The sequence below is a fragment of the Salinispora goodfellowii genome (assembly GCF_059570675.1).
Map to the genome: position 1 here is coordinate 1 of NZ_JCANTD010000001.1, position 115,343 is coordinate 115,343.

The 115,343-nt window shown below is 70.8% G+C and carries 109 protein-coding genes, 1 rRNA gene, 1 pseudogene and 1 riboswitch (1 of these 112 running past the window's edge); of the genes and pseudogenes, 16 read left to right on the top strand and 95 right to left on the bottom strand.

Annotation, left to right across the window (positions count from 1 at the left end; genetic code table 11):
• Positions 1–140: ribosomal RNA gene (locus tag T398_RS00005) — 16S ribosomal RNA — on the bottom strand; the annotation flags it as partial.
• A 628-nt stretch (positions 141–768) separates the two neighbouring features.
• Positions 769–2,055 (bottom strand): tyrosine--tRNA ligase, encoded by a 1,287-nt coding sequence (tyrS, locus tag T398_RS00010; RefSeq protein WP_496443226.1) that lies wholly within the window; start codon positions 2,053–2,055, stop codon positions 769–771.
• Between the two features lie 92 nt (positions 2,056–2,147).
• Between tyrS and T398_RS00015 the strand changes: the two genes are divergently transcribed.
• Complete coding sequence (locus T398_RS00015) at positions 2,148–2,540, top strand: PaaI family thioesterase (protein ID WP_496443228.1); 393 nt, start codon at positions 2,148–2,150, stop codon at positions 2,538–2,540.
• Positions 2,541–2,619: 79 nt separating this feature from the next.
• On the opposite strand, the gene T398_RS00020 is transcribed toward T398_RS00015, so the two are convergent.
• Together T398_RS00020 and T398_RS00025 are read right to left on the bottom strand one after the other, a co-directional pair.
• Positions 2,620–3,243, bottom strand: coding sequence for a hypothetical protein (locus T398_RS00020; protein WP_496443230.1), 624 nt, complete (start codon positions 3,241–3,243; stop codon positions 2,620–2,622).
• Between the two features lie 19 nt (positions 3,244–3,262).
• A complete protein-coding gene (locus T398_RS00025) occupies positions 3,263–3,766 on the bottom strand; it encodes a GNAT family N-acetyltransferase (protein ID WP_496443232.1) in 504 nt (167 codons plus the stop codon).
• Between the two features lie 134 nt (positions 3,767–3,900).
• Here T398_RS00025 and T398_RS00030 point away from each other — a divergent pair, with 134 nt between their 5' ends.
• Positions 3,901–4,785, top strand: a complete 885-nt coding sequence (locus T398_RS00030; protein WP_496443234.1) for a universal stress protein — start codon at positions 3,901–3,903, stop codon at positions 4,783–4,785.
• 139 nt (positions 4,786–4,924) lie between these two features.
• Positions 4,925–5,764, top strand: a complete 840-nt coding sequence (locus tag T398_RS00035) for a universal stress protein (RefSeq protein WP_496443236.1) — start codon at positions 4,925–4,927, stop codon at positions 5,762–5,764.
• Positions 5,765–5,816: 52 nt separating this feature from the next.
• On the opposite strand, the gene T398_RS00040 is transcribed toward T398_RS00035, so the two are convergent.
• Both T398_RS00040 and T398_RS00045 read right to left on the bottom strand, forming a co-directional pair.
• Positions 5,817–6,659 (bottom strand): ABC-2 transporter permease family protein, encoded by an 843-nt coding sequence (locus T398_RS00040; protein ID WP_496443238.1) that lies wholly within the window; start codon positions 6,657–6,659, stop codon positions 5,817–5,819.
• Complete coding sequence (locus tag T398_RS00045; RefSeq protein ID WP_496443240.1) at positions 6,656–7,576, bottom strand: ABC transporter ATP-binding protein; 921 nt, start codon at positions 7,574–7,576, stop codon at positions 6,656–6,658. Before T398_RS00045 ends, T398_RS00040 begins: the two co-directional genes overlap by 4 nt.
• 122 nt (positions 7,577–7,698) lie before the next feature.
• On the opposite strand from T398_RS00045, the gene T398_RS00050 reads away from it, so the two are divergent.
• Together T398_RS00050 and T398_RS00055 are read left to right on the top strand one after the other, a co-directional pair.
• A complete protein-coding gene (locus T398_RS00050; protein ID WP_496443242.1) occupies positions 7,699–8,907 on the top strand; it encodes a sensor histidine kinase in 1,209 nt (402 codons plus the stop codon).
• Positions 8,904–9,560 carry a response regulator gene (locus T398_RS00055; protein ID WP_028569871.1) on the top strand — a complete coding sequence of 219 codons (657 nt, stop codon included), beginning with the start codon at positions 8,904–8,906 and terminating at the stop codon, positions 9,558–9,560. Before T398_RS00050 ends, T398_RS00055 begins: the two co-directional genes overlap by 4 nt.
• A 58-nt stretch (positions 9,561–9,618) precedes the next feature.
• Here T398_RS00055 and T398_RS00060 read toward each other — a convergent pair whose 3' ends face one another.
• From T398_RS00060 to T398_RS00070, 3 genes are read right to left on the bottom strand one after another with little or no spacing between them, the layout of a single operon-like run.
• The gene (locus tag T398_RS00060) at positions 9,619–9,888 is read right to left on the bottom strand and encodes a flavin reductase (protein ID WP_496443244.1); all 270 of its coding nucleotides are present in this window, start codon (positions 9,886–9,888) and stop codon (positions 9,619–9,621) included.
• Positions 9,885–10,082 (bottom strand): hypothetical protein, encoded by a 198-nt coding sequence (locus T398_RS00065; protein ID WP_496443246.1) that lies wholly within the window; start codon positions 10,080–10,082, stop codon positions 9,885–9,887. Before T398_RS00065 ends, T398_RS00060 begins: the two co-directional genes overlap by 4 nt.
• Positions 10,082–10,345: a hypothetical protein gene (locus tag T398_RS00070; RefSeq protein ID WP_496443248.1), complete on the bottom strand. Its 264-nt coding sequence runs from the start codon at positions 10,343–10,345 to the stop codon at positions 10,082–10,084. The genes T398_RS00065 and T398_RS00070 overlap by 1 nt, the downstream gene beginning before the upstream one ends.
• A gap of 182 nt (positions 10,346–10,527) precedes the next feature.
• On the opposite strand from T398_RS00070, the gene T398_RS00075 reads away from it, so the two are divergent.
• The 4 genes and pseudogenes from T398_RS00075 (at position 10,528) to T398_RS00090 (ending at position 11,955) form a co-directional block, all read left to right on the top strand.
• Entirely contained in the window at positions 10,528–11,418 is an 891-nt protein-coding gene (locus tag T398_RS00075) for a helix-turn-helix domain-containing protein (protein WP_496444018.1), read from the top strand.
• Positions 11,411–11,602 (top strand): DUF397 domain-containing protein, encoded by a 192-nt coding sequence (locus tag T398_RS00080; protein WP_496443250.1) that lies wholly within the window; start codon positions 11,411–11,413, stop codon positions 11,600–11,602. Before T398_RS00075 ends, T398_RS00080 begins: the two co-directional genes overlap by 8 nt.
• Before the next feature lie 72 nt (positions 11,603–11,674).
• Positions 11,675–11,773 (top strand): annotated as a pseudogene (locus tag T398_RS00085) (XRE family transcriptional regulator); the annotation flags it as partial.
• Positions 11,761–11,955, top strand: coding sequence for a DUF397 domain-containing protein (locus T398_RS00090; protein WP_018220133.1), 195 nt, complete (start codon positions 11,761–11,763; stop codon positions 11,953–11,955). The pseudogene T398_RS00085 and the gene T398_RS00090, both read left to right, overlap by 13 nt.
• A gap of 435 nt (positions 11,956–12,390) precedes the next feature.
• Here T398_RS00090 and T398_RS00095 read toward each other — a convergent pair whose 3' ends face one another.
• On the bottom strand, positions 12,391–12,516 hold the full coding sequence (locus T398_RS00095; protein ID WP_496443252.1) for a hypothetical protein: 126 nt from the start codon (positions 12,514–12,516) through the stop codon (positions 12,391–12,393).
• 749 nt (positions 12,517–13,265) lie between these two features.
• Between T398_RS00095 and T398_RS00100 the strand changes: the two genes are divergently transcribed.
• Complete coding sequence (locus T398_RS00100; protein WP_496443254.1) at positions 13,266–13,439, top strand: hypothetical protein; 174 nt, start codon at positions 13,266–13,268, stop codon at positions 13,437–13,439.
• Positions 13,440–14,056: 617 nt separating this feature from the next.
• Here T398_RS00100 and T398_RS00105 read toward each other — a convergent pair.
• The 4 genes from T398_RS00105 to T398_RS00120 form a co-directional block, all read right to left on the bottom strand.
• A complete protein-coding gene (locus tag T398_RS00105) occupies positions 14,057–15,367 on the bottom strand; it encodes a hypothetical protein (protein ID WP_496443256.1) in 1,311 nt (436 codons plus the stop codon).
• Positions 15,368–15,370: 3 nt separating this feature from the next.
• Positions 15,371–16,108 (bottom strand): ATP-binding cassette domain-containing protein, encoded by a 738-nt coding sequence (locus T398_RS00110; protein WP_496443258.1) that lies wholly within the window; start codon positions 16,106–16,108, stop codon positions 15,371–15,373.
• 427 nt (positions 16,109–16,535) lie between these two features.
• Positions 16,536–16,871 carry a hypothetical protein gene (locus T398_RS00115; RefSeq protein WP_496443260.1) on the bottom strand — a complete coding sequence of 112 codons (336 nt, stop codon included), beginning with the start codon at positions 16,869–16,871 and terminating at the stop codon, positions 16,536–16,538.
• Positions 16,872–17,105: 234 nt separating this feature from the next.
• On the bottom strand, positions 17,106–17,732 hold the full coding sequence (locus T398_RS00120) for a DNA-3-methyladenine glycosylase (RefSeq protein WP_496443262.1): 627 nt from the start codon (positions 17,730–17,732) through the stop codon (positions 17,106–17,108).
• Positions 17,733–17,803: 71 nt separating this feature from the next.
• On the opposite strand from T398_RS00120, the gene T398_RS00125 reads away from it, so the two are divergent.
• Entirely contained in the window at positions 17,804–20,344 is a 2,541-nt protein-coding gene (locus tag T398_RS00125) for a non-ribosomal peptide synthetase (RefSeq protein ID WP_496443264.1), read from the top strand.
• 68 nt (positions 20,345–20,412) lie between these two features.
• On the opposite strand, the gene argH is transcribed toward T398_RS00125, so the two are convergent.
• From argH to rpe, 24 genes are all read right to left on the bottom strand, one after another.
• The gene (argH, locus tag T398_RS00130; RefSeq protein ID WP_496444020.1) at positions 20,413–21,876 is read right to left on the bottom strand and encodes an argininosuccinate lyase; all 1,464 of its coding nucleotides are present in this window, start codon (positions 21,874–21,876) and stop codon (positions 20,413–20,415) included.
• Between the two features lie 11 nt (positions 21,877–21,887).
• Positions 21,888–23,096 carry an argininosuccinate synthase gene (locus tag T398_RS00135; RefSeq protein WP_496443266.1) on the bottom strand — a complete coding sequence of 403 codons (1,209 nt, stop codon included), beginning with the start codon at positions 23,094–23,096 and terminating at the stop codon, positions 21,888–21,890.
• Complete coding sequence (locus T398_RS00140) at positions 23,093–23,608, bottom strand: arginine repressor (protein WP_018215018.1); 516 nt, start codon at positions 23,606–23,608, stop codon at positions 23,093–23,095. Before T398_RS00140 ends, T398_RS00135 begins: the two co-directional genes overlap by 4 nt.
• The gene (gene argF, locus T398_RS00145; protein WP_496443268.1) at positions 23,605–24,570 is read right to left on the bottom strand and encodes an ornithine carbamoyltransferase; all 966 of its coding nucleotides are present in this window, start codon (positions 24,568–24,570) and stop codon (positions 23,605–23,607) included. The genes T398_RS00140 and argF overlap by 4 nt, the downstream gene beginning before the upstream one ends.
• Complete coding sequence (locus T398_RS00150) at positions 24,567–25,856, bottom strand: acetylornithine transaminase (protein ID WP_496443270.1); 1,290 nt, start codon at positions 25,854–25,856, stop codon at positions 24,567–24,569. Before T398_RS00150 ends, argF begins: the two co-directional genes overlap by 4 nt.
• Positions 25,853–26,740, bottom strand: coding sequence for an acetylglutamate kinase (gene argB, locus T398_RS00155; protein ID WP_496443272.1), 888 nt, complete (start codon positions 26,738–26,740; stop codon positions 25,853–25,855). The genes T398_RS00150 and argB overlap by 4 nt, the downstream gene beginning before the upstream one ends.
• 58 nt (positions 26,741–26,798) lie before the next feature.
• On the bottom strand, positions 26,799–27,971 hold the full coding sequence (argJ, locus tag T398_RS00160) for a bifunctional glutamate N-acetyltransferase/amino-acid acetyltransferase ArgJ (protein WP_496443274.1): 1,173 nt from the start codon (positions 27,969–27,971) through the stop codon (positions 26,799–26,801).
• A complete protein-coding gene (gene argC / locus T398_RS00165; protein ID WP_496443276.1) occupies positions 27,968–28,969 on the bottom strand; it encodes an N-acetyl-gamma-glutamyl-phosphate reductase in 1,002 nt (333 codons plus the stop codon). Before argC ends, argJ begins: the two co-directional genes overlap by 4 nt.
• A 185-nt stretch (positions 28,970–29,154) precedes the next feature.
• Positions 29,155–31,740 carry a phenylalanine--tRNA ligase subunit beta gene (gene pheT, locus T398_RS00170; protein ID WP_496443278.1) on the bottom strand — a complete coding sequence of 862 codons (2,586 nt, stop codon included), beginning with the start codon at positions 31,738–31,740 and terminating at the stop codon, positions 29,155–29,157.
• A 36-nt stretch (positions 31,741–31,776) separates the two neighbouring features.
• On the bottom strand, positions 31,777–32,844 hold the full coding sequence (pheS, locus tag T398_RS00175) for a phenylalanine--tRNA ligase subunit alpha (protein WP_496443280.1): 1,068 nt from the start codon (positions 32,842–32,844) through the stop codon (positions 31,777–31,779).
• Between the two features lie 168 nt (positions 32,845–33,012).
• Positions 33,013–33,978: a TrmH family RNA methyltransferase gene (locus T398_RS00180; protein ID WP_496443282.1), complete on the bottom strand. Its 966-nt coding sequence runs from the start codon at positions 33,976–33,978 to the stop codon at positions 33,013–33,015.
• Between the two features lie 29 nt (positions 33,979–34,007).
• On the bottom strand, positions 34,008–34,400 hold the full coding sequence (gene rplT, locus T398_RS00185) for a 50S ribosomal protein L20 (protein ID WP_496443284.1): 393 nt from the start codon (positions 34,398–34,400) through the stop codon (positions 34,008–34,010).
• Positions 34,401–34,433: 33 nt separating this feature from the next.
• On the bottom strand, positions 34,434–34,628 hold the full coding sequence (gene rpmI / locus T398_RS00190) for a 50S ribosomal protein L35 (RefSeq protein WP_011905775.1): 195 nt from the start codon (positions 34,626–34,628) through the stop codon (positions 34,434–34,436).
• 20 nt (positions 34,629–34,648) lie between these two features.
• Positions 34,649–35,263 (bottom strand): translation initiation factor IF-3, encoded by a 615-nt coding sequence (infC, locus tag T398_RS00195; protein ID WP_011905774.1) that lies wholly within the window; start codon positions 35,261–35,263, stop codon positions 34,649–34,651.
• A gap of 403 nt (positions 35,264–35,666) precedes the next feature.
• Positions 35,667–36,146, bottom strand: a complete 480-nt coding sequence (locus T398_RS00200) for a PH domain-containing protein (RefSeq protein ID WP_496443286.1) — start codon at positions 36,144–36,146, stop codon at positions 35,667–35,669.
• Between the two features lie 174 nt (positions 36,147–36,320).
• Positions 36,321–37,166 carry an ATP phosphoribosyltransferase gene (hisG, locus tag T398_RS00205; RefSeq protein ID WP_496443288.1) on the bottom strand — a complete coding sequence of 282 codons (846 nt, stop codon included), beginning with the start codon at positions 37,164–37,166 and terminating at the stop codon, positions 36,321–36,323.
• Positions 37,167–37,216: 50 nt separating this feature from the next.
• Entirely contained in the window at positions 37,217–37,480 is a 264-nt protein-coding gene (locus T398_RS00210; RefSeq protein ID WP_018215006.1) for a phosphoribosyl-ATP diphosphatase, read from the bottom strand.
• Positions 37,481–37,566: 86 nt separating this feature from the next.
• On the bottom strand, positions 37,567–38,064 hold the full coding sequence (gene ribH / locus T398_RS00215; protein WP_496443289.1) for a 6,7-dimethyl-8-ribityllumazine synthase: 498 nt from the start codon (positions 38,062–38,064) through the stop codon (positions 37,567–37,569).
• 2 nt (positions 38,065–38,066) lie between these two features.
• The gene (locus T398_RS00220) at positions 38,067–39,329 is read right to left on the bottom strand and encodes a bifunctional 3,4-dihydroxy-2-butanone-4-phosphate synthase/GTP cyclohydrolase II (protein ID WP_496443291.1); all 1,263 of its coding nucleotides are present in this window, start codon (positions 39,327–39,329) and stop codon (positions 38,067–38,069) included.
• Positions 39,326–40,027: a nicotinamide riboside transporter PnuC gene (gene pnuC / locus T398_RS00225; protein ID WP_496444022.1), complete on the bottom strand. Its 702-nt coding sequence runs from the start codon at positions 40,025–40,027 to the stop codon at positions 39,326–39,328. The genes T398_RS00220 and pnuC overlap by 4 nt, the downstream gene beginning before the upstream one ends.
• A complete protein-coding gene (locus tag T398_RS00230) occupies positions 40,027–40,728 on the bottom strand; it encodes a riboflavin synthase (RefSeq protein ID WP_496443293.1) in 702 nt (233 codons plus the stop codon). Before T398_RS00230 ends, pnuC begins: the two co-directional genes overlap by 1 nt.
• Position 40,729: 1 nt before the next feature.
• Positions 40,730–41,791: a bifunctional diaminohydroxyphosphoribosylaminopyrimidine deaminase/5-amino-6-(5-phosphoribosylamino)uracil reductase RibD gene (ribD, locus tag T398_RS00235; RefSeq protein ID WP_496443295.1), complete on the bottom strand. Its 1,062-nt coding sequence runs from the start codon at positions 41,789–41,791 to the stop codon at positions 40,730–40,732.
• 163 nt (positions 41,792–41,954) lie between these two features.
• Positions 41,955–42,128: riboswitch (FMN riboswitch) on the bottom strand.
• 58 nt (positions 42,129–42,186) lie between these two features.
• Positions 42,187–43,167: a GGDEF domain-containing response regulator gene (locus T398_RS00240; protein WP_496443297.1), complete on the bottom strand. Its 981-nt coding sequence runs from the start codon at positions 43,165–43,167 to the stop codon at positions 42,187–42,189.
• A gap of 1 nt (position 43,168) precedes the next feature.
• Positions 43,169–43,849: a ribulose-phosphate 3-epimerase gene (gene rpe, locus T398_RS00245; RefSeq protein ID WP_496443299.1), complete on the bottom strand. Its 681-nt coding sequence runs from the start codon at positions 43,847–43,849 to the stop codon at positions 43,169–43,171.
• 277 nt (positions 43,850–44,126) lie between these two features.
• On the opposite strand from rpe, the gene T398_RS00250 reads away from it, so the two are divergent.
• Entirely contained in the window at positions 44,127–45,005 is an 879-nt protein-coding gene (locus T398_RS00250; RefSeq protein ID WP_496443301.1) for a septum formation family protein, read from the top strand.
• A gap of 243 nt (positions 45,006–45,248) precedes the next feature.
• On the opposite strand, the gene T398_RS00255 is transcribed toward T398_RS00250, so the two are convergent.
• The 19 genes from T398_RS00255 to pyrR form a co-directional block, all read right to left on the bottom strand.
• The gene (locus tag T398_RS00255; protein ID WP_496443303.1) at positions 45,249–46,778 is read right to left on the bottom strand and encodes an RsmB/NOP family class I SAM-dependent RNA methyltransferase; all 1,530 of its coding nucleotides are present in this window, start codon (positions 46,776–46,778) and stop codon (positions 45,249–45,251) included.
• The gene (gene fmt / locus T398_RS00260) at positions 46,775–47,701 is read right to left on the bottom strand and encodes a methionyl-tRNA formyltransferase (protein WP_496443305.1); all 927 of its coding nucleotides are present in this window, start codon (positions 47,699–47,701) and stop codon (positions 46,775–46,777) included. Before fmt ends, T398_RS00255 begins: the two co-directional genes overlap by 4 nt.
• A gap of 7 nt (positions 47,702–47,708) precedes the next feature.
• Positions 47,709–48,269, bottom strand: coding sequence for a peptide deformylase (def, locus tag T398_RS00265; RefSeq protein WP_496443307.1), 561 nt, complete (start codon positions 48,267–48,269; stop codon positions 47,709–47,711).
• A gap of 47 nt (positions 48,270–48,316) precedes the next feature.
• The gene (locus T398_RS00270) at positions 48,317–49,582 is read right to left on the bottom strand and encodes a cytochrome P450 (protein WP_496443309.1); all 1,266 of its coding nucleotides are present in this window, start codon (positions 49,580–49,582) and stop codon (positions 48,317–48,319) included.
• A gap of 102 nt (positions 49,583–49,684) precedes the next feature.
• On the bottom strand, positions 49,685–50,662 hold the full coding sequence (locus T398_RS00275; RefSeq protein WP_496443311.1) for an AAA family ATPase: 978 nt from the start codon (positions 50,660–50,662) through the stop codon (positions 49,685–49,687).
• Positions 50,663–50,919: 257 nt separating this feature from the next.
• Positions 50,920–52,842, bottom strand: coding sequence for a primosomal protein N' (locus T398_RS00280; RefSeq protein ID WP_496443313.1), 1,923 nt, complete (start codon positions 52,840–52,842; stop codon positions 50,920–50,922).
• Between the two features lie 59 nt (positions 52,843–52,901).
• Positions 52,902–54,101, bottom strand: a complete 1,200-nt coding sequence (gene metK, locus T398_RS00285; RefSeq protein WP_496443315.1) for a methionine adenosyltransferase — start codon at positions 54,099–54,101, stop codon at positions 52,902–52,904.
• Between the two features lie 86 nt (positions 54,102–54,187).
• A complete protein-coding gene (gene coaBC, locus T398_RS00290; protein ID WP_496443317.1) occupies positions 54,188–55,399 on the bottom strand; it encodes a bifunctional phosphopantothenoylcysteine decarboxylase/phosphopantothenate--cysteine ligase CoaBC in 1,212 nt (403 codons plus the stop codon).
• Between the two features lie 13 nt (positions 55,400–55,412).
• Entirely contained in the window at positions 55,413–55,679 is a 267-nt protein-coding gene (gene rpoZ / locus T398_RS00295; RefSeq protein ID WP_013285517.1) for a DNA-directed RNA polymerase subunit omega, read from the bottom strand.
• Between the two features lie 43 nt (positions 55,680–55,722).
• A complete protein-coding gene (locus T398_RS00300) occupies positions 55,723–56,256 on the bottom strand; it encodes a guanylate kinase (protein WP_496443319.1) in 534 nt (177 codons plus the stop codon).
• Positions 56,257–56,282: 26 nt separating this feature from the next.
• Positions 56,283–56,600, bottom strand: a complete 318-nt coding sequence (gene mihF / locus T398_RS00305) for an integration host factor, actinobacterial type (protein ID WP_007458370.1) — start codon at positions 56,598–56,600, stop codon at positions 56,283–56,285.
• Between the two features lie 177 nt (positions 56,601–56,777).
• The gene (gene pyrF / locus T398_RS00310) at positions 56,778–57,614 is read right to left on the bottom strand and encodes an orotidine-5'-phosphate decarboxylase (protein ID WP_496443321.1); all 837 of its coding nucleotides are present in this window, start codon (positions 57,612–57,614) and stop codon (positions 56,778–56,780) included.
• A 151-nt stretch (positions 57,615–57,765) separates the two neighbouring features.
• On the bottom strand, positions 57,766–59,040 hold the full coding sequence (locus T398_RS00315; RefSeq protein WP_496443323.1) for an adenosylmethionine--8-amino-7-oxononanoate transaminase: 1,275 nt from the start codon (positions 59,038–59,040) through the stop codon (positions 57,766–57,768).
• A gap of 115 nt (positions 59,041–59,155) precedes the next feature.
• On the bottom strand, positions 59,156–60,172 hold the full coding sequence (locus tag T398_RS00320) for a quinone-dependent dihydroorotate dehydrogenase (protein WP_496443325.1): 1,017 nt from the start codon (positions 60,170–60,172) through the stop codon (positions 59,156–59,158).
• Between the two features lie 43 nt (positions 60,173–60,215).
• Positions 60,216–63,563 carry a carbamoyl-phosphate synthase large subunit gene (gene carB, locus T398_RS00325; RefSeq protein WP_496443327.1) on the bottom strand — a complete coding sequence of 1,116 codons (3,348 nt, stop codon included), beginning with the start codon at positions 63,561–63,563 and terminating at the stop codon, positions 60,216–60,218.
• Positions 63,556–64,716: a glutamine-hydrolyzing carbamoyl-phosphate synthase small subunit gene (gene carA, locus T398_RS00330; protein WP_496443329.1), complete on the bottom strand. Its 1,161-nt coding sequence runs from the start codon at positions 64,714–64,716 to the stop codon at positions 63,556–63,558. Before carA ends, carB begins: the two co-directional genes overlap by 8 nt.
• A 58-nt stretch (positions 64,717–64,774) precedes the next feature.
• Positions 64,775–66,052, bottom strand: a complete 1,278-nt coding sequence (locus T398_RS00335; protein ID WP_496443331.1) for a dihydroorotase — start codon at positions 66,050–66,052, stop codon at positions 64,775–64,777.
• Positions 66,049–66,975, bottom strand: a complete 927-nt coding sequence (locus tag T398_RS00340) for an aspartate carbamoyltransferase catalytic subunit (RefSeq protein ID WP_496443333.1) — start codon at positions 66,973–66,975, stop codon at positions 66,049–66,051. Before T398_RS00340 ends, T398_RS00335 begins: the two co-directional genes overlap by 4 nt.
• Before the next feature lie 58 nt (positions 66,976–67,033).
• Positions 67,034–67,615, bottom strand: coding sequence for a bifunctional pyr operon transcriptional regulator/uracil phosphoribosyltransferase PyrR (pyrR, locus tag T398_RS00345; RefSeq protein WP_496443335.1), 582 nt, complete (start codon positions 67,613–67,615; stop codon positions 67,034–67,036).
• Positions 67,616–67,899: 284 nt separating this feature from the next.
• Between pyrR and bldD the strand changes: the two genes are divergently transcribed.
• Positions 67,900–68,388, top strand: coding sequence for a transcriptional regulator BldD (gene bldD, locus T398_RS00350; protein WP_011905744.1), 489 nt, complete (start codon positions 67,900–67,902; stop codon positions 68,386–68,388).
• A 112-nt stretch (positions 68,389–68,500) separates the two neighbouring features.
• On the opposite strand, the gene nusB is transcribed toward bldD, so the two are convergent.
• From nusB to aroC, 6 genes are all read right to left on the bottom strand, one after another.
• Positions 68,501–68,911 carry a transcription antitermination factor NusB gene (gene nusB, locus T398_RS00355; protein WP_180199258.1) on the bottom strand — a complete coding sequence of 137 codons (411 nt, stop codon included), beginning with the start codon at positions 68,909–68,911 and terminating at the stop codon, positions 68,501–68,503.
• 23 nt (positions 68,912–68,934) lie between these two features.
• The gene (gene efp / locus T398_RS00360; RefSeq protein WP_011905742.1) at positions 68,935–69,492 is read right to left on the bottom strand and encodes an elongation factor P; all 558 of its coding nucleotides are present in this window, start codon (positions 69,490–69,492) and stop codon (positions 68,935–68,937) included.
• Positions 69,493–69,587: 95 nt separating this feature from the next.
• Entirely contained in the window at positions 69,588–70,019 is a 432-nt protein-coding gene (gene aroQ, locus T398_RS00365; protein WP_496443337.1) for a type II 3-dehydroquinate dehydratase, read from the bottom strand.
• A complete protein-coding gene (aroB, locus tag T398_RS00370) occupies positions 70,016–71,089 on the bottom strand; it encodes a 3-dehydroquinate synthase (RefSeq protein WP_496443339.1) in 1,074 nt (357 codons plus the stop codon). Before aroB ends, aroQ begins: the two co-directional genes overlap by 4 nt.
• 149 nt (positions 71,090–71,238) lie before the next feature.
• Positions 71,239–71,742 carry a shikimate kinase gene (locus T398_RS00375; RefSeq protein ID WP_496443341.1) on the bottom strand — a complete coding sequence of 168 codons (504 nt, stop codon included), beginning with the start codon at positions 71,740–71,742 and terminating at the stop codon, positions 71,239–71,241.
• Positions 71,742–72,920, bottom strand: coding sequence for a chorismate synthase (gene aroC, locus T398_RS00380; protein ID WP_496443343.1), 1,179 nt, complete (start codon positions 72,918–72,920; stop codon positions 71,742–71,744). The genes T398_RS00375 and aroC overlap by 1 nt, the downstream gene beginning before the upstream one ends.
• Positions 72,921–73,074: 154 nt before the next feature.
• Here aroC and T398_RS00385 point away from each other — a divergent pair, with 154 nt between their 5' ends.
• Positions 73,075–74,340: a cation:proton antiporter gene (locus T398_RS00385; protein ID WP_496443345.1), complete on the top strand. Its 1,266-nt coding sequence runs from the start codon at positions 73,075–73,077 to the stop codon at positions 74,338–74,340.
• Between the two features lie 151 nt (positions 74,341–74,491).
• Here the strand turns inward: T398_RS00385 and T398_RS00390 are convergent, their stop codons facing one another.
• The 24 genes from T398_RS00390 to T398_RS00505 form a co-directional block, all read right to left on the bottom strand.
• Entirely contained in the window at positions 74,492–75,430 is a 939-nt protein-coding gene (locus T398_RS00390) for a glycosyltransferase family 2 protein (protein WP_496443347.1), read from the bottom strand.
• Complete coding sequence (locus tag T398_RS00395; protein WP_496444025.1) at positions 75,427–75,993, bottom strand: glycosyltransferase; 567 nt, start codon at positions 75,991–75,993, stop codon at positions 75,427–75,429. The genes T398_RS00390 and T398_RS00395 overlap by 4 nt, the downstream gene beginning before the upstream one ends.
• A 158-nt stretch (positions 75,994–76,151) precedes the next feature.
• The gene (locus T398_RS00400) at positions 76,152–76,634 is read right to left on the bottom strand and encodes a glycosyltransferase family protein (protein ID WP_180199165.1); all 483 of its coding nucleotides are present in this window, start codon (positions 76,632–76,634) and stop codon (positions 76,152–76,154) included.
• Positions 76,635–76,737: 103 nt separating this feature from the next.
• Positions 76,738–78,000 carry a hypothetical protein gene (locus tag T398_RS00405; RefSeq protein WP_496443349.1) on the bottom strand — a complete coding sequence of 421 codons (1,263 nt, stop codon included), beginning with the start codon at positions 77,998–78,000 and terminating at the stop codon, positions 76,738–76,740.
• Positions 77,997–78,899, bottom strand: coding sequence for a sulfotransferase domain-containing protein (locus tag T398_RS00410; RefSeq protein ID WP_496443351.1), 903 nt, complete (start codon positions 78,897–78,899; stop codon positions 77,997–77,999). Before T398_RS00410 ends, T398_RS00405 begins: the two co-directional genes overlap by 4 nt.
• Positions 78,900–78,903: 4 nt before the next feature.
• Entirely contained in the window at positions 78,904–80,484 is a 1,581-nt protein-coding gene (locus T398_RS00415; protein ID WP_496443353.1) for a lipopolysaccharide biosynthesis protein, read from the bottom strand.
• On the bottom strand, positions 80,481–81,887 hold the full coding sequence (locus T398_RS00420) for an O-antigen ligase family protein (RefSeq protein ID WP_496444027.1): 1,407 nt from the start codon (positions 81,885–81,887) through the stop codon (positions 80,481–80,483). The genes T398_RS00415 and T398_RS00420 overlap by 4 nt, the downstream gene beginning before the upstream one ends.
• Positions 81,888–81,895: 8 nt before the next feature.
• Complete coding sequence (locus T398_RS00425; RefSeq protein ID WP_496443355.1) at positions 81,896–83,662, bottom strand: lipopolysaccharide biosynthesis protein; 1,767 nt, start codon at positions 83,660–83,662, stop codon at positions 81,896–81,898.
• Entirely contained in the window at positions 83,655–84,197 is a 543-nt protein-coding gene (locus tag T398_RS00430) for an acyltransferase (protein WP_496443357.1), read from the bottom strand. The genes T398_RS00425 and T398_RS00430 overlap by 8 nt, the downstream gene beginning before the upstream one ends.
• 87 nt (positions 84,198–84,284) lie before the next feature.
• Positions 84,285–86,216, bottom strand: a complete 1,932-nt coding sequence (locus T398_RS00435) for a hypothetical protein (protein WP_496444029.1) — start codon at positions 86,214–86,216, stop codon at positions 84,285–84,287.
• A gap of 235 nt (positions 86,217–86,451) precedes the next feature.
• On the bottom strand, positions 86,452–87,279 hold the full coding sequence (locus T398_RS00440; protein WP_496443359.1) for a shikimate dehydrogenase: 828 nt from the start codon (positions 87,277–87,279) through the stop codon (positions 86,452–86,454).
• Positions 87,269–88,474, bottom strand: a complete 1,206-nt coding sequence (gene mltG, locus T398_RS00445) for an endolytic transglycosylase MltG (RefSeq protein WP_496443361.1) — start codon at positions 88,472–88,474, stop codon at positions 87,269–87,271. Before mltG ends, T398_RS00440 begins: the two co-directional genes overlap by 11 nt.
• Entirely contained in the window at positions 88,471–88,932 is a 462-nt protein-coding gene (ruvX, locus tag T398_RS00450; protein WP_496443363.1) for a Holliday junction resolvase RuvX, read from the bottom strand. Before ruvX ends, mltG begins: the two co-directional genes overlap by 4 nt.
• A gap of 64 nt (positions 88,933–88,996) precedes the next feature.
• A complete protein-coding gene (gene alaS, locus T398_RS00455; RefSeq protein WP_496443365.1) occupies positions 88,997–91,675 on the bottom strand; it encodes an alanine--tRNA ligase in 2,679 nt (892 codons plus the stop codon).
• Positions 91,672–91,977, bottom strand: coding sequence for a hypothetical protein (locus tag T398_RS00460; protein ID WP_496443367.1), 306 nt, complete (start codon positions 91,975–91,977; stop codon positions 91,672–91,674). Before T398_RS00460 ends, alaS begins: the two co-directional genes overlap by 4 nt.
• A gap of 30 nt (positions 91,978–92,007) precedes the next feature.
• Positions 92,008–92,466 carry a DUF948 domain-containing protein gene (locus T398_RS00465; RefSeq protein ID WP_496443369.1) on the bottom strand — a complete coding sequence of 153 codons (459 nt, stop codon included), beginning with the start codon at positions 92,464–92,466 and terminating at the stop codon, positions 92,008–92,010.
• Between the two features lie 151 nt (positions 92,467–92,617).
• The gene (locus tag T398_RS00470; protein ID WP_496444031.1) at positions 92,618–93,280 is read right to left on the bottom strand and encodes a hypothetical protein; all 663 of its coding nucleotides are present in this window, start codon (positions 93,278–93,280) and stop codon (positions 92,618–92,620) included.
• Between the two features lie 1,739 nt (positions 93,281–95,019).
• On the bottom strand, positions 95,020–96,519 hold the full coding sequence (locus T398_RS00475) for a replication-associated recombination protein A (RefSeq protein ID WP_496443371.1): 1,500 nt from the start codon (positions 96,517–96,519) through the stop codon (positions 95,020–95,022).
• Between the two features lie 120 nt (positions 96,520–96,639).
• Complete coding sequence (locus tag T398_RS00480) at positions 96,640–98,034, bottom strand: MFS transporter (RefSeq protein ID WP_496443373.1); 1,395 nt, start codon at positions 98,032–98,034, stop codon at positions 96,640–96,642.
• A complete protein-coding gene (locus T398_RS00485; protein ID WP_496443375.1) occupies positions 98,034–98,630 on the bottom strand; it encodes an ArsR/SmtB family transcription factor in 597 nt (198 codons plus the stop codon). Before T398_RS00485 ends, T398_RS00480 begins: the two co-directional genes overlap by 1 nt.
• Before the next feature lie 196 nt (positions 98,631–98,826).
• On the bottom strand, positions 98,827–100,650 hold the full coding sequence (aspS, locus tag T398_RS00490; protein ID WP_496443377.1) for an aspartate--tRNA ligase: 1,824 nt from the start codon (positions 100,648–100,650) through the stop codon (positions 98,827–98,829).
• A gap of 227 nt (positions 100,651–100,877) precedes the next feature.
• The gene (locus tag T398_RS00495) at positions 100,878–101,813 is read right to left on the bottom strand and encodes an acyl-ACP desaturase (protein WP_496443379.1); all 936 of its coding nucleotides are present in this window, start codon (positions 101,811–101,813) and stop codon (positions 100,878–100,880) included.
• Between the two features lie 148 nt (positions 101,814–101,961).
• On the bottom strand, positions 101,962–103,290 hold the full coding sequence (hisS, locus tag T398_RS00500) for a histidine--tRNA ligase (RefSeq protein ID WP_496443381.1): 1,329 nt from the start codon (positions 103,288–103,290) through the stop codon (positions 101,962–101,964).
• A 55-nt stretch (positions 103,291–103,345) separates the two neighbouring features.
• Positions 103,346–104,062 carry an MBL fold metallo-hydrolase gene (locus T398_RS00505; protein ID WP_496443383.1) on the bottom strand — a complete coding sequence of 239 codons (717 nt, stop codon included), beginning with the start codon at positions 104,060–104,062 and terminating at the stop codon, positions 103,346–103,348.
• Positions 104,063–104,301: 239 nt separating this feature from the next.
• On the opposite strand from T398_RS00505, the gene T398_RS00510 reads away from it, so the two are divergent.
• The gene (locus T398_RS00510) at positions 104,302–105,183 is read left to right on the top strand and encodes a peptidylprolyl isomerase (RefSeq protein WP_496443385.1); all 882 of its coding nucleotides are present in this window, start codon (positions 104,302–104,304) and stop codon (positions 105,181–105,183) included.
• Positions 105,184–105,223: 40 nt separating this feature from the next.
• Positions 105,224–106,057: a peptidylprolyl isomerase gene (locus T398_RS00515; RefSeq protein ID WP_496443387.1), complete on the top strand. Its 834-nt coding sequence runs from the start codon at positions 105,224–105,226 to the stop codon at positions 106,055–106,057.
• Between the two features lie 84 nt (positions 106,058–106,141).
• On the opposite strand, the gene T398_RS00520 is transcribed toward T398_RS00515, so the two are convergent.
• The 8 genes from T398_RS00520 to ruvC all read right to left on the bottom strand — a co-directional run.
• A complete protein-coding gene (locus T398_RS00520) occupies positions 106,142–108,601 on the bottom strand; it encodes a RelA/SpoT family protein (protein ID WP_496444033.1) in 2,460 nt (819 codons plus the stop codon).
• A 194-nt stretch (positions 108,602–108,795) separates the two neighbouring features.
• On the bottom strand, positions 108,796–109,362 hold the full coding sequence (locus T398_RS00525) for an adenine phosphoribosyltransferase (protein ID WP_496443389.1): 567 nt from the start codon (positions 109,360–109,362) through the stop codon (positions 108,796–108,798).
• An 87-nt stretch (positions 109,363–109,449) separates the two neighbouring features.
• Complete coding sequence (gene secF / locus T398_RS00530; RefSeq protein WP_496443391.1) at positions 109,450–110,634, bottom strand: protein translocase subunit SecF; 1,185 nt, start codon at positions 110,632–110,634, stop codon at positions 109,450–109,452.
• 1 nt (position 110,635) lies between these two features.
• On the bottom strand, positions 110,636–112,540 hold the full coding sequence (secD, locus tag T398_RS00535; protein WP_496444035.1) for a protein translocase subunit SecD: 1,905 nt from the start codon (positions 112,538–112,540) through the stop codon (positions 110,636–110,638).
• Between the two features lie 240 nt (positions 112,541–112,780).
• Positions 112,781–113,116, bottom strand: coding sequence for a preprotein translocase subunit YajC (gene yajC / locus T398_RS00540; RefSeq protein WP_496443393.1), 336 nt, complete (start codon positions 113,114–113,116; stop codon positions 112,781–112,783).
• A 138-nt stretch (positions 113,117–113,254) separates the two neighbouring features.
• Entirely contained in the window at positions 113,255–114,319 is a 1,065-nt protein-coding gene (gene ruvB, locus T398_RS00545; RefSeq protein ID WP_496443395.1) for a Holliday junction branch migration DNA helicase RuvB, read from the bottom strand.
• A 55-nt stretch (positions 114,320–114,374) separates the two neighbouring features.
• Positions 114,375–114,977: a Holliday junction branch migration protein RuvA gene (gene ruvA, locus T398_RS00550; protein ID WP_496443397.1), complete on the bottom strand. Its 603-nt coding sequence runs from the start codon at positions 114,975–114,977 to the stop codon at positions 114,375–114,377.
• Positions 114,974–115,343, bottom strand: the 3' portion of a protein-coding gene (gene ruvC, locus T398_RS00555; protein ID WP_018220215.1) for a crossover junction endodeoxyribonuclease RuvC. 161 nt of this gene lie beyond the right edge of the window; the window shows 370 of its 531 coding nt (coding positions 162–531); its start codon lies off the right edge, out of view; it ends in the stop codon at positions 114,974–114,976. The genes ruvA and ruvC overlap by 4 nt, the downstream gene beginning before the upstream one ends.

A 115,343-nucleotide genomic window follows, 5' to 3' on the forward strand; every position in this document is an offset into this window, starting at 1 on the left:
TCCCAAAGCCTGGGGCAGGTTACTCACGTGTTACTCACCCGTTCGCCGCTCGAGTACCCCGAAGGGCCTTTCCGCTCGACTTGCATGTGTTAAGCACGCCGCCAGCGTTCGTCCTGAGCCAGGATCAAACTCTCCAACAAAAACTTGAAGAAAAATCCCAGCAACAAAATATATTTGCTGCCAAATTCAAGCCCAAGCCAACCCACCAAACAGCAGGCCAACCCAGACCAAAACGGCACTGGCTTTCCAAACACCCTGTTGAGTTCTCAAAGAACAACCACACACCAGCAGAACCCCAAACCAGGGCCCCTCCGGAGGCAACCGCTCCTACCTGCCACTCTCGCGTCAGGCACTTTTACTACTTTACCCGGTGGTTTCTGCCGTGTCAAACCGCTTTGCTGCGATCTGTCGACTTCGTCCACTTTTGGGCACCACAATGTCACCGACTGTCGTCGCCTTCGTCATGGTTTCGGCAGACCGACCGCTTGCGGTTTCCCGCTAGCGCGCCCGGCTCCTGCCGGCGGTTAACCTTACCCGGTCGGTTTCGCCTCGCCAAATCCGCCTACCGGCGAACCTGGGGCACCGCCCAAGAGAACCATCCACGCTTGGAGGCGTGGTCAGTCCGAGAGGTCACTTCCAGCACTCCGGCCGCTCGGGGCGTCCGCCCCGTTTTTGTCCGTTCCGCGCTGGCAGAGAGAAAGTTACGCGTCCGAGGGAGTTGCCGTCAAATCCGCCGGACGCGTCCCCGATCACATCATCAAGATCTAGCTATTTTCGCAGCTCAACACCGGCGAAGGAACGCTTCCCCCGACGTAGGACCAGGTAGCGGCCGTGCAACAGGTCCGCCGGGGTGACGACCGCGTCCGGCGAGGACACCCGGTTGTTGTTCAGGTAGGCACCCCCATCGGCGATCACCCGACGGGCCTCCTTGTTGCTCGGCACCAGGCCTGACTCCTTGAGCAAACCGACCACGTCTGGCAGCTCGTCGAGGTGGACCAGGCCCGCCTCGGTCAGGGCGGCACGCAGGGTTGCTGGCGAGAGTTCCACCAGCGACCCCCGCCCGAACAACGCCTGGCTCGCGGCGACCACCTGGGCCATCTCCCGCTCGCCGTGCACCAAGGTGGTCAGCTCCTCGGCGAGCGCCCGCTGGGCGACGCGTGCGGCAGGCCGCTCCGCTGTCTCCTTCTCCAACGCCTCCAGCTCGGCCCGGGGACGGAAGCTGAAGTAGCGCAGGTAGCGGGCGACGTCGCGATCCTCCGCGTTGACCCAGAACTGGTAGAACGCGTACGGACTGGTCAGCTCCGAGTCGAGCCAGACCGCGCCACCCTCGGTCTTGCCGAACTTCGTACCGTCCGACTTGGTGACCAACGGCGTGGTGAACGCCTCCACCGGCCCCGCGCCCCGACGACGGATGTAGTCGACGCCAGCAGTGATGTTGCCCCACTGGTCGGAGCCACCGAACTGAAGCTGACACCCGTGGCGGCGGTGTAGTTCGAAGAAGTCGTTGGCCTGGAGCAGCTGGTAGCTGAACTCGGTGAAGCTGATCCCGCTCTCCAGTCGGGCCCGCACCACCTCGCGTGCCAGCATCCGGTTGACCGGGAAGTGCTTGCCGACATCCCGCAGGAACTCCACCACCGACATCTCACCGGTCCAGTCCAGGTTATTGACCAGCTGCGCCGCGTTCGCCCCCTGGTACGACACGAAGGGGGCCAGCTGCTCCCGGATCCGGGCCACCCAGCCGGCCACCACCTCAGGTGAGTTGAGAACCCGCTCGGCGCTCTCCTTCGGGTCGCCGATCTGCCCGGTCGCCCCGCCTACCAGCAGCAGCGGCCGGTGACCGGCGAGCTGGAGTCGCCGGGCGGTGACGACCTGCATGAGGCTACCGACGTGCAGGCTCGACGCGGTCGGGTCGAAGCCCACATAGAAGGCCGCCCCCGGGCCGTCGAGCAACGCGCGCAGCTCGTCGAGGCCGGTGGAGTCCTGGATCAGGCCACGCCACCGAAGATCGTCGAAGAGTGTTTCCCGCTCTGCCGGCGGGGGGCTGGTGTCGGTCACAATCCCCGATTCTCCCGCATGACCAGCCGGGACCACTACCGGGATTGCCAGCCCGCTATGCTGGCCGCCCCGCAACGACGAAGGGCTATGCCGTGGACGAGCCAGATCTGACCGGCGGCTTCGTGGCGCTGCTGGGGCTGAGCTACGAAGAGGTCAGCGCCGACCGGGTGGTCCTCCGCTGGCAGGTCCGCCCCGAGCTACACCAGCCGTACGGCATCCAGCACGGCGGCGTCTACTGCTCGGTGGTCGAGACGGCGGCGAGCATCGGCGGGGCCACCTGGCTGGGCGACCGGGGGCAGGTCGTCGGCGTGTCGAACCAGACCGACTTTCTGCGGGCGGTCCGGTCGGGTGAGTTGACCGCCGTTGGCACCCCGGTCCACCGCGGCCGAAGTCAACAGCTGTGGCAGGTGGAGATCACCGACGACGGTGACCGGCTGGTGGCACGCGGCCAGGTCCGGCTGCAGAACCTGGCGGCGACCGGATAGCCGCAGCCGGTGGCCCCCGCTAGCAGCCGGCGGCCCCCGCTACCCGGCGGGCGACCCGCTACGCAGCCGGCGGACCCCGCTACGCGGCAGCGGGGAGGTCCAGCACGTACGCGTCGCCCTGCCGGCGGAAGCCGAGCCGGTGGTAGTAGGGGGCGACCATGCCCGGCGGGCTGACGACCTGCCGGAACCCCTTGTCGGTGAAGAGTCGGCTACGCCGGTACACAAACTCACCCGGGGTGAAGTCCCGAAACCGCTTGGTGACGTAGTCGAGGTCGATCTGGGCCACCCCGCCCGGCTCCGCGTGTGCCAGCACCACCCCGACCACCTCGTCGGCTTTGACGACCAGGAACGCCGACCGCTTCCCGCTTCGGTGCCAGGTGAAACCGGGGTTGAACCGGGCGATGTCGGCCGCGTGCACCCGTAGCGTGTGGGCCAGGAACTTGTCGTCCACGCCCACCTCGACCACCTGGTAGGTCGCCGCGTCGTGGCGGGTGGCCAGCATGCCGCGCAGGTACCACACGTTGATGGCGGCCAGCACGATGTTCAACCCGACCATCGGCCATACCGCGACCGCCGCGTTGTAGCCGATCAGCACGACACAGCCGACGAGGTTCAGGGCGCGCAGCCGGAGAATAGCGGTCTGCAGCAGCGACCAGACCAACACCGCGGAGCCGGTCCAGCCGATCAGTTCCAGCCAGTTCACCTCGGCGAGGGTAACCCTCTCAGCTCAGCGCGGGTGCTGGGGCCGGGCCGGCGAGCTCCAAGATCCATTCCTGGACCTGGACGCCCCGCCCGGGGGCGTACCCCTGGTCCTCGCCGGTGACGACGAAGCCGCACTTGCGGAGCACGGCGAGGGAGGCGCGGTTGTCCTTGGCCACGCGAGCGTGTACCGGCCGGCGGGTCAGCTCACCCAGCAGGACGGTGAGCGCACCGGTCGCGTAACCCCGGCCCCAGCGACCTGGATCGATCCAGTAGCTGACCTCGGTGCGTCCGTCGGCGGGGAAGGCGTTCACGTGGCCTACCACCTCAGCACCGACAACCACCGTCCGCGACACCACCGTCGGGTCGGCGCGGATCCGCGCCCAGTGCGCGTCGAACGCGGTGCGGTCAGCGGGGTCGGCCGGGCCGAACGCCGCCATCCAGTTAGCCTCGATGTCCTGCTGGTGAAGGAAGAAGAACGGAAGATCACTATCGCGTACGGGGCGCAGGCGCAGATCGGTGGGCATCGCGCGATGGTAGCTCCGGCCGAGGCCGCCCGAGCGGAGGACCATTGGCCCTGGGCTTGGGCCGACCGCCCCTGATTGGGCGACGGCCGACCCGGCAGGCTGAGGGTGAAACGAGCCGAAGGAGGGCAGACATCATGACGAGAAACGCCGGAGCCCCGGTCGTGGTGGGTGTGGACGGTTCGGCCGCCGCGTTGGACGCGGTCCGGGTAGCCGTGCGCGAGGCGGAGTACCGGCAGCGCCCGCTCCGGGTGGTGCACGCCTTCATCTGGCCGTTGACCGGGGCCCCGTTGACCCCGGTTCCCGGCGCCCCGGTCACCGCCGGGCTGCGCAACCAGGCCGAGGAATACGTGCGGGAAGCGGTGGAACAAGCCCGCAAGATCTCCCCCGACCTGCGCATCACCGGTGTCGTGGTGGACGGCGCGCCGACCCCGGTGCTGGTCGAGGAGGCGCAGGAAGCGGTGCTGACGGTGCTCGGCCACCGGGGTCTGGGCGGCTTCGCCGGGCTGCTACTCGGCTCGGTCACCGTGCAGGTCTCCGCCCGCGCGAAGAGCCCGGTGCTGGTCGTCCGAGGTGAACCGCGCGCGGACGGTCCGGTCGTGGTGGGTGTGGACGGTTCGCCGCTGTCCACCGCGGCAGTCGCCTTCGCCTTCGAGGAAGCGGCCCGCCGAGACGCACCGCTGTTCGCCCTGCACGCCTGGCTCTTCCCCACCCCGGTCGGACCGGGGGACATCCTGCCCCTGGTCTACGACCTGGACGCCGTCGAAGGCGAGGAGGAGCGGACTCTCGCCGAGTCGCTCGCCGGCTTCACCGAGCGGTATCCGCAGGTGCAGGTACGGCACCGGGTCGTACGTGGCGCTCCGGCCCGGGTGCTGGTGGAGGCGTCGAAGAGCGCGCAGCTGGTGGTCGTCGGCGCACACGGGCGCGGCGCCCTCGGTGGGCTGCTGCTCGGCTCGGTCAGCCACGCCGTCCTGCATCACGGGCACAGCCCACTGGCCATCGTCCGGCACCCCGCCGGATAGCCGCACCGGCGCCGTGAGCGGCGCCTCGCCGGTGTGGATTGCGCCCTGGTAGCTGCCGCGGTTCCCGCCGACGTCGTTGTCGGTAACCGGGTCAGTCACGCCGGCCCGGGGGACAATATGCCGATCGAGTCTGAAAGGGGTGCTGATGAACCGAGCCGTGGTGGTAGGGGTGGATGGTTCACCATCGAGCCTGGTGGCGGCGGAGCACGCCGCCCGCACCGCGGTGCGGCGGTCGCGACCGCTACACCTGGTGCACGGCTACCTGCACCCGTCCGGGTACGGGGTTCCCCTCAACCCGTACGAGTTCGGTGTTCCGGCCCCGAACGACGAAGCGCAGTCGATGCTGGACCGGGCCGCGACCGAACTGGCCGACCGCTGGCCCAGGCTGACGATCCACGCACGGCAGGTCGCTGGCGGGCCGGGCGCCACGCTGATTGAGGAATCCCGCCGGGCGGAGTTGGTCGTGGTGGGCAGCCGGGGGCACGGCGGCTTCGCCGGGCTGCTGCTCGGCGCGGTGGGTTCGCAGGTCGCGGCGCACGCGCACAGCCCGGTACTGGTGGTCCGGCCCACCGATAGGCCAATCGAGGCGGGCGGACCGGTGCTGGTCGCGGTGGACGGGTCGGAGTCGGCGGAGGTGGCGGTCGGGCAGTCCGCCGACGAGGCCACCCGGCAGCAGACCGAGCTGGTGCTGGTGCACGTGCACACCCCGGGTGCGACCGACGCCACGGAGGTGCTGGACACTGCCGTGGCGTCGGTGCGCGGCAGCCATCCGGGGCTGGCCGTGACCGCCCGCCAGCTACGGGCGGAGAAGCCGGACCAGGCACTGATCGACGCCAGCCGGGACGCTGCCCTGATCGTCGTGGGGACCCGCGGGCGGGGCGGATTCACCGGGATGGTGCTCGGCTCGGTCAGCCAGTCCCTGGTGCAGCACGCCCACTGCCCGGTGCTCGTGGCCCACGCGTACGGTCGAGGGCGCTGACCGGTCAAGGCTCCGGCCAGCGATCCCGCTCCGGCGCGAAGGCCCATCGAACTCAGTGGTCCCGCCGCTGCGCGACAACCACCGTGAGGATCGTGGCGAGAACCGCCCAGGCGGCGTAGACCGTCCAGGCGCCGGATGTCGTCCAGGGATACGGCGGACTTCCGAACTCGATGTCGGCGATCCGCATCCACGCACGGTAGGGCGTCAGGTGACCGAGCACGGCCGTGGCGTACAGCTGCTCGTCGAGGGCGAGCGGCAGGAGCATGAAGGAAAGTACGAAGGTGGTCAGCGTCCCGATGCTGTGCCGCACGAGAACCCCGGTGGCCATGGCCACCAACGCCGTCAGCGGCGCCATCAGCACCGAGGCGAGCAGCCGTTCCGGCACCCCCGGGTCGAAGATCGACAGACCCACGTCCTTGCCGTCGAGGATCGCCTGGGTGACGAAGAAGGAGCCACCGACGACCACCAGGCCGTAGCTCGATGACACCGCGGTAACGACCGCCAGCTTCGCCGCCAGCACCCCGCGCCGCGCCGGCACCGCCACGAAGGTGGAACGGATCGACCCGGTGCTGTACTCGCTGACCACGACGTTCGCGCCGATGGCGCCGATCGACAGCACAAGAGCTACGCAGGAGGCGGCGGTGAAGGCGTCGTACATCGCGTACCTGCTGAAGTCCGCGCGAGCCGCAGCGGAAAAATCCTCCAGGTTGGCGTAGTCACCATAGGCCGAGTAACAGTTGAAGCCGAAGATCGCCAAGGCACTCAACACCAGCGTCCACGTGGTGGTGCGCAACGACCAGAGCTTGATCCATTCAGCAGCGAAAAGGTCATGGAAGCGTGCCCGAACCTCCGGTCGTACGGTTTCGGACACCGACTCCTTCACTTTTTCCGTCACCGCGTCGCCCCCGCCCGATATTCGAGACTGTCACCCGTCACTCTCATGAACGCCTCCTCCAGGGAGGCGAAACGCGGAGTCAGTTCGTGCACTGGTATTGATTTCGCGAAGGCCAGGTCGCCGATGTCACTGGCGCTCATTCCCGACACCGACAGCGACCCGTCGGCGGGTTGGGTCACGCTCGCGCCAGCCTCGGTCAGCGCCCCGGTCAGCGCGCGGGGGTCGGGAGTCCGTACGGACACCGACGGCGACGTGCCACGGGCGGCGAACTGGGCCAGCGTCTCGGCCGCGATCAGCCGGCCTCGCCCCACGACGACCAGGTCGGTCGCGGTGTGTTCCATCTCCGACATGAGGTGGCTGGAGACGAGCACGGTGCGCCCCTCGGCCGCCAACCGGTGGAAGAGCCCGCGCACCCACTTCACGCCTTCCGGGTCGAGACCGTTCAGCGGCTCGTCGAACAGCAGCACGGGTGGGTCGCCGAGCAGCGCCGCGGCGATGCCCAGTCGCTGCTTCATACCCAACGAAAAGTTCTGCACGCGCCGCTTCGCGACGTCCGCCAGGCCTACCTCCGCCAGCACCTGAAGCACCCGGTTCCGGCCGATACGGTTGCTCCGGGCCAGCGCGGCGAGATGGTCGTACGCGGTGCGTCCTCCGTGAACGTCACGGGCATCCAGCAGGGCGCCAACGTACCGGAGGCCGCGGGGATGCGCGGCGAAGGGAAGCCCGTCGATGATGGCCGTGCCGCTCGTAGGTGCGCTCAGTCCCACGAGCATGCTCAGGGTGGTGGTCTTACCCGCGCCATTGGGCCCGAGGAAGCCGGTCACCCGTCCGGGCAGCACGGTGAAGGTCAGACTATCGACGGCAGTGGTATCGCCGTAGCGCTTGGTCAATTGCCTTACTTCGATCACGAGGACCATCGTCCCGATCACCGCAGCCCGGCGCGTCCCGCCAACGCGGTAACTTCGCGTCCCCCGTGTCATCCTCGGTTGTACAACCATGGTCGGATGCGTCCGGAAGATCCCCCGACTAGATTCAAGCCGTGTACGCGGCGCGGAGTCTCCTCCCCACCAGGTTCCGCTCCGACGGGCTCGGATCGTCTTGGCTCATCGGCCTCCTGGTCTTCACCAGTTGGCTGGTGACGGTCTACCCATGGTTCTGGTTCCTGGCCGAACCGCCCGATCAACGCTGGGCGCTGCTCTTCCTACTGGACGCGCTCTCCCCCATCACGAGCCAGGGGGCGCTGCTGGTGGCCGCAGCGGCCGCGCTGGCCGGAAGCATCCGGTTGCGACAGACGCCCCTGCTCGCCTGCACGCTTCTTCTCGCCAGCGTTGCGATACCCACCCTGGTGTGGCGACAGCCGGAGATCTGGTCGCCGCAGATCCTTCCGATCGATATCGCCCTGGTGGTTCTCACGCTGTACCACCCACGTCGCGTCGCACTGACCGCAGCCGGCCTGGCCCTGTTCCTCCTCTCCGCCTACCTGACAACTCGACTGACGCTCGACGGCGAGGACGGCACCGCCTCGGAACCGGGCATGGCGCTCTCCGTCTGCATGGCCGTACTCATCGGAACGGTGATCCGCCAACGACGAACGCAGGCCACCGCCGCACGCAAGCAGGCCACCACCGAGGCGATCAGTGCCGAACGGCTCCGCATCGCCCGCGATCTGCACGACATGGTGGCGCACAGCCTGGGGGTCATCGCCCTGCAGGCAGGCGCGGCCGGCCGCGTCATGCGAACGCAGCCGGAAGCCGCCCGCGAAGCGATCGACAGCATCGAGAAGACCGGCCAGGAGACGCTCGCGGGTCTGCGCCGGGTCCTCTCCTCCCTGCGCGACACCGACCCTGACCCACCACAGGTCCCCTCGCTCTCCGCCCTCGACCGCCTCATCTCCACCACTCGGGCAGCGGGCATAGACATCGAACTGCGGCAACAGGGAGAGGTCCAGGCACTGCCCACGGAGGTCGAAGCCACCGCCTACCGCATCGTCCAGGAGTCCGTCGCCAACGTGATTCGCCATGCCGACACCGGTGCCTGCCGAATCCTGATCAGTTTCCGCGAGGCGGAGTTGTTCGTCGAGGTCGTTGACGACGGATCCGATCGCGGCCCACGGCCCGGGGGCGGATTAGGGTTGGTCGGCATGCGGGAGCGAGTCGAGATGTTGCACGGCACGTTAACCACCGGTCCACGCCCAGAAGGCGGCTTCCGGGTGGCAGCCCACCTCCCTCTCGCTCTGGTCGACACATGACCATCGAGGTTCTGGTCGTTGACGACCAGCCGCTCGTCCGGTCGGCGTTGCGCATGTTCATCACCGAAGCCGGTGACATCGCGCTCGCTGGCGAGGCCGGTACCGGGGAGGAAGCGGTCCGGCTCACCCGCGAACTGAGACCAGACGTCGTCCTGATGGATCTACGGATGCCCGGGATGGGAGGCGTCGAAGCCACGGTTCAGATCGCCAGGCTGGCCCCCGAGACACACGTACTGGTTCTGACCACCTTCGACGAGGACGATTACGTGTTCGAGGCGTTGCGGGCCGGCGCCGCCGGATTTCTGGTCAAGGACATGCCCCTGGAGGACATCCTCGATGCCGTCCGCGCCGTCGCGCATGGCGACGGCCGACTCGCCCCCAGCGTCACCCGCCGTCTGATCACACACTTCGTCGACACCCGCGCCGCACCCGCTGTCGCACGCCGGGGACTCCCCCGGCTCACCGACCGGGAACGGGAGGTCCTCACGCTGGTGGGACGAGGGCTGTCCAACTCCGAGATCGCCGACGAACTTGTGCTGAGCCAGGCCACCGTCAAGACCTACGTCACCCGCCTGCTGAGCAAGCTAGACGCCAGAGACCGGGTCCAACTGGTCATCGCCGCCTACGAAGCCGGCCTCGTCACAGTGGCGTGACCAGATTCTTCAACAAGCCCGTCGGGCACGATGGGGAGTAGCCCAGGGGTGCGGCTCATCAGACCCACGCGAGGAAGCGGCGATAGAGGTCTGATGCTCTGCTGACCTGCGATAGTTGGGCATCCGCCTCGGCCATCAGTGCGCTCAGATAGACGCGCAGCGCAACCAGGTTGTCGCGGTATTCGATCAGAAGGGCGGCCCGGGCCGGCGGGCAGGGCCACTCGGCCCGGCAGGTGTCGCAACCCCACAGGGGACGCATCGGTAGATGCGGCCGGCCGGCGGGCAGATCGCCCGGACCCGGACGTCGGGGCCTCGGGCTGGTCGTCATCGCAGCACCCGGATCGTGATGGCCGCCACGACGATCACCAGGATGAGCACCGCGAGCACCCGGTGCCGGGTAGTGGCTGGTGGCACGGGCGTGGTCGGTGCGGTCGACCGCACCCGGTCGCCGTCGGGCAACGGCGGCGTGCCGTACGGGTCGGGATGTGCGCGCCGGTCGACGGGCGGGTCGTCGTCGGCCATCACAGCCTCCTCAGTCCGGCGAGCACAGCATCAAGTACATCGATGCCAGGGTACGAGGTGTAGTACACCCGCGCACGACCGATGGCGGGCGGGTGCACGGGCAAATCAGGTATGCCCAAAGTCGGGGCAACGGTCTCTCCCTCGTCGGCACAGAGGTTTCGCTCTCGTAAGTCCGCCCGGCTACTCGCGGCGCGAGCACCTTTGGTCATGAGGCCCACAGTCAGTCCAAACACGCCAGTGAGCGCGGCCACGATGATCGTCATTACCTTGGTCCTCCAAGCGTCAGGATTACCTCAATGGGGTGGGTAGAGCATCACCCGACGGACCCCCGACCGCAACAGATCGATCCGTAATTTGCAGGCTGGTATTTACATTGACTCGGATGCAGGGCATCCTGTGCGTCAGGCGAGACAGTTTGCCCGCCCGAGCGAGACATGAAGGTGAGGTGACCTTGACGAACACCGGATCTAGCGTGCCCAAGCGACAGCTCGGCCGACTCCTGAAACAAGCTCGCGAAGAAGCGGGTATCCCGCTGGACACCGCTGCCAAGCGGCTGGAATGGAGCCGGGCGCGCATGTATCGCATCGAGGGTGCACAGACCTCGGTCCGGACCCACGACGTGGAGCTAATGTGCCGCATTTACGGCACATCGGACGAAATGCGGTCGGTCCTGGTCGCGCTGGCCGCGGAAAGCAAGTCGCGCGGCTGGTGGCACGCGTACGGCGACGCCATACCTGAATGGTTTGAACTGTACGTCGGACTTGAAGCTGCGGCCTGCCACCTTCGCCAGTACGAGCCCGCACTCATTCCCGGCCTTCTACAGACCCCCGAGTACATGGCGGCAGTATTTAGAACTAAGCCGGGTCGAACACCCGCCGAGGTGGCACGAAGAGTGGCGTTGCGGTTGGAGCGTCAGCGCCTACTGACCAGGCGCTCGCCGGCAGCACCACAACTTCAGGTAGTGATTGACGAATCAGTGATTCGGCGGCCTCACGAAGACGTGGAGGGATGGCGGACGCAGCTCGCCCACCTCGGCAGCATCGCAAGCACCGGGCCCGGAAACGTCTCCGTCCGCGTACTCCCTATGCGGGTCGGCCCACATCTGGCGTCCGTTGCGGGCGCGTTCGTCGTGCTGGACTTCCCCAGGCTGGGCACGCGCCCAGCCGAACCCTCCACCATCTACAGCGAGTCACTAACTGGCGGCCTCTACCTTGACCGACCGAACGAGGTTTCTGCGTACATTGATGCCTGGACTACCCTCTGGGCATCTACGCTTGACGAGCATGCGTCAGCAGACTTGCTAAACAGTACCATCAAGGAGATTTATAATGAGTAATCTTTCGCGGCCTATTTGGCGCAAGAGCAGCAAGAGCGGCAACGAAGGCAACTGTGTCGAAGTCGCTGACAATCTTCCGGGCATCGTGGGTGTCCGGGACAGCAAGGACCCGACCGGTCCGGCGCTGATGTTCGGGCCGGTGGCATGGCAGGCATTCGTCTCGCGGCTCCCCGAGCAGCACTGACCCACCGTCAACACGAAGGCCCGACTCACGGGGAGTCGGGCCTTTGCGCTAGTGTCCCGAGTCGTCAATTCGGCTGCGATGCTGTGGGCGGTCTGGGATACCCTGAGGTCGGTTGCGCTTCCGCGTAACCAAACCATCGACTTCCTGAAGGCGCGATCATGGCTGACCTGAGCAGCGCCCAGTGGCGCAAGAGCACCCGTAGCAGCTCCAATGGCGGGGCATGTGTCGAGGTCGCCGACAACCTTTCCGGCATCGTCGGCGTCCGGGACAGCAAGGACCCGACCGGGCCGGCGTTGGTGTTCGGGCCGGCAGCGTGGCGGGCGTTCGTCGCGCAGCTCCCCGAGCAGCACTGACCCACCACCAGCGCGAAGGCCCGACTCCAGGGAGTCGGGCCTTCGCGCTATCGGGCTAAAGCTACTGCGGTGACCGTGCTCGGCCGGATCTGCCGCCATGCGCCCGCTCCGCCTGCGACACCTCCGCCCAGCTGTCGGCATGCGGGCGTTAGCCAATGAGCGAATGCTGATCACCGGCAGCTCGGCGCCACGCCCACAATCCGGCTATGCCAGTGCCAGAGCCCGAATCAGACAGCGAACGGGCTCGCACCGTGACTCCCCCGTCAACGACAATGCTCTGCCGGGTCACGTGGGACGACAGCGGTGAGGTCAGGATCCGGTCGGCGGGGGTATTCGGCAGCGGCGGTCCTGGCGAGACTTACCAGGCCGGCCTTGGCGGCGCCGTAGCTGGCCTGCATGGTGCGGCCATACCCCCGGCGGCCAAACCGACACCTACTATCGGCGCGCCCTGTCCCTGATCAGGAAGGCGCGGATCACTGCGCGGACCACATAGCCCAGGTTCATTTCGTACGCGAGCTCCCAGTCGTCGTCGCTCATCTCGTGCAGCCGTACCGCAGGCACGAACGCGACCTGCCCGCCCCGACGGTCACGAGCGTGACACGAAACTGCCCGTCCGATTCCTTCGCTTCCGCCACCGACAACCAGTGCCTTCACGTCGCCGAGTGTTGAGCCAGGCTACGCATAGCCGAATCTCCCCAGATCGATACTCGCCCCACGCTACGTGTGAATCCGCCGCAACACTCACTCTCCCTGGCGGAAGCTGAGCCATATGCCTACGGGCCCCGGTGTCCAGTTCTTGCGAAGGTCCAGTCGAGGCCGTCCTCCCCAGCGGTATCGAGATACGCGGCGCGGCACAGTCCTGTTCGTCCGGCGACTGTGGCGGAATCGAGGCTATCGGGGCGGATGCCAGCGATGTCGGACGGGCTCGCAGATTGGTGGTTGCCCACACGGTCGCGGCTTCGGTAGCAATGCCGTTGCTCCAGGCAGCTGGGTCCAGACGTTATAGGGTTATAAGAGGTTGAGGACCTCCCGGTCCTACAGGCGCATGACCTTGAGCCCGTAAAGCCGAAGATACCGTGCTGGTCGGCCTCACACGGGTGGATGACCCAGTAGCCGAAGCCATGCTGATACCAGTGTTAGTCCCACCAGTGGTAGCGGTCTTCGGGGTCCGCGCGGGTGGTGATCATATCGGACGGATTGGGGCATATATTGCCGGGATGTGGTGAATACGGTGATGGCCGCCCGGTTGGGTCGTCGCACGGCCAATCGCATAGTCAGCAGTTCTTCGTGACCAAGCTGATCATCACCCCATGGCGTTCATCTTTGCCATAATGTTCTATCAATTCCATGGACTTCCACCGGCGAGCAACGACGAGCTGGCGAACGAGGAATTATCCACCTACATGGTCAAAACTTCACTCTGCTGGGCGTACGAAAAAGGCTGGCTTACGAGCGTGCCGAGGCTTTGGATATCCGCCGCCTGACTGGGCTCGCAAGACGGTACCAATCCCATTCTCTGAACAGGTAGGCCACCACACCGGCGGCAGCGATACTTCCGGCTACTGCCCAGGATCCCCGGTTTTCCGGGGGCAAAGAGGTGAATTCCCACCAGCGGTAGCCGACCCCTCCGTAGCCCCAATATATAACTACAGGTAGCACGGCGAGAGGTCCAACCCATGCGGTCCTCCAACCCAGGATTCGTCCACTGATTAGGGCAATTCCCATCCACCCGATGAGCCCTCGAAGGATCAAGATGGCGGTCGTGCCGTCGAATACGATCCAAGAGGTTACCGTAAACATCATTATGCAGATGACAGTATTGACGGACAGGACGGCGAGTTCGGCCCGACGCCAACTCCTACTGGTTGCCGTCTCCATCTCACCGAACGGGCTGTGACAGAACAGGACCGGCCCGAAAGCCACTCCGACCGCGAGGAAACGCCACCCCGGTACGTATAGCATTCCGCCGCTGGCCCCTCCGCTGGGTGCGGGGAGTAGGAGTGCGCCGACCACCGGCACACACGCGCACAACGCGACGGTCAGGGTAAGGGCCATCCACGAACGACGGGAACGGACAAAAAGGTGTATTGGAGAACGTGCGTCATCGGCAAGGTGCACCGTTGTAGTCCTTGATAACTGTCGTGGCCCACGAAACCTGCGCGGCGATGTCACCGCTGTTGGCTCGATCGATCGCACGCGACGCAACATCCTTCCTCTCCGCAGAAGCGTTGGTGCGGTAGTCAGGTCTCCCACCGCCGGCCAGATAAGCTTCAAGCCAATCCTGAAGCTCGATCGCCTTCTCATCCAACCGTTCACCCTTGGTGGCGGCCTCGCCGTCGCAGTAGGTCAGGCTGTCCTTCACGGTCTCCACCGCAAGCTGCCCAGAGACAGACCAGATACTACCCTCCGCAAGGACGAAGTACGGCAGGTGATCAGCTGAGACGTCGATAACGCCAGAGCCGGCATCAACGGAAGCTCGAAAACTGATACCGTATTCGTCGAGTTGATTCGGAACGGCGAATTCAGGTGGAAGACGCTCGGCGCGGTCGATGATTCCCGCCACCATCTCGCGATACTTCTCGTGCTCAGGCCACAGACAAATCGTAATTCTTCTATCGCCTTGACAGAGCGCCTCTCCCTCTGGTTGGCGGGCGCTGATCGGAGTGCCCAGCAAACCCGCAGTCAACACCAGGGTCATCGAAACCGCAGATGTCACGAGCAGGGGTCGCAAGCGATGAAAGACCGATCGCGAGTCGCCGAGGGTTGCCCGGTTAATGGAGGCCAGTGGGGGAACAACAACAGCCAGAGCGAACAGGGCCAGCGCGGCCAAAAACCGTACCACCATGGTCAGCCCGTCAACTTCCTCGTACACCGGCCCTTTCAGAACGGTGAGTTCGAGGGACGACCCGAAAAATGTCGCACCGATAAACCAGGTAAGGCCTGCCACCGCCGCCGCGAATCGGCCCGATAGCAACTTCCCGACCAGATGCCCGAAGGCCACAGAAAGGACGGTGACCACCAGTGCCATGAGTACGTATCCGGGCCACAGCCCAAAGCCCGGCGGGTTCGCCCGTATCGTGAAGGTAAAGGCGACGGCCTGCACCGCGAGGGAAGCCACGGCGAAGTAGAACAGGGTTGCCACCGCCCCGGGGAGTTCGCGGCGCCACCGCGGAAGCGCGGATGCGATCGTCTGCTCCACGGTGCCATTCCGTGCCGTAGCACCGACCGACCAGGCGGCTGCGGCAGCACTGAGCCCACTGACCAAGATTGCCGGGATCTGAGCCGCCGCCGATGTCTCGGGCCATACCCCCATCCAGTACCTGCCACGCACGAACAACATGGCCAAGCCGATCGCGAGAGCGAACGGGACAAACCATCGCGCCGGGCTGCGCTTCAGAATCAGGAACGACATGGTCTATCGCTCCCGGTGGTCGGCGAGAATTGTCGTGTAGGCACGTTCCAAGGGAGTGTTGCCCGGACTGGAGGGATCACCCTGACCGCTAAGTTCGTCCCTCGTGCCCTGGAACCGGATCGCTCCGCCGTCGAGAACGATGATGTGGTCCGCGATGGCGTCGACGTCGTCCGTCAGATGCGTGCTCAGCAGGATCACCGCGTTGTCCTGCTGAGCGATGACACTCCGGAAATTGATCCGCTGCAACGGATCGAGTCCCACCGTCGGCTCATCGAGGACGACAAGCGATGGGTTTCCGACGATGGTCCATGCGATACCCGTCCGCTGGATCATTCCCCCGGATAGCTTGCGCATTTTTACGTTTTTCTTGTCAACGAGCCCTGTTTTCTCGATAGCCTCGTCAACCGCCGCCGCCCTCCCCTTTCGGGGCAGCCCACGAGCCCAGGCCGCATAATAGACGAACTCAGATACAGTCATGCCTGGCTCAAACCCAAATTTCTGGGGAAGATAGCCGATGTGACGCCGCATATCGTTGAGCGTTTCGAACGTCAACTCGACACCGTTGAGACTAATTGAACCACGACGCGGAGGAATTACGGTTGCCAATGTCCTCAGGAGTGTCGTTTTCCCCGCACCATTGGGCCCCAACAACGCGTGCAGTCCACACCCCATATCCAGCGTGATGCCATCGATGACGGAATTGCCACCATACCCCTGACTCAAATTTCTTATCTCTAGCATCGACCGGCCGTTTCTCGCAAGCTTCGTGGCATCATAAGTCTCCCCCGATGGATCGAGATATCATCGACCAAAACATCTCTGACACCATGGTCATGGAGCTATGCCGAGTATAGCGGACTCGACTGAGGCGAGTGAGGCAGGCCACGCCCAGCAGATTCTTCACGATAAGCGGGCGCTGTCGTGGCACCGAACTAAAGTCGGCTACCACGACAGCGCCATCGGGTTGACCTGCGCTATTCGTGGAGGGACATAGCGGTACCAATCAATCATGCGTGATGAGCAAAACGCGCCATTCCGCTTAAGGAATTTACAACAGGTGGACATAGGACGGCGAGGTTCCCCCATGCCGGCCTACTGCGAGAATCGCTTAGTTGACCTGCCTTTGCTATCGTTCCACGAACAGCTCAAAAGCCGCCGAATATCAAGGTCAGCGCCGGATGTACCCTGTGTTGATTCCGTAGAGGCAGTCCTCTCCGGAAATAGTGTCGGTGCTGTCCTTCGAACGGTTGAGAGTCAATGACCGGTCGCTAACCTGAGGCTTGCTACAGTCGACGATCGACGTGTAATTGCCAGCCACGCTCGCGCCAGGGGAGTCACACTTCTGGGCCCAAGCGGTAGTCCACCACTGCGTGTAGCAGTTGTTCACTTTCCCCGACTGGCCGGCGGCGAAAGCAGCCGGTGCAGTAATCGCGAACGCGGTAACAGTCAGGGCCGAAATGACGCCGACCTTCAGCGTCTTTGCTGCAACTAATTTGCGATTCATAATTCCAAACCTCTCCACTTGGTTGGTCTTTTAAGACCCTTGGTTGGTCCTTTTAAGACTACATGACCTTGACAATTTTCGTCAACCTTGAGCCATCCATCGATCGACCATTCGGCAGTCCGGGGCCCGAACGGCCCGCGTCCCGCACCGTCCTGCGGCTGGACACCCGCCATGTCGAGCCGTCGCTAGTCCAGATCGATGAGGCCGTCCGGCGGCATGACCAGGCGAAACAGCTCAAGCACCGGGGTGAGCGGGCCGGCGTCGGGGTACGTGGCGGCGGTAGGTGCTGACGGTCGGGTCGCCGGCGATCCAGAACCGCCACGGCACGTCGTGCGCCCCGGTGACGCCGACCCGTGGCCCGGCCGCCACCGCCGCTTCCGGCACCGGTTCGAGGGGTGGGCGCAGCCGGATCGGGCCATCGCCGAGCAGGTACTGCCCGTAGGCCGACCGGTCGACACCCAGTGCGACGCAGAGCCGGGCCGGCCCCCGGGCGAGGTCGCGGTCGGATCGCGCCGTCTGCCGGCGGGACCGGGCCGGGGCGTGGCCGGCGACCACTTCCCCCGCCCGCACCAGCACCGCGGCGGCCTCCCCCTCCGGCCCGGTCACCACGTTCAAGGCCCAGTGCATCCCGTACGTGAAGTAGACATAGGCGTGCCCGGATGGGCCGAACATCGCCGCGTTACGGGGAGTGCGCCCCCGGTGGGCGTGTGAGGCCGGGTCCTGGGCGGTGCCCGCGTACGCCTCGACCTCGGTGATCCGCGCGGTGACCGCGCCCGTGGAAAGGTGGGCGCCGAGCAGGCCGCGCGCCGCCGGCACGACCGATCCGCCGAGCAGGGCGGCTAGTCGCGCGAGATCATCCACGGCTGCGACCCTATCCCGGGGTGATGCGGGTCGCCAGAGCTTTGGATTAGGTCAGCCTTACCTTAGAGTCGATGCTTGTGACTTCCGCATCCGCCCTGTTCCCGGCCGTGCAGGTGCCGTTCGTCCGCGACCTGGCGACGCATGGCGAACGCACCGCGATCGTCACCCGGGACGGGGAGATCTCGTACACCGACCTCGCCGCCCGGGTCGCGCGAACCGCCGAGCAGCTCGGCGTGGGGCGACGGCTCGTGCTGGTCGTCGGCGCGAACACGGTCGACTCGCTGGTGGCGTACCTGGCCGCGATGCACGCGGGTCACCCGGTCCTGTTGGTGCCCGACGACCGGGCCTCGGCGCTCGCCGGCCTGATCGAGGCGTACGACCCGGACGTGCTGGTCAGCGGCGCCGACGAGGGCTGGCGGATCGAGCACCGCCACGCCTCCTCCGGGCATGACCTGCACCCCGACCTGGCCCTGCTGCTGTCCACCTCCGGGTCGACCGGCTCCCCGAAGCTGGTCCGGCTCTCCCACACCAACCTGCAGGCCAATGCGGAGGCGATCGGCGAGTACCTGGGTATCCGCGACACCGACCGGGCGGCCACCAGCCTGCCACTGCACTACTGCTACGGCCTGTCAGTGGTCAACAGCCACCTGGCCCGAGGCGCCGCCCTGGTGTTGACCGACCTGTCGGTCGCCGACACCTGCTTCTGGGAGCTGTTCCGGGATACCCGGGCCACCACCCTCGCCGGAGTGCCGTACACCTTCGACCTGCTGGACCGGGTCGGCTTCGCCGCCATGGACCTGCCGCACCTGCGTTACGTCACCCAGGCCGGTGGTCGGCTCGCACCGGAGCGGGTACGTCAGTACGCCGAGCTGGGTCGGGGCGCGGGCTGGGACTTCTTCGTCATGTACGGGCAGACCGAGGCGACCGCGCGGATGGCGTACCTCCCGCCGGACCTCACCTTCGACCATCCGTCGGCGATCGGGGTACCGGTGCCCGGCGGCGACTTCCGGCTCGCCCCGGTCGCCGACCATCCGGACCCGGAGGTCGGCGAGCTGGTTTACGCCGGCCCGAACGTCATGCTCGGCTACGCCCACTCTCCCGCCGATCTGGCGCTGGGTCGCACCGTTGACGAGCTGCACACCGGCGACCTGGCTCGGCGTACCGCAGCCGGAGTGTGGGAGATCGTCGGCCGCCGCAGCCGATTCGCCAAGATTCTCGGGCTACGGGTCGACCCGCAGCAAATCGAGGCGCTGCTGTCCGCGCACGATGTCACCGCCAGCTGCGTCGGCGGTGACGACGAACTGATCGTGGCGACCGCCGGCGCCGAAGACTCACGCCGGGTGCGCCGCCTGGTCGCCGGGGAGGTGGGGCTGCCGCCTCGGGCCGTGCGGGTGCTCCCCCTGGCCGAGTTGCCCCGGCTCGCCTCCGGCAAGCCCGACCTGGCGACGCTGCGTGGGCTCGCCGCCGAGAGCTCGCCACCGCCGGCGGCGTCGGCCGGCGACCTCTGCACGCTGTATGCGGAGGTGCTCGACCGCACCGACGTCACGCCGGATCGCAGCTTCGTCGACCTCGGCGGGGACTCCCTGTCGTACGTCGAGATGTCGGTGCGGTTGGAGCGGGAGCTGGGTGACCTGCCGGCGAACTGGCACACCCTGCCGATCGCGGACCTGCGCCGATCCACCGCAGCTCCCGGACGCGCTCCCCGGCCACGCCGGCGGCGTTCGCTGGAGACCAGCGTGGCGCTGCGGGCGGCGGCGATCGTGCTGATCGTCGGCTCACACATCCCGATGTTCACCATCACCGGTGGGGCGCACCTACTGCTCGCGGTGGCCGGCTTCAACTTCGCCCGGTTCCAGCTCACCACCGCCGGGCGGGGAGAGCGGCTGCGGCAGATCGGCGTCAGCCTGCTGCGCATCGTGCTGCCCACGATGGCGTGGATCGGTGCGGTGATGCTGGTCGACGACCAGTACCGACTGAGCACCCTACTGCTGGCCAACAGCATCCTGCGGCCCGACGACGCGGCACACGGCTGGCACTTCTGGTTTATCGAGGCGGTGGTCTACCTCCTGGTGGCGCTGGCCGCGCTCCTCGGCCTGCGCCGGGTCGACCGCTGGGAGCGGCGGTACCCGTTCGCGTTTCCGCTGGGGCTGACCGCGGTCGCACTACTCGGCCGGTACGACGTCTTCGGCCTCGACGCGGCCCACGACCTGCCGGCGGCGCTCGTGGCCGGCTGGCTGTTCACGCTCGGCTGGGCGACCGCCCGAGCCGACGGGGTACGGCAGCGGCTGTTGGTCACGCTCGCCGCGGTGGCCACCGTGCCGGGCTTCTTCGGGGAGCCGGCCCGCGAGGCCCTGATCGTAACCGGTTTCGCGTTACTGACCTGGCTGCCGACCGTGCCCAGCCTGGGCGTGCTGAACAAGGTGGCCGGGGTGCTCGCCGGTAGCTCGCTCTACATCTACGTGACCCACTGGCAGGTCTACCCGCACCTGCGGGAGCTGCCGCTGGTCGCCCTCGCCGCGTCGCTCGCGCTCGGCATCGGGTACGCCGCGCTGGTCGGCCGCGTCTGGCGTTGGGCCGTCACCCGCCGTCCGGCCCGGCTGCGCTGCCCCTGACGGACGGGGCGGGGCGGTCCGCTTCGCGAACCGCCCCGCCCCGTCGATGAACTGGTCAGGTGAACTGGTCAGCGGGGAACAACCTGCTCGGCGGCCCACTCCCGCCAGCCAGCGAGCTGGTCGGCGGCGGCGGCGAGCTGCTCGGCGACCGGACCCGGGCCGGTGGAGCCCGGGGTGGTGCGGGCGGCGAGCGCGCTCTCGACCGACAGCACGTCCCGCACCGACGGGTCGAGGTGCTCGCTGACCTCGGCGAGGTCGTCGTCGGAGACCTCGTCGAGCGCGCAGTCCCGGGCCACGCAGAGCGCCACCAACCGGCCGGTGATCTCGTGCGCCTCGCGGAACGGCACCCCGCGGCGGACCAGCCAGTCCGCCACCTCGGTGGCGAGCGAGAAGCCCTCCGGCGCGGCGGCGACCAACCGGTCGGCCCGTACCGTCATCGTGGAGACCATCCCCGCGAGGGCCGGCAGGAGCAGCTCCAGCGTGTCCACCGCGTCGAAGGCGGGCTCCTTGTCCTCCTGCATGTCCCGGTCGTAGGTCATTGGCAGACCCTTGAGCATGGTGAGCACGCCCACCAGGCCCCCGACGAGCCGGCCGGACTTGCCTCGGGCCAGCTCGGCGATGTCCGCGTTCTTCTTCTGCGGCATGATCGACGAGCCGGTGGCGAAGGCGTCGTCCAGCTCCACCCAACCGAACTCCGGCGACGTCCAGAGCACCACCTCCTCGCCGAGGCGGGACAGGTGCACGCCGATCAGCGCGGTGGTGAAGAGGAACTCGGCGACGAAGTCCCGGTCGGCGACGGCGTCCATCGAGTTGGCGAAGGACGTACGGAAGCCCAGTTCCCGGGCGACCGCCACCGGGTCCAGCGGCAGGCCGGAACCGGCGAGCGCACCGGCACCGAGCGGACTGATCGCGGTGCGGTGGTCCCAGTCGCGCAGCCGCTGGAGGTCGCGCAGCAGCGGCTGCACATGGGCGAGTAGCCAGTGCCCGAAGGTGACCGGCTGGGCGGGCTGCAGGTGGGTCATGCCCGGTGTCGCGGTGTCCACGTGCCGCCCGGCCTGCTCGACCAACGCCTCAGCCAGCTCGACCAACCGAGCGGCCACGCCCCGGGCGTGGTCACGCAGGTAGAGCCGCAGGTCCGTGGCGACCTGGTCGTTGCGGGAGCGGCCGGCGCGCAGCTTGCCGCCGAGCCGGCCGAGCCGCTCCAGCAGCCCCCGCTCCAGAGCGGTGTGCACGTCCTCGTCGTCCACGGTGGGCCGGAACGTGCCGGCGGCGCAGGCGGCCTCCAGGTCGTCCAGGGCCGCCAGGATCTGCCCCAGCTCCTCGGCGTCCAGCAGGCCGGCACCGGCCAGGACCCGGGCGTGCGCCCGGGACCCCGCGAGGTCGTAGGGGGCGAGCCGCCAGTCGAACTGCACGCTCACCGACAGCCGGGCGAGCGCCTCGGCCGGGCCGCCGGCGAAGCGGGCTCCCCACAGGCTGGTCCGGTTGGTGGCTGCGCTGTTCTCGGTCAGGCTCTTGTCGTCCACCCCGCCCATTGTGGCAGCGCTCACCGCGCCCCACCCAGCCGGGCGTCCCGCTCCGCCGACATCTTGCTGGGCAGGCCCCACAGCTGCACAAACCCCTTGGCCAGGGACTGGTCGAAGGTGTCACCGGTGTCGTAGGTGGCCATGCCGAAGTCGTACAGGCTGGCCTCGGACCGCCGGCCGGTGGCGGTGACCCGGCCACCGTGCAGGGTGAGCCGTACCTCGCCGGAGACGTGCTGCTGCGAGTCGTCGACGAAGGCGTCCAGCGCGTCCTTCAGCGGGGAGAACCACAGGCCGTCGTAGACCAGCTCGCCCCAGCGCTGGTCCACGCTGCGCTTGAACCGGGCCAGGTCCCGCTCGACGGTGACCGCCTCCAGCTCCTGGTGCGCGGTGATCAGCGCGATCGCGCCCGGCGCCTCGTACACCTCGCGGCTCTTGATCCCGACGAGCCGGTCCTCGACCATGTCCAGCCGGCCGACGCCGTGCGCGCCGGCACGCCGGTTCAGCTCCACGATCGCCTGGTACGGGGTGACCGTCTCCCCGTCGATGGCGACCGGGTTGCCGGCGTCGAAGGTGATGACGACCTCGTCCGCGTCCCGCGGCTGGGTCGGGTCGGCGGTGTAGGAGTACAGGTCCTCGATCGGCGGGTTCCAGATGTCCTCCAGGAAGCCGGTCTCGACGGCCCGGCCCCACAGGTTCTGGTCGATCGAGTAGGGCGACTTCGCCGTCACGTCGATCGGCAGCCCCTTCTCCTCGGCGAACGCGATCGCCTTGTCCCGGGTCCAGGCGTAGTCCCGGGCCGGCGCGACGATCCGCAGATCCGGGGCGAGCGCCCCCAGGCCGACCTCGAAGCGCACCTGGTCGTTGCCCTTGCCGGTGCAGCCGTGCGACACGATGGTGCCGCCGTGCTTGCGGGCCGCGGTCACCAGGTGCTTGACGATCAGCGGCCGGGACAGGGCCGAGACCAGCGGGTACCGGTCCATGTAGAGGGAGTTGGCCCGGACGGCGGGCAGGCAGTACTCGGCGGCGAACTCGTCGCGCGCGTCGACCAGCTCGGACTCCACGGCCCCGCAGTCCAGCGCCCGCTGCCGGATCGCCTCCAGGTCTTCACCGCCCTGCCCGACGTCGACCGCCACGGCGATCACCTCGGCGCCGGTCTGCTCGGCCAGGTACGGGATCGCGACGGAGGTGTCCAGTCCGCCGGAGTACGCCAGAACGACCCGCTCAGTCATGATGTGATGCTCCTTTCAACGTTGTCTTCGCGGCGGGCCCAGCCGGCGAGTTGGTCGCCGAGTGCGGCTCCGCCGTCGGCCGCGCGGGCCACGACGAGGATGGTGTCGTCGCCGGCGATCGTGCCGACGACCTCGGGCAGGCCGGCGCGGTCCAACGCGCTGGCCAGGTACTGGGCCGCACCCGGTGGGGTACGGAGCACGGCGATGTTGCCGCTGGCGTCCACCCCGTTGAGCAGCTCCCGCAGCAGGCGCACCAGACGCGCCGGCGCGGTCTCGGCCTCCCGCAACGGACGCTGGCCGTCCTCCGGGATCAGGTAGACCCCGCGGCCGTCGCCACCGCGCACGGTGACCGCGCCGAGTTCCTTGAGGTCCCGGGAGAGGGTCGCCTGGGTGGCCTGGATGCCCTCCCCCGCCAGCAGGTCGCCCAGCTCGGTCTGCGAGTGGATCGCCTTGTCCCGGATCAGTTCGACGATGCGGGCGTGCCGGGCGGCGCGGGTCAGCGGGGCGCTCATGCGTGCTGCCCGGTGGTGCTGCCCGGCGCCGGCGCGTCCGGGGTGGTCCCGAGGAGGAACGTCAGCAGCGCCTTCTGGGCGTGCAGCCGGTTCTCCGCCTGGTCGAAGACGGCGCTGCGCGGGCCGTCGAGCACCTCGTCGGTGATCTCCTCGCCCCGGTGCGCGGGCAGGCAGTGCAGCGCGATCGCGTGCGGCGCGGCGTGTGCGAGCAGCGCGGTGTTGACCTGGTACGGGCGGAACGGGGTGACCCGGTCCAGCCCGTCGGACTCCTGCCCCATCGAGGTCCAGGTGTCGGTGGCGACGGCGTCGGCGTCGCGGACCGCCGCCACCGGGTCGGTGCCGGTACGCACCGACCCGCCGGTGCCGGCGGCGATCTTCTCCGCCCGGGCCAGCACCGCCGGGTCCGGGCGGAACCCGACGGGCCCGGCGATCCGGACGTGCATGCCGGCGGCGGCGCCGGACAGCAGGTACGAGTGGCACATGTTGTTCGCCGTGTCGCCCAGGTACGTCAGCGTCCGCCCGGCGGTGCCGCCGAGGTGCTCGCGGATGGTGAGCAGGTCGGCCAGGAGCTGGCACGGGTGGTACGTGTCGGTGAGCGCGTTGACCACCGGCACGGTCGCGTGCGCGGCGATCTCGGCGATCCGCTCGTCCCCGTGGGTCCGCAGCACGATCGCCGCCACGTAGCGGGAGAGCACCCGTCCGGCGTCGGCGAGGGTCTCGCCCCGGCCGAGGTGGGTCACCTGGCTGTCCACCACCAGCGGATGTCCGCCCAGCTCGGCGATGCCGACGTCGAAGGACATCCGGGTCCGCAGGCTCGGCTTGTCGAAGAGCACCGCCACGGCTCGCGGGCCGGCCAGGGGGCGGTACCCGAAGCGGTCCGCCTTCATGCCGGCGGCCAGGTCGAGCACGGTCGCCTGTTCGGCGGGGGCGAGGTCGTCGTCCCGCAGGAAGTGCCGGATCATGCCCTGGCCTCCGTCGTGGTTGGGGCGGTCGGGGTCGGGATTCTGGCCGGTTGGGCCGGCGGGCTGGGGTTGCCCGGTCCTGTTGACCGGGGCCCGGCGCCCAAGGTCGAGTCGGCGGCGGCGCGGGTCGCGTCGAGGGCCGCCGGCAGGGCGGCCAGGAAGGCGTCGGCCTGGTCGGCGGTGAGGATCAACGGTGGGGCGAGCCGGATGACACCCGGCTGCACCGCGTTGGCCAGGAAGCCCGCCTCCCGCAGCGCCTCGACGGTGACCGCCGCGACCGGCGCGGTCAGCACGATCCCGAGCAGCAGGCCGGCACCCCGTACCTCGGCGACCAGGGGATGGTCGAGCGCCTGGACGCCCCGGCGTAGCCGGTCACCGACCCGCTCCACATGGTCGAGCAGCCCGGTGCCGGCGATCGTGGACAGCACCGCCAGCCCGGCGGCGCAGCTGATCGGGTTCCCCCCGAAGGTGGTGCCGTGGGAGCCGGGGCGCAGCAGGTCGGCCGTGGGGCCGAAGGCGATGCAGGCGCCGAGCGGCAGGCCACCGCCGAGGCCCTTGGCGAGCGTCACCACGTCCGGTTCGATGCCCTCGGCCTGGTGGGCGAACCAGTGCCCGGTACGGCCGATCCCGGTCTGCACCTCGTCGAGCACCAGCAGGGCGCCGTGCTCGGCGGTGATCCGACGGGCCTCGGCGAGGTAGCCGGCCGGCGGTACGACAATGCCGTTCTCCCCCTGGATCGGCTCCAGGATCACCATCGCGGTCGCGTCGGTGACGGCCGCGGCCAGCGCGGCACTGTCGCCGTAGTCGACGTGGGTGACGGTGGTGGGCAGCGGACGGAACGGGTCGGCCTTGGCCGGCTGGCCGGTGAGCGCCAGCGCCCCCATGGTGCGGCCGTGGAAGCCGCCCCGGGTCGCGACGACCTCGGTCCGTCCGGTGAGCCGGGAGATCTTGAACGCCGTCTCGTTCGCTTCGGCGCCCGAGTTGGCGAAGAAGACCCGTCCCGGTCGGCCGGCGAGGGCGAGCAGCAGCTCGGCCAGGGCCACCGGCGGCTCGGCCGCGTACAGGTTCGACACGTGCCCCAGCGTGGCGACCTGCTTGGAGACGGCGGAGACCACCGCCGGGTGGGCGTGGCCGAGGGTGTTGACGGCGATGCCGCCGAGCAGGTCCACGTACTCCCGACCGGTGTCGTCGACCACCACGGCGCCAGCGCCGCCGACCAGTGCGAGCGGCGGCGTACCGTAGCTGTCCATCATTGACTCTTGCCAGCGGTCACGGAGCGGGCTCATCCGGGAATCACCATGGTTCCGAAGCCTTCCGAGGTAAAGATCTCCAGCAGGGTCGAGTGCGCGACCCGCCCGTCCACGACGTGCGCGGCGGGTACGCCTCCGCGCACCGCCCGCAGGCACGCCTCCATCTTGGGAACCATCCCCGACTCCAGGGACGGCAGCAGCTTCTCCAGCTCCTTCGCGGTGACCTCGCCGACCAGGCTGGACCGGTCCGGCCAGTTGGCGTAAAGGCCCGGCACATCGGTCAGGACGACCAGCTTGCGCGCCCGCAGCGCGACCGCCAACGCCGCCGCGGCGGTGTCCGCGTTGAGGTTGTGCGGCACGCCGTCCGCATCCGGGGCCACCGTCGAGAGCACCGGAATCCGGCCGGCCTCGAGCAGGTCGGTCACCACCGAGATGTCCGCCGACTCCACGTCGCCGACCTGGCCGATGTCGACCGGCCGCCCGTCGACGTACGCCGGGCGTCGGACCGCGGTGAACAGACCCGCGTCCTCGCCGGAGAGCCCCACCGCGAACGGACCGTGTGCGTTGATCAGCCCGACCAGTTCCCGGCCGACCTGCCCCAGGAGCACCATCCGGACCACGTCCATCACCTCTGGCGTGGTGACCCGCAGCCCGCCCCGGAACTCACTGTCGATGCCGAGGCGGTCCAGCATCGCCGAGATCTGCGGTCCGCCGCCGTGCACCACGACCGGCTTCAGGCCGGCGTGGCGGAGGAAGACCATGTCCGCGGCGAACGCCCGCCGCAGCTCCGGATCGGCCATGGCGTTGCCGCCGTACTTGACCACGACGGTCGAGCCGGCGAACCGCGCCAACCACGGCAGCGCCTCGATCAGGGTGGCCGCCTTGGCCTGGGCGCCGGTGAGATCAGCGGTGGAGCTCATGCCCGAACCTGCCTTCCGTCTCCGGTTGCGGCGCCGCGCCACGCGGCGATCCTCGTGCTCACGACGAGTACGCCGAGTTCTCGTGCACGTACCCGTGGGACAGGTCGTTGGTCCAGATCGTCGCCGCGGCCGCGCCCGCGCCCAGGTCGATGCAGATCGTCACGTCCACACCCCCGAGGTCGACCTTGGACCGGTCCTCGGCGGCGGCGCCGCCCCGGCACACCCACACCCCGTTCACGGCCACATCGACCCGCTCCGGCGCGAACGCCGCGGCGGTGGTGCCGACGGCGGCGAGGATGCGCCCCCAGTTCGGGTCGTTGCCGAACAGTGCGGTCTTGACCAGGTTGTTCCGGGCCACGCTCCGGCCCACCTCGACCGCGTCGTCCTCGCTCGCCGCGCCGACCACGTCGATCGTGATCTGCTTGGTGGCGCCCTCGGCGTCGGCGACGAGCTGCTGCGCGAGGTCGTGCGCGACGGCGGTGACCACGGCGGTCAGCTCGGCCTCGGTGGGCGCGACGCCGCTCGCACCGCTGGCCAGCAGCAGCACCGTGTCGTTGGTGGACATGCACCCGTCCGAGTCGACCCGGTCGAAGGTGACCCGGCAGGCGGCCCGCAGCGCCGCGTCCAGGGTCTGCGGGTCAGCGACCGCGTCGGTGGTGAGCACGCTGAGCATCGTGGCCATCGCCGGCGCGAGCATGCCCGCGCCCTTGGCCATCCCACCGACGGTGAAGCCCGTACCGTGCCCGACCGCGTTCTTGGGCCGGGAGTCGGTGGTCATGATGGCCTCGGCGGCGGCCGGTCCGCCGTCCTGGCGCAACGCCTCGACCGCCGCACCCACCCCGGGCAGGAGCCGGTCCATGGGCAGCCGCTCGCCGATCAGGCCGGTGGAGCAGACGGCCACCTCGCCCGCGCCGAGGTCCAGCCCGGGGGCGACGGCGGTCAGTACCGCCGCGGTGTGCTCCGCGGTGGCGTGGGTGTCCTGGAAGCCACCGGGGCCGGTGCAGGCGTTGGCGCCGCCCGAGTTGAGGATCGCGGCGCGGACCAGGCCGCCCTGGACGACCTGCTGGGTCCAGAGCACCGGCGCGGCCTTCACCCGGTTGGCGGTGAAGACACCGGCCGCCCCGGCGTGCGGGCCGTCGTTGACGACCAGGGCGACATCGGCCGCCCCGCCCTCCTTGAGCCCGGCGGACACCCCGGCCGCCCGGAATCCACGGGGAGTGGTGACGCTCACGGGGTGACCCCCCAGACGGACAGGCCGGTGGCCTCGGGCAGGCCGAACATGATGTTGGCGTTCTGCACCGCCTGGCCGGCCGCGCCCCGACCGAGGTTGTCCAGGCCGCTGACCACGATCAGCCGTCCGGCGTCAACGTCAACGGTCGCCTGCAGGTGGCAGGAGTTGGAGCCGAGGGTCGCGGCGGTGTGTGGCCACCGTCCCTCGGGCAGCACGTGCACGAAGGGCGCGTCCGCGTACGCCTCGGCGAGCACCGCCTGCGGGTCGACCTCGCGTACGGGCACGGCGGTGACGGTCGCGAGGATCCCCCGTGGCATCGGTGCCAACACCGGGGTGAACGACAGGCTGGTCGCCCCGGTCGCCTGCTTGATCTCCGGAACGTGCTGGTGCGCACCGACCCGGTACGGCGACAGGTCCCCCATGACCTCGCTGGCGAGCAGGTGCGCCTTGGCGGCGCGGCCGGCGCCTGAGGTCCCGGAGGCGGCCACCACCACCACGTCGGCGGGCTGGGCCGCACCGGCGGCGATCAGCGGGGCGAGCGCCAGGACGATGGCGCTGGCGTAGCAGCCGGGGTTGGCCACCCGGGTCGCGGCGGCGATCCGCTCGCGCTGACCCGGTAGCTCGGGCAGACCGTAGGTCCACTGCCCGGCGTGGGTGCCGCCGTAGTAGTTGGCCCAGGCGTACGGGTCGGCCAGCCGGTGATCGGCACCGAGGTCAACCACGCGCACCTCCGGCGGCAACTGCGCGGCCAGTGCCGCCGACTCGCCGTGCGGCAGCGCCAGGAAGATCACGTCGGCGTCGGCCAGGGCCGCCGGGTCGGTCTTGGCCAGCACCAGATCCAGCCCGGTCAGCTGCGGGTGCACGGTGTCCAGCCGGTGCCCGGCCTGGCTGTGCGCGGTGGCGGCGACCAGGTCGAACTCCGGGTGCCCGGCGATCAGGCGCAGCAGTTCACCCCCGGCGTAACCGCTCGCCCCAGCGACCGCAACTCGGATCCCCATACCTACCTCCGTATGACAATGCAGGGAAGATTAACAGTGACTGCATGATCATACAAAGTAGTGCATGGCAATGAGGACGTGTTCTGAATCACCGGCCGCCACCCACGGAAGGGCCCGCGTCTCGTAGCGCGACGCGGGCCCTTCGACGGAAAACCCCAAACGGCGGGAAGAGGCGAGGTCTACCCTCACACGCCGCGGAGCGTAGCGCCGAAGCGCTCCGCGGCACAGGCAACCGCCGCGTCCCGCGCCGCGACCGCCTCCTCCACCGTCAGCGTCCGGTCCGGCGCCCGGAAGGTCAGCTTGTACGCCAACGACCGACGACCCGCGCCGAGCTGCGCACCGGCGTACACGTCGAAGAGCCGGACCGACTCCAACAGCGCACCGGCCCCCGCCACCAGCGCCTCCTGCACCTCGGCCACCGGGACGTCGACTTCGACCACCAGCGCCACGTCGATCAGGGCGGGCGGGAAGGACGAGAGCACCGGGGCCTGCCGCACCGGGGCCGCCGGTACCGCGTCCAGGTCCAGCTCCATCGCGGCGGTACGGCGCGGCAGCTCCAGCTCGGCGACCACCGCCGGATGCAGCTCCCCCGCGTACCCGACAGCCACGTCATCCACCGCCAGAGACGCACAGCGCCCGGGGTGCCAGGGGGCGTGCTCCGCGGCCCGTACGGTCACCCGGTCGGCGGGAATGCCGGCGGCGGCGAGCACCGTCCGGGCCGCCCCGACCGCGTCCGCCCAGCCGGCCGGGCGCCCCTCGCCCCACCAGCCACCCGGCTCGACCTCACCGGCGAGCACCACGGCGACGTGCCGGGGCTGCTCCGGCAGCACCGCATCGGCGGCAGCGAACTCCGCGTCCGACGGCCGGTGCTCCACTCCCATCGCCGGCGGAGGTCCGACCTGCTCCCGCAGGTGGAAGACCGTACCGATCTCGTAGAGCGCGAGGTCCCGCTGGCCTCGGCCCAGGTTCCGTTGGAGCACCCCGAGCAGCGGGCCGAGCAGCGTCGTCCGCAGCGCCGGCTCCTCCTCCGACAGGGGGTTGGCCAGCCGCACCGCGCGCCGCCGAGCATCATCGGCCGGCAGGCCCAACCGGTCCGCCAGCTCGACTGCCACAAACGGCGCCGAGAGCACCTCCACGTAGCCCTGGTCGGCGAGCATCCTGGCCACCGCCCGCTGGCGCCGCTGCTGCCAGGTCAGGCCCCGACCGGCGGGGGCAACCGGCAGCACCGCCGGCACCCGGTCGTAGCCGTCGAGGCGAACCACCTCCTCGACCAGGTCGGCCGGGTCGGTCAGGTCGGGCCGCCAGGTCGGCGGAGTAACCAGGAACGACACCGCGCCACCGGCGGCGACGCTCACCGCACCCGGATCCGCGGTGAGCCGGTCCGGGCCGGTCACGACCGTGCAGCCGACCTCGGTAAGCAGAGCGGCCACCCGGTCCGGCGAATAGGCCACCCCGACCCGACGAGACGGCAGGTCCGCCGGCAGGACCACCGGGGTCGGCGACGGCACATGATCGATATCGAGGATCTCCGCACCAGCCGTGCCGCCGCCATGCTCCACCAGCAGCCGGACCGCCCGCTCGACAGCGACCAACGCCAGGGCCGGATCAACGCCCCGCTCCCACCGCTTGGCCGCCGCGCTGAACAGCCGGTGCCGGCGGGCGGTGCGCCCCACCATCACCGGATCCCAGTGGGCGGCCTCGAACAACACGTTGCTGGTCTCCGCGACCACCTCGCTGCTCTCCCCGCCCATCACGGCGGCGAGCGAGATCGGGACACCGGCGTCCGCACCAGCGGCCGGGCTTGCGCTCGACAACCCGGCATCACAGATCACCATGTCCTCGGCGACGAGCGTGCGCGCCACCCCGTCCAGGGTGGTCAACCGCTCCCCCGCCACCGCCCGGCGGACCACCAGCGAGCCGGTGATCCGGTCGGCGTCGAAGGCGTGCATCGGCTGGCCCAGCTCGAGCATCACGTAGTTGGTGATGTCCACCGGCAGCGAGAGGCTGCGGATGCCGGCGGTGGTGAGCCGCCGCACCATCCAGGCCGGTGACGGCGCGGTCGGGTTGACGCCGCGGACCATCCGCGCCGCGAACCGGTCACAGCCGACCGGATCCCGCACCTCCACCGGGTACGCGGGCGCCTCGGTGCCGGCCGGGGCGGACGCGAGGCCCGGGTCCCGAAACGCCACCCCGAGCGCGTGCGACAACTCCCGGGCGATCCCCCGCACCGACATCTGGTAACCGCGGTCCGGGGTCAGCTCCACCTCGACCACCACATCGTCGAGGCCCACCACGGGGCGGGCGTCGTCACCCGGCTTGGCGGGGCTGGAGTCGGGCAGCACGATGATGCCGGCGTGGTCGTCGCCCAGGCCCAGCTCCTTCACCGAGCAGATCATGCCCTTGGAGTTACGCCCGTACGTCCGGCGCGCCCCGATGGCGAAGTCACCGGGCAGCACCCCGCCGGGGAGGATCACCACCACCCGGTCGCCGACCGCGAAGTTGCGCGCCCCGCAGACGATCTCCTGCAACTCGCCGGTGCCGTTGGCGTCCCCCACATCCACCCGACAGAAGCGAATCGGCTTCTTGAAGCCGGTCAGCTCCTCAATCTCCCGCACCTCGCCGACGACCAGCGGCCCGGTGACCGTACCGGCCAGGTCCACGACGGACTCCACCTCGAGACCGAGACCGACCAGGGACTGCTCAAGGTCGGCCGGGGTCAGGTGGGTCGGCAGGTCAACGTACTCACGCAGCCAACTGACAGAAACTCGCATGACTCAGATCACCGTCTCCGTAACTCGTGCCCGCGCCTACGCGCCGTACCCGAACGCCCGGGCGAACCGGACGTCCCCCTCCACCAGGTCCCGCATGTCGCCGACGCCGTGCCGGAACATGACCGTACGGTCGATGCCCATGCCGAAGGCGAATCCGGAGTAGACCTCCGGGTCGATGCCGCAGGCCCGCAGCACCCGCGGGTTCACCATGCCGCAGCCACCCCACTCGACCCACTGCGCGCCCTTGCGGTGCTCCGGGAACCAGACGTCGAACTCCGCCGACGGCTCGGTGAACGGGAAGTAGTGCGGCCGGAAGCGGGTTCGCGCCTGGGGCCCGAACATCGCCCGGGCAAAGTGGTCCAGCGTGCCCCGCAGGTGCGCCATCGTGATGCCACGGTCCACCACCAGGCCCTCCACCTGGTGGAAGACCGGCGCGTGGGTGGCGTCCAACTCATCGGTCCGGTAGACCCGGCCCGGGCAGATCACGTAGATCGGCGGCGTGCGGGTCAGCATCGTCCGCGCCTGCACCGGCGAGGTGTGGGTCCGCAGCACCGTGCCGGAGTGCTCCGGCGCGACGTGGAAGGTGTCCATCAACCCCCGCGCCGGGTGGTCCGGCAGGATGTTGAGCGCGTCGAAGTTGGTCCACTCCAACTCGACCTCGGGGCCCTCGGCCACCTCATAGCCCATTCCGACGAAGAAGTCGGTGATCTGCTCCATCAACGTACTGACCGGGTGGCGCGCCCCGGCCGGACGCCGGTCGGCCGGCAGGGTGACATCCACCCGCTCCTCGACCAGCATTCGCTCGGCCTGCTCCCGCTCCAGAACCTGCGCGCGCGCGGCGTAGGCGCTCTCGATCGACCGGCGGGCCTCGTTGACCCGCTTGCCGGCGTCGGCCTTGGCGGCCGGCGGCAACGCGCCGATCTCCCGTCGGGCCAGCGACGCCGGGGCCCGGTCCCCGAGGTGGGCCGGGCGCAGCGCGGTCAGCTCATCCGGATTGGCGGCGGCGGCGAAGGCCACCTCGGCGGTGGCGACAGCCTCGGCCAGTGCGGCCGGGTCGAGCAGGGCAACCTGCTTCGGGTCGTACGGGTCGTTGCGGTAGGACATGGCGTACGGGCACTCCCTCACGGCGGCGCCGACCCTTGTCAGGCGGCGAAGCGAGTCTACGGACGCGCGGCTGTGCCGCAGCCCGCCGGTGGGGAGTCGTGCGGAGAGCGGGTCAGGCCCGCCGCCCGCCGGCACCGGCGGGCTGGCTAAACGAACGCCGTTGCGCATTCACGGGCGGCCGCTCTCCTCTGCTGCTGTCTCGGTCGCGGTTCCTGCCTCGACCGCGGCTACTTCCTCGCCCACGGTTGTGCCCCCAACCGCAGTTGTGGCCCCGACCGGGCGCGGGGACGACGGCCGGCGCTGCGCTCTCGCTGAAGCGTACAGGCACACCGCCGCCGCGGCAGCCAGGTTAAGGCTCTCCGCCCGCCCATGCAGTGGTACCCGGACCCGGGCGTCGGCGGCCGCGGTCAGCTCGGCGGGCAGGCCGTGCGCCTCGGAGCCGAAGACCCAGGCGGTGGGGGCGGCCAATCGGCCGGCATCTGCCAGGTCGTCCAGGTCGTCCGCGCCGTATCCGGTGGTGGCCAACACGGCGAGCCCGGCGGTCCGCAGGTCGGCGAGCACCTGCAGCGGATCGGGCGCCCGCACCACGTCCACGTGGAACAGGCTGCCCGCCGACGCCCGCACCACCTTGCCGTTGTAGGGGTCAACGGCCGTACCGGCGAAGACCACCGCCTGGGCGCCGGCCGCGTCGGCGGTCCGCAGAACCGTGCCGGCGTTACCCGGATCGCGGATGTCGGCGAGGACGGTGACCAGCCGCGGCGCCCGCGCGAGGGCGGTGGCCAGCGGCAGGTCGAGATGTTGACAGACGGCGATCAGGCCCTGGGGGGCGACCGTCTCGGCGAGCCCGGCGAGCGCCGCGTCGGTTACCTCCGAGACAGCTAGGTCAGCGGCGGCAGCCTGGGCGACCAGATCCCGGTACCGGTCCAGGGCGGCCGGCGTACCGAAGAGTTCCAGGACCGTGCCCGGCCGGGCCAGTGCCTCGCGGACCGCCTGCGGGCCCTCGGCCAGGAACCGACCGGTGGCCTCGCGGTCGCGGCGGCGGTGTAGTCGACGGGCCGCCACGATCCGTGGCGTACGGGGGGTGAGTGGTCCGGAGACGGCGTCGAGGCGCCTCCCGTGCGATCGTGACTGCATGGGAGACGCCTCGCGCTGCCGTGGGTGGATCAGGCGGCCTGGGCGCCGGCGCCGCCGGTGCCCTGCTCCGCGACGGCCGCACGGGCCTTCTCGACGATCGCCGTGAAGGCGGCGGCGTCGTTGACGGCCAGGTCGGCCAGGATCTTCCGGTCGACCTCGATGCCGGCCAGCTTGAGGCCCTGGATCAGGCGGTTGTAGGTCAGCCCGTTGGCGCGGGCACCCGCGTTGATCCGCTGGATCCACAGCTGCCGGAAGTCGCCCTTGCGGTCGCGACGGTCCCGGTAGGAGTACTGCATCGAGTGCAGCACCTGCTCCTTGGCCTTGCGGTACAGCCGGGAGCGCTGACCGCGATAGCCACTCGCGGTCGCCAGCAGGGTACGGCGCTTCTTCTGGGCGTTCACAGCCCGCTTGACGCGTGCCATCTCAGCTCCTTCGTTGGTTCAGGGTGGCGCGCGTCAGCGGCCGAGCAGCTTCTTGATGCGCTTGACATCCGGCTTGGCCACCTCGACCAGCCCGGTCAGCCGGCGGGTACGGGTGGAGGACTTCTTCTCCAGGTTGTGGCGCAGGCCGGCCTGCTGCTTCACGATCTTGCCTTTGCCGGTCACCCGGACGCGCTTGCCCATCCCGGTGTGGCTTTTCATCTTCGGCATGTGGAACGTCTTCTCCCCTGCTACTCGCCGGCAGTTCCGGCGGGTCCGGCCGCCTCGGCCGGCGGTGCTGCCGCGGCGGCACCGGACTCCCGCTCGCCCCGCGGAAGTGCGCCGCCGCGGGCCGCTGTTGCGGCAGCCTTGGTGGCGCGGTGCGGTGCGAGCACCATGATCATGTTTCGACCGTCCTGCTTCGGCGCGGCCTCGACGTATCCCAGCTCCGAGATCTCGGACTCGAGCCGACGCAGGAGCCGGTAGCCCAGCTCCGGGCGGCTCTGCTCGCGACCCCGGAACATGATCGTCACCTTGACCTTGTCGCCCGCCTTGAGGAACCGCACCACGTGACCCTTCTTGGTCTCGTAGTCATGCGGATCGATCTTCGGCCGAAGCTTCATTTCCTTGATGACGGTCTGCTGCTGATTACGCCGCGCTTCGCGCGCCTTCAGTGCGCTCTCATACTTGAACTTTCCGAAGTCCATGAGCTTGCACACCGGCGGGCGCGCCATTGGCGCAACCTCGACCAGGTCCAGGTCGACGTCCGCGGCCAGCTGAAGGGCGCGCTCCAGCGGGACGATGCCCACCTGCTCACCCTCGGGACCGACCAGTCGGACCTCACGTGCCCGGATCTGCTCGTTCACGCGTGGTTCGACGCTGATGGGGCCTCCTCGAGTCGAGTCTTCTGCATTGCCGACCCAGCGGCTCCCGGGTGGGAACCAACCCGGAAAGCAGAAGGCCCCGGCAGCTGCCGGGGCCTGCTCGACCGGTCGGCACGACCAAATAGTCGCGCATCCGACACCGAGGTGTGCCCGGAATCGGGGACCGGACCCGTCCGCCGCACGGCGACTCAGGTGGGAGCAGGCGCTCCGCTTTCAAAGCCAGCCGCAAAGCCGCAGCTGGCCTGGTCGTTTCCCGTAGCCTACACCCCGTGCCGGTCCACCCCAAACCGGGCATCAGCTCCGTGCCGCGGACCGCCGGGGTCAGTGGTGGCCGGGGTCAGTGGTGGCCGGGGTCAGTGGTGGCCGGGGTCAGTGGTGGCCGGGGTCAGTGGCCAGCGGGGTCAGTGGCGGTGGCGCCCGCAGCCAGCCGGGCCTGGTGCAGCCGGCGCAGCCGGCGGACCGCGTCCACCGCCAGCTCCTTGTCGGCGGCCTGGAGAGCAAGCATCGGCACCAAGTCGTCATCGTGCAGCTCAAGGCTGGCCCAGGGCGCCCCGCGGTCGAACCGGACGGCACGGACGAGTTCCCAGGGCAGCTCGTACGAGCCGATCACGTTCTGCACCCGCACCCGCTGCGCGTCAGCCTCGACCCGCGGCCGGGTGAAGAGCAGGAAGGCAAGCGCGCCGAGCACGCCGAGACCGACCATGCCGAGTTGGTCGCCTCGCTGAAACGAGCCATAGCCGCTGCCGGTCGCACCGTGCAGCGACGTCGCCAGCACCGTGAACAGCAGCACCAGGGCAATCGCCGAGGCCCAGCAGACCACCCGGATGCGCCGGGGCCGGATCCGGAACGCTTCGGTTTCGCTCACCGCACCAGTCTGCCACCCACACCCGGGCGGCCCGCGCCCGGCACACAGTCGGGCGCGGCACACAGTCGGGCGCGGCGAGGCGCGGCCGGGGGGCGACGGCTCGGCATGGCGGCCCGGCCGGGGACGGAAATCCCGGCTCGGTGCTCCCAGCCCGGCCTCGGACTCCCGGCCCGATCAGAGACGGCACGCCTGAATGCTCGTGACCAGGATCGCGCGGGCGCCGACCTGGTACAACTCGTCCATGATCCGGTGCACATCGTCGCGGAGCACCATCGCCTGCACCGCTACCCAGCCCTCCCGGTGCAGCCGGGAGACGGTTGGCGACTCGATGCCCGGAGTCAACGAACTGGCCCGAGCCAACAGGTCGGCCGGGACGTCGTACGTCAGCATCACGTAACGCCGGGCGACGAGCACGCTCTGCAGACGGCGGAGCAGCAGCTCACACTGCGGGTGGGGCGGCGCGGCAGAGCGGCAGACCAGGACGGCGGACGAGCGCAGCAGCGGCTCACCGAAGACCACCAGGCCGGCCTGACGCAGCGTGGCACCGGTCTCCACCACATCGGCGACCACGTCGGCGAGGCCCAGCCGGATGGCGTTCTCCACCGCGCCGTCCAGGCGGATCACGTCGGCCTTGACGCCCAGCTCGGCGAGGTGCCGCTCCACCAGGCCGGGGTACGCGGTAGCGACCCGACACCCGTCCAGGTCCTGCGCCGAAGCGATGTCCTCGGGGCGGGCGGCGAATCGGAAGGTGGCCTGGCCGAAGGCCAGGTCAACCACCTCGGTGGCGGGCGCGCCGGAGTCGACCAGGAGGTCCCGGCCGGTGATACCGACGTCCAGGTCCCCGGAACCGACGTAGGTGGCGATGTCCTTCGGACGCAGGTAGAAGAACTCAATGTCGTTCGAATCGTCCCGGCAGACCAGGTCCTTCGGGTCGGAACGCTGGCGGTAGCCCGCCTCGCGCAGCATCTGAGCGGCCTTCTCGGCCAAAGTCCCCTTGTTGGGTACCGCGACTCGCAGCACAGCGGAATGCTCCTTGTCGGAAAGCGGGAGGATCGGTCGGCACGGGACACTCACAGATGTCGGTAGACGTCCTCAAGGTCGAGGCCAGTAGCGAGCATCAACACCTGCACCTGGTAGAGCAGCTGGGAGATCTCCTCGGCGGTCCGCTCGGGCCCCTCGTGCTCGGCTGCCATCCAGGACTCGGCCGCCTCCTCGACGACCTTCTTGCCGACGAAGTGCACCCCCTTGTCCAGGGCCGCGACGGTGCCCGAGCCGGGGGTGCCGGCAGCGGCCTTGGCCTGCAGCTCGGCAAACAACTCCTCGAACGTCTTCACAGGGTCGATTCTTGCAACCGGCCGGCCACCGCTGCTCCACCGGGATCGGTGTGTCCCACGATGCCGAAGCGTCAGGCGCCGAAGCGTTAGGCGCCGAAGCCCACCCGAGGGGTGGCGCCAGCCAGGCCCCGAACCGCGAGCGCCGCGTCGAGGACCGCGACGGTCGCCGCCCAGCCCTTGTCCTCCGCCGAGCCGGGCAGCCCGGCCCGGTCCCGAGCCTGCTCGATCGTCTCCACGGTCAGCACACCGTGCCCCACCGGCTTCCCCTCATCCAGGGCGATCCGGGTGAGCCCGTCGGTAACCGACCGACAGACGTAGTCGAAGTGAGCGGTGGCCCCCCGGACCACCACCCCGAGCGCCACCACCGCGTCGCAGCGCCGGGCGAGCGCCTGCGCCACCACGGGTAGCTCCACCGAGCCGGCCACCCGAGCCACCGTGACACCGGCCCCACACGCTTCGGCGGCGGCGACTGCCCGGTCGAGCATGTGGTCGGTGAGGTCGCCGTGCCAGCGGGCAGCGACCACCCCGACGGTCAGACCCGCGGCAACAACAGCATCGATGCCCGGTTCCCCGAAGCCCGCCATCCCTATGCTCCAATCCCGTCACCGACGACGGTGCGGCCCGTCGGCGCCTCGACAACCTCGTCGAACTCCAGCAGATGTCCCATCCGGTCCCGCTTGGTTCGCAGATAGTCCACGTTCTCGGGGTGCGGGCGAACCGGCAGGTCCAGGCGGCCGGTGACGGTCAGGCCGTACCCCTCCAGGCCGGCCCGCTTGGCCGGATTGTTGGTCAACAGTCGCATCGACCGTACCCCCAGGTCGTAGAGGATCTGCGCGCCGGTGCCGTAGTCCCGCGCGTCCGCCGGCAGGCCGAGCTCCAGGTTCGCGTCAACGGTGTCCCGGCCCAGGTCCTGCAACTGGTACGCCTGGAGCTTGTGCAACAGCCCGATGCCGCGCCCCTCATGGCCGCGGAGGTAGAGCACGACTCCGCGGCCCTCCTGGGCGACCCGTTCCAGGGCAGCGTCAAGCTGCGGGCCGCAGTCGCAGCGCAACGAGCCGAAGACGTCACCGGTGAGGCACTCGGAGTGCACCCGTACCAGCACGTCCCGCCCGTCGCCGAGATCACCCAGCACCAGGGCGACGTGCTCGGCCGAGTCGTAGTCGCCGCAGTACCCCAGTGCCCGGAAGGCCCCGTGCCGGGTGGGGAGCCGCGCCTCGGCGACCAACTCAACCTGCTTCTCCGTCCGCCGGCGATACGAAATCAGGTCCGCGATGGTGACCAGGAGTAGCGAGTGCTCGGCGCAGAACCGCTCCAGGTCCGGGCCCCGCATCATGGTGCCGTCGTCGTTGACCAGCTCGCAGAGGACGCCCACGGGGCGCAGCCCGGCCAACCGGGTCAGGTCGGTCGCGGCCTCGGTGTGACCGGGCCGGCGGAGCACACCCCCCTCGCGCGCCCGCAGCGGGACCACGTGACCGGGCCGGGCCAGGTCCTCCGGCCCGGTGCCGGCGTCGGCGAGCAGCCGGATCGTGTGCGCCCGGTCGGCGGCGGAGATGCCGGTACTCACGCCCTCCCGGGCATCCACGGTCACCGTGTAGGCGGTACCGCGCCGATCCTGATTGGTGTGGTGCATCGGCGGCAGGTCCAGCCGGTCACACTCACCCTCGGTCAACGCCGCACAGATGTAGCCGGAGGTGTAGCGGACCATGAAGGCGACCAACTCGGGCGTGGCCAGCTCGGCTGCGAAGATCAGATCGCCCTCGTTCTCCCGGTTGGCGTCGTCGACCACGACGACGGGCCGGCCGGCGTTGATCTCCGCCATCGCTCGTTCGATCCTGGCAAAAGTGGTCACGCCGCAGCCTCCGCATAGCTCGATGGAATCGGCACGAGGTCGGTACGAGCAGCACGCGACGTCCGCCACCAGGCAGCGAGTCCCCAGACGCAGAAGGCGCCGTAGACGAGGTACATGACCGCCGAAGGGTAGAACCCGCCGCGCAGCAACAGTGGCAGTCCGACCACGTCGACGGCGATCCAGATCAGCCAGAAGTCCACATACCCACGGGCCATGCCGTACGTGGCGAGCAGGCTGCCGGTCAGGATCCAGGCATCCGGCAGCGGCCCCCACGAGCCCAGGGCGGCCAGGACCGGGTAGCTGACGGCGATCCCGACGACGGCAGCCACCAGCAGTACGAGCCGCTCCCGCCCGGTAGCCCAGCGGGGCTCCACCGCGGCGGCGGAACCGTCGCCACCCCGGCGGCGACGGTTCCGTGACCAGCGCCACCAGCCGTAGAGGCCGAGCCCGAAGAAGAAGACCTGCCGGCCGGCCTGACCGTAGAGGTCATGTGCCTGTGGGGTGGCGAACGCTCCGCCGAGGAAGACGGTGAACAGCAGCGCGTTACCGATCATGCCGACCGGCCAGGCCCACACCACCCGGCGCAGGCCGAACATCGCCGCGGCCAGGCCGAAGACGTTGCCGACGATCTCGCGGACCAGCACCGACGAACCGGCGAGGCTCACCTGCGCGTCCAGCAGCCAGCCGAGCGGCCCCATCACGCCGGCCCGCCCACCGGCGCGGCACCGGGCCGGTCCGCAGCGGCGGGCCGGTCGACAGCGGCGGGCCGGTCGACAGCGGCGGGCCGGTCGGCCGGACCGGCCAGCTGGCCACCGCCGAGCAACCGCTCAACGTATTTGGCCACGACGTCGACCTCGAGGTTGACCACATCGCCGACGCTCCGGGAGCCCAGTGTCGTCAGCCGCAGGGTGGTGGGGATCAGGCCCACCTCGAACCAGTCTGGTCCAACACCCGCCACGGTCAGGGACACCCCGTCAACGGTGATCGACCCCTTCGCCACCACATAGCGAGCCAGGTCGGTGGGCAGGCGGAAGCGGACCGTCTCCCACCGCGCGGCCGGTTCCCGGGCCAGCAGCTCGCCAACGCCGTTGACATGTCCCTGAACCAGGTGGCCACCGAGACGGCTGCCGAGGACGGCGGCCCGCTCCAGGTTCACCCGGTCACCGACGCGCAGCGCGCCAAGCGCGGAGCGCCGCAACGTCTCGCCCATCACGTCGGCGGTGAAGGTACCGTCGGCGAGTTCCACCACGGTCAAGCAGACTCCGTTGACCGCGATGGAGTCACCGGGCTTGGCGTCGGCGACGACCAGCGGGCCGTTGATGGTGACCACCGCGGAATCCTCCGCGCTCTCCACGACGCGGATGACCGCACCGAGTTCCTCGACGATGCCGGTGAACATGTCAGCCCTCCCTCTTCCGGGGCAGTGCGGTGATCCGCAGGTCGGGACCGACCTGGGTAACGTCCACGACCTCGCAGTCGATGGCATCGGTGATCGTGGTCACCCCCGCGTCCGCCAACGCGGTAGGGCCGGCACCGAGAAACCGGGGCGCGACGTAGCCGACGATCTTGTCGACCAACCCGGCGGCGAGGAAGGCGCCGGCCAACCGCGGCCCTCCCTCCAGCAGCGCGGCGCGCACCCCGCGCTGGTGGAGCGCGGCGAGCAGCGCCGACAGATCGACTCGGCCCACCGAATCGGTACCGACCTCCTCGGCGGTGGCGATCCAGGTGGACGCGGCGTCGTCGCGGACCCGCGCTCCGGCCGGGGTCCGGCCCGCCGAGTCCACCACCACCCGCAGCGGCTGCCGGATGGCGAGGCTGCCGTCGCGCAGGTTCCGAACGGTCAGGCGCGGGTCGTCGGCGAGGACGGTGCCCACCCCGGCGAGAACGGCGTCCACCGTGCCGCGCAGCGCGTGTACATCCATCCGGGCCGCCTCGGAAGTGATCCACATGCTGGTGCCGTCGGCCGCGGCGGACCGCCCGTCCAGCGTCGCCGCGTACTTCCAGACGAGGTACGGCCAGCCCCGACGCGTTGAGGTCAGCCACGCGATGTTGCCCGCCTCCGCCTCAACGGCGCGTACGCCCAGGTCGACCCGGATCCCGGCGGCCCGCAGCGTGGCGGCGCCACCGGAGGCGGCCTGGTTCGGGTCGGGTACGGCGATCACCACCCGGGCAACGCCCGCCTGCACCAGAGCGGTGCTGCACGGGCCCGTACGGCCGGTGTGATCGCAGGGTTCCAGCGTGACCACCGCGGTGCCGCCCCGCGCCCGCTCCCCCGCGTGGGCGAGCGCGACGATCTCGGCGTGCGGCCCACCGGCGTACGCGTGGAAGCCCTCGCCGACGACCTGACCGCCCGGGTCAAGCAGCACACAGCCGACGACCGGGTTGGGGCTGGTAGTGCCGAGGCCGCGCGCGGCAAGTTCAACTGCGCGACGCATCGCCTCATCTACGGAGACGCCGGCCATGCCTTGCCCTCCCGCCCGCCCGCCGGTCGGTGCGCGGGCGGCGATGGGAGCGGCGGCATCGGGCCGCGGGCGTGCGGTGGCGGAGATCCGGGAACGGCAAAGCCGCCCCGGGAGGACCACACGGCACGCCGACACCGGCGGCCGGGCAGGGCCCGTCCGTCCCGCGCGCTGTCTCCCATCCGGACTGTCTGGACGCGGGCAGGCCCGCACCCAACCGTCGGCCCCGGATTTTCACCAGGTCCACCGGGCGGACGAACCGCTCCCGGGTCGCGGGCTTACCACAGCCAGGCCGTGGATCACCGCCGGTTCGGAATTACACCGAGTCCCGCCAGCGCGTGGTGGGTACTACCCGAAGTCTTACACGCTCTGGGGGGTAGCCGGCTACCCCCAGCGCGCTACTTCACAGAACGATGACTCGAATCCGACACCCCACGACGCCGGTCCACCGCCACGTACGACCCCGGCTGGCTCTTGGCCACCGACTTCATCTCGGAGGCGATCGTCATCGCCGCCAGTGGATTCGTGAGCCGTTTGTCGGCATCCGAGATCGAGACGCCGATCGAGAGGGTGACCAGCGCGGCGCGGCGTAGGTTGCCCCGCCGATCCCTGAGCTCCACGTAGCCGCGGGCCGCGTCGGGCGGGTCGTACAGCGCGTCGGCCGCCTGCTCGAAGTCCACGGAGACCTGCGAGGTCAGCTGCCGGACCTGTTCCGGCGTGCTGACGAAGATGAAGTCGTCGCCGCCGACGTGGCCCAGGAAGGCCGGTGGAAGCCCCACCGAGACGACCGCCTGGTGCAGGCTGCGGGCCAGCGCGGAGATGAAGTCGTCGCCACGGACGAACCCGTAGACGTCGTTGACGCTCTTGAAACGGTCAATGTCGATGTAGCCGACCGCGTAGTCGGCCCCGACCCGGATCCGGTCGGCGATCTCCCGACGGATCCGGCTGTTGCCGGGTAGCCCGGTCAGCGGCGAGACCTCGCGGAACTCCTTGTTCCGGCGCAGGGTGGAGCTGACCCGGGCCACCAACTCGGCAGTATCGAAGGGCTTGACCAGGTAGTCGTCGGCACCGGCGCTGAGGCCGTGCACCTTGTCCACGGTCATCCCCTTGGCCGTCAGCATGATCACCGGGAGGGCGGCGGTCATCGGGTTGGCCCGAAGCCGTCGGGTCAGCTCCAACCCGTCCATCCGGGGCATCATCAGATCGACCACGGCCAGGTCGGGGCGATGCTGCGCGATCACCTCAAGCGCCGCCTGGCCGTCACCGGCATGGATCACCTCGTAACCGTGCAACCGCAGGTTGAACTCGACGAACCGGGCGATGTCCTCGTCGTCGTCAACGACCAGAATGACGTCCTGGCGATCCCCGTCGGGCTCCACGTCAGGCCCGGGGCGCCGCGCACTGGGCCAGGGAGCGCAGCCGGCGTACGGCCTCGGCCGGGTCGTCGGCGCCGAAGACGGCGGTGCCGGCGACGAAGGCGTCCGCGCCTGCCTCGGCCGCCTCGGCGATGGTGTCCACGGCGATCCCACCGTCGACCTCGATGCGCAGCTCCAGGTGACCAGCGTTGACGTGTCGACGGGCGGTGCGCACCTTGTCCAACAGGTTCGGAATGAACCGCTGCCCACCGAACCCCGCCTTGATCGTCATGATCAACAGAGTGTCGAAGCTGGGCAGCAGGTCCAGGTACGGTTCGATCGGGGTGTCCCGGTCGATCGCCAACCCTGCCTTCGCACCGGCCGACCGGAGCTCCTTGGCCAGCGCGACCGGGTCGTCACAGGCCTCGGCGTGAAACGTCACGTTGTACGCCCCGGCGTCGGCGTAGCCAGGCGCCCACCGCCGCGGATCCTCGATCATGAGGTGCACGTCAAAGGGAAGCCGGGTGACGGCCCGCAGGCTCTGCACGACCGGCAACCCGATCGTCAGATTCGGCACGAAGTGGTTGTCCATGACATCCACGTGCACCCAGTCGGCGGTGTCTTCGATGGCACGGACCTCGTCGGCGAGGCGGGCGAAGTCGGCGGCCAGAATGCTCGGAGCGACGATCGGCAGCGGTACGGTCACGAGGCCAGTGTACGAACGCAGCCCCCCGTCGCCACCGGTGCGGCCCCCACCGGGCCCCTCGGGTGCGCCTCGCGGCCGCCCGAGGGGACCGACCACTGCGGACCGGAGGCCGGACGCTGCCGCCGCTCCACAGCGGTCGTGGACGGACGAGCCGGTGGACGGGCGACGCCTACCGAGGTTTGCCGACGGCATACCGGAACCGGTTTGCCACGTGCCGTAAGCTGCCGCACCGTGGCGTGTTCGACGCCATACCTACCGCGCCCGGGGAGGCCGCCGGATGAAACGAGTCACGCTGTCCGCCACCGTGGTGGCCCTGACGCTCGCCGGATGTGCTGCCGCACCGCCGGGAACCGACGGCGACCTGATTGACGACTGGACCCCCCTCGCCGCCGCAACGGGTTTCACGCCCGAGGCGGGCACCTGCCATCCAACCATAACCGAGGTCGGCTACCGCAGCGCGTACGCGCCGACTCCCTGCGACCAGCCGCACCTCTTGGAGACCCTGTACGTTGGCACGCTGACCGGGGCCGACGCGACGGGCGCCCGGCCACCGGAAGCCGGCTCGGCCGAGATGCACACCGCCTACGCCACCTGTGAGCAGGAGGCGAACCAGGCACTGGGCGCCGACTGGCGCAGCGGACGGATCGGCCTCGACGTCATTTTCCCCTCGCGAGCCGGATGGGACGGGGGCTTCCGCTGGTTCCGCTGCGACGTCGGCGAGCAGGAGAGCCTGGACGACCCGAGCGCGGTGTCCCGCACCGCCAGCCTGGTTGGAGCGCTCAAGGGCGACTCCCCGCTTCGGCACACCTGCTTCGAGCCGACCGTGAGCGACGACCAGGTCGACACGATGACACCGGTGGCCTGCACCAAGAAACACCACGCCGAGTTCGTCGGCGCCTGGACCGCACCGGACACCGACTTCGCCGAGTTCGAGCGCAACGAGGACCGGACCGGCAAGGACTGCTACAAGCTGATTGCCGAGTACGTCGAGGTGCCCCGCAGCGACGTGGGGTACCGCACCGGCTACATCTACTACAGCCCATCGGAGGAGCAGTGGCTCATCGGCAACCGGGGGGTGCAGTGCTTTCTCTGGCTCGGCGAGCGGAGCCTGACCCGGTCGATGAAGGGCGCGGGCAAGGCCGGCCTGCCGCTGTAGTGCAGGACGCGGTAGCGCAGGAGGCGGTAGCGCAGGAGGCGGTAGCGCAGGAGGCGGTAGCGCAGGACGCTATTTGCGGGCCGCGGTAGTGCCGGCCGCGTCCGGGATGGTTGACCGCCTGGGCTGGCCGAGCCGGGGTGGTCGCGCCGTGCATCGCGCGGTTCGACCACCCCGGCGGGTCAACGGAGGGCACCCGACCGAACGGCACGGGCCAGCTCAACCCCCGGCGCGGCACCGCCAGGGTCAACCGCGACGCAGCACCGCCAGGAACATGGCGTCGGTGCCGTGCCGGTGCGGCCACAGCTGCACCGTCGGCCCGTCGCCGAGCCCCGGCATTCCCGTCGGCAACAGCGGACGGGCGTCAACGAAGTCGACCGGCACCCCCGCGCGGCGCGCCGCCTCGGTAACCGTCACGTGCGTCTCGACGACGTGCGGCGAGCAGGTCACGTATGCCACCAGGCCACCCGGGCGGACCGCCCGCAGCCCCGCGCTGAGCAGTTCCCGCTGCAACCGGGTCAACGCCGGCAGGTCCGACGGCTGCCGGCGCCAGCGTGACTCGGGTCGCCGACGCAGCGAGCCCAGACCGGTGCAGGGCGCGTCCACCAGCGCCCGATCGAAGTGCCCCTCCGCGAGCTTCGGCGTCGCGCCAACGGTGCGACCATCCGTGTTGAGCACGGTCACCGGCAGATCGCGGGTGGCCTGCTGGACAAGACGGGCCCGGTGCTCGGACACCTCCACCGCCGTCAGGCGCGCGCCACGCTGGGCGGCGATGGCACCGAGCAGGCCGGACTTGCCCCCCGGCCCCGCGCACAGGTCGAGCCAGCGACCGTCCGGGCCGTCCAGCGGCGCCACCGTTAGCGCGTCGGCCACCAGTTGAGAGCCCTCGTCCTGGACGTGGGCCCGCCCCTCGATGAGCGCCGGCAGGTCGCCGGGGGCGCCCCCACCGGAGTAGACCGCGTACGGGGAGAAGGCACCCGGGGCACCGCCGACCTCGTCGGCCAAGGCCACCGGATCGGCCAACCCCGGGCGGGCGCAGAGGTGCACCGGCGGACGCTCGTTGTCCTCGACCAGCAACCGGGTGGTCTCACCGAGGTCGCCGCCGAGCGCCTCGGCGAACGCCCGCACGATCCACTGCGGATGGCTGTACGCGAGTGCCAGGTGCCCGATCGGGTCGGTCTCCAGCGGCGGGGCGAGCCGGGCCACCCAGGCGTCGACGTCCCGGCTGGCGACCTCTCGGAGCACCGCGTTGGCGAACCCGGTCGCCCCCGGTCCGACCGAACGGACCAGATCAACCGTTGCCGAGACCGCGGCGTGGGCGGGCACCCGGGTGTGGAGCAGTTGGTACGCGCCGAGCCGCAACGCGTCCCGAACCGGCGGATCGATGCGGGCCACATCCCGGCCGGCGGCCTCGGTGAGGATCGCGTCGAGGGTGCCGAGCCGACGCAGCGTCCCATACGTCAGCTCGGTGGCGAAGGCGGCGTCCCGGCCGACCAGATCCGCGTCGCGCAGGATCGCCGGGAGCACAAGGTTGGCATACGCGTCGTCCCGGTTGACCGCGGCGACCGCCTGATAGGCGGCGTGCCGAGGTAGGTCAGCGGCGCTGCGGCCGGTGGGGCGACCGCGCCCGCCGGTCGTCGGCCGCTGGCCGCCACGGCCCCACCGCTCCGGGCGGCGCTCGGGTCCGGCACCGGAGCGACCGCGGCCGGCGGCGGGACGACCGGCCCGGAAACCACCGGCCCGGTCCACGTCCTGGCCGTCTACCGGGCCCGTCATGCGAGGACCTCCCCAGCGCTCACCCGAACGCCGCGCGCCCAGTCACTCGCCGGCATGGCCCTCTTGCCCGCCGCCCGGATCTCACCGAGCGCAACCGGGGTGGTGGCGGTGCCGACGAGCACCCGGGTTTTCTCCACCAACAGCTCACCGGGCTTCAGCTCGGGGCCGTCGACGACGAGGGTGACCGGGCCAAGCTTGACCCGCTCGTCGCGGAAGGTCGTCCACGGGCCGGGAGCTGGGGAGCAGGCCCGGATGCGCCGGTCCACGGCGAAGGCGGGGTCACCCCAGCGCACCCGGGCGTCGGCCACAGTCAGTTTCGGCGCCAGGCTCACCCCGTCGTTCGGTTGCGGCTGCGCCCGAGCGCCGCCCGCCTCGATCGCGTCCAGCACCGCGATCAGCAGCTCGGCGCCGGAGTGCGCCAGCCGCTCCAGCAGGTCGCCCGAGGTGTCGGCGGGCCGAACCTCGTCGGTGACGGTGCCGTACACCGGGCCCGTGTCCAGGCCCTCCTCGAGTTGGAAGACGCTGGCACCGGTCACCTCGTCGCCGTGCAGCAGGGCGTGCTGCACGGGAGCCGCGCCGCGCCAGGCGGGCAACAGGGAAAAGTGCAGATTGACCCAGCCATGCCGCGGAATCTCCAGGGCGGCCGGCGGGACCAGCGCGCCGTACGCGACGATGGGCACACAATCCGGTGCCAGGGTGCGCAGCCGGTCGAGGAACTCCGGCTCCCGCGGCCGGGCCGGGGTGAGGACTTCGACGCCGTGCTCGTCGGCCCAGGCGCCCACCGGGGAACGGGACCGGCCCCGGCCCCGGCCCGCCGGAGCATCCGGGCGGGTGAGAACCGCTACCAGTTCATGGCGGGAGGCGGCCACCGCGGCGAGGGTGGGGACGGCAACGGCCGGCGTGCCGGCGAAGATCACGCGCATCGGCCGGTCACCGCCCCAGGCCAAACGGGTTGGTGGCGGCATGCGGGCTGGGCTTCACCGTCGGTGGGGCCGCCGGGTCGTACCACTCGGCCCGGCGGATCTCCTTCATCGCCGCCTTGCGGCCGGCCGGATCGAGCCGGTCGATGAACAACACCCCGTCCAGGTGGTCGGTCTCGTGCTGCACGCAGCGGGACATCAAACCGGTACCGACGATCTGCACCGGATCGCCGTAGCCGTTGAAGCCCCTGGCGACCACGTTCTGCCGGCGCTTCGTGTCGAAGTACAGACCCGGCAGCGACAGGCAGCCTTCCGGGCCGTCCTGCTCCTCGACGTCGGGGAACTCCAACACCGGGTTGACCAGGTGACCGACCACGTCGTCCACGTCGAAGGTGAACACCCGCAGGCCCACGCCGAGCTGCGGCGCGGCCAGACCGGCGCCGTTCTGCTCACGCATCGTGTCGATCAGGTCAGCGACAAGCTTGCGCAGTTCGACATCGAAGTCGACCACCGGGTCGGCCGGCGTGCGCAGCACCGGGTCGCCGAAGAGGCGGATGGGCTGGACGGTCACGCGGATTGGCTCCTTCGTGGGCTTGGCAACGGGCGTGCCGTACCAGTCTACGGAGTGCCCAGAGCGACCCCGGCCGGCGTACCGTGATCAGCGGCTACGGCACCGACGGTCACCGGAAGCGTCTCGTAACCACGCAGGGTCAGCCGGTTCCGGCGGATGGGCTCGCCGGCCAGCGCGAGCTCGGGCAGCCGGCGCAGCAACAGCGGAAAGGCGACCTGAGCCTCCAGTCGGGCCAGCCCGGCGCCGAGGCAGTAGTGCGCGCCGGCGCCGAAGGACAGCGGGGGCGACTGGGCCCGCCGCGGGTCGAACCGAGCCGGATCAGTGAAACGCGCCGGGTCACGGTTGGCCGCGCCGAGCAGAACCAGCAGCCAGCTCCCCGCGGGCAGCTCAACCCCGGCGAGCGGCACCGACTCGCGGACCGTACGGGTGGTCAACTGCACGGGTGAGTCGTACCGCAGCAACTCCTCCACGTAGCCGGGAGCGAGCTCGGGCTGATCCCGCAGGGCGGTCGCCGAGTCGGGGTGGTCCAGGAGCACGACCAGACCGTTGCCGAGCAGGTTCGTGGTGGTCTCGAAGCCCGCGACCAACAGCAACACGAGGTTGGCCAGCAGTTCCTCGCCGGACAGCCGGTCACCGTCGGCGTCGTGCGCCCGCACCAGGGCGGTGGTCAGATCGTCGGCCGGGGCTCGGCGGCGCTGGGCGACCAACTCGGTGAAGTAGTCGCGCAGCTCACCGGCGCCGGCGTCGGCGACGGCCAACTCCTGTGGGGTGATCTCCGGCTCCAGGACACCGGTCAGATCACTGGCCCAGCGCCGAAACTGAGCCCAGTCGGCCGCCGGTACCCCGAGCAGGGCGCAGATCACCGCGACCGGCAACGGGTAGGCGAAGCTGGCCAGGAAGTCCACCGGAGCGCCGCCCCGACCGGCCCGGATCATCTCGTCGACCAGACCGTCGGCCTGGGCGGCTACCACCTCGCGGAGGGCGGCGACCCGGCGCGGGGTGAACGCCTTCGCGGCCAGCCGGCGCATTCGGCTGTGGTCCGGCGGATTGGCCCGGATCATCGACTGGGCGATCGACATCATCGCCGGGCTCTCCTGCCAATGCGGGAAGACACTGTCGCGCTCTTCGTCGTCCATCACCCCGAACCGGGGGGTTCGCAACACCGTGTCGGCCTCGGTGTACCCGGTGACCACGAAGAAACCGGCCGCCGTCGGAACCACCGGTCCGTGCGCGCGCAGCCGCTCGTACGTGGGATAGGGGTCGAGCCGACCCGGCGGTGACATCAGCAGTGCGACCGCCTCAGATGCATCCATTCGCCACCTCCTATATCAGGGTCAGGTGGCCCATCATCCACGCTCAGTCGGCGGACCGTAACCCCCTGCACCGGGGGTTGACCGGGGCGGCGGGCCTGGCGCTCAGGCGCCGGGCTCCCCCGCCAACACCGCACCGCCGCCCAACAGGGCCGGTTCGGGCAGCGACAGATCGGTCCCGTGCGCGGCCGACCAGTCGTGGATCATGCTGGGCCGAACCTGGGCGGCGAAGTAGTCGATCGCACTCATCCCACCGACGACGGGCTCGTCAACCTCGGCGACGAGCCGGGCGGGCACCAGCCGGCATCCGTCCTGCAACGCGGCGCTGAGTCGACGGTGCCCGTCCACGACGAAGAAGTGCTCCCCCGTGTAACCAATCCGCAGCGGCTCCAGCGGCTCGTCGCCAGCCGCGGCGCCGTCGCCGCCGGGCGCCGCGTCCCACTGGCCGCGGAGGGTGACGACGTCTTCGGTCGGATACACCCGGGCCGGGTCGAGCAGCAGCAGCGGCGGAGCCTCCCGCAGCACCTCGGGGCAGAGCCGCCCCTCGTACGCGGCGACGATGTGCTCGATCACCTCCACGGCGCCGGCCCGGGTGGTGTCACAGATCAGGTCGTAGTTGCGCAGCTGGGCCTTGTCCACGCCGTAGCGGATGATGAACCGGTTCCGCTCACTCTCGCTGCGCTCCAGGAGCCGGGCCTTCGCCTCCTCCAGGGAGGTGTACTGCTCAGCCGGGCCAGATGGACGCAGCAGCACTCGCCGGGCAGCCTCCCCGGGCTCGGTGATCATGTGCACCCTGAGCGCATCGGTGAAGAAGTGCCAGGCGAGCCGCGAGTCCATCACCAGGCACTCGCCGGAGGCCGCGATATCCCGTTGGAGTTGGTCGACATAGCCGTCCACGGCCTGATCCAGCTCGGCGTGCAGGTTGAGCTGGAGCGCGGTCATCTGCCGCTCCTGGGCCATCTGCCGGTAGAGATCACCCACGCTGACCCGACGCATGCCGAGGCGCTCGGCGATCTCCACGGAGACGGTGCTCTTGCCACTGCCGAGGTCGCCGTTGAAGACAATCGATTGAGGAACGATCACGACTGATCCACCTATGATTGCGGGCTGTTAACACTCGCCGGCACCGCGTCACCCGACGCGCTCCGTCGCCATCGCCGCCGAACCGGCGCCGGCTCCGGCTCCGGCGTATCGAACGACACACCATGACCTGAGCCTTCTATCGGCCCGACATGAGGGGCGATGCTATCACCCGGATCCGCCCCCTTCCCCACACAGCGTGTCCGTCGCGACAACTTCAATAACTCTCGGTAGCTGTCGCCTTCCACTGAGTTGTTAGATCAGAAGAGGGTCAGCGGGTCGACCTGGAGCCGGAGTGGATCAGCAGCCTTACGGGCGGTGCGCACCCCGGCCGCCGAATGCAGGGCGGCCGCCAGGGCTGCGGCCCGGGCACGGGGAACCCGGACCAGCATCCGTTCCCGGTCGCCGTCGGCGGGCACCGGGCCCAGCAGCTCCGCCTCCGCCGGTAGCCGGGACTCGTCGAGCAGCTCGGCGACGGCGGCCGGCGGCCCGGTGACGCTCGCCATCCGCACCGCCGGTGGAAAACCGAGCTCCCGGCGTTCGGCGAGTTCGCGGGCCGCGAACCAGCCAGCGTCCCAGCGGAGAAGTGCCTGCACCGGGGCGAGCGCACCGTCGGCGACCACCACCACCCGGCCGCCGTCCGACCCGGGGCGGGCCAGGGCGGCGGCGGCGAGCCAGCGCCGCAGCGCCTCCTCCCCCGCCCGCAGATCGGCCCGGGTCAGCAGGGCCCACGAGTCCAGCAGCAACACCGCCCCATAACCGCCATCGGCCACCGGCTCGGCACCCGGGGTGGCGACGACCAGCCCGGCGCCACCGGGGACGGTCGCGAGGACCTCCTCCCGCCCGGAGGTGCGCACCGGCACACCGGGAAAGGCCCGGCCCAGCTCCTCCGCCGTCCGTCGGGCGCCGGTGACCGAGGCGCGTAGCCGCCGGCCCCCGCACTCCGGACAGGCGTACGCGGCGGCGACGCGGGCACACCAGCGGCAGACCGGCGCACCCCGCGCCGAGGGAAGCGCGAGCGGCCCGGCGCAGTGCGGGCAGCGCGCCGGAGCCCGGCAGGTGGCACACGCCACCGCCGGCAGGTAGCCGCGCCGGGGCACCTGGACGAGGACCGGCGCATCGGCAGAGAGGGCAGCGCGCGCCACGGTCCAGGCCAGGCTGGGCAACCGGGCGGTAGCCGCACCCGGGTCCCGAGCCAGCTGGGGGTCGTCGCCGGTGGGCGCGATCGCCGGCATCCGCGCCCGGACGGCGGCACGGGCAGCCGTGACCTCGCGGGCCCACCCGGTCTCCACGAGCAGCTGCGCCTCGGCGGTTCGGGCATAGCCACCGATCAGGGCAGCGGCGCCAGCCAGCTGGGCGCGGGTCAGCAACACTTCGCGGGCGTGCGGGTAGGGGGCACGGGGCTCGGCGTGCAGGTCGTCACCGTCGTCCCAGATGGCGACGAGGCCGAGTCGCGGCACCGGCGCGAACATGGCGGCCCGGGTGCCGATCACCACCGGCACCTGACCCCGCCGGGCGGCGAGGAACGCCCGGTACCGGCGGGCCGGGCCGAGCGCGGCGGTCAGTTGGACGTGCCGGCCGGGGCCGAGCACGGCGGTCAGCGCCGAGTCGAGCCGGTCGAGGTCCCGGGCGTCGGCGACGACCACGACCGCGCTCCGGCCACCGGCGACGGTCGCCGCGACCGCCTCGGCGTAGCGGGCGGGCCACTCCTCCCCCGGCAGCGCAGACCAGACCGCGCGGGGGGCACGGCCGTCGGCGAGGGCCCGCAGGAGGGCTGGGCCGGTCGGGTAGCCCGACCAACCAACCGGAGCGACCGGCCCGGTTTCCGCATCCGGCACGGCCGGGCCGGCCGCGGGGGGCGGTTGCGGTTCCTTCTCGACCCGGGCGTGCCGGGGCGGAACAGCGAGGCGAAGCACGTCGGCAAGGCTGCCGGCGTACCGGTCGGCGACGGCGCGGGCCAGGCGGGCGATCTCCGGAGCGAGGGTCGGCTCCGGGGACACAACCTTCTCCAGGTACGCGAGCCGGGGGTGGGCGGATTCGCTCACCCGCTCCAACAGCCAACCGTTGACGAGCTGACCGGCGAAGCGGACCTTCACCCGGGTGCCGGGAACAGCATCGACATCGAGAGCCTCGGGCACCAGGTAGTCGAAGGGCCGATCGAGGTGGGCCAGGGGAACGTCCACGCAGACACGAGCGACCGGCGACCCGTCAGCAGGCCGCCGGTCGCTACGCGGGGTATTACTCAGGCGCCCGCTACCGACTTGAGGTCAGCGGCGCGGTCGGTGCTCTCCCAGGTGAAGTCGGGAAGCTCTCGACCGAAGTGTCCGTACGCCGCGGTCTGCGAGTAGATCGGCCGCATCAACTTCAGGTCCCGGATGATCGCCGCCGGCCGAAGGTCGAACACCTCCGTCACCGCCTTCTCGATCCGCTCCACCGGCACCGTCTCGGTGCCGAACGTCTCCAGGAACAGGCTCACCGGCTGCGCCTTGCCGATGGCGTACGCCACCTGCGCCTCGCACCGCTCCGCCAGCCCGGCCGCCACCACGTTCTTGGCCACCCACCGCATCGCGTACGCCGCCGAGCGGTCCACCTTGGATGGGTCCTTGCCCGAGAACGCTCCGCCGCCGTGCCGCGCGTACCCGCCGTAGGTGTCCACGATGATCTTCCGGCCGGTCAGACCCGCGTCTCCCATCGGGCCGCCAACCTCGAACCGGCCCGTCGGATTCACCAGCAGCCGGTAGTCTTCGGTGTCCAGCCCCAGCCCGATGCTCTCCACCTCCGGTGCGATCACGTGCTCCCGGACGTCCGGCGTCAGCAGCGACTCCAACGACACATCTGCCGCGTGCTGCGACGACACCAGCACGGTGTTCAGCCGCACCGGCCGCAGTCCCTCGTACTCCACCGTCACCTGCGTCTTGCCATCTGGACGCAGGTACGGCACCACACCATCGCGCCGCACCTGTGCCAGGCGGCGGGACAGCCGATGCGCCAGCGCGATCGGCAGCGGCATCAACTCCGGGGTCTCCGAGCAGGCGAACCCGAACATCATCCCCTGGTCGCCAGCGCCCTGCGCATCCAACACGTGCTCGGACGCACCGGTACGCAGCTCAAACGCGTTGTCGACGCCCTGGGCGATATCTGCCGACTGTGACCCAATCGACACACTTACCCCGCAGGACGCCCCATCGAAACCCTTTCGCGACGAGTCGTAACCAATATCCAGAATCGTCCGACGCACGATCGACGGGATGTCGGCGTAGGCCTGGGTGGTTACCTCGCCCGCAACATGCACCTGACCGGTTGTGATCAGCGTCTCCACTGCAACCCGGCTACGCGGGTCCTCTGCCAGCAGCGCATCGAGGATCCCGTCACTGATCTGGTCAGCAATCTTGTCAGGGTGACCTTCGGTGACCGATTCGGAAGTGAAGAGGCGGCGTGTCACGGCACTCCTAAGTCAGGGAAACTCGTTCCGCGGCAGTTTAGTCACTCGCGCCCAGTACCGGATCCCCCTATCGCGCACTGATCCAGCTATCCGGGACAGCCGGCCAGCCGGGTGACGATGAGGTCCCAGACACCGTCGGCGAGGTCTTCCTTGGACTGCTCGGGCATCCGGCTGACCGATCCGTCCGCGCCGATGACAGTCGCCGCGTTGGTGTCGGCGCCAAAAACCCGGTCCGGGCCGACCTCGTTGATGACGATGAGATCCGCCCGCTTTCGGGCGAGCTTGGCTCGACCGTTGGCCTCGGCGTCACTGGTCTCCGCGGCGAAGACCACCAGCACCTGCTCCGGGCGACGACGCTTCCCTAGCTCGGCGGCGATGTCCGGGTTCGCGACGAGCTCAATGGTGGGCGCGCTGCCGTCGTCCGACTTCTTGATTTTGCCAGTCGCGTATGTCGCCGGGCGGAAATCGGCGGGAGCCGCCGCCAGCACCACCGCGTCCGCGCGGTCGGCAGCCGTCAGCGTGGCGTCGCGCAGCTCGGCGGTCGTACCGACCCGTACCAGGTCCACGCCGGCCGGGTCAGGCAGCGCGACGTTGGCGGAGACCAGGGTGACCCGGGCTCCTCGCGCCACCGCGGCGCGGGCGAACGCGTACCCCTGCTTACCGGAGGAGCGATTACCGAGAAACCGGACCGGGTCAAGCGGCTCCCGGGTGCCCCCGGCGGTGATCAGCACGCGCTTCCCGATGAGGTCCGCGGAGGCGGCGGCGCCGCGAGCGAGAACGCGTCGGGCCACGGCGAAGAGCTCTGCCGGGTCCGGTAGCCGCCCCTTGCCGGTGTCCGTTCCGGTGAGCCGGCCGACCGCCGGCTCGACGACCCGCACCCCACGGGAGCGCAGCGTCGCCACGTTGGCCACCGTCGCCGGATGTTCCCACATCTCGGTATGCATCGCCGGCGCCAGGACCACCGGACAGCGAGCCGTCAGCAGAGTGTTGGTGAGCAGGTCGTCCGCGAGCCCATGCGCGGCCCGGGCGAGCAGGTCGGTGGTGGCCGGAGCCACCACAACCAGGTCCGCCTGCTGGCCCAACCGCACGTGCGGCACCTCGTGCACGTCGGACCAGACGTCGTCGGCGACCGGTTGACCGGACAGCGCCGACCAGGTCGCGGCCCCGACGAACTGGAGCGCCGACGCGGTCGGCACCACCCGGACCTGGTGGCCGGACTCGGTGAAGAGCCGCAGCAACTCGCAGGCCTTGTAGGCGGCGATCCCGCCACCGACCCCGAGGATAATCCGGGGGGACATCGCCGGGTACGCGTTACGGCTGGTCGGTGGGCTCAGCGGTGAGCAGGCCCGCGTTGATCTCCCGCATGGCGATCGAGAGCGGCTTCTCCTGTGGGGTCGTCTCGACCAGCGGGCCGACGTACTCCAGCAGGCCCTCACCGAGCTGGCTGTAGTAGGCGTTGACCTGACGGGCCCGCTTGGCGGCGAAGATGACCAGCGCGTATTTCGAGGTGGTCTTCTCGAGGAGCTCGTCGATCGGCGGGTTGGTGATGCCTTCGGGGTTGGTGGCGATGGATCCCACGTGTTGACCTCTGCGTCTGTGACACCGCTCGCGGTGCTGGCGGTCAACCGCGCACGCGCGGTCGCGCCGGAGCTTTGAATGACGAACCGAACAATCCTACCAGCTCGTCCACGACCTGCACAGTCCGGCCATGCGCGATGGTATGCGCGAAATGCGGATCGGTGACCGGATCGGCCACGTAGCCGGGTGGATGCAGCAGCACCAACTGGGCCGTCGGCAACACGGCCCGCAGCCGCAGCGCCCCGGCCAGATCCATCGGGAGCAGAGCCGGCTCCCCAGCGGCCAGTCGGGACCGCAGGGGTTGCCCCGGCGTACCGCGCCGGTACCGGCCGATCTGGCTCCATTCCAGCAGATCGCCGGCGGCCAGCAACCGGTCGAACTCGGTCGGATCGAGGAAGACCCGGTCGACCCCGGCCACCTCGCCAGCCCGCCGGGGGCGGGTGGTCACCGGCACCGGCGTCCACACAGTAGGCAGACGCGCCCGGACCAACCCAGCGACACCATCCCGACCGGAACCCGACGGTCCGGTCAGGATGGTGAGCCGGGCCGCCGGGCGCGCCTCACCATCCGTGCTCACTGCTCGTTTCTACACGGCCGCCGACCTCAGTTGGCGGCGAACTCCCCAAGCAGGGCCTTACGCTGCTGCTCACCGAGGCCACGCAGGCGCCGGCTATCGGCGATCTTGAGCTTCTCCATGATCTGGGTCGCCCGGATCTTGCCGATTCCCGGCATCGCCTGCAGGACAGCGGATACCTTCAGCTTGCCGACGACATCGTCGGACTCGGCCCGCTCGAGAACGGCTCCGAGCGTTGTCTTGCCCTGCTTGAGCTGCTCCTTCAGCTCAGCACGGGCCTTGCGGATCTCCGCGGCCTTCTCCAGCGCTGCTGCGCGCTGCTCAGGGGTCAGTGACGGGAGCGGCACCAGTTCTCCTCAGGTCCCTATCGCGACGGGCGAACGCACCGCCGCACTGTGAAACGTGGTGTCGCTGCGAACCAGGGAGGCCCAAGGTTCCCAGCGCGGGGAAAACTAGCGGTCAACGGCGCATTCGGCAACGTGGGCGCGCGAAAATCGGCGGAAAGTGACCGAGCCGTCAGTCAGTTACGAACCGGTCAAAGCCGCTCGGCAGTCGGCCAGGACCCGGTCCGCGGCGTCCCGGAGAGCCGCCAGATCGGGCCCCGCGGCCAGCACCTCACGGGAGTATGTGGGCAGCACGGCGGGCAGACTGGAGCCGAAGACCACCCGGAGGTCAGCGGCGCTGGCGCCCTGCGCTCCCAGGCCCGGAGCGAGCAGCGGACCGTTGACCGCGGTGAGATCATGACCCGTCTCACCGATGGTCGCCCCCACCACCAACCCCACGCTACCCAGTGGTTGCTCACCCGCGTTGAGCTGGGAAATCTCGTCGATCACCAGCTGTGCGACGGTCCGTCCGTCGGCGGTGCGAGCCCGCTGCACCGCGGCGCCCTCGGGGTTGGAGGTGAGTGCCAGCACGAAGACTCCGCCACCCTGCGCGGCGGCCAGCTCGAACATCGGGGCGAGCGCGCCAACCCCGAGATACGGGCTCACCGTCACCGCGTCGACATGCAGTGGGCTCGATGGATCAAGATACGCGGAGGCGTACGCGGCGACCGTCGAGCCAATGTCGCCACGCTTGACGTCGAGGAGGACGAGCGAACCAGCCGCCCGTAACTGTCGGATAGTTGACTCAAGGACCGCCACGCCCCGAGACCCGAACCGCTCGAAGAAGGCCGACTGCGGCTTGACCACCGCGACCCGGTCACCCAACGCCTCCACGACCCTGCCCGCGAACCGCTCCAGACCGCGAACGTCGTCATCGAGGCCCCACCGGGCGAGCAAACCCGGGTGCGGGTCGATGCCCACGCAGAGCGGACCCCGCTCGCCAACCGCCCGGTGCAACCGGGCGCCGAAGCTCTCCATCGCAGACCTCCCTCTTGCGTGCCACGCACGCGTCGTCTCAGCGGGCGGCTGATGCCGCCCGCACCCGGGCGGGCTCCGCACACCCACCCACCCGACGGCTCCGCACCGCCCGCCCGCTGCCCCGTACCCACTCGCCGCCGCAGCCGGCGGATCAGCCCGCCCGAGCCGCGGCGGCGATCCCGGCGGTAATCCGGGCCAGGTCGGCATCCGTCGTGACGTACGGGGGCATGGTGTAAATCAGATCCCGGAACGGTCGCAGCCAGACGCCGGCGGCGACCGCGGCGGCGGTCGCCGCCGGCAGGTCCACCTCATGGTCGAGCTGCACCACGCCGATCGCGCCCAGCACCCGGACGTCGGCGACGCCCGGCTGCGCCCGTAGCGGCTCCAGGCCGGACCGCAGACCCGTCTCGATCCGCGCCACCTGCGCCGACCAGTCTCCGGCCCGCAGCAGGCCGAGCGAGGCGTTGGCCACCGCACAGGCGAGCGGATTACCCATGAAGGTCGGACCATGCGCCAGCACACCGGCGGCAGAGATCCCGCGGGCGATCTCCGCGGTGCAGAGCGCGGCGGCCAGGGTGAGATACCCCCCGGTGAGCGCCTTGCCCACACAGAGCACGTCCGGCGTTACGCCGGCGTGCTCGGCGGCGAACATCGCCCCGGTCCGACCGAAACCGGTAGCGATCTCGTCAAAGATCAACAGAACCCCGTGGGCCCGGGTGACCTCCCGCAACACCTGTAGGTAGCGCGGGTGGTGGAACCGCATGCCACCGGTACCCTGGACGACCGGTTCGACGATTACCGCGGCCAGTTCGTGGGCGTGCCGGGCGACCGCGTCCGCCAGGACCGCCTCGTACGCCGGATCCGGTGGTGCGGTGAACCCCGCCGGTGGCACCGGCGCGAAAACCTGCCGAGGCAGCAGCTCCCCCCAGAGGTGGTGCATGCCCCCCTCCGGGTCACAGACACTCATCGGGTGGAACGTGTCGCCGTGGTAGCCGCCCCGCCAGGTACCCAGCCGACGGCGTTCCGGCCGGCCGGTGGCCCGCTGGAACTGCAGGCACATCTTGACGGCCACCTCGACACTCACCGAGCCGGAGTCGGCCAGGAAGACATGCTCCAACCCCTGCGGCGCCAGCTCGACGAGGGTGCGGGCCAGGGTGACGGCCGGCTCGTGGGTGAGCCCACCGAACATCACGTGGCTCATCCGACCGAGTTGGTCGGTCACCGCCGCGTCCAGCGCCGGGTGCCGGTAGCCGTGGATCGCCGACCACCACGACGCCATCCCGTCAACCAGCTCCCGCCCGTCAGCCAGCCGCAGCCGCACCCCGGCCGCGCTCTCCACGACGTGCGGCGGAATGGCCGGCGGCAGCGCCTCGTACGGATGCCACACGTGGGCCGCATCTGCGGCGCTGATCTCCTCCGGGGTCAACGACGTCGCCTCCTCACCAGCCGGTCACCGCGTCAACCGGCCCTCGGGTTCCGTTAACCCGGCGCACGACCGGCGAGCGGTCCGCAGCCACCGGGCGAGTACCACCCGCACAGTGTCACGGCGTGCGGGCCGCCGCCGCGGCGGCCCGCACCAGGGCCGGCCCCCGGTAGATGAGACCGGTGTAGAGCTGCACCAACGACGCGCCCGCGTCGAACATGCGCTCGGCGTCGTCCGGAGTGAGAATGCCGCCGACACCAACGATCGGCAGCCGGCCGCCGGTCTCGGCGTGCACGAAGGAGACCACCTCCCGGGCCCGCTGCGCCAACGGGCGGCCGGAGAGCCCACCCGCCTCGGCGCCGCCGGCCTGATCAACGGGGGCGAGGCCGTCGCGGGAGAGCGTGGTGTTCGTGGCGATCACCCCCGCCGCGCCCCGCGCCAGGCAGACCTCCAGCAGCTCCGCGACGGCCGGATCCGGAAGGTCTGGAGCGATCTTCACCAGCACCGGCTTCTCGCCGACCAGAGCGGCCAACAGGGCGTCCAGATGCGCCCGGTCCTGCAGCGTACGTAGCCCCGGCGTGTTCGGCGAGGAGACGTTGACCGCGAAGTAGTCGCCGTACCCGCGCAGGGCCTGGTACGACGCCTGGTAGTCCGCAACCGCCTCCTCGAGCGGGGTGACCTTGGACTTGCCGAGTGAGATGCCCAGCGGCACCCCGAGCGGGCGGGGCAGCGCCGCCAACCGCGCCGCGAGCGCGTCGGCGCCGGCGTTGTTGAAGCCCATCCGGTTCACCACCGCCCGGCTCTCGGGAAGCCGAAACAGCCGCGGCCGCGGGTTTCCCGGCTGTGGGTGCGCGGTGACCGTACCCACCTCGACGAAACCGAAGCCCAACGCCGGCCAGGCCGGCAGCGCCACCCCGTTCTTGTCCATCCCGGCGGCCAACCCGACCGGGTTCGGGAAGCGGAGCCCGAACACCGTTCGGGGAGCCGAAACGCCGTACCGGGCCCGGAGCACGGCCAGCGCCGCGGGCACCCGAGCCAGGCCGGCCAGCCGCCGTACCGTGAACTCGTGCGCCACCTCCGCGTCCCCGCCCCCCAGCCGGAACAGCCGTGGCCGCACCACCCGTTCGAAGATCACCCCGTCCTCCCCGGCCGGGTGCGCGACCGCGGGCCGCTCGGGCTCACCGGGCGCTCCGCAGCGAGGCGTGCAGCGCCTGCAGCGGACGGACCACCATGTCACCACGGATCCGGGCCTCGACCGCCATCACCACGGCGGCGGCGCCGGGGACGGTGGTGATGCAGGGGATGTCCGCCGTCACGGCGGCACTGCGGATCTCGTAGCCATCGGAGCGGGCGCTCGCTCCCGAACCCTGCGGGGTGTTCACCACGAGCACCACCTCGCCGGACCGGATGAGCGAAACCGCGTCCGCACTCTCCCCCGACTCGTAGTGCTTGCGGATCTGCTCGCAGGCGACGCCGTGCCGGCGCAGCACCTCGGCGGTGCCGGTGGTGGCGATCAGCTGGAAGCCCAGGTCGGCCAGGCGCTTGATCGGGAAGATCATGCCACGCTTGTCCCGGTTGGCGACCGACACGAAGATCTTCCCGCTGGTGGGCAACGAGCCGTAGGTGGCCGACTGTGACTTGGCGAAGGCGTACCCGAAGGCCGTGTCGATGCCCATCACCTCACCGGTGGACTTCATCTCCGGTCCGAGCAGCGAATCGATCCCCTTCCCGGCCGGAGTGCGGAACCGCTTGAACGGGAGCACCGCCTCCTTGACCGCGATCGGCGCATCCGCGGGAAGGGTGCCGCCGTCGCCGCCGGCGGGGAGCAGGCCCTCGGCGCGCAGCTCGGCGATGGTGGCACCGAGCGCGATCCGCGCCGCCGCCTTGGCCAACGGCACCGCGGTGGCCTTGGAGACGAACGGCACGGTCCGGGACGCACGCGGGTTGGCCTCGAGCACCCAGAGCTGGTCGTCCTTGAGGGCGTACTGCACGTTGAGCAGGCCCTGCACGCCGATGCCCCGGGCGATCTCCTCGGTGTACCGACGGACCTCGGCGACGTGCGAACCGGCCAGGGTGATCGGCGGCAACGCGCACGAGGAGTCGCCGGAGTGGATCCCGGCCTCCTCGATGTGCTCCATCACCCCGCCGAGGTAGACCTCACCGGAGGCGTCGCAGAGCGCGTCCACGTCGATCTCGATGGCGTCATCAAGGAACCGGTCCACCAGCACCGGATGATCCGGGGAAATGTCGGTGGCCCGGCCGATGTAGTCACGCAGCGTGGCGTCGTCGTAGACAATCTCCATGCCCCGACCACCGAGCACGTACGAGGGGCGGACCAGCACCGGATAGCCGATCTCGGCGGCGATCGTCTTCGCCTCGTCGTACGAGATGGCGGTGCCGTGTGCCGGCGCCCGCAGCCCGGCGCGGGCCAGCAGCGCGCCGAACGCCCCCCGCTCCTCGGCGAGGTGGATCGACTCCGGGGAGGTACCGACGACCGGCACCCCCGCGTCCTTGAGCCGCTGCGCCAGCCCCAACGGGGTCTGACCACCAAGCTGCACGACCACCCCGACCACGCCGGGGCCACCGGCCGCCCGGCCGGAGGAGTCCTCGGCGTGCCACACCTCGAGGACGTCCTCGAAGGTCAGCGGCTCGAAGTAGAGCCGGTTCGCGGTGTCGTAGTCGGTGGAGACGGTCTCCGGGTTGCAGTTGACCATGACCGTCTCGTATCCGACGTCCCGCAACGCCATGACGGCGTGCACGCAGGAGTAGTCGAACTCGATGCCCTGCCCGATCCGGTTCGGCCCCGAGCCGAGGATCAGCACCTTGGGCCGGTCCGACCCGACCACCTCGGTCTCCGCGTCGTAGCTGGAGTAGTGGTAGGGCGTCGTCGCCGCGAACTCCGCCGCGCAGGTGTCCACGGTCTTGTACACCGGGCGGACACCCAACCGGTGCCGCAGCGTCCGAACCCCGTCCTCGGCGGCCAGTTCCGGGCGCACCGCGGCGAGCTGCCGGTCGGAGAGCCCCGCCCGCTTGGCCCGGCCCAGCAGTTCGGCATCGAGCACCGGGGCGTCCACGATCTCGGCCCGCAACTCCACCAGGCCGGCGATCTGGTCGAGGAACCACGGGTCCATCCCACCGGAGGCCGCCGCCACCTCGGCGATCGAGGCGCCCAGCCGCAGCGCCCGTTCCACCGTGTAGAGCCGCCCGTCGTGCGGCACCCGCAGCGCCGCGAGGGCGTCCTCCCGGGTGGCACCGGCCGGGTCGGGCACGGTCCAGAAGCCGGCTGCCTTCGTCTCCATCGAGCGCATCGCCTTGTTCAGCGCCTCCGTGAAGTTGCGGCCCAGGCTCATCGCCTCACCGACCGACTTCATGGTGGTGGTCAGCTCCGGGTCGGCGCCGGGGAACTTCTCGAACGCGAAGCGCGGAATCTTGACCACCACGTAGTCCAACGTCGGCTCGAACGCGGCCGGCGTCTTCAGGGTGATGTCGTTGGGGATCTCGTCGAGGGTGTAGCCGATGGCCAGCCTCGCGGCGATCTTCGCGATCGGGAAGCCGGTCGCCTTCGAGGCCAGCGCCGACGAGCGGGAGACCCGGGGATTCATCTCGATCACGACGATCCGGCCGTCGGCCGGGTTCACCGCGAACTGGATGTTGCAGCCTCCGGTGTCCACCCCGACCTCGCGCAGCACCGCGATGCCGAGGTCCCGCAGGCGCTGGTACTCCCGGTCGGTGAGAGTCATCGCCGGCGCCACGGTGACGCTGTCGCCGGTGTGCACGCCCATCGGGTCGACGTTCTCGATCGAGCAGACCACCACGACGTTGTCGTGCCGGTCGCGCATCAGCTCGAGCTCGTACTCCTTCCAGCCGAGCACGCTCTCCTCGATGAGCACCTCGTGTACCGGGCTGGCGGCCAGCCCGGCGCCGGCGATGCGTTCCAGGTCCGCATCGGTGTGGGCCATGCCGGAGCCGAGGCCGCCCATCGTGAACGACGGCCGGATCACCGCCGGCAGGCCCAGCTCGGCGACCGTCTCGCGGACCTCGTCCATCGAGTGACAGACCCGGGAACGTGGCACCAGCGTCGCCGGGTCCTCGACCCCGATCCGGACACCCGCCTTGGCGACGACGTCCTTGAACAGCTGCCGGTCCTCGCCGCGGCGGATCGAGTCGATGTTCGCGCCGATCAACTCGACGCCGTACTTCTCCAGTACCCCGGCCTCGTGCAGCGCGACCGCCGTGTTCAGTGCGGTCTGGCCACCCAGGGTGGGCAGCACCGCATCCGGCCGCTCCTTGGCGATGACCAGTTCGACGAACTCCGGGGTGATCGGCTCGACGTACGTGGCGTCGGCGAACTCCGGGTCGGTCATGATCGTCGCCGGGTTCGAGTTGACCAGGCTGACCCGGATCCCCTCGCTGCGTAGTACCCGGCACGCCTGGGTGCCGGAGTAGTCGAACTCGCAGGCCTGCCCGATCACGATCGGCCCGGAGCCGATCACCAGGACGTGTTTGAGGTCGGTCCGCTTAGGCATTCGCGCGCCCCCCGCTGTGGTTGCGACCCTCGATGAGCTCGGCGAAGCGGTCGAACAGGTAGTCCGCGTCGTGCGGACCGGCCGCCGCCTCCGGGTGGTACTGGACGGTGAAGGCGGGCACGTCACGCGCCCGCAGCCCCTCGACCACGTTGTCGTTGAGGCAGACGTGCGAGACCTCGATCCCGCCGAACTCGGACTCGATCACCCGGTCCGGCACGACGGCCCCCGGCTCGGCACCGGGAAACGCGACGGCGAAACCGTGGTTGTGGCTGGTCACCTCGACCTTGCCGGTGGCCCGATCGAGCACCGGCTGGTTGATCCCGCGGTGGCCGTAGCCGAGCTTGTACGTACCGAATCCCAGCGCCCGACCAAGGATCTGACTGCCGAAGCAGATGCCGAAGAGCGGCACCCCGCCGGCGAGCGCCTCGCGCGCCAGGGCCACCGGCCCGTCGGCGGTTGCCGGGTCGCCGGGGCCGGGCGAGAGGAAGATCGCGTCCGCGCCGGTGGCCCGCAGTTCGTCGATGCCCGAGTGAGCCGGCAGGACATGGGTGGTGACACCCCGCGCCGCGAGCCGCCGGGGCACGTTCCGTTTGATGCCGAGATCCAGGGCGGCGACGGTGAACCGGTGCTCCCCCTCGGCCTCGACCACGTACGGCTGCGGGGTGGTCACCTCGGCGGCGAGGTCCGCGCCGACCATCTGCGGGGCCTGCCGGACCCGGGTCAACAGCGCCTGCGGGTCGGTCTCGACGCTGGAGACCCCGACCCGCATCGCGCCCCGCTCCCGCAGGTGCCGGGTGAGCGCCCGGGTGTCCACACCGCTGATGCCGACCACGCCCTCGGCGGCGAGCCGCTCCTCCAGGCCACCGGTGGCCCGCCAGTTCGAGCCGATCCGGGCGGGGTCACGGACCACGTACCCGGCGACCCAGATCCGGCCAGACTCGTCATCCTCGCCGTTGACCCCGGTGTTGCCGATGTGCGGCGCGGTCTGCACCACCACCTGCCGGTGGTAGGACGGGTCGGTGAGCGTCTCCTGGTAGCCGGTCATTCCGGTGTTGAAGACCGCTTCGCCGAAGGTCTCCCCGACGCTGCCGTACGCAACGCCGTGGAACGTGCGCCCGTCCTCCAGGACGAGAATCGCCGGTCGCCGCCTCACGCCACGCACCCCGCACTCCGGGCCACGCGGCACTGCCCCACCGCACTCCGTACTCGCATCACTTCACTGCCTTTCCGTCCAGAACCGTCGCCTCGCCGCGCAGGAAGGTCGCCACGATGCGACCCGGCAGCGTCATGCGGGCGTACGGGGTGTTGCGGCTGCGGCTGGCCAGCTCGGTCGGCTCGACGACGCGACGCGCCGCCGGATCCACCAGGGTCAGGTTCGCCGGTGCGCCCGGCGCTGGGTCGTGGCCGTGTTCGGTGAGGCCAGCGATCCGGGCGGGGGTGCGGGACATCCGCTCGGCGATGAGGTCCCACCGCGCGCCGAGCACGTCCAGCGTGATGGCGAGCGCCGTCTCCAGGCCGAGCATTCCCGGCCGGGCGTACGCCCACTCGCACTCCTTGTCCTCCACCGCGTGCGGGGCGTGGTCGGTGGCGACGATGTCCACCACCCCCTCGGCCAGCGCGGTGCGCAGCGCGGCGACATCGGCGGCCGTCCGCAGCGGCGGGTTGACCTTGTAGACCGGGTCGTAGGTGACCGCCTTCTCGTCGGTCAACAACAGGTGGTGCGGGGTGACCTCGGCGGTGACCTGAACGCCGCGGGCCTTGGCCTGCCGCAGCACGTCGACGCTGCCGGCGGTGGAGACGTGGCAGATGTGCAGGCGGCTCCCCACGTGCTCGGCGAGCAGCACGTCCCGGGCGATGATCGCCTCCTCGGCGACCGCCGGCCAACCCGTCAGGCCGAGGCGGGTGGAGATCTCCCCCTCGTGCATCTGGGCGCCCTCGGTCAGCCGTGGCTCCTCGGCGTGCTGGGCGACGATGCCGTCGAACGCCTTCACGTACTCCAGGGCCCGGCGCATCAGCCGCGGGTCGGCGACGCAGTGTCCGTCGTCGGAGAAGATCCGGACCTGGGCGGCGGAGTCGGCCATCGCGCCCAACTCGGCCAGGCGCTCGCCGGCCAGCCCGACCGTGACCGCCCCGATCGGCTGCACGTCCACCAGCCCGGCCTCCCGGCCCAGCCGCCAGACCTGCTCCACCACCCCGGCGGTGTCGGCGACCGGGGAGGTGTTCGCCATCGCGCAGACCGCCGTGTAGCCACCGAGCGCCGCGGCCCGAGAGCCGGTCTCGACGGTCTCGGCGTCTTCCCGGCCGGGCTCGCGCAGGTGGGTGTGCAGGTCCACCAGGCCGGGCAGGGCGACCAGGCCGGTGCCGTCCACCACGACCGCGCCGGGGGCCGTCAGCCCCGCGCCGGTCTCGGCCACGACGCCGTCACGGATCAGCAGGTCGGTCGGCGCGGCGCCGAGGACGCTCACGTTGGTGATCAGGTACGCGGTCACCGGTTGTTCCCTCCGAGCAGCAGGTAAAGGACGGCCATCCGGACGGAGACGCCGTTGGCGACCTGTTCGACAATGGTGGAGCGGGGCGAGTCGGCCACCTCGGAGGTGATCTCCATGCCCCGGTTCATCGGGCCGGGGTGCATCACGATCGCGTGCTCCGGCAGCCGCCGCATCCGCGAGCCGTCCAGGCCGTAACGGCGGGCGTACTCACGGGCGGAGGGAAAGTAGGAGTCGTTCATGCGTTCCCGCTGCACCCGCAGCATCATGACCACGTCCGACTGCGGCAGCACCGAGTCCAGGTCGTAGCAGACGGCGGCGCCGGGCGCGAGGGCCGCGGCGATGTCCACCGGGATCAGCGGGGGCGGGCCGACCAGGGTGACCTTGGCACCGAGGGTGGAGAGCAGCAGGACGTTGGAGCGCGCCACCCGGCTGTGCAGCACGTCACCGACCACCGCCACCGACAGACCGGCGAGCCGGCCCAGCCGGGACCGCATCGTGTACGCGTCGAGTAGCGCCTGGGTGGGGTGCTCGTGCGTACCGTCGCCGGCGTTGACGACCGAGCCGTCAACCCAGTCGGCCAGCTGGTACGGGGCCCCGGAGGCGGGGTGCCGGACGACGACGGCGTCGGCGCCCATCGCCTGGAGGGTGAGTGCGGTGTCCTTGAGGCTCTCGCCCTTGGTGACGCTGGACCCCTTGACCGAAAAGTTGATCACGTCGGCACTGAGCCGCTTGGCGGCGGCCTCGAAGGAGATCCGGGTCCGGGTGGAGTCTTCGTAGAAGAGGTTCACCACGGTCCGGCCGCGCAGCGCCGGCAGCTTCTTGACCTCCCGCCCGGCCACGGTCGCCATCTCGGCGGCGGTGTCCAGAATCTGGAGGGCGGTGCCAGCGTCCAGGTCGGCGCTGGAGAGCAGGTGACGGATCATGCGCCGAGCTCCCTTCCGGCCGCGACCAGCGGGCGGCGCGGCGCCGCGTACCACGGGCTCACCGGGCACCGCCGTAGAGCCGGACCTCGTCCACGCCGTCGGGCTCGGCCAGGGTGACCCGGACACTCTCGGCGAGGGCGGTCGGGATGTTCTTGCCCACGTAGTCGGCCCGGATGGGCAGCTCCCGGTGGCCGCGATCGACCAGGACGGCGAGCTGGACCGAGGCTGGCCGGCCGACGTCGTTCAGCGCGTCGAGTGCCGCCCGCACGGTTCGGCCGGAGAAGAGGACATCGTCGACGAGGACGACCTGCCGGCCGTCGATGCCGCCGGCGGGAACGTCGGTGGGGCCGACGGCGCGGGTACCGTGCTGACGCAGATCGTCCCGGTAGAGGGTGATGTCGAGCACACCGACCGGGACATCCACCCCCTCGAAGGCGCTGATCCGGGCGGCGAGCCGCCGGGCGAGTGGTACGCCCCGGGTGGGGATCCCGAGCAGGACGGCCTGTTGGGCGCCCTGGGTCTTCTCGAGGATCTGGTGGGCGATGCGGTCCACCACGCGCTGCACGTCGGCGCTGGTGAGTATCACCTTCACCGAGGGTTGTCGGGTGGTCGGCGAGTGGGCAGCCGGGGGGTACGCCACGGCGGACCTCCTTCCCCGCCTCACGGGACGGGTCGTTAAAGGATGTCGGAGTGACCGGCGCGGACCGCGAACGGACCGGACCGGGGCTTCGGGCAACGTTACCAGTGGTCACCGTCTCGACCGTCGCCGGCCGAGGGCCCGGCGACAGAACGGTGAAACTAGGACAACTCCCCCAGGATGAAACGGGAAAGTTCACGACCACTTGACCGGCTGTCCCAATCCCCGTACCGTCACGCTCCGTAGCGATCGACGGGAGAACCCCGAGCAGCACTGGGAGTGTCCGAATGCCCTCTGAGTACGCCAAGTCGCTGGGCGCCCGCCTGCGCTCCATTCGCCAGCAGCAGGGCCTGTCCCTGCAGGGCGTAGAGGAAAAGTCCAACGGACGGTGGAAGGCCGTCGTGGTTGGCTCGTACGAGCGCGGTGACCGAGCCGTCACCGTGTCCCGCCTCGCCGAGCTGGCCGACTTCTACCGTGTTCCCGTCTCCGAGCTACTGCCCGACGGCAGTGGCGTCCGCCACGAGCCCACCAGCAAGATCGTGCTGGACCTCGAGCGGCTCTACGACGAGGCCTCGGAGGACCTCGCCTACGTCGCCCGGTACGCCCGCGCGATCCAGCAGCAGCGCGGCGACTACAACGGCCGGGTGCTGTCGATCCGCGCCGACGACCTGCGCGCCCTGGCAATTGTCTACGACGCCTCGCCGTCCGGCCTGATCGAACGGCTGAACGAACACGGCGTCCTCGTCGCCGACCCGCGGGCGTTCTTCGCCTCCTGAGTAGCACCACCCGAAAAGGGCCCGTGCCGGTCGGCACGGGCCCTTTTCGACTATCCGGTCGCGCTGCCGGCCCGGCCAGCTCGCTTTCGAGCCAACGCCCCCGCCGGGGCGGCTACCGGGTGGCGTACTCCGCGATCCGGCCGAGAATGCCGTTGAGGAACCGCGGTGAATCGTCGGTCGACATCTGCCGGGCCAGCTCCACCGCCTCGCTGATCGCGACCGCGTCGTCGATCTCGTCCACGTAGAGCAGCTCGTAGACCGCGATCCGGGCGAGGTTCCGATCAACGGTCGGCATCCGGTCCAGCGTCCACCCCTCGGCGTAGCTGGCGATCAGCTCGTCAACCCGGTCCAGGTGGGCAGCGACCCCCTCGACCAGGCCGACCGCGTACCCCAGATGCTCCGGTCGGGGCTTCTCGATCCGCTCCACGTAGCCGGCGAGCACCTCCACCGGTGGGCGGCCCCGCAGGTCCGCCTCAAAGAGCACGTCCAGCGCCCGCTTGCGCGCCTTGCGACGCGCCGGCATCTGCTGCTTGGGCCCCTCGGCCATCAGGCGCGGCCGAGGTAACGGCCGTCGCGGGTGTCGACCTTGATCTTCTCGCCGGTGGTGATGAAGAGCGGCACCTGCACGGTCGCGCCGGTCTCGACCGTGGCCGGCTTGCTGCCGCCGGTCGAGCGGTCCCCCTGGAGACCCGGCTCGGTGTATGTGATCTCCAGCACCACGCTGGTCGGCAGCTCCACGTAGAGCGGCACCCCCTCGTGGGTGGCGACCGTCGCCTCGGCCTCGGGCAGCAGGTAGTTCGCCGCCTCGCCGACCGTGTCGCCCAGCACATTGATCTGGTCGAACGTCTCCAGGTCCATGAAGACGAAGTCCTCGCCGTCGGCGTACAGGTACTGCATCGTACGCTTGTCGACGGTCGCGGTCTCGACCTTGGTGCCCGCGTTGAAGGTCTTGTCGACCACCTTGCCGGAGAGCACGTTCTTCAGCGTGGTGCGCACGAACGCACCACCCTTGCCGGGCTTGACATGCTGGAACTCGACGACGGCCCAGAGCTCACCGTCGAGGTTGAGTACCATGCCGTTTTTCAGGTCGTTGGTGGTGGCCATTTCCTGCCTTGATCATAAGGTGGCGGACAGACCCGGCAAGTCTACTAGGCCACGTTTGGCAGGCTCGCCCGAGCAAGCCGCGCCCCCGCCGATGATCAGCGGGCCCGGGCCGCCAGGTGGTGCAGGGCCAGGCGGTAGCCGTCCACGCCCAGCCCACAGATCACCCCGGTCGCCACCGCCGAGACCACCGAGTGGTGCCGGAACTCCTCCCGGGCATGGATGTTGGAGAGGTGCACCTCGACCAACGGGGCGCGCAGCAGGGCGCAGGCATCCCGCACCGCGATCGAGTAGTGCGACCAGGCGGCAGGATTGAGCACCACACAAGCGCCCAGGTCCGCAGCCTCATGCAGCCAGCCGAGCAGCTCGTGCTCGGCGTCGGTCTGCCGGACGACCACCTCCAGCCCCAGCTCCCGCCCGGTCTGCTGGCACAGCCCGACCAGGTCGGCGTAGGTGGTGGTGCCGTAGACCTCCGGTTGCCGGGTGCCCAGACGGCCCAGATTGGGCCCGTTCAGCACGTACACCCTCATTCGGCGATCTCCTGGTAGGCGGCGCGCAGCAACTCGTCGGAAGGCGCCTCAAGAATCGTCGGGCGGGCGAGGCCGGCCAACACCACGAAGCGCAGGATGCTGCCCCGCGTCTTCTTGTCCACCCGCATCGCGGCGAGCAGATCCGGCCAGGCCTCCGCCCGATATCCGGTGGGCAGGCCGAGCGCGCCCAGCACCGCCCGGTGCCGCTGCGCGGTCTGCACATCCAGCCGGCCTTCGAGCCGGGCCAGGGTCGCCGCGTAGACCAGCCCCACCGCGACCGCGTGGCCGTGCCGCCAGCGGTAGTCCTCCACCTTCTCGATGGCGTGCGCCAGGGTGTGCCCGTAGTTCAGTATCTCCCGGGCCCCCGACTCACGAAGGTCACCCGCGACGACCTGCGCCTTGACCCGAATCGCCCGCTCGATCAACTCCCGGAGCACCGGCCCCGCCGGGTCAACGGCGACGGCGGGCTCCCGCTCGACCAGGTCAAGGATCACCGGGTCGGCGATGAAGCCACACTTGACCACCTCGGCCAGGCCCGCGGCCAGGTCGACCGGGGAGAGGCTGTCCAACGCCGCCAGGTCACAAATCACCCCGACTGGCGGGTGGAAGGCGCCGACCAGGTTCTTGCCGGCGGAGGTGTTGATGCCGGTCTTGCCCCCTACCGCCGCGTCCACCATGCCCAACAGCGACGTCGCCACCGGCACCCAGCGCACCCCGCGCAGCCAGCAGGCCGCGACGAAGCCGGCCAGGTCGGTAACCGCGCCGCCGCCCACCCCAACGACGGCGTCGGCACGGGTGAAGCCCGCCGCACCGAGCCGTTCCCAACAGCTGGCGGCGACGTCGATGTGCTTGCCCGCCTCCGCGTCCGGCACCTCGACCAGCAACGGCGTCACCCCGGCCGCCCGGGTCCGCTCCGCCAGCTGCTCGGCCCGGCCCTGCATCGGCGACGCGTACAGCACGGCCAGCCGATGTGCGCCCGGCAGCAACCGCGGCAGGTCCGGCAGGTCGCGCCCCACCAACACGTCGTACGGCTGGTCACCGCCAACCGCGATCCGGGTAATCTCGTCCATCGCGCGCAGCCTAGCCGAGCCGGCCGTGCCGGTGGCGACGACGGTCGAAGCGTCCCGGGAACCGGACCGGACCCGGGAACCGGACCACGGAACGGGACCGGACGGAAGTGGACCCGGAACCGTTGGCCGCCCGGCCGGCCCGGCGCCCGTCAGGCGGGGAGCAGCGCGGCGATCTCGGACGCGAGCTGCGCCGGTCTCCGGCCGTCGGTCACCACCGTCGCCGTCGCCACCGCCGCGTAGTGCGGCCGGCGCTGCTCCAGCAGGTGTTTGAGGGTGGCCCGCGGGTTGACCGCGAGCAGGGGTCGCCCCGCACCCAGCCCGACCCGGCGTACCGCGTCGGGCAGCTCCACCGACAGGTACACGACGGTGTGGCCGGTCAGCGCGGCCCGGGTCTGTTCGGCGAGCACCGCACCCCCGCCGAGGGCGAGCACCCCGGGGGCAGCCGCGAGCGCCGTCGCCACCGCCGCCCGTTCGAGGCTACGAAAGTGCGCCTCCCCCTCGTCGATGAAGATCTCCGAGATCGGCTTACCCGCCGTCGCCTCGATGTCCAGGTCGGTGTCGCGGAACTCCACCCCGAGCAGCTCGGCGAGGGCCCGACCGACGGTGGTCTTGCCCGAGCCGGGCGGGCCCACCAACACACAGACCGGCGCCATCAGCGGACAACCAGCGCGTCGAGGTAGCCGGCGAGGTTGCGGCGCTGCTCGGCCACCGAGTCGCCGCCGAACTTCTCCACCACCGCCTCGGCCAGCACCAGCGCCACCATCGCCTCCGCGACGACGCCCGCGGCCGGCACCGCGCACACGTCCGAGCGTTGGTTGATCGCGGTGGCGGGCTCACCGGAGGTGACATCCACCGTCGACAGCGCGCGGTTCAGCGAGGAGATCGGCTTCATCGCGGCCCGCACTCGCAGCGGCTCACCGGTGGTGATGCCCCCCTCCAGGCCGCCAGCCCGGTCGGTGACCCGCCGGACCCCGGTCGCGGTGGGAATGATCTCGTCGTGCGCGACGGAGCCCCGGGAACGCGCCTGCTGCCAGCCGTCGCCGATCTCCACCCCCTTGATCGCCTGAATGGACATCAGCGCGGTGGCCAGCCGGGCGTCCAGCTTCCGGTCCCACTGCACATGGCTGCCGAGCCCCGGGGGCACCCCGTACGCCAGCACCTCGACCACGCCGCCGAGCGTGTCGGCGTCCTTCTTCGCGGCGTCGACCTCGGCGACCATCCGGCGACTCGCCTCCGGGTCCAGACACCGCAGCGGGTCCGCGTCGATCCGCTCGGCGTCGGCCGGGCTGGGCCGCAGCCCCGGTCTCGTCGCGACCGACCCCAGCTCCACGACGTGCGAGACGACCTCGATGCCCAGCGACTGCCGGAGCAATGCCTTGGCGACGGTGCCGACGGCGACCCGGGCCGCCGTCTCCCGGGCGCTGGCCCGTTCGAGGATCGGGCGGGCGTCGGTGTGCCCGTACTTCTGCATGCCGGCCAGGTCGGCGTGCCCCGGTCGGGGACGGGTCAGCGGCGCGTTACGGGCCTGCCCGGCCAGCTCCGCCGGGTCGACCGGGTCGGCGGCCATCACCGTGCGCCACTTGGGCCACTCGGAGTTGCCGATCCGGATCGCCACCGGGCTGCCCAGGGTCACCCCGTGCCGCAGCCCACCGATGATCTCGATCTCGTCCTGTTCGAACGCCATCCGGGCACCACGGCCGTAGCCGAGGCGGCGCCGGGCGAGCTCCCCGGCGATCTCCTCGGTGGTCACCTCGACCCCGGCCGGGACCCCTTCGAGCAACGCGACCAGGGCGGGACCGTGTGATTCCCCTGCAGTCAACCAGCGCAACACAACGGCCAGTCTGGCACGCCCGGCGGGCGCCGGGTGCCACACCCGTCCCGTCCCGCCCTGCGGACACGAGTGTCCGTGGGACGGTCACGATCACCCCGTTGGCGGCGAATCCGTACGATCATGGCGGCCTCCCGGAAGTCTGGTCGGCGACGACGTGGTTTCGACCCACCCGGAGGCCCCGGTGCTGCTCCTCGCGTTCGCAGCCGTGCTGCTGCTGGCCGTCCTGCTGTCCAGCCTCGCGCACCGCAGCATCCTCTCCACCGCCGTGGTCTTCCTCCTCGCCGGCGTCCTGCTCGGCCCGGACACCACCGGTGTCCTGAAGATCACCGCCGACAGCGAGATCGTCGCCGGGCTCGCGGAGCTGGCGCTTTTCACCGTGCTCTTCACCGACGGCATGCGGGTCGGCTTCGCCGACCTACGCGCGGCGTGGCGGCTGCCCGGGCGGGCGCTCGGCTGGGGGCTGCCGCTGACGCTGGGGATCACCGCGGTGCTGGCGCACTACGTGGCCGGACTCGACTGGCCGGAGGCACTGCTGATCGGGGCGGTCCTCGCCCCCACCGACCCGGTCTTCGCCGCCGCCCTGGTCGGCAACGTGGGCGTTCCGCGCCGACTGCGGCACCTACTCAACGTCGAATCCGGCATCAACGACGGCCTCGCGTTACCGTTCGTCATCCTCTTCCTGACGGTCGTCGAGGGCTCCGACGACCTGCACCTCGACGAGTTGGGGACCGAGCTGGTCCTGGGCCTGGTGATCGGGGTGGCGGTGCCGTGGCTGGCCCTGCAGTTGGAGAAGGGGCGGTTCTTCTCCGCCTCCACCAAGTACGAGCCCCTCAACGGTGTGGCGATCGGCCTGCTGGTCCTCGCGCTGGGGCTGATCACCCACGCCAACCTGTTCCTCGCCGCGTTCGCCGCCGGGATCACCGTGGCCACCTTCGGCGAGCGACAGCGCGAGAGCTTCGAACACTTCGGCGAGCTGATCGCCGAGCTGTTCAAGCTCGCCGCCCTGCTGGTGTTCGGCGCCCTGATCTCGGTGAAGTTCCTCAGTGAGATCAACTGGACCGGCTGGCTCTTCGCGGTGTTGGCCATCGTGGTGGCCCGCCCACTCGCGCTCGCGGTGTCGTTCCTCGGATCGAAGCTGAGCCGCACCGAACAGTTCGCCGCCATGTGGTTCGGCCCGAAGGGTTTCGCCTCGGTGGTCTACGGTCTGCTGGTGCTCCAGGCCGGGATCACCGCGGGAGACGAGGTGTTCCACCTGGTGGCGTTGACCGTTGTCCTGTCGATCCTGGCGCACTCGTCAACCGACGTCCTGGTCGCCCGGATCTTCAACCCGGCGATGACCCCCCAGTGGTCCGAACGGCAGCGGGCGGCCTCGGCCGATCGCCGAGAGCACCGCGGTGACAAGGATCAGCCGCCGCCGTAGGTCACTCCCGCCCGTCGGAAGTGGTCGCCGGATCGCCTCCTCGCCGCACTCCGGATGACCCGGTAGGTCGAACGAGCTCCTTACCTGCTGCGCCCGCCGGGATTGCTAATCTCGCGGCTGGTACGGATGACTGGGGCGGTCTGCTGCGGGCTTAGATGCCCCGGCCGCGCCTGTGCAGCGTGCGCAGCACCGCGTCCGCCCGGACCACCCGCCCCGCCACCGCGAGCGCCAGGTACGCCCGTGGCTCCCGCGGATTGCCGCGGAGGGTACGGCGGGCCCAGCGCAGCGCGCCCTGGCGATCACCGGAGGCGGCGCGGGCGAAGGCGATCTGCCCCGCCACCCGGGCCGCACCGGCCGGCTGGGTGCCGAACTCCGGGTAGCGTTCCAGCAGCCACTGCAGCGCTGCCGAGATGGTGTCCCAGCGCTGCGTGAAATACGACCGGTTGTGCCAACGCACCAGCACCAGCGGGGTACGCAGGTTGACCAACGGCGCCCGGCGGGCCGCCCGCAGCAGGAACTCGTAGTCCTCGGCGTAGCTGCCCGGAATCTCCTCGTTGACCAGTCCGAAGCCGTCGCGGAGCACGGCGGCGCGGAAGAGGAAGGTTGACGGGTGCAGCTCCGTCAGCCGATCCCGCAACAGGTTGGCGAGGGTGATCCGGTCCCGAGGCAGCGACCGGTCGACGGTGTGTCCGTCGTAGCTCACCCGGATGCCGCCCGAGACGAACTCCGCGTCGGGGAGCGTGGTGAGCGCCGCAACCTGCGCCGACAACTTGCCGGGCAACCACTCGTCGTCGTCGTCGCAGAAAGCGATCAACTCGCCGGCGGCGGCCAGGGTGCCGGTGTTGCGGGCACCCGCGAGACCGGGCGTCCGGCCGTTCTCGGTGACCCGGACCGGCCGGCCCGGTCGGGACAGCTCGGTCAGGGTCGGATCCGGCTCCGAACGGTCGTAGACGACGATCACCTCAAGCTCACCCGGGTAGTCCTGGTCGAGGAGGGCGCGGACCGCGGCCCGCAACAGCTCCGGGCGGTCCCGGGTGGGCACCACCGCACTCACCCTCGGCTGTGCGCCCACCCGCGGCAGCGCGGTCATCCTCGCGCTCCGCTCCGAGGCGACCGGGACCACGGCCACCACCAGGACCGTCGGCCGTTCGCCGCGACCATCAGCCTCTCCACGATCTCCCCAACCCGGGTCACGGCGGCCTCCCGCACCCGGGTCGAATCGGGGTCCGCCCGGACGACGAACCGGGACGGCTCGGCCAGACCAGCGGTGAGCTCCGCCACGAACGCCGCTCGGGTCTCGCACACCACCACCAGCCCCGCCGCCCCGAGCCGACGCGCAAAGCGCAGTTGGTGGTCGTCAACATGTTCGCCGTGGGCCGGATCCCGGGGGACCACGATCGGCACCCGGCCAAGCCGACGGGCCTCCAGAATCGTGGCCGGGCCGCCGTGACAGATCACGAGGTCGGCCGTGGAGATCGCCGCCTGGAGCTCGTCATGCCCCAGAAAGGCCACCGCGCCGGGAACCCCGGCCGCTTTGGTGTGACCATGCTGGACGTTCAGGACCACACGGTCCGGGACGGTGGGTTGCCAGCTCCGAAGCCAGTCGACCAGCCGGTCAAACGGGTGCTTGTCGGTACCGACGACGACCAACACCTGCACCCGCCCGTCACCAGACCGGTTCCGTTGCCGGGGGACGTGGCTGGGCTCGGACCCCACCGGCGCCGCGACTCGCTTCGTACTCACCGCATCCCCCTGTATCCGGGCTGACAAACCTGGCATCGCGCGTCGGCGCTCCGCCACACCCTCCGCGCTCACAGCAGCGGCCCCACCACAGTGGCCTCCGGGTAGTGCCGGCGTTGCTCCTCCCACTGCACGAGCATCGCGGAGAGAAACGGGCGACACAGGCGCGCGGTCAGGGTCGGGGTGTCGATCCGGTCGTACACCTCGACGTAGACCGTGGGAATGCGCCGCAGCCAGGCGAGGACCACGAACGGCACCGCAACCCCGGCGCCGGTCGTCACCACCGCGGCGACCCGATGCCGCCGCAGTACCCGTACCGCCAGCACCGCGTTGCGCACCAGATTGGGAACGCTGCGGGTGGTCGGGTGGTACGCCGCGACGACCTGTTCCCCGGCGAGCTGGGAGAGTGCGTCCGGGGTGTCGAAGGTTACCCAGCAGCGACGCCAGCGCTCGTACCAGGAACGCAGCGCCAGCAGCTGGGCCAGGTGCCCACCGCTCGATCCGACGAGCAGCAGGACCGGGGAGTCACCGCGGCCCCTCGGGTAGGTCTCCATGCGAGCCTCACCGTCCGCTTCCTTCGATCCACTTCGGCCTCGATCGATGGCCTGCAAAAGCAGATCACGTATCGCGCCGTGGGGGCATCGGGAAACCGGACGGTCACCGGTGGTCCCGCTGCACGAGGAGCTCCAGCAGAGCGGGGTGTAGCGCGGGGTTCCAGCCGGCACCGGCGTTGGCCAGCCGCCAGGTCCGCAACCACAGCTCCAGCAGGTACGCGTCAGCGACCAGGCGCTGCCCAGCCCGGTTCAGGCCGAGCGCGTCGCCGTACCGTCGGAGTTGGAGATCAACAGCCTCGGCCGCGACGGCGACGGAGGAACCCCGCAGCACCAGGGCCCGCTGGAACGCATCGTGCGCCAGGTCGAAGCCGACCGGGACGTCCGGGGCGCTGTGCTCCCAGTCCCAGGCGACCAGCCGGCCGGCGTGTCGGCCCAGGTTCCACGGGACCCAGTCGCCATGCCAGTGCCCGAACTCGACCCGGGTCTCCCCGTGCCGCGAGGCGAGCCCCGCCGCTGCCACGACCGCCCCGGGGTCGGCCGACATCGTGGCGACGGCCCGGTGCGCGGTCCGGGTTAGCCGGGCCAGGAAGCTCGATCCGGCCAGTGGCCGGGGCCGCGCGGGCGGGCCACCCCGACGAGCCACCGCGAGCACCACGGCGACCTCGGGCTCGGCGGTGGTGGACAGCCCACGGACCGCCGGCGGCAGTGGCTGCACCAACGCGACGGACCGCTCCGCCCACCGAAGCTCGGCCAGCAGCCGCGGCGCCACCGGGTGGTCCGGCACCCGGGCCAGCGCGGGGAGTTCCCGCAGGGCCGCCGCCTCGGCGGTCACCAAGGCCCGGGTGGCGTCGTTCCAGCCGATCTTCGCGAAGCCGAGCGGGCGGCCACTGGGGGCGAACAGTTGCAGGGTCGGCTTGTGGTTCGGATCCGGCGGTCGCACCCCACACGCCGCGTACGCGGCTCCCCCGCCCAGCAGGGCGGCGAGTCGGTGGCTGAGCAGCGCCTCCTCCGCGGCGACCGCGTCGGGCAGCGACACGGTCAGGACCGGGAACCGGGCCAGTTCCAGCCCACCGAGCCGGGCGAGCCCACCGAGAACCGCCCGCACCGCCCGGACCCGGGGCGGTCGCAGCGCGTTGTACGCCAGCAGCGACGCCGCCGTTGCCCGCGGGGAGCCCAACGGCAACAAAAACCGGGCCCGCCGCACCGAGGGCACAATCGCGTACCGCGCCACTGCCCGGTGCCCGGACGGCAGCCCGCCGGCCACGGTGAGCCCGACCTGCTCGGCACCGAAGATCGCCCGGGTGACCCAACCCAACCCATCGGTACGGGTCCGCGGGTCGGCCGAGGCGGTGGCCGACCCGGTCATCCGGCGTCACCCGGCCAGTCGAGGTCCATTCCGAGCCGCTGCCGCAGCGCCTCGTTGTAGGGGTGGTAGTAGGCGGTCAGCTCCGCCTGAACCGCCGGGTCCAGCGGCGCGGAGCGGCGGTCGTTGTAGACCCGGAAGCTGGCCAGGTCGTACGCCGGCAGCCCGAGGAAGGACAGGGTACGGCGGTACGTCGACCGGGCGTCTCGATAGAGGTCCTCGCTGCGCAGGAAGAGGAACTGCGTGCGGTCGAACCGGTCCAGCCACGGCTGAAGGTGCTCGAGGTACCGGCCCCGGGCCCGGTAGGTGTACCAGTCGTACGCCTCGCTGACGTACTCCGGTTCGGCCACCAGCCGCTCCCGCTCCCCCCGGGTGCGCTCCGGCTCGGCGGCGAGGGCGGCGGCGAAGTCCAGCGGCTCGATGCCGTGGGTACGCCGCTCCTTCCAGTGCGAGTAGGCCCGCTGCACCGGATCGCGCAGCAGCACCACCAGCTTGACCGAGGGCATCAGCGCGGCGACCCGCCCGGCGGCGAGCGGGTGGAACATGTACAGCGGGGCAGCCTCACCGGCCCGGACCGGGCCGCCGTGCCGCCGCTGTAGCGCCGCCCGCTGGCGCCGGGTCGGGAAGTGCGACCGGTACCACGCCTCGCCCCGCCGCCAGTGCTCCTCGAAATAGTGGGTGGACTTCGTGTTCCAGGCCGGGAAGAGCCGCGGCACCAGCGGATGCTGGATCAGATAGTTCCACAGTGACGTGGTGCCACCCCGCTTGGTGCCGATGACCAGGAAATCTGGCAGTTGCCGCCGGTCACTGGTCTGCACGCCGTAGCTGACGAGAGACTCCCGCACCCGCTCGGTCACCTGGTTCGGCACGAACCGCTTCACCTGGTCCCGCATCACCGACACGACCTCACCTGTCCTTCTGCTCTGGTAGGCCGGGGGCGGCCGGGACGGCCGCCCCTCCCCCACGGAGTTGCCGCAGGACCGCCAAGACCTCGGGCCGGATCCGGGACAACGTGCCGGCCCCGCCGACGGCCAGCACCGCCACCGCCACCAGCAGGCCGGGAATGCCCCGCCCGCCGACCAGCACCCCCACTCCGGCGGCGGCGGCCACCACGGCGGCGGTGATCGCCGCCGCGCGTAGCATCGCCGGGTCCACCAGCGGGTGCCGCACCACGAGCCAGGCGCACGTCCCGGCGGTGAGGTTCTCGGTGAGGATGCCCGCGGCCCAGGCCATCGCTGCGCCGGTGGCGCCGTGCCCGGGAATCCAGACCAGGCCGAGCGAGACCGTCACCAGCAGCCCACCCAGGGTGGCAGCCAGGTGTAGGCCACTGCGGCCCCCCATCAGCAGCAGGCTCTGCACATTGCCCGCGCCCGTGCGCACCAGCATGGCCAGGGCGAGAACGGTCAGCGCGGTGGCTCCGGCGGTGAATCCCGGCCCGAAAAGTTCCAGGAATGCCATCCCGAAGACAGCCAGCAGCAGGTACACCGGCCAGGAGAGCACCAACCCCCAGGTGGTCAGCTGCCGGTGCACGGCCGCCGCGAGGGCCGGCTGGCCCGCACCGAGCAGCCGGGACAGCCGGGGGGCAACCGTCACCCGCAGCCCCTGGATGGCGAGCTGGCCGGCGAGGACGTACCGGCCGACGGCACCGAACACACCGGCCTCCTCCGCCCCGGCGAGCGCCGAGGTCAACAGCACCCCGATCCACAGGTTGCCGGCGTCGATGGCGGCCGAGACGGCCCGGGGCAGCGCGAACCGCCAGAAGGTTGACCAGTCCCGCGGTTCGGGGCGGAGCCGGGCGCCCCGCCCGATCCGCAGCGGCCCCGCAACCAGGGCCAGGCAGACCAGCAGGGCGAGTGCGGCCGGAACCAGCCAGGCGGACACGCCGGCCACCAGGCCGCCGCCGACCAGGACCGCGACGCCGACCAGGACCGGCCGGGCCACCGGCAGGAGAAAGAACTGCACCGACACGTACGCCCGAATCGGCCGGACACACCGCAGGGCGGCGAGCAGCAGCGTCAGGAGGACGACCACCGGAACAGCGGCGAAGCTCACCGCCAGCAGCTGCGACCCGGCGGCCGGGCCGAACACCCGGGGCGCCAGGGAGTCGGCGGCGAAGAACCCGGCCAGCGCGACCACCGCGGCAACCACGAACGGTGGGATTAGGGCCACCGGCAGCATCCGGGCGGCGGCCCCCCGCCCCCCGGCCGCGCGGCGGCGCGGCAGCGCCCACAGCAGACCGGTCTCGGCACCCAGCGTGCACATTGCGGTGGCTACTGTGATCACCCCGACGGCGGCGAAGAAGACGCCGGAACCGGTGGGGCCGTAGCCGCGGGTGATCACCACCGCAAGAAGAAAGCCGAAGAGGCCGCTGGTGGCCGCGCCGAGCAACCCAGCGACCCCGCTGCGGGCGCTGTCCCGGCGCTCCGCCTCGTCCGGCTGCCCGACGACGCGGCCGGACGACGCCGCCGGAGCGGTGCCGGCGGTCATGCGGCCGCCCGGCGAAGAGTCGTCGGCAGCCGTGGGGGCCGCCCTCGTGCCGGTCCAGCCGGGCCGGGATCCAGCGGGGGTAGGGGCCGTGGTGCCCGTTCGCCCTCGGTACGTGCCATGGCGAAGGCCACCACGTAGAAGGCGACGGCGAGGTTCTGGTTGGTCATGCCGTAGAAGGGGATCTGCACCAGGCACACCACCGGGACGATCGCCAGCCACTGCCCCGCCGGGGAGACCGCCCGGGCACAGCGGAGGGCGGCCACGACGAACCAGGCCAGAAAGCACAGCAGGGCGGGGATCCCGTGGCTGAACAGCACCATCCACAGCTGCCCCTGGGTACCGATCGGCGCCTCGGCCGAGACGGTGTCGACCTTCACCGGAGCACCATGGCCGAGCCACGGCGACTCACCGAGCCGCCCGAGCACCGCGCGGTAGAGGGCGAGCCGGTCGGTGTTGGTGCCGCTGCTTCCGACCCGGTCCCCAATCAGCTGGGTGACCGGGATGAACACGGTGGCGAGGAGACCCACCAGCAACACACCGACGATCGAGGCGGCGACCCGGCTGTTGCCGCGCCAACCGGCCCGGACACCGAGCACCAGCAGGCCGACGCCGAGGCTGAGGAACATCACTCGGTTCAGGGTGAGGAAAGCCGGTGCCAGGGACAGCGGCAACGACCCGAGCAGCAGCCAGCGCAGCACTCCCCGCCGCCGCAGCATGATCACCGCGATCACACCGGGCAACACCATCGCGTACGCGCTGCCGTAGTTGTTGGTGTACGCGTACGGCGCCGCGGGCCGGTAGACCGGATTCAGCGACCGGGCGCTGTACTCGGCGGTGGAGAGGTGGACCATGTCGTGGACGAATGGTTCGGCGGCGATCGCGCCGGGCAACAGGGCCTCCACCGGGGTGGTCAGGCCGAGCCGGGGGGCGAGCACGCTGAGCCAGCCCAACGCCACCAGCCCGAGCCAGAACGCGCAGAGGGGCAGAAGCACCTCGCTGCCTCCGGCTCGCTCCCGGGCCACCACGTACACGTAGACGCCGACCACCAGCGCGGTGGCGTAGAACCCCAGCCGTAGTCCAAAGGTCAACACCGAGCTGGGCGACCCCAGCTGGGTGGCGCTGGCCAGGACGACGGCGAGGAAGAGCAGCCAGATCCCGGTGCCGGGCGGCAACGGAACCCGGCCCCGGACCAACAGCAGGGCCAGCAGCACGGCGCCCAGCAACGGCCAGCCCAGGTAGAACGCACCGGCCAGCCACCAGATCGGCACCAGGCCGAACATCAGCGCCAGCGGCCAGATCGGTAGCCGCAGCGGCGGTGGCGGTGGCGGTGGCGGTGGCGGTGGCGGTGGGACTTCGACGGCCCCGCCCCCGGCCGGCTCGCTCGTCGCCGGGTTCCCACCCACGGGCACGGTCAGCCCCGACCACGGTGGGTGAGGACGAAGCCGAGCGGGACCACGCCGGCCGCTCGCAGCCGCTCCGCCAGCCGACGTAGGTCGCTCTGCCGGGTCTGGTCCTGCTCGACCACCACCACCGCGACCCCCTGTCGGGCCGCCGCGACACCCCGCTCATCGGCCTCGGCCGGTGGAGCGTTGAACAGCACCAGCCCGCTGGTGGCCCGCTGCCCCCAGGTACCGAACCGGATGATGCCGGCGCCCACCGCAACGATGTCGGCAGGCGCCCCGACGGCGCTCTTTCCATTGCTCGGCGTGGTGGATGCGATCCGGGGCAGCGAGATCGTGCCATCCGGATCGTCGGAGGCCGGGCGGTTGGCAGCAGTACCGTTGCCGGCCCCGGTCCCCCCGTGGACGGTGGCCTGGCTGGGAAGAACGGTCGGGCGAGATGCAGCGGTCGGGCGAGATGCAGCGGTCGGGCGAGATGCAGCGGTCGGGCGGGGAGCAGCGGTCGGGCGGGGAGCAGCGGTCGGGCGCGGGGATGGTCGCCGGACGGCGATCTGCTCGGTAACCTCATCAACGGGCGCCGTCCGCCGTTCCTGGCGCGGCTGCGGCACCGGCGGCCGGGCGGAGTTCGCCGTTGCCGGCAGGCGCGCCACACCAGCCAGCACCTCACTACGCAACCGCCCCAGGCGACCGGTGTCATCGGCGAGGTACACCTCCCGGCCGGTCCCGGCGAGCGCCACCGCCAGCCCGGCACTCATCGCGGTCTGATCCCCCCGGGTGGTCAACAACACGATCCGGGTCGGTTCCCGAGTCCGCCCAGCGATGGCCATCGCCACGTACCGGATATCAGCGTCCACGGCCTGCCGTGAGCTGCGTGGCTTCGGGCCGCGGGCGGTACCGAGCAGTGGCAGGCCGGTCGCGTCCCGGCCGTCGTCAACCGACCGGATGCGCCGGTCCACCGACTCCCAGCCGTAGGCCAGCACAACGCCGAGCAGCACACCGCCCAGAAGCCCCGCGAGCAGGTGAAGCAGTCGGCTACCGCCCGTAGGGAGCAGGTCCGGCTCCGCCTCGCGGGTGACCCAGCCGGGGTTGACATCAACCGCCGCGATCTCGGTCCGGGCGGAGCCGAGCTGGACCAGTTGGCTGTTCACACCGGACAGCTCGGCCACCGCCGCATCCGCCTCGCCCTCCCGAGCGCTGGCAATCCGACGTTGCAACGCCGCCTGCTGGTCCTGCACCTCGCTGATGCTCTCGTCGTACGAGCGCAGGATGTCCGCCCGCTGCTGCTCGTACATGGTCCGGCGCACGTCGAGGTAGGCCGCGGCGGCGAGGTTGACGCCCGCCACCGCGTCCTGGGGTGAGTTGGCGGTAAACCGGAAACGCAGGATCTGGCCGCCGGTCGGCACCTCGAGTTCGAGCGCGTCCTGCACGTCACGCTGGTCCCGGCCGGTGGCGTCCACCAGCCGCCGCACCACCTCGGTCCCGGTGGCGATGCCGCGCTCCACGTTCATGTTCACCGCACGGTCGGCGGAAGCGCCGCTCGGCGTGAAGGCGTCGGTGACCACCGGGCGGACCGCCACCACGGCGTCGGCGGTCACTGCGCTCGGCACCAGCAGTACGTAGCCGAATCCGGCGAGCAGCCCGAGTGCGGCCGTGCCGGCCAGCACCCGGATCCGGTGCAGCGGCACGCGGAGCAGGTCGGTCAGGGTGACCGTTCGACCCGGTGTCCCCCCGCCGGCTGCGGCGTTGGCGGTCCAGCCGCCACCACCGGCGTCAGTCATCGAAACTCTTCACCGTCTGCTGGGGGTTGCCAATAACCACCACCCGGGGTGGGACATCCGTCCGCACCACCGTGGCGGCGCCCACCACACTGTCCCGACCGATCCGCACACCCTTCAGTACGAGTGCGTGTGCGCCGATCCAGACGTTGTCCTCAAGGACGATCGGAGCTCGGGCGCGTGGGGTGGGCGGGTCGTGTCGCACCTCGGGCCGCAGATTGTGGAAGTCGTTGTCCCGCACCTCACAGTTCGACAACAGGCAGCGGTCCCCAACCGTGACCGAGGTCCAGACACCGACCCAGGTCGCACTCAGCAGACAGTCGGCGCCGATTCGAACCTCGCCCGGACCGGCGAACCGCACCAGCTTGTTGATTCGGGTCCGGTCACCGATGCGCACCCGCACACCACGGCGGAGCCGGACCCGCCCACGAATCTCCACATCCCGGCCGAGGCTCAGCCCCGGATAGCGCAACCGGTACCAGCCGCGCTTCAACGCGAACGCGGCTCTTACCCCAACACCACGGCGGATGCCCCGCAACGATCCTCCCCAGATCCGGGGACGACGGCATAGATCACCGTCAGCCAACGTGAAACACCCACCATAATCGACGACGGTCAGTCGCCTTTACTGCACCGCGAAGAAGAGTCGCGGAGTGGACCAGGTCAGCTCCGGTCCCGCGGCCACGAGCAGGACGTGTTCCGCGCCGTCCACCACCGGATCGGCCTCCGGCCGGAAGGGGACGCCGCGCAGGTTCCCGTCGCTGTTCCCGTACACGATCTTGCCGTCCACCCAGGCCATGCCCCGCACCGTCGACCAGTCGACCCCGGTGGTGGGCAGCGTGAACTCGGTGCCACCGAGGTAGTTCCCGTCCGTCTCGAAGTACCGGTAGTGCAGGGCGTCGGAGTCGGCCCGGGTGTAGTGGAGGCGCCCGTCGAGGAAGAAGGCGCCGGTCAGCTCCGCCGCATCGAACCAGTCGTTGTAGCCGGACGACTTCCATGGGGCACCGACCACGCCGCCAGGGAACATCGAGATGTCGATCCGGCTGCCCGTCGGGGAGCCGGCGACGGTGTGTGCCCAGTAGATCCGGTCACTCATTCCCCAGGTCGCCCCGGCGCCGGTGTAGTTCGGCTGGCTGACCGTGGTCGGTGCGCCGATGCCGGTGCCGTCGAACGGAATCCGGGCCAGCTCGCCCTCCCCGGTGCCCAGGTAGAGGTTGCCGCTGGTAGCGGTCGACGGGGTCTTCGGGATGATCGTCCGACCACCGGAGCGGGGGAACATCCCGAGCCGGCCGTGGTACTCGCCCCCCATGCCGTCGGAGTTGTGCCCGAAGTAGAGCCCGTCGTCGCCCCGCCAGAGCACCGGCACGGTGGAGCCCCACGGAGTGGCGCCGGGGGGCAGCGACGAGCCACCACTGCGCCGGGGATTCCAGTTCACCGGCATTCCCGTGGCTGGGGTGACCGCGGCTATCCCGAGCCGATCAATGGCACCGTCGCCGGCCTTGTCCCGGGAGTTCGGGTTGTTCAGCCAGCGGAAGTGCCCACCCAGATAGATGACGTTGTTGTCCACCTCGACCGAGGTGATGGTGTCGCTGCCGGTGTAGTTCGCCCAGGTGGCGAGCTGACCGTCGCCCCGGGCCGCGGTCTCGAAGCGCACCAGCGCGTCGCAGTACGCGGCGGGCCAACCTGATCCACCGTTGGTGCCGACGACGAACCAACTGCCGTCCCCACCGAATCTCACATCCTGCACGTAGTGCGTGAAAACATCGGGGTGATTGCACGGTGGCACGAACTTCTCGGTGCTCCAGTCGAGGACACTCGGCGGGCCCGAGAGGTCGACCAACACCATCTGGTTCCGCGACCGGCCGTCAACATCCGTGAAATTACCCCCGGCCACCAGGGTCTCCCCGGCCGGTGACACGTCGATGGTCCAAACATACGAACTGGTGTTGTGCCGCCCCCCGGTGGCGTTGACGGCGAAGGTCGGATCGATCTCCCCCGTACTGGCATGCAGTCGGGCGAGCCCGGCGTGCGGAGCGCCGTTCACCCAGTTGAAGGCGCCCGCCAGATAGAGCCAGTCGCCGTGTAGCACCATGTCCCGCACGACGCCACCGTCGGAGCGGCCCACCCAGCTGCCGACGGTGGCGCCGGTACTCGGGTCGAGCGCCACCAGATTCTTCCGGGACACCCCGTTGGCGTTCCGGAACGCCCCACCAACGATCAACGTGTCGTTCGGACCGACGATCAAGGTGTTCACCGCGCCGTCAAGCACCGGCAGGAAGGTCGTCGAGATCGCCCCGGTGGCCCTGTCGTAGCCGAACAGGTGGCGCCGGGTGGTCCACGCCGCAGTCGGGTCCGGTCGGACCTGGGTGAAGGTGCCCCCGACGTACACCGTCGAGCCGATCTGCGCGAAGGCACGGACCTCGCCGTCACGGGCGTGTGGTGTCTGGTCAACCGGATCGCTCGCCACCAGGACCTGCGTCTCGGGCACCGGCGGAACGGTGGCGGAGGCCGCGGTTGGTACGAGCAACGCGGCCGCGACGGTTACCGCGCAGAGCACAGCCGTCCGAACAGGGCGACCCGAAACCTGCCGACGAAGCGAAAAGCCCGCCACGCTATACCTCCACGGGGTGCGAACTCGGGTAGCCTGCCTTGCCCCACCCGGTCAGCGATATCCACCGATTGGCTAGCACTTGCCCCGCCGCCCCGGCAGTCCGACCGCGCCCAGCCTCCCCGCCCGGCGCACGACACCGCCGGATCGCCCCCTGGCGCCGGACGAGTCGCCGCTGCGGGAGTCAGCCAGCCCGAGCCGCGGTGAGGGCGGCGGCCATCGCCGCCCGCGGCGCCGGCACCCCGGTGAACTGCTCAAACTGACCGACCGCCTGGGCCAGCAGCAAATCCAGACCAGAGCAGACCCGGCAGCCGGCGGTCTGCGCCGCGGCCGCGAGCGCGGTCGGCCAGGGGTCATAGAGGGCGTCGAAGAGCACGGTGGCAGGCCGCCACGCCACCGCCGTGGCGAGCGGATCGGCGGCCCCGGCCGGCACGGTCGAGATCACCACCTCGGCGGAGCAGGCCGCAACAGCATCGGCCCAGGGAACTCCGGTCAGCGGCACGCCCACCGCCGCGGCCACCGGACGCAACTCGGCAATCGCCGTCTTCCGCCGGGCCACCACGGTCACCGTCCGGGCCCGCAGCGCCGCCGCCGCGGCCACCGCCGCCCGGGCGGTACCACCGGCACCGAGCACCGTCAGCGTCGACTCCGGGCGAACCCCGGCCGCGGTCAGCACCTCCACCATGCCGGCGACATCGGTGTTATCCGCGTGCCAGGAGCCGTCCGCCCGACGTACCAGGGTGTTGGCCGCGCCGACAGCGGCCGCGACCGGCGACGCCGTTGCGGCCACCGCGAGCGCCGTCTCCTTGCCCGGCATCGTGACCGAGAGCCCCGCCCACTCCCGGCCCAGGCCGGCGACCAGAGCCGGCAGCTGCGCCTGGGCGCACTCGAAGCGGGTGTACGACCAGTCGTCCAGGCCCACCGCGGCGTAGCCGGCGTTGTGGATCATCGGAGAGAGGGAGTGCGCGATCGGGTCGCCGACCACCGCCGCCCGCCTACGCTCAGATGACACCCGCCTCCCTCGCCTTGGCCTCGTTGCGCAGTTGCTCCTCGTAGGTTTCCGCGAAGGCGGACTCCCCCTCCTTGTTGATCGCGACGAAGAAGAGCCACTTTCCGGGCGGCGGATCCATGGCGCCTTCCAACGCCAGCCGACCCGGGTTGTTGATCGGCGTGGGGATCAGACCCTTGAGCTTGCGGCTGTACGGGCTCTTGGTGTCGAGCAGCTCATCCTGGGTCATCTCGGCCGAGGTCTTGGTCTCCTGGCCGGTCAACTCCAGGTAGTAGTTGACCGTGACATCCATCTCCAGGCAGTTGCACTGGAACTCGCCGTAGACCCGGTTGTAGGCGACCCGGGCAACCTTGCCGAGGTCCTCCGGCGTGCCCGCCTCGGCCTGGGCGAGCGACGCGACGATCAGCGCCTCGTACGGCGCGATCTGGCGTTCGTTCTGCACCCGGTCCACGAACTCCAGCTCCTCGGCGACGGTGAGGAATCGCTCCACCATCAGCGCGAGAATCGACTCAGCCGTGGGGTCCGGGGGAAGCTCGTAGGTGTCGGGGAAGAGGAAGCCCTCGATCGACGGCTCGACCGTCCGGTCATCCGTCCGCTTGAACCACCACTCCGGCACCCCGAGCGCGAGCGGATCCTTCGCCGCCGCCTCGAACTCCTCCGCCGGGATCTCCGTCTCCTCGGCGAGCAGCTTGTAGATGCTCTTCGCGGTCCGCCCCTCCGGCACAGTGAGCCCGTTCACGACCCGGTTCTTCGGGTCCAGCATCGCGGCCACGGCGTACTCGCCACTCATCTGCTTACGCAACTCGTACTGGCCGGGCTGGATGTTCTTGCTCTGGCTGTTGTCCTCCGCCGCATTGACAAAAGCCTTGGTGCTCTTGACCACCCCGGCCTCGTAGAGGGTGACCGCGATGGCGGCGATCGGGGCACCCTCCGGGATCTCGACCGTCACCGCCTCGGTCCCGGAACCATCGTAGTCTGGCGTGCCGAGCAGTCCCTGAATCCGTTCGAAGCCGTAGTAGGCGCCACCACCGAGGCCGCCGAGTAGAGTCAGGGTCAGCAGCAGGGCCAACACGGTCTTGCCGCGCCCGCCGCCCGAGCCGCGCTCTCGCTGGCGCTGACGCTTACGCACGTAGCCGCGCCGATGCCGGCCCTTCTCTCCCCGATCGGCATCAAAACCGGGGTCCAACTCCTCGATCATTGCATCCGCCTCCGCTGCGCATCGAGCCAGCTCTGCAGGATTTCCACCGCGGCCGCCTGGTCCACCACCGCCCGCTGCCGCCGCCCCCGAACGCCACGCTCGGCAAGCCTACGGCTAGCCACCACCGTCGACATCCGCTCGTCGGCGAACGTCACCGGCACAGGCGAAATCACCTCGACCAGACGGCCGACATACGTCTGCACGTGTACGGCGGCGGGGCCCTGCCGACCGGCGAGAGTCACCGGCAGGCCAACCACCACCTCGACCGCCTCGTGTTCGGTCACCAACGCGGCCAGCTCGGCCATGTCGCTGGGAACCGCCTCCGGCGCGGCGGTGCGATCCCGGGCCAGGGTGACCAGCGGGGTAGCCAGGACGCCGTGCGGGTCGGACCGAGCCACGCCGACCCGGACCTGTCCGACATCCACCCCGAGGCGTACGCCCCGGGACCACTGCGCCACGAATGGTCACCTCCCTGAGAGAACGAACGGGCTGCACCTCTGGCACCGGGTATCCCCCGGCACCTTACGCCCCGGCGATGGCATTCTCGACAGTGCGAAGCAGCCCCGGCGCCTCCGCCGCCGGCAGACCGCCCCCCTGGGCCAACTCGGGGCTGCCCCCACCCCGACCGGCGAAGGCTGTCTTGACCAGATCCGCCGCCGACAGCCCCTGACTCCGGGCAGCGGGGTTGACCGCCACCACCAGCGAAGCCTTGCCGTTCGCCCGGGCCGCCACCGCGACCACCGCCGGACGCGCCGGATCGATCCGGCCACGGATCTCCTGCGCGAGAGTCCGCACATCATTACCGGCCGCGCCCTCGGGCGCCTCGGTCCCGACGTACGCCACCCCACGCACCTCGGTCGCCTGGGCGGCGAGGGCCGCCGCGCCACCGAGCACCAGCTGCGCGCGCAGCTTCTCCAGCTCCTTCTCGGCGTCGCGCAGCTGGGTTACGGTCTGCTCCACCCGCTCCGCGACCTGGTCGGACGGGACCCGGTACAGCTCGGCGAGGCGGGCCACCAGCAGGTGCTCGCGGGCCAGGAAGTTGAACGCGTCGATCCCGACCAACGCCTCGACCCGGCGCACCCCGGACCCGATCGACGACTCAGAGAGGATCTTCACCAGGCCGAGCTGGCCGGAGCGGCCCACGTGGGTACCACCACACAGCTCGCGCGCGTAGTCACCGACCTCGACGACTCGCACCTGCTCGCCGTACTTCTCGCCGAAGAGCGCCATCGCACCGATCCGCCGCGCCTCGGCCAGCGAGGTGACGAACGCACGCACCTCCAGGTCGGCCAGGAGCGCCTCGTTGACCTGCTGTTCCACATCCCGCAGGACGCTCGGCGCGACCCCGGTCGGGGTGTTGAAGTCAAACCGGAGCCGCCCCGGCGCGTTCAGCGAACCAGCCTGGGTGGCGGACTCGCCGAGGAAGTTACGCATGGTCTGGTGCACGAGGTGGGTCGCGGTGTGCGACCGGGAGATCGCCCGACGGCGATCGGTGTCGATCTCGGCGAAGCCGGTCTCGCCCGCCCGCACCTCGCCCCGCAGCACCCGGGCCCGGTGGACGATCAACCCCGGCACCGGCTGCTGCACGTCGAGGACCTCCACCTGGCCCCCACCGACGGTGATCGCGCCGAGATCCGGCTGCTGGCCACCACCCTCGGCGTAGAACGGGGTGGTGTCGAGTACCAGTTCGACCGTCTCGCCCTCGACCGCCACGGCGTGCGGGTTGGCCGTGCCGAGCACGGCCCGGACCGTCGACTCGCGGGAAACCTCCTGGTAGCCGGTGAAGGTGACCGGGCCGCCCTCGTCCAGCACCGTCCGGTACGCGGAAAGGTCCACGTGCCCCGTCTTACGGGCCTGCGCGTCGGCCTTCGCCCGCGCCCGCTGGTCGGCCATCAGCCGACGGAAGCCCTCGGCATCGACCTGCAGACCCTGCTCGCTGGCGATCTCGAGAGTCAGGTCGATCGGGAAGCCGTACGTGTCGTGCAGCTGAAAGGCCTTCGCGCCGGAGATCGCCCGCCGGCCCGCGGTGCGGGTCTCGGCGATGGCGGTGTCCAGGATCGTGGTGCCGGCGCGCAGCGTGGACAGGAACGCATCCTCCTCCGCGTACGCGTAGTCGGCGATCCGGCCGAAGTCCGTCGCCAGCTCCGGGTACGACGGGGCCATGCAGTCGCGGGCCACCGGCAGCAGCTCGGGCATCGCCCGTTCCTGCCAGCCCAGCAGCCGGATCGACCGGATCGCCCGACGCATGATGCGGCGCAGCACGTAGCCCCGCCCCTCATTACTCGGGGTTACCCCGTCCCCGATCAGCATCAGTGCGGTGCGGACGTGGTCGGCGACGACCCGCAACCGGACATCGTCCGGGTGCGACTCGCTGGCGACCTGACTGGAGTGCGCGCCGTACCGCTTGCCGGTCAGCTCGGCGGCCTTGGCCAGGATCGGCCGCACCTCGTCGATCTCGTAGAGGTTGTCCACGCCCTGGAGGATGGACGCCATCCGCTCCAGGCCCATCCCGGTGTCGATGTTCTTCGCCGGCAGGTCGCCGAGGATCGGGTAGTCCTCCTTGCCGGTACCCGGGCCCCGCTCGAACTGCATGAAGACGAGGTTCCAGAACTCCACGTAGCGGTCCTCGTCAACCGCCGGGCCGCCCTCCCGCCCGTACTCGGGGCCGCGGTCGTAGAACAGCTCGGAGCACGGGCCGCACGGGCCGGGGATGCCCATCGACCAGAAGTTGTCGGCCTTGCCCCGGCGCACGATCCGATCCGCCGGCACCCCGACCGACCGCCAGATCTGGAACGCCTCGTCGTCGTCGTGGTAGACAGTCGGCCAGATCCGCTCCGGGTCGAGCCCGAGCCCCCCGGCGCCAACCGGCTTGGTGGACAGGTCCCAGGCCAGCCGGATCGCCTCGTCCTTGAAGTAGTCCCCGAACGAGAAGTTGCCGTTCATCTGGAAGAACGTGCCGTGCCGGCTGGTCTTGCCCACCTCGTCGATATCCGGCGTGCGGAGGCACTTCTGCACGCTGGCCGCCCGCCGGTAGGGCGCGGTCTGCTGCCCCAGGAAGTACGGGACGAACTGCATCATGCCGGCGGCGACGAACAGCAGGTTCGGGTCGCTGATGGCGGGCAGCGGAGCGGACGGCACCACGGCGTGACCGTTCGCCTCAAAATGCGCGAGGTACCGCCGCCTGATCTCCGCCGTCTTCATCGCTGGTACTCCTCCGGGAAAATCTCTCGGTCGCCGGTGCGCGGATATTCCCGCAGGTCGGCGACGGTGTCATCGAACGCCTCGCCGCGCGCGAAGGCCTCGTGAATCTCCTGCTCGCGCTCGGCCATTCCGATCCGGACGTCCGACACGAAGCTACGTACCGAATCGGCCAGGCCGCCAGCGGATTCGGACAGCCCGCCGGCGATCCCGGCCGGCGTGTAGGCGTGGGCCGTCTGGGTGGCCTTGCGAACCACCAGCACGCCCACGGCCAGCCCGATGCCCAGCCAGAACAACCGCCTCATGCTCTCCCCCTCCTGCTCGCCCGGCGCTGCTCAGCGGCGGCCGCGACGGCCCCGCTGTTGCTGCTTGATGGTGTCCCGGACCTCACGTTCGGTCTCCGCATGCCGGCGGGCGGCCGTCGCCCGGCGCACTCCGTAGCCGAAGGCGGCCACCTTGACCAGCGGGCTCGCGGCGGCGGCGGAGACGATCGTGGCGAGGTTGGCGACGTTGGCGGTGATGCTCTGCGCGTGGTTGGTCATGGTATCGACCTTGGCGAGCTGGAGGTTCACCCCATCCAACGAGGTCTGCACCTGATCCAGGGCGGTATTGACGTTCTTCACCGTGGTGTTGACCTCGCCGAGCAGCGGCGCGGTACGATCATTGACGTCGTTGATCATCCGGGTGGCCGCGTCCACCGTGTGCCGCAGCCGCAGGATTGGCAGCACCAGGATCAACACCAGCATCGCGAACGCGATCGCCGCGATCAGCGCCGCGACTTCTCCAAGGTCCACGCCTGTCCTCCTCAAGCCGAATCCGCGGGCACCGGACGTTTCGCAGCAAGCCGCTTCGTCCCCACGCCCGTGCCGCGCGCCCCGGCCACTGGTCGGCCGGAGGCAGGCGGGTCTGCCAGCCCAGACCCTACCGTCCGTGATGGAGACCGCCTCAGGATGGTGAGGGGGTCGGTTCACCGAGCGGATCCACGGACGAGGTGGGGAAGGGGTCCTCACCGGTGAGCGACGGATCGGTGCTCGGCTGCGGTCTCGTCCGGTCGTCGTCGATGGCGTTACGCACCTTCACCGATACCAACGAGCCGGCGCACTCCTCCGCCTGGGTTGACGGATCCGGGGACGGCACGAGCGCCGGCTCCCCGTCGATTGGCGGCGGGACACAGGCTGGCTCGCGTACCCACAGATCGAGGGTCAGCTCATCCCGCTGCCAGCAGGTGTAACTGCCCTTCGCCGATTGCTCGGGGCAGCGGTCGACCTGCCACGGCCGCCAGCCCTCCCCGCGCAGCGACGCCTCGTAGACCTGGACCGTCTCCTCCGGAGACCGTTCCGAGACCACGGTGCGCTCGCGCAGTCGACAGTCCAGTAGACACCAGCGACTGCCACTGACATCGTCAACCGTCTCGGTCGCTGCCCAACTGGGAACCGCCAACTGGTCGAGGGTGGCAAAGACCGGGTCACGGCTCAGCGTCCGTAGCCCGAAGACGGCCGGAACAACACCGAGCAGCACGACACTGGCCAGCGCCAGGGCTCCCGTCCGGAGCCGTTGCTGCGGCTGCCGGCGCAGGTACGAGCGGGCTCCGCCGGGTCCGTCCGGCACGGTGGTGTCGACCGCGGGGGGTTCTGCCCCGCCGCGCGGCGGCCCGTCCGGCACGGCCTCGAATGGGGCCGGCGGGACGCCTTGGGGCGTGGCCCGGGCCGGCTCCCGTGATGGTGGCAGCGCGCGACCCGACGGTCGCTCGTCCACGCCGGGACGGGGGCCGGCCGGGCGGGCCGTCGCAGCCACGGGTCGCGGACCAGCTGGCGCGTCGCCGGGTCGGGCTACGCCGGGTGGTGCCGCCAGCCCGGGTCGACCGTCCGGGTCGCCGGGGCGGGCTACGCCGGGTGGCGGAGCTCCGCCTGGTGCCGGAGTCGGCGGGCCGACGTGCCGCGGGGCAACCGCGCGCGGGGACGGCCCAGCGGTGGCCCGTGGCGGTGGCTGGTCCGGACGGACCGGACGGACAGCACCCGGGCCGGACGGAGGCGGCTCACCGATCGCGCCGCTCGCGGCGGCGGACGGGCGGGGCCGCTCGGCAGCCGGTCCAGCGGGCGGGTGTGGCCGGGCGGGGCCAGCCGCTCCCGGGTGCGGACCGGCGGGGCCGGGCCGCGCCCGGCCGGCGGCGGGACCGCCCCGGGACTGTTCGGGTCCGGAACTCGGACCGTCAGCGGGTGCCCGACCCTCGGCGGACGGCGCGCTTCGTGGGGCGACCGGCGAGCCCGGGGGGACCGCCGGTTGATTCAGGGAACGCAGCGTGGGGTCGGTCTGGTGGGGGGTACGGCCGGCCTGCCGCAGCCAGTCGGCGGGCCGCTTCGGTCGATTGCGCCGGCCCTCGCCGGTGGCCGGTTCAACGCTGTCGGTACGCGGGCTCGGGATGTCGGTGTTCATCGCAGCGGTGGCCCGCCCCGGGCCGCCCTCGGGGGCGGATGGGCGGCCCCGCGGTACCAGGGTGTCCTCCCCCGGCGTCTCCCGTCGGCCATGCCGGGCGACACCACCGGACGGCGGGGCAGCACGATGACCGGCTGACCTGCCGCCCTCGGCTGGCGCACGGTGTCCACCTGCGGCGGAAGAGATTCCGCCGGTAGGGTCGCCGGCCCGGCCAGGGGCTGCCGGCGGGGTGCCCGGAGCGCCCATCGACTCACCGGTGCCCCGTCCGCCGCCCCGGCCGGCTGGTGGGGCGAGGCTGGGCTGGGACGCAGCGGCGGCCGGAGGACGGGCCGGCGCCGCCGGGCGGCTGCGGCCGACTGGCTCGGCGGCCGGCGGGCCGGGCGGGCCACCGCGCCCGTGGGCCTCGGGGCCCGAGGGGCCGGGAGGGGCGGGCGGCCGGGGAGGTGTGGAAGGAGCGGAAGGGCCAGGCGGGCCACCACGTCCGTGGGCCCGCGCGGCCAAGGGCCCAGGAGGAGCCGCGGGCCCAGGAGGAGCCGCGGGCCCAGGAGGAGCCGCGGGCCCAGGAGGAGCCGCGGGCCCAGGAGGAGCGGGAGGCCCCGGCGGAGCGGGGAGCCGGCCGGCATCGGAACGCGGACGCGGCGCTTCGGGCACGTCTCGCCGCACGGGCGGGGTCGCCCCAGTGCCGCTCGGGCCCGGATCGGCAGCGAGGCGCTGCGGCGGCGTGGCCGGACCCGGCCCGCCCTCCGGGCCCAGCTCCCCCCGCTGCGCCTTGGCCGTACGCAGATCATCGATCCAGCCGAGCTCCTCGCCGCTGACCGGTTCGGCGGCAGCGGCCTCGGCCTTTCCGCGCCCCCAGCGGCGCCCCTTGCGCCGCTGGTCGGCGTTCTCCTCGGGCTGGTCCGCTCCACGCGACTTCACTGCTGCCCCTCCTCAGTGGCGTCCACGCCACCCTCGTACGCCCCGTCGTCACCCGGTCTTTCGGGTTGGCGGCCGTTACCCGCCCCGGTGCCGCGGCGCGCCGCCGGCCGGCGATCATTCGCCGGCCGGCGAATGATCCGGCGCAGCAGCGACAGCCGATCGGCGACGGCTCGCTCGGCCCCGTGCTGGCTAGGCCGGTAGTAGTCGGTGCCGACGAGGTCGTCCGGCACGTACTGCTGGTTGACCACACCCCGCTGGTCGTCGTGGGGATAGCGGTAGCCGGTGCCGTGGCCGAGCCCTTTGGCGCCGGGGTAGTGCGCGTCCCGTAGCCCGCGCGGCACCGCCCCACCCCGACCAGCCCGGACATCGGCGAGGGCCGCCCCGATGGCGGTGGTCGCCGAGTTCGACTTCGGGGCCGTGGCCAGGTGGATCACCGCCTGGGCGAGGTTGAGCTGGGCCTCCGGCAGGCCGACGTACTCCACGGCGTGGGCGGCGGCGGTCGCCACGCCGAGCGCACCCGGGTCGGCCAGGCCGACATCCTCGCTGGCGAAGATGACCATCCGTCGGGCGATGAACCGCGGGTCCTCGCCGGCGACCAGCATCCGGGCCAGCCAGTGCAGCGCCGCGTCCACGTCGGAGCCGCGCATGCTCTTGATGAAGGCGCTGGTCACGTCGTAGTGGCTGTCGCCGTCGCGGTCGTAGCGGACGGCGGCGCTGTCCACCGCCTGCTCGGCGGTGGCCAGATCGATGCGGTTGGCGCCGACCGCGGTGGCGGAGGCGGCCGCGGCCTCCAGAGCGGTGAGTGCCTTGCGGACGTCACCGGCGGCAAGCCGGACCAGATGTTCCTCGGCCTCCGGGGCGAGGGCGGGCGTACCGCCCAGGCCTCGCTCGTCAGCGACGGCACGACGGAGCAGGCTACGCACCGCGTCGTCATCCAGCGGCTGCAGGGTGAGGAGCACGCACCGGGACAACAGCGGCGAGATGACGGAGAAGTACGGGTTCTCGGTCGTCGCCGCCAGCAGCGTGACGGTCCGGTCCTCGACCGCGGCGAGGAGCGAATCCTGTTGGGTCTTGCTGAACCGGTGCACCTCGTCAATAAAGAGCACGGTCTGCGGGCCACCGGCGCGGCGCTGCCGGCGGGCAACGTCGATGACGGCACGGACGTCCTTCACCCCGGCGTTCAGCGCCGACATCGCCACGAAACGACGGTCGGTGGCTCCGGCCACCAGGTGTGCGATGGTGGTCTTCCCACTGCCGGGCGGCCCCCAGAGGATCACCGACATCGGCGCGGCCCCGGAGACGAGTTGGTGTAACGGCGCGCCGGGGGCACGCAGGTGGTCCTGGCCGATCAGTTCATCAAGCCCGGTCGGGCGCAACCGGACGGCCAGCGGCGCATCCTGGCCGACCGGCGTGAACCCGGTCATGCCGGCAGCACCCGCGGGCGCGACCGTCGCGGCGGCGGGCTCTCCGAAGGAGAAGAGGGCGTCAGGATCCATCACGGGAACAGTACCGGGCGCGGCCGGGGTCAACAGAATCAGCGCCGCCGGGCGGAGCTGACCTGCCCCTCCGGTCCGGCCGGTGCCACCGGCAGCGCGAGGCGGCCGGTGGCACCACCCTCACCGCCGGGCCGCGCCCGCGCCGGTGGTTGGGTCACCAGCGCGGGCCGGGGGCGCGCCGGGCTGCCCGCTGACCGGCGCCGGAGGCTCGGGCTGGGTCGCCGGCGCCGACGGCTCGGGCGACGCGGCGGCCGTCGGCACACCGGCCGGGGTGGGGGAAGCGTTGCGGCTCGCCCGCCAGGCGGGCAGGTACAGCGGCGCGGCGATCGCGAGCACGACCGCGCCGGCCAACATCGCGACGCCGACGCCGGCCCGGTCGGCGACCAGGCCGAGCACGATCCCCCCGGCGGCACCGGCGGGCATGGCCACCATCGAGTTCAGGGAGACCACACTGGTTCGGTACGGCCCGTCGACCTGCCGGTGCACCAGCCCCATGTGCAACGGGTTCGAGGCGCCGTGCACGGCATAGCACACGACGAAGGCGACCAGCACGCCGACCGGGCCGGCGAGCAGCGCCATCCCGACCACGGTGACGCCCTGCGTGATCCGCAGCAGCGCCGCGGCGGGGGCGGCGCCCAGCCACCGGGTGAGCAGCGGGGTCACCGCCGCGCCGCCGGCGCTCGCGAGCCAGGCCACCATCGTTGCCGGACCGAGCAGCGCCCCGGCTCGGTCGGGGTCGCCGAGCACCTCGGCGAGGCGGGCCGGCAGGAGAGCTTCGAACGTAATCATGCCGAAGCCCCAGAAAACCTCGACCGAGAGCAGGGCGAGCAGCACCCGGGAACGGCGCACCAGCCCCACCGCCTCGCCGACCATCCGCGGAGCCCGCGCAATCGACGCGCGGAGTGCCGACGGCCCGGCGGCGGCACTCCGCTCGCGCAGCAGGGCGAGCAGGGCCAGCAGCCCGACCACCTGCAACCCCACGGCGACCACGATCGGCATAGTCAATGCAGTGACCGGGCCAACCGGGCCGAGCGCGACCAGCCCGCCACTGAGCAGTGCGCCGGCCGCCATGGCGACGCCGAGCGCCGTCCCGCCCTGACTCAGGCCCCGCTCATACTCGGCATCGGGGTCGGCGGCGAGCGTGCTGTCCACGAACCACGACTCGAGCGGGCCGCTGTCCAGCGCCCGGTAGACCCCCTGCAACGCCCACACCGCCACCAGTAGGGCGAACGAGTCAGCCACGACGAAGAGCGCTATGGAGACGAGGTTGACCACCGCGGCGAGCACCAGCACCGGCCGGCGTCCCACGGCGTCGGCGAGCCCGGCGGTCGGCAACTCGAGCACGAGGACGAGGACACCCTGGGCGGCGAACGCCACGCCGATCTCGGTGAGGGTGAGGCCCCGCTCCTGCATCAGCAGGACGAAGACCGGGACCAGCAGGCCGACCGGCAGCCAGCGCAGGCTGAGCAGGATGAGGTAGCGGTGCCGGACCTGATGGACCGAGAGGGTGGCCATCACGCCTCCTTCGGCAGCGGGTAGGCGGCGAGGTAGACCTGCACCCGCTCGGCGCCGGGCTCCGCCGGGTCGGCCGCCTCGCGGTATCGCTCCAGGACCTGCCAGAGTTCATCGTTGAGCGCCTTCAGCCGGTCTACCGGGAGGGTAAGGAAGGCGTCGCCCATCCCGAAGGCGTCCCGCCACTCCGACGACCACTGGCTCTGCGCCGCGTACCACCGCTGCGCCTGCTCGGACAGCAGGCGCACCTGGTGGCCCTGGATCCACTCCAGGGCGGCGCGGGCGTCCGGATCGTCGTCGAAGTCGGTGGGCTCGAAGTCGCTGATCTCGTGCGCGGCCCGCCACCAGCGCTGCCGGCCGGTGCCCCGGTCGGGATCCTCGGCGACCAGCCCCACATCGGCGAGCTGACGCAGGTGGTAGCTGGTGGCACCGGTGTTGGTGTCGAGCTGTTCGGCCAGCATGGTGGCGGTCGCCGAGCCCTGCACCCGCAGCGCCCCGAGGAGCCGGATCCGCAGCGGGTGCGCCAGCACCCGAATCTGCCGGTGGTCGATGTGCACCACGCGCGGGGTCGGCCCGGCCCGTTCCCGATCATCAGTCATGCTTGCACACTATCTCTGCACAACTTCTATGCACAAGAGTTTTGCATATAAGTTGTGCAGCCTCTCTACCTCGACGGCCCCGCACCCGCTCAGGCCGACCGGGCGCCGAGCAGCGCCCGTCCCGACCGGATTCCCGGCACACAACAGTGGCGGCCCGGCAAGAGCCGAGCCGCCACTGGAATGACCAACGAGGCGATCAGGTGGGGTCGGCCACCGGAGCAGCCGGGCCGGCGGTGCCGGCCTGCGCCCGCGCCTCGGGCTTGGGCCGGGCGTCCACGCCCGCCTCCAGGCGCTGCGCCGCGGTGATCGGGGTCGGCGCCGCGGTCAACGGGTCGAACCCGCCGCGGGTCTTCGGGAAGGCGATAACCTCACGGATCGAGTCGGCGCCAGCAAGCAGCATGCAGACCCGGTCCCAACCGAAGGCGATCCCGCCGTGCGGCGGCGCGCCGTACTTGAACGCCTCCAGCAGGAAGCCGAACTTGTCCTCCGCCTGCTCGGGGGTGATGCCGAGCAGGTCGAAGACCCGCTGCTGCACGTCGTCGCGGTGGATCCGGATCGAGCCGCCGCCGATCTCGTTTCCGTTGCAGACGATGTCGTACGCGTACGCGAGCGCCCGGTCCGGCGCCTCCTCGAAGCGGTCCACCCACTCGGCGTTCGGCGCGGTGAACGGATGATGCACCGCGGTCCAGCCGCTCGCTCCGCCCTCCGCGCCATCGGTAACCCGCTCGAACATCGGCGCGTCAACCACCCAGCAGAACGCCCAGGCGCTCTCGTCAACCAGCTTCGCCCGGCGGGCGATCTCCACCCGGGCCGCGCCGAGCAGCTCCTGCGCCGCCCGGCTCTCCGCGCCGGCGGCGAAGAAGATCGCGTCGCCGGGCTTCGCGCCGACCGCGTCGGCCAGACCCGCCAGGTGCTCGGTGGAGAGGTTCTTGGCGACCGGGCCCCGCGCCTCACCCGTCTCGGCGTCGAGCACCACGTACGCCAGGCCCTTCGCACCCCGCGCCTTGGCCCAGTCCTGCCAGCCGTCCAACTCCTTACGGGACTGCGCCGCACCACCGGGCATCACGACCGCACCGACGTAGCCGCCCGCCTCGATCGCACTGGCGAAGACCCGGAACCGGGTGCCGCGCAGGTAGTCGGTCAGCTCGGTCAACTCCACCCCGTAGCGCAGGTCCGGCTTGTCTGAACCGTACCGGGCCATGGCCTCGTGCCAGGTGATCCGCGGGATCGGCCGGGTGATCTGGTGGCCGGCCAGTTCCCGCCATAGCCGGGACACGATCGCCTCGCCGAGGTCGATCACGTCGTCCTCGGTGACGAAGGACATCTCGATGTCCAGCTGGGTGAACTCCGGCTGCCGGTCGGCGCGGAAGTCCTCGTCCCGGTAGCAGCGGGCGATCTGGTAGTACCGCTCCATCCCGCCCACCATGAGCAGCTGCTTGAACAGCTGCGGCGACTGGGGCAGCGCGTACCAGGTGCCGGGCTGCAGCCGGACCGGCACCAGGAAGTCCCGGGCCCCCTCCGGCGTCGAGCGGGTCAACGTCGGGGTCTCGATCTCCAGGAAGTCCCGCTCGTGCAGCACCGTCCGGGCGATCTGGTTGGCCGCGGAACGCAGCCGCAGGGCGTTGGCCGGGCCGCTGCGGCGCAGATCCAGATACCGGTAGCGCAGCCGGACGTCGTCACCGGCCTCGACCTGGTCGTCCACCGGCAGCGGCAGGGGCGCCGCCTCGGAGAGCACCTCCAGCTCCTCCGCCGTCACCTCGACCTCGCCGGTGGCCAGTTCCGGGTTCTCGTTGCCTTCGGGACGACGGGTCACCTCGCCGGTGACCCGGACGCAGTACTCGTTGCGCAGCACGTGGGCGTCCTCCTCGCGGAGGACGACCTGGGCCACCCCGGAACCGTCCCGCAGGTCAACAAAGATCACACCGCCGTGGTCGCGCCGGCGGGCCACCCAGCCGGCGAGCGTCACCGTGGTGCCGGCGTCCGTCGCGCGCAGGCTTCCGGCGTCATGGGTACGGATCACGGCGTGCGTCTCCCTCGTCTGCGAACGAATCTGCCCAGCAGCATCACCGGGCCGCCCCGGGGCCGCATCCTGATTTCCAGCCTGTTCCGGGGCAGAATGTCTCTGCCCCGGCATTCTGTCAGGGCTACCGCACCGCCGGTTGCCGGGTGCGCGGAAGGAGGGCCCGCCGCGCGCCGAACCTGGGTAGGTGCCGCGCGCCAGGAGCGGTGGCGCCGCGCCCCGGGCCGTCAGGTCCGGGCGGCCTGTCGGGCGCGACGGGCGTCGCGCTTCTCCTCGAACCGGGACGCGGCGAGCTCCAGGCCGTCGAGGTGGGCCCCGATTTGGTCCCGGGCCGCCTCGCCGTCCGCATTCAGGCCCGACACCTCGAAGATGTCCCACTGCCGCAGCACCGGCAACACCACCTCGTCCCGATGCTGACGCAGGTCGTAGATGCCGGCCAGAGCGATCGCGACGGACTTCCGGGCGAACCCCTCGATGCCGTTGCCCGGCATCTGGAACTCGGCCAGCACATCGGCCACCGCCCGCATCGTCTGACTGGGAGCCAGCTCGAGGGCGGCGGCGAGCAGGTTTCGGTAGAAGAGCATGTGCAGGTTCTCATCGGTGGCGATTCGCGCCAACAGCGCCTCGCAGTGCGGATCGCCGGTGGCCCGGCCGGTGTTCCGGTGCGAGATCCGGGTGGCCAACTCCTGGAACGACACGTACGCGAGCGAGTGCAGCATCTCCTCGTCGTGCGCGTTGCGGTAGCCGGCCGACATGTGCGTCATCCGGGCCCGCTCCAGGGCCACCGGGTCGACCGCCCGGGTCACCGTCAGGTAGTCCCGGATCGCGATGCCGTGCCGCGCCTCCTCGGCCGTCCACCGGTGCACCCAGGTCCCCCAGGCCCCGTCCCGACCAAAGAGCGTGGCGATCTGGTGGTGGTACGAGGGCAGGTTGTCCTCGGTGAGCAGGTTGACGATCAACGCGGTACGGGCGACCTCGGGCAACGGTGAGTCAGCCGGCGCCCACGCCTGCCCCCCGAGCGGACCGTCGAAGGTCCGCCCCTCACTCCAGGGCACGTACTCGTGCGGGAACCACTCCTTCGCGATCGACAGATGCCGGTCGAGGTTCTTCTCCACGACGACTTCCAGCTCGTGCAGGAGGGCGGTCTGGCTGAGGACGGTCATTCGGGTCTCCCTACGGCGGCGTAACTTACGCCACCGTAGGTCCGATCGTCGGTACGCGCCAGTAGCGTCCCAGGGCGCGCCCCGGAACAGCACCTTCCTGCCGAAACATCCACACCCCGGCCGCACGAGCGCCGGCGGTCGCGGAAACTCAGCTCACCACCGGCCGCAGGTCCGCCGCGGGCGGCTGCCACACCTCGGCCCGCGCCGACACCTGCGCACCGGTACGGATGTCCTTGACCTCGTCGGCGCCCTCGTCCGTGCCGGGGAACCACACGTACGGGATGCCCCGCCGCTCGGCGTAGCGAATCTGCTTGCCGAACTTCGCCGCGCTCGGCGCGACCTCGGTGCAGATGCCCCGGGCCCGCAGCGCCTCGGCGACCCGGTTACTCACCGCCCGCTGCGCCTCGCTGGTCACCGCCACCACCACACAGGTGGGGACCGGGCGGGAAATACTCAGCGCCCCGGCACCGAAGAGCAGGCCGAGCAGCCGGGTCACCCCGATCGAGATGCCCACTCCCGGGAACGCGACGGCACCGGCGCTGGCCAGGTTGTCGTACCGGCCGCCGGAGCAGATCGAGCCGAAGCGCTCGTACCCGACCAGCTGCGTCTCGTAGACGGTCCCGGTGTAGTAGTCCAGGCCGCGGGCGATGCGCAGGTCGGCGACGCAGAGGCCGGGCGCGTGCTCGGCGGCGGTCTGCATCACCTGGACCAGCTCCGCGAGGCCCTCGTCGAGCAGCGGGTGACTGACCCCGAGCGCGTTCACCGCGTCGGCGAACGACGCGTCCGGCGCCGAGATCTCCGCCAGCGCCAGCACGGCCTTCGCCTGCGCCTCGGTCGCCCCGGCCGTGGCGGTCAGGAGGTCGGCCACCCGGGCCGGGCCGACCCTGTCCAGCCTGTCGACCGCGCGCAGCGCCGCCTCCGGGTCGCTGATCCCCACCCCCCGGTAGAAGCCCTCGCAGATCTTGCGGTTGTTGACCTGGATCCGCACCGGCGGAATCGGCAGCGACCGCAGCGCGTCCCCGATCACCAGCGGCATCTCGGCCTCGTGGTGCGGCGCCAACGTGTCCCGGTCAACGATGTCGATGTCCGCCTGCAGGAACTCCCGGTAGCGGCCCTCCTGCGGTCGCTCGCCCCGCCACACCTTCTGGATCTGGTAGCGGCGGAACGGGAACTGGAGCTTGCCGGCGTTCTCCAGCACGTACCGGGCGAATGGCACGGTCAGGTCGAAGTGCAGGCCAAGAGCGTCGTCGCCGGCCGGTCCGTCGGGGTCGGCCTGCAGCCGCCGGAGCAGGTAGACCTCCTTGGAGGTCTCCCCCTTGCGCAGCAACTGGTCGAGCGGCTCGACCGCGCGGGTCTCCAGTGGGGCGAACCCGTACCGCTCGAAGGTGTCCCGGATCCGCTCCAGGACGGACTGCTCGATCATCCGCTGGGCGGGCGTCCACTCCGGGAAGCCGGAGATCGGCGTGGGCTTACTCATGGTGCTCCGTTCGCGAACCCCGCGCGGTCCACGCGGGGGAAAGAGGATCCGGCGGCTACCGGCCGCGGGCAGGGGCCGCCGGTCGCGCCTGCGCGCCCGCGACCTCGAGGAGGTACGGGTTGGCGGCGCGTTCCCGGCCAATCGTCGTGGTGGGACCGTGGCCGGGCAGCACGACCGTGTCGTCCGCCAGCGGGAGGATCTTGCTCCGCAGGCTGGCGAGCATCGTCGGATGGCTGCCACCCGGCAGGTCGGTACGGCCGATCGAGCCGGCGAAGAGCACGTCACCGGAGAGGCAGAGCTCGTCTGCCTCCCAGCGGGAGCCCGCGCCGGGCAACCGGAAGAGCACCGACCCGCCGGTATGGCCCGGCGCATGGTCAACGGTGATCTCCAGCCCGGCGAGGTCGAGGGTGGCGCCGTCGGTCAGCTCGGCGACGTCCTCCGGCTCGGTGTACGGCAGCCGACCGCCGAAGAGCCCGGCCAGGTCGGCCGAGAGGCCCTTCGCCGGGTCGGCGAGGAGTTCCCGGTCGGCCGGGTGGACGTACGCGGTGACCCCACGGGCGCCGCAGACCGGCGCGACGGAGAAGGTGTGGTCGAGGTGACCGTGGGTCAACAGGACGGCGGCCGGATGCAGCCGGTGCTCGGCCAGCAGGGCGTCGAGTCGGTCGAGTACCCCGATGCCGGGATCAACCACCACACACTGCTCCCCCGGCGCCGTCGCGACCACATAGCAGTTGGTGCCGAAGGCGTCCGCGGGAAAACCGGCCACGAGCACGACGGCTCCCCTTCCCTCGAAGTGTCAGGTCGTCTGCTGAGCCTAGTCGCCGAGGAAACCAGCTCGCGCGGTGCGGCCCGGGGTGGTGGTGCGGCGAGGTCCGCGGGTCACCACCGCGCCACCTCGTACACGACAATCCCCGCCACTGGCCGTACACTCTGGCGGGCGTGTGGCATGGCACACCTGACCAACGGTCGGGCCGCCCGTCACGGAACCAGGGTAGAGGAAGGGGAGCGCGGGTGGCCTCCAGCAGGGATCGGCAGCGCAAACTGGCGCGGGCAAAACTCGACCGACAGCTGGCCCGGCGGGCCGCTCGGACCCGTCGCCGACGGCAGGTCCAGGCCGGGGTGGGCGTCGCCGTCGTCCTCGCTCTGATCGTGGCCGGCTCCGCCTGGGCACTGGGCGCCTTCGATCGGGACCCGGTCGAGAACACCGCGGCCGAGGAGATCTGCTTCTGGACCCCGGAGGACGCCACCGCCAACACCAACCTGACCGACGTCGGCACCCCGGCCACCACCGGGCTGCCGACCGAGGGGGTCCGGACGATGACGGTCGTCACGAACCAGGGCGCCCCGGTCACCGCCGAGCTGGACACCGCCGCCACCCCCTGCGCCGTCGCGAGCATCTCCCACCTGGCGGCGAACTCCTTCTACGACAACACTAAATGTCACGAAGTCACCACCGAGGGTGCGGTACGGTGCGGCGACCCGAGCGGCACCGGACTGGGCGGACCCGCCTACTCCTTCTATGACGAGAACGTGCCCACCCCGGCGGATGCCCCGGCGAGCCCGACAGCCGCGTCAGCCAGCCCGACAGCCGACCAGCCCGCGACCTACCCGAAGGGCACGGTCGCGATGGTCGGCAACCGGCCCGGCGCCAACGGAAGTCAGTTCCTGATCTTCTTCAAGGACTTCACCACCGCCGACCCGGCGTACACGGTCATTGGCCGGGTCACCGGTGGCCTGGATACGGTCGAGAAGATCGGTGCGCTACCGACCGTGGAGAATGCGGGCGGAGCGAAGGTCAAGCCGAAGGACGACGACGTGGTCATCCAGAGCCTGACGGTCACCGAGCCGGCGACACCGACCGCCACCACGTCGGCCGACCCGAGCGCCGGCTGACCGATCCCAGCCAACCCACATCGTGCAGGAGGATCCAGGCGTGACGTCCACCAATGAGCGGCAACGCGCGGCGGCCCGCGCTCGGCTCGAGAAGGAGATGGCCGAGCGGACCGCCCGGGCTCGTCGGCGTCGCCAGACCCAGGCGATCGTCGGGGCGAGCGCGGCTCTCCTCCTGGTGGTCGCCGGCACCGTCTGGCTGGTATCGAACCTCGGCGACGACTCGGCGACCGACTCGACCACCACCGCCGGCCCCACCGAGTGCGTCTTCACCGAGATCCCCGCCGACCAGCGGACCCCACAGATCAAGGATGTCGGCCTGCCGAGCACCCAGCAACCGAACACCGGCACCCAGACGCTCACCATCGACACGAACCTCGGGCAGATCACGGCCAAGGTCGACCGGTCCCAGACGCCGTGCACCAGCGCCACCTTCACCCACCTGGCCGAGCAGAACTTCTTCGACAACACCAAGTGCCACCGCCTCGTCACCGAAGGAATCAAGGTGCTCCAGTGCGGTGACCCGAGCGCGACCGGCGACGGCTGGCGGGAGACCGACGGCACCGGCGGGCCGAGCTTCCGGCTGGCCGAGGAGAACCTGCCCACGGACAAGCGGCCCCCGTACCCGGAGGGCGTTATCGCGATGGCCAACTCCGGCGCCCCCGGAAGCACCGGCAGCCAGTTCTTCATCGTCTACGGCGACTCGCCGCTCGACCCGAACTACACCGTCCTGGGCACGGTCACCGGCGGGCTGGACATCGTCAAGGAGGTCGCGGCGGCCGGCGACGACGCGGCCTACGCGCAGATGGCGGGCGGCGGACACCCGACGAAGGAGGTCACCATCACCGACCTCACGATGAGCGCGCCCCAGGGCTGACCACCCCAGCGAAAGACCGCTACGCGCCCCCGGCTTCCGGCCGGGGGCGCTCGTCGTTGTCCCGGGGCGCCCCTCCTGGTCGGGTCAGGAGCCGGAGGTGACCCGGTAGGCGTCGAAAACGCCGTCAACCTTGCGCACCGCGGCCAGCAGGTGCCCCAGATGCTTGGGGTCGGCCATCTCGAAGCTGAACCGGCTCACCGCCACCCGGTCCCGCGTGGTCGTCACGGTCGCCGAGAGGATGTTGACCCGCTCGTCGGAGAGGACCAGGCTCACGTCCGTGAGCAGCTTGTGCCGGTCGAGCGCCTCGACCTGGATGGCGACGAGGAAGGTGGACGCGCTGGTGAGCTTCCAGCCCACCTCCACGACCCGCTCCCCCTGCGCCTTGAGGTCCTCGGCGTTGGCGCAGTCGTCCCGGTGCACGCTCACGCCGCCGGAGCGGGTGACAAACCCGAACACCGAATCCGGTGGGACCGGGGTGCAGCAGCGGGCCAGCTTGATCCACACATCGCTGACGCCCCGGACCACGACACCCGGGTCGTTGCTGCTGGCCCGGCTCCGCGGCGGGCGGGTGGCCACCGCGGTCTCGGCGATGTCCTCGACCGCGCCCTCCTCACCGCCGTAGGAGGCCATCAGCTTCTGCACCACCGACTGGGCGGAGACATGGCTGTCACCGACCGCGGCATAGAGCGAGGCCACATCGGCCAGGTGGAGATCCCGGGCGATCGCCATCAGGTTGTCCGAGCTGAGCATCCGCTGCAGCGGCATGCCCTGCTTGCGCATCGCCTTGACGAGTGCGTCCTTGCCGGCCTCGATCGCCTCCTCGCGCCGCTCCTTGTTGAAGTACTGCCGGATCTTCGTGCGCGCCCGCGGGCTCTTGACGAAGCCCAGCCAGTCCTGGGTCGGGCCGGCCGTCTCCGACTTCGAGGTAAAGATCTCGATCACATCGCCGTTGGAGAGCGTCGACTCCAACGGCACCAGCTTGCCGTTGACCCGCGCCCCGATGCACTTGTGCCCCACCTCGGTGTGCACCGTGTACGCGAAGTCCACCGGCGTTGACCCCGTCGGCAGCGGAAAGACGTCGCCCTTCGGGGTGAAGACGTACACCTCCTGGCTGGACAGGTCGAAGCGCAGCGCGTCCAGGAACTCGCTCGGGTCGGCCGCCTCCCGCTGCCAGTCCAGCAGCTGCCGTAGCCAGGTCATCTCGTCGATGTGCGCCGGCGGGCCCACGACCTGGGTGCCCTTGTGCTCCTTGTACTTCCAGTGCGCGGCGATGCCGAACTCGGCGGTGCGGTGCATCGCGTACGTGCGGATCTGCATCTCCACCGGTTTGCCGGTGGGCCCGATCACCGTCGTGTGCAACGACTGGTACATGTTGAACTTCGGCATCGCGATGTAGTCCTTGAACCGGCCCGGCACCGGCTGCCAGTTCGCGTGGATCACACCCAACGCCGCGTAGCAGTCCCGCACCGTGTCGACCAGGATCCGGACACCCACCAGGTCGTAGATGTCGTTGAAGTCCCGCCCCCGCACGATCATCTTCTGGTAGATCGAGTACAGGTGCTTCGGCCGGCCGTTCACCTCCGCCCTGATCTTGGCGGACTTCAGGTCGGTGCCGACCTTCCTGGTCACCTGCCGCAGCAGCGCCTCCCGCTGCGGCTGGTGCTCCCCGATCAGCCGGTTGATCTCCTCGTACCGCTTCGGGAAGAGGGTGCCGAAGGCTAGATCCTCCAGCTCCCACTTGATCGTGTTCATACCCAGGCGATGCGCCAGCGGAGCCAGGATCTCCAGCGTCTCCTTGGACTTCTGCTCCTGCTTCGGCCGCGGCAGGAAGATCAGGGTACGCATGTTGTGTAGCCGGTCGGCCAGCTTGATGACCAGGACCCGTGGGTCCTTCGCCATGGCGACGACCATCTTGCGGATCGTCTCCGCCTTCGCCGCGTCGCCCAGCTTGACCTTGTCGAGCTTGGTCACCCCGTCCACCAGCAGCGCCACCTCGCCGCCGAAGTCGGCCCGCATCTGGTCCAGCGTGTACTCGGTGTCCTCGATCGTGTCGTGCAGCAGCGCCGCGACCAGCGTGGTGGTGTCCATGCCCAGATTGGCAAGGATGGTGGCCACCGCGAGCGGATGGGTGATGTAGGGATCGCCGGACTTACGGTACTGGCCGGAGTGCCAGCGGGCCGCCGTGTCGAAAGCGCGTTGCAACAGCCGCGCATCGGCCTTCGGGTGATTCTCCCGGTGACTTGAGATCAGCGGCTCCAGCACCTCGCTGACCTGCGACGACTGCCAGGGCGCGTTGAACCGGGCCAGCCGGGCCCGCACCCGGCGCCCGGTCGGCGCGCTGGAGAGGGCAAATCCGCCGCCGGGAGCGGTCTCAGACGCCAGATCGCCCCGCTTCGGAACGACCGCCTCCTCGTTCCCCGAGGCCGCGCCGGTGCGGGGGGCGTCGGTCGTTCCGGCACCGCTACCGGGGCCCGTCCCGGAACGGGAGCTACCACTGCGGTCGGTCACCGAGCCGTCGCCTGTCGGGTGCACCGTGTCCTCCACCGGAGGGGCGACATCGTGAGACACCGGCCTCCTCACCGCTCGCCGGGCGCGCCGGCCAGGCGGCCGACGTCTGTTTCCACCGACCGCATCGGCCGGCGTTGGGTTCAGCAACTGGCAATGCTACCCGCACCCAGCGGGGAACCGCGTTCTCACCGACCCGGGCCCCGCTGGGGCAATCCGCCCGACCAGACCGGTCAAACGGTCAGCAGGGCATGGACCGGGCGCGGCGCCAGCCGGGCGCGGCCGCCCAGGAAACCCAACTCCAGCAGGACGCTGACACCCGCCACCGTACCGCCGGCCCGCTCGACCAGGTCGAGGGTCGCCTCAGCGGTGCCGCCCGTGGCGAGGACGTCATCCACCACCAGCACCCGGTGCCCGGCCGTGAACGCGTCCTCGTGCACCTCCAGCGTGGCCGCACCGTATTCCAACGCGTACGACGCCGAGTGGGCCACCCGGGGCAGCTTGCCCGCCTTGCGTACCGGCACCACACCGACCCCGGCGGCGTAGGCGATCGCTGCCGCGACCACGAACCCGCGGGCCTCGATCCCGACCACGGTGTCGAACGAGTCCCGCCCGTGGTGGCGCACGATGCCGTCAATGATCTCGCGAAAGGTGTCCCCATCGGCAAAGAGCGGCATCAGGTCCTTGAACATCACCCCGGGCTTCGGAAAGTCCGGTACATCCAGCACCCGGCTGGCCACCAGTTCGGCCATCTCCCGGCCGCTGTCCCCCCGTACCACGGTGGTGTGGGTCTCTGTCACGCCGTTCCGCTCCCTTGTTCCGACGACGGCGTCCTTCACGCCGCTCGCGCAGCCTGAAGGACGCCGTCGCTCCGCTTCACCGGCGCGTCAGCGCCGCTTGCCGCCCGGACGGTTGCCGCCACCGGCGGCTCGCCCACCGCGCGCCCCGGTCGGCCGCCTACCCGCCGGCCGCGCCCCCACCTTCGGTGCCGCACCGGCGAGGGCCGCCGCCTCCGGGTCGACCTCCTCGTCGGCGCTCTCCGTCGGCTGCGGCGCGTTCTTCGCCGAACCCTCGCCGCGCTCCAGCGCGGCGCGGCGGGCCAGCACCCGCTTGTTGTGCGCCTGGATCCGCGGCTCCTTGTTCTTCAGCAGCACCAGCAGCGGGGTGGCCAGGGTGATCGAGGAGAAGAACGCCACCGCCATCCCGACGAACAGCACCAGGCCGAGGTCCTTCAGGGTGCCCGCGCCAAAGAAGCCGGCACCGATGAAGAGCAGGCCACCGACCGGGAGCAGCGCCACGATCGAGGTGTTCAGCGACCGCATCAGGCTCTGGTTGATCGCCAGGTTGGCCGCCTCGCCGTACGTCTGGTTGTTGTTCGCGGTGATGCCGCGGGTGTTCTCCTGGACCTTGTCGAAGACCACCACCACGTCGTAGAGGGCGAAGCCCAGGATGGTGAGGAAGCCGATCATGGTCGACGGGGTCACCTCGAAGCCGACCAGCGAGTAGATACCGGCGCTGAGGACCAGGTTCATCAGCAGGGAGCTGACCGCACCGACCGCCATCCGCCACTCGAAGCGCAGCACCAGGTAGACCATCACCAGCACGAGGAAGATCACCAGACCGAGCACCGCCCGCTCGGTGACCTGGCTACCCCAGGCCTGGCTGACCTGCTCGCCGCCGACATCGCTGACCGGGAGGCCGAACTCCTGGGCTACCGCCGCCTTGACCGCGTTGGCCTGCTCCGCGCTGAGCTGCGAGGTACGCATCTCGTAGAAGTCGTCACCGGTACCGCCGACCTTCTGCGCGGTGACCACCTCCGCTCCGCCGCCCTCAGCGGCCAACGCGGAGTTAACCGCCTCCTCGGCCTGCTCCAGGGTGCCGACGCTGGCGGGCACCTGGATCGAGTTACCGCCAGCGAACTCGATGCCGAGGTCAAACCGGAGGAACGCGAAGCTCAGCACCGAGATCAGGGCCAGCGCCCCGGCGACGCCGAACCACACCCGGCGACGACCGACAATGTCGAGACCGGCCTCACCACGGTAGAGGCGACTCGCGAGACCAGCACCGGCCATCTCAGGCCTCCTTCGAACGCGAGTTGCGGGGCTGGGCCGGCTTGGCCCGGGCCGGCAACGCCCGGCCGAGGCCGCTGACCCGCGGGGACAGGAATGCCCGGGTGCGGGCGAACATCGTCATGATCGGGTGTCGGAAGAGGAAGACCACCACCAGGTCGAGGATCGTGGCGAGGCCCAATGCGAAGGCGAAGCCCTTGACCACGCCGACCGAGACGATGTAAAGCACCACCGCGGACATCAGGGTGATCGCGTTGGCGGAGATGATCGTCCGCCGGGCGCGGATCCATGCCCGGGACACCGCGCTGCGCGGGCTGCGCCCCTCCCGAATCTCGTCCTTGAGCCGCTCGAAGTAGATGACGAAGGAGTCCGCCGCCACACCGAGTGAGACGATCATGCCGGCGATCCCGGCGAGGGTGAGGGTGAACCCGATCTGCCGGCCGAGGACCACCAACGCGCCGAAGACGAGCAGCGCGGAGAGGACGAGGCTCAGGAAGATCACGGAGCCGAGCAGCCGGTAGTAGAAGAACGAGTAGATGATCACCAGCAGCATGCCGATGCCGGCCGCGAGCAAGCCGGCCCGCAGGTGACTGGCGCCCAGGGTCGCGGTGACGTTCTGCTGTGCCTGCGGCTCGAAGGTCACCGGCAGCGCGCCGTAGCGCAGCGTGCTCGCCAGGTCGCTGGCGTCCTGCTGGGTGAAGTTGCCGGTGATCTGTGAGTTGCTGGTCAACACGCCCAGGATCTCCGGCGACGAGACAACCTCGTTGTCCAGCACGACGGCGACCCGGCAGTTGCCGCTGTCCCCGAGCGCGCTCGGGTCGCAGGCAGCGCCCTCGTTGTTGAACGCCTCCTGGGTCAGCGCGGTCCACTTCTCCTGCCCGTCGCCGGTGAAGTCCAGACTGACCACCCACTGGCTGGTCTGGTCGAGCAGGGCGTTGGCGTCGTTGATGTCGGTGCCGACGACCTTGGCCTGGTCGAGCAGGTACTTGATGCTGCCGAACTCGCAGGCGACGACCTGCTGGTCAACGGCGGAGATCGACGCCGGCGGGCGGGCGTCAAGCTGGGCACAGGTGATCTGCGGGACGGTGAACTGCACCAGGGCCGGCAGCACCGCGACCTCGCGGTCGGTCAGCGACGCGAACGGCTTGAGCTTCTCGACCAGTGACGGGTCGGTGGCCAGGTCGTTGGGCGACTGGAGCGCGTTCGCGGCCTCCCAGGCGGCCGCACCGACCTTCTGCTCGACCGCCCTGCGCTGCTCCTCAACGCTGGCCGGGACCGGGGTGGCGCTGTCACTCGCCGCCGGTGTCGCGCTGGGCGAGGCCGAGGGGGTGGCGGACGGGCTCGGCGCCGCGGCACCACCGCCCTCACCGCCGGTCGGCGAGGGCGTGACCTGGACGCTGCTCGACGGGGTCGGCGAAGCGCTGTCGGTCGCGGACGGCGAGGCGGACTCAGCTGGCGCCGCGGAACCAGACGGCGTGGCGGAGGGGGTGTCGGTCGGGCTCGGCGCCGGGTTCGCCGCCGCACCACTACCGTCGGCCACCTGGAGCACCTTCCGGAAGCGCAGCTCCGCGGCGCTGCCGACCTCGGTCAGGTCACGGTTCTCGCCGGGAAGGGAGATCACGATGTTCCGGTCGCCCTCGGTGACGACCTCGGCCTCGGCAACCCCGAAGGCGTTGACCCGGCTCTCGATGATCTGCCGGGCCTCCTCCAAGCTCTCCGCGTTCGGCGGCTGGCCGTCGACGGTGTTGGTCGCCTCCAGCGTCAGCCGGGTGCCGCCGACCAGGTCGAGACCGAGCTTGGGCTCAAGCCGGTCCTGCCAGCTACCGCTCGCGCCGCCGCCGAAGAAGACCAGAAGATAGAGGACCACGAAGATGGCCCCAAGCACGGCGAGCTGCCGCCCGGGGCGCATCTGTTTCTGAGGTGGTGCCACGGCTGTCCTGTCTCCCTGTAGGGTCACGCCGCCACGCGAGCGGCGGCTGTCGGCCGGGCGAACCGGCCGAAGCTATGTGGGGGTCGCCGCAGCGGCGCGCGGGACGCCGGCGCGGAACGCCACCACACCCTGCACCTACCGTGCGTGGCGCCTCGACCCGATTGTCAACTTTTCGTCCAACTCATGCGCTGTCCGGCCGCCGGTATGGCGGGCGGGGTGTCACTCCTTGACGGCGTCCGCGTCGTCGACCGCTGCCTCAGCGGGCTGCTCCGCCTTGGTGACGACCCGCGCGATCGCGGGACGGGCGTACCGGGTCTCCACGCCGGGAGCGACCTCCAGCAGCACCGTCTCGTCGTCCACGCCGGTGACGGTGCCGTAGAGCCCGCCAATGGTGACCACCTCGTCACCGTGCCCCAGCGAGGACTGCATGTTCGCCGCTTCCCGACGCCGCTTCTGCTGCGGGCGGATCATCATGAAGTACATGACGCCGAAGAGCAGGACGATCATGAGGATGGGCGTGAAGTTGGCGGTGCCGCCATCTTGTGCCAAAAGCACGGTGGTAAAACCTTCCCATTGGCCCTCATTCCGGCACGAGAGCACCGGGGCGAAGGCGATTTCTTACATCTGTACAGACCGCGGCGAGTCTAGTCGCTCCACCTGGGAACACCGAATGCGGCACAGATCACGTTCGCATCACGGCTGATCAGGCTCCACCGAGAACAGGTCACGCGCGGGTGGGGAGTCCGTGCCAAATGTACCATTCGGTGGCGTACGACCCAGATGGCGCCAGGCCGCCTCGGTGGCGACCCGACCCCGCGGGGTACGGGCGAGGAGACCGGCCCGCACCAGGAACGGCTCACAGACCTCCTCCACCGTGTCCGGTTGCTCCCCCACCGCCACCGCCAGCGTGGAGAGGCCGACCGGACCACCCCGAAACAGATCCACGAGCGCGGTGAGCACCGCCCGGTCCAGCCGGTCCAGCCCCAAGGCGTCCACGTCGTACACGGTGAGTGCCGCCTGCGCGGTCTCCCGGGTAACCACGCCGTCGGCCCGGACCTCGGCGAAGTCACGCACCCGGCGCAGCAGCCGGTTCGCGATCCGGGGAGTGCCCCGCGCGCGGCCGGAGATCTCGGCCGCACCGTCGGCGGTGATCGGCACACCGAGAATGCGGGCCGAACGGTTCAGCAGCGTCTCCAGATCGGCCGGGGAGTAGAAGTCCAGGTGCGCGACGAAGCCGAACCGGTCCCGCATCGGGCCGGTGAGTAACCCAGCGCGGGTGGTCGCCCCGACCAGGGTGAACGGCTCCACGTCCAGCGGGATCGCGGTCGCCCCGGGCCCCTTGCCCACCACCACGTCAACCCGGAAGTCCTCCATCGCGCTGTAGAGCAGTTCCTCCGCCGGCCGGGCGATCCGGTGCACCTCGTCGATGAAGAGCACATCCCCCTCGCCGAGACTGGTCAGAATGGCCGCCAGGTCACCGGAACGCTCGATCGCCGGGCCGCTGGTCACCCGAATGCTGGTGCCCAGCTCGGCGGCGACGATATTGGCCAGGCTGGTCTTACCCAGCCCGGGCGGGCCCGACAGGAGGATGTGATCGGGGGGGCTGCCGCGGCGTAGCGCGCCCTGGAGCAGCAGATCGAGCTGATCCCGGACCCGCTCCTGCGCGATGAACTCGGCCAGCCGGCGCGGCCGGACGCTGGCCTCCGCGTCCCGCTCGGCGTCGCTCACATACGCCGAGACCAGATTGTCGCCCGTCATCCCGACTCCTCACCCGTGACCCGGATGCGGTCGCCCGACGCACTCCGCCCACCCGTCATCGGGCCCGGCCCAGCAGTCGAATCGCCTGCCGGAGCAGGACCGGCACCGGGGGCACCTCCCCGTCCACCGTCTCCGCCACCGCGGCGACCGCCTGATCCGCCTGCGCCGCCGTCCAGCCGAGCCCGACCAGGGCCTGACGCACCTGCTCCGGCCAGTTGCCGGTCGTGACGCCGGCCGCGGCGTCGGCACCGACCGGGGCAGGACCGATCCGGTCCCGTAGCTCCAGCACGAGCCGCTCGGCGCCCTTCTTGCCGACTCCCGGCACCCGGGTCAACGCGGCGATGTCGGCGTTGGCGATAGCCGCCCGAACCGCCTCCGGCGCGTGCACCGCGAGGACGGCCTGGGCCAGTCGGGGGCCGACCCCGCTGGCCGTCTGCAAGAGCTCGAACAGGGCCTTGGCGTCGTCGTCGGCGAACCCGTAGAGGGTCAACGAATCCTCCCGGACGACCAGGCTGGTGGCGAGGCGGGCCGACTGCCCCACCCGCAGGTCGGCGATCGTGCCCGGCGCACACTGCACCGCCAGGCCCACCCCGCCGACCTCCACGACGGCGTGGTCGGGACCGGTCGCCGTCACCACCCCCCGGACACTGGCGATCATCGGCCTCCTCCTCCTCGTCGGGCCCGGTCGGCGGCGATCGCCAACTTCGAGCGGGTACCACCGCGCCACACGTGACAGATGGCCAGAGCCAGGGCGTCGGCGGCATCCGCCGGGCGGGGCGGGGCGGAGAGCCGCAGCAGCCGCGTCACCATCGCGGTCATCTGGGCCTTGTCGGCCTGACCGGAGCCGGTCACCGCCGCCTTCACCTCGCTCGGAGTGTAGGTCTGCACCGGCAGGCCGGCCCGCGCCCCGGCCAGAACCGCGACCCCGCTGGCCTGCGCCGTACCCATCACCGTGCGGACATTGTGTTGGCTGAACACCCGCTCGACAGCCACGCTGTCCGGCCGGTGCTCGGCCACCAGGGCG

What these genes read in the sequence shown, in the direction of transcription:
- T398_RS00025 (WP_496443232.1), bottom strand. Translation starts at nt 3,766, where the DNA reads ATGCCCACCGATCTGCGCCTGCGCCCCGTACGCGATAGTGATCTTCCG.
- T398_RS00030 (WP_496443234.1), top strand. Translation starts at nt 3,901, where the DNA reads ATGACGAGAAACGCCGGAGCCCCGGTCGTGGTGGGTGTGGACGGTTCG.
- T398_RS00045 (WP_496443240.1), bottom strand. Translation starts at nt 7,576, where the DNA reads ATGGTCCTCGTGATCGAAGTAAGGCAATTGACCAAGCGCTACGGCGAT.
- T398_RS00055 (WP_028569871.1), top strand. Translation starts at nt 8,904, where the DNA reads ATGACCATCGAGGTTCTGGTCGTTGACGACCAGCCGCTCGTCCGGTCG.
- T398_RS00060 (WP_496443244.1), bottom strand. Translation starts at nt 9,888, where the DNA reads ATGACGACCAGCCCGAGGCCCCGACGTCCGGGTCCGGGCGATCTGCCC.
- T398_RS00065 (WP_496443246.1), bottom strand. Translation starts at nt 10,082, where the DNA reads ATGGCCGACGACGACCCGCCCGTCGACCGGCGCGCACATCCCGACCCG.
- T398_RS00070 (WP_496443248.1), bottom strand. Translation starts at nt 10,345, where the DNA reads ATGACGATCATCGTGGCCGCGCTCACTGGCGTGTTTGGACTGACTGTG.
- T398_RS00080 (WP_496443250.1), top strand. Translation starts at nt 11,411, where the DNA reads ATGAGTAATCTTTCGCGGCCTATTTGGCGCAAGAGCAGCAAGAGCGGC.
- T398_RS00090 (WP_018220133.1), top strand. Translation starts at nt 11,761, where the DNA reads ATGGCTGACCTGAGCAGCGCCCAGTGGCGCAAGAGCACCCGTAGCAGC.
- T398_RS00100 (WP_496443254.1), top strand. Translation starts at nt 13,266, where the DNA reads ATGGCGTTCATCTTTGCCATAATGTTCTATCAATTCCATGGACTTCCA.
- T398_RS00105 (WP_496443256.1), bottom strand. Translation starts at nt 15,367, where the DNA reads ATGTCGTTCCTGATTCTGAAGCGCAGCCCGGCGCGATGGTTTGTCCCG.
- T398_RS00110 (WP_496443258.1), bottom strand. Translation starts at nt 16,108, where the DNA reads ATGCTAGAGATAAGAAATTTGAGTCAGGGGTATGGTGGCAATTCCGTC.
- T398_RS00115 (WP_496443260.1), bottom strand. Translation starts at nt 16,871, where the DNA reads ATGAATCGCAAATTAGTTGCAGCAAAGACGCTGAAGGTCGGCGTCATT.
- T398_RS00125 (WP_496443264.1), top strand. Translation starts at nt 17,804, where the DNA reads ATGCTTGTGACTTCCGCATCCGCCCTGTTCCCGGCCGTGCAGGTGCCG.
- argH (WP_496444020.1), bottom strand. Translation starts at nt 21,876, where the DNA reads ATGGGCGGGGTGGACGACAAGAGCCTGACCGAGAACAGCGCAGCCACC.
- T398_RS00135 (WP_496443266.1), bottom strand. Translation starts at nt 23,096, where the DNA reads ATGACTGAGCGGGTCGTTCTGGCGTACTCCGGCGGACTGGACACCTCC.
- T398_RS00140 (WP_018215018.1), bottom strand. Translation starts at nt 23,608, where the DNA reads ATGAGCGCCCCGCTGACCCGCGCCGCCCGGCACGCCCGCATCGTCGAA.
- argF (WP_496443268.1), bottom strand. Translation starts at nt 24,570, where the DNA reads ATGATCCGGCACTTCCTGCGGGACGACGACCTCGCCCCCGCCGAACAG.
- T398_RS00150 (WP_496443270.1), bottom strand. Translation starts at nt 25,856, where the DNA reads ATGAGCCCGCTCCGTGACCGCTGGCAAGAGTCAATGATGGACAGCTAC.
- argB (WP_496443272.1), bottom strand. Translation starts at nt 26,740, where the DNA reads ATGAGCTCCACCGCTGATCTCACCGGCGCCCAGGCCAAGGCGGCCACC.
- argC (WP_496443276.1), bottom strand. Translation starts at nt 28,969, where the DNA reads ATGGGGATCCGAGTTGCGGTCGCTGGGGCGAGCGGTTACGCCGGGGGT.
- pheT (WP_496443278.1), bottom strand. Translation starts at nt 31,740, where the DNA reads ATGCGAGTTTCTGTCAGTTGGCTGCGTGAGTACGTTGACCTGCCGACC.
- pheS (WP_496443280.1), bottom strand. Translation starts at nt 32,844, where the DNA reads ATGTCCTACCGCAACGACCCGTACGACCCGAAGCAGGTTGCCCTGCTC.
- T398_RS00180 (WP_496443282.1), bottom strand. Translation starts at nt 33,978, where the DNA reads ATGCAGTCACGATCGCACGGGAGGCGCCTCGACGCCGTCTCCGGACCA.
- rplT (WP_496443284.1), bottom strand. Translation starts at nt 34,400, where the DNA reads ATGGCACGCGTCAAGCGGGCTGTGAACGCCCAGAAGAAGCGCCGTACC.
- rpmI (WP_011905775.1), bottom strand. Translation starts at nt 34,628, where the DNA reads ATGCCGAAGATGAAAAGCCACACCGGGATGGGCAAGCGCGTCCGGGTG.
- ribH (WP_496443289.1), bottom strand. Translation starts at nt 38,064, where the DNA reads ATGGCGGGCTTCGGGGAACCGGGCATCGATGCTGTTGTTGCCGCGGGT.
- pnuC (WP_496444022.1), bottom strand. Translation starts at nt 40,027, where the DNA reads ATGGGGCCGCTCGGCTGGCTGCTGGACGCGCAGGTGAGCCTCGCCGGT.
- T398_RS00230 (WP_496443293.1), bottom strand. Translation starts at nt 40,728, where the DNA reads ATGTTCACCGGCATCGTCGAGGAACTCGGTGCGGTCATCCGCGTCGTG.
- ribD (WP_496443295.1), bottom strand. Translation starts at nt 41,791, where the DNA reads ATGGCCGGCGTCTCCGTAGATGAGGCGATGCGTCGCGCAGTTGAACTT.
- T398_RS00250 (WP_496443301.1), top strand. Translation starts at nt 44,127, where the DNA reads ATGAAACGAGTCACGCTGTCCGCCACCGTGGTGGCCCTGACGCTCGCC.
- T398_RS00255 (WP_496443303.1), bottom strand. Translation starts at nt 46,778, where the DNA reads ATGACGGGCCCGGTAGACGGCCAGGACGTGGACCGGGCCGGTGGTTTC.
- fmt (WP_496443305.1), bottom strand. Translation starts at nt 47,701, where the DNA reads ATGCGCGTGATCTTCGCCGGCACGCCGGCCGTTGCCGTCCCCACCCTC.
- T398_RS00270 (WP_496443309.1), bottom strand. Translation starts at nt 49,582, where the DNA reads ATGGATGCATCTGAGGCGGTCGCACTGCTGATGTCACCGCCGGGTCGG.
- coaBC (WP_496443317.1), bottom strand. Translation starts at nt 55,399, where the DNA reads ATGTCCCCCCGGATTATCCTCGGGGTCGGTGGCGGGATCGCCGCCTAC.
- pyrF (WP_496443321.1), bottom strand. Translation starts at nt 57,614, where the DNA reads ATGGAGAGCTTCGGCGCCCGGTTGCACCGGGCGGTTGGCGAGCGGGGT.
- carB (WP_496443327.1), bottom strand. Translation starts at nt 63,563, where the DNA reads ATGCCTAAGCGGACCGACCTCAAACACGTCCTGGTGATCGGCTCCGGG.
- T398_RS00340 (WP_496443333.1), bottom strand. Translation starts at nt 66,975, where the DNA reads ATGATCCGTCACCTGCTCTCCAGCGCCGACCTGGACGCTGGCACCGCC.
- bldD (WP_011905744.1), top strand. Translation starts at nt 67,900, where the DNA reads ATGCCCTCTGAGTACGCCAAGTCGCTGGGCGCCCGCCTGCGCTCCATT.
- nusB (WP_180199258.1), bottom strand. Translation starts at nt 68,911, where the DNA reads ATGCCGGCGCGTCGCAAGGCGCGCAAGCGGGCGCTGGACGTGCTCTTT.
- efp (WP_011905742.1), bottom strand. Translation starts at nt 69,492, where the DNA reads ATGGCCACCACCAACGACCTGAAAAACGGCATGGTACTCAACCTCGAC.
- aroQ (WP_496443337.1), bottom strand. Translation starts at nt 70,019, where the DNA reads ATGAGGGTGTACGTGCTGAACGGGCCCAATCTGGGCCGTCTGGGCACC.
- aroB (WP_496443339.1), bottom strand. Translation starts at nt 71,089, where the DNA reads ATGGACGAGATTACCCGGATCGCGGTTGGCGGTGACCAGCCGTACGAC.
- T398_RS00375 (WP_496443341.1), bottom strand. Translation starts at nt 71,742, where the DNA reads ATGGCGCCGGTCTGTGTGTTGGTGGGCCCGCCCGGCTCGGGCAAGACC.
- T398_RS00390 (WP_496443347.1), bottom strand. Translation starts at nt 75,430, where the DNA reads ATGACCGCGCTGCCGCGGGTGGGCGCACAGCCGAGGGTGAGTGCGGTG.
- T398_RS00400 (WP_180199165.1), bottom strand. Translation starts at nt 76,634, where the DNA reads ATGGAGACCTACCCGAGGGGCCGCGGTGACTCCCCGGTCCTGCTGCTC.
- T398_RS00405 (WP_496443349.1), bottom strand. Translation starts at nt 78,000, where the DNA reads ATGACCGGGTCGGCCACCGCCTCGGCCGACCCGCGGACCCGTACCGAT.
- T398_RS00415 (WP_496443353.1), bottom strand. Translation starts at nt 80,484, where the DNA reads ATGACCGCCGGCACCGCTCCGGCGGCGTCGTCCGGCCGCGTCGTCGGG.
- T398_RS00425 (WP_496443355.1), bottom strand. Translation starts at nt 83,662, where the DNA reads ATGACTGACGCCGGTGGTGGCGGCTGGACCGCCAACGCCGCAGCCGGC.
- mltG (WP_496443361.1), bottom strand. Translation starts at nt 88,474, where the DNA reads ATGATCGAGGAGTTGGACCCCGGTTTTGATGCCGATCGGGGAGAGAAG.
- alaS (WP_496443365.1), bottom strand. Translation starts at nt 91,675, where the DNA reads ATGAAGACGGCGGAGATCAGGCGGCGGTACCTCGCGCATTTTGAGGCG.
- T398_RS00460 (WP_496443367.1), bottom strand. Translation starts at nt 91,977, where the DNA reads ATGAGGCGGTTGTTCTGGCTGGGCATCGGGCTGGCCGTGGGCGTGCTG.
- T398_RS00475 (WP_496443371.1), bottom strand. Translation starts at nt 96,519, where the DNA reads ATGGATCCTGACGCCCTCTTCTCCTTCGGAGAGCCCGCCGCCGCGACG.
- T398_RS00480 (WP_496443373.1), bottom strand. Translation starts at nt 98,034, where the DNA reads ATGGCCACCCTCTCGGTCCATCAGGTCCGGCACCGCTACCTCATCCTG.
- T398_RS00485 (WP_496443375.1), bottom strand. Translation starts at nt 98,630, where the DNA reads ATGACTGATGATCGGGAACGGGCCGGGCCGACCCCGCGCGTGGTGCAC.
- T398_RS00495 (WP_496443379.1), bottom strand. Translation starts at nt 101,813, where the DNA reads ATGACCGTCCTCAGCCAGACCGCCCTCCTGCACGAGCTGGAAGTCGTC.
- hisS (WP_496443381.1), bottom strand. Translation starts at nt 103,290, where the DNA reads ATGAGTAAGCCCACGCCGATCTCCGGCTTCCCGGAGTGGACGCCCGCC.
- secF (WP_496443391.1), bottom strand. Translation starts at nt 110,634, where the DNA reads ATGGCCGGTGCTGGTCTCGCGAGTCGCCTCTACCGTGGTGAGGCCGGT.
- secD (WP_496444035.1), bottom strand. Translation starts at nt 112,540, where the DNA reads ATGCGCCCCGGGCGGCAGCTCGCCGTGCTTGGGGCCATCTTCGTGGTC.
- ruvB (WP_496443395.1), bottom strand. Translation starts at nt 114,319, where the DNA reads ATGACGGGCGACAATCTGGTCTCGGCGTATGTGAGCGACGCCGAGCGG.
- ruvA (WP_496443397.1), bottom strand. Translation starts at nt 114,977, where the DNA reads ATGATCGCCAGTGTCCGGGGGGTGGTGACGGCGACCGGTCCCGACCAC.